Annotated in this window: 107 protein-coding genes, 5 tRNA genes, 1 other RNA gene and 1 pseudogene (1 of these 114 running past the window's edge); 58 read left to right on the top strand and 56 right to left on the bottom strand. The window is 64.5% G+C overall.

The window, feature by feature from the left end:
* Positions 1-393, bottom strand: partial view of a helix-turn-helix transcriptional regulator gene (locus AUL35_RS00995; protein WP_062011118.1) — the 5' portion only. 252 nt of this gene lie to the left of the window's left edge; the window shows 393 of its 645 coding nt (coding positions 1-393); it begins with the start codon at positions 391-393; its stop codon lies beyond the left edge, outside the window.
* Between the two features lie 227 nt (positions 394-620).
* On the opposite strand from AUL35_RS00995, the gene AUL35_RS00990 reads away from it, so the two are divergent.
* Positions 621-1,649, top strand: a complete 1,029-nt coding sequence (locus AUL35_RS00990) for a YihY/virulence factor BrkB family protein (RefSeq protein ID WP_244493627.1) — start codon at positions 621-623, stop codon at positions 1,647-1,649.
* A 54-nt stretch (positions 1,650-1,703) separates the two neighbouring features.
* Here AUL35_RS00990 and AUL35_RS00985 read toward each other — a convergent pair whose 3' ends face one another.
* Complete coding sequence (locus tag AUL35_RS00985; RefSeq protein WP_062011116.1) at positions 1,704-3,902, bottom strand: FAD-dependent oxidoreductase; 2,199 nt, start codon at positions 3,900-3,902, stop codon at positions 1,704-1,706.
* A gap of 122 nt (positions 3,903-4,024) precedes the next feature.
* Here AUL35_RS00985 and AUL35_RS00980 point away from each other — a divergent pair, with 122 nt between their 5' ends.
* Positions 4,025-4,810, top strand: a complete 786-nt coding sequence (locus tag AUL35_RS00980; RefSeq protein WP_082665996.1) for an EAL domain-containing protein — start codon at positions 4,025-4,027, stop codon at positions 4,808-4,810.
* A 23-nt stretch (positions 4,811-4,833) separates the two neighbouring features.
* On the opposite strand, the gene AUL35_RS00975 is transcribed toward AUL35_RS00980, so the two are convergent.
* Both AUL35_RS00975 and AUL35_RS00970 read right to left on the bottom strand, forming a co-directional pair.
* Positions 4,834-6,042 carry an acetyl-CoA C-acetyltransferase gene (locus AUL35_RS00975; protein ID WP_062011112.1) on the bottom strand — a complete coding sequence of 403 codons (1,209 nt, stop codon included), beginning with the start codon at positions 6,040-6,042 and terminating at the stop codon, positions 4,834-4,836.
* Positions 6,043-6,101: 59 nt separating this feature from the next.
* Positions 6,102-7,898: an acyl-CoA dehydrogenase C-terminal domain-containing protein gene (locus AUL35_RS00970; protein WP_062011110.1), complete on the bottom strand. Its 1,797-nt coding sequence runs from the start codon at positions 7,896-7,898 to the stop codon at positions 6,102-6,104.
* Positions 7,899-8,088: 190 nt separating this feature from the next.
* Between AUL35_RS00970 and AUL35_RS00965 the strand changes: the two genes are divergently transcribed.
* Complete coding sequence (locus tag AUL35_RS00965; protein ID WP_062011108.1) at positions 8,089-9,924, top strand: aminopeptidase P family protein; 1,836 nt, start codon at positions 8,089-8,091, stop codon at positions 9,922-9,924.
* On the opposite strand, the gene AUL35_RS00960 is transcribed toward AUL35_RS00965, so the two are convergent.
* Together AUL35_RS00960 and AUL35_RS00955 are read right to left on the bottom strand one after the other, a co-directional pair.
* Positions 9,921-10,352 carry a BA14K family protein gene (locus AUL35_RS00960; protein ID WP_244493626.1) on the bottom strand — a complete coding sequence of 144 codons (432 nt, stop codon included), beginning with the start codon at positions 10,350-10,352 and terminating at the stop codon, positions 9,921-9,923. The two genes, AUL35_RS00965 and AUL35_RS00960, sit on opposite strands and share 4 nt — an antisense overlap.
* A 124-nt stretch (positions 10,353-10,476) precedes the next feature.
* Positions 10,477-10,977 carry a BA14K family protein gene (locus tag AUL35_RS00955; protein ID WP_062011105.1) on the bottom strand — a complete coding sequence of 167 codons (501 nt, stop codon included), beginning with the start codon at positions 10,975-10,977 and terminating at the stop codon, positions 10,477-10,479.
* Positions 10,978-11,216: 239 nt separating this feature from the next.
* On the opposite strand from AUL35_RS00955, the gene AUL35_RS00950 reads away from it, so the two are divergent.
* The 3 genes from AUL35_RS00950 to AUL35_RS00940 are packed head-to-tail and all read left to right on the top strand — an operon-like array spanning position 11,217 to position 13,810.
* The gene (locus tag AUL35_RS00950; RefSeq protein ID WP_062011103.1) at positions 11,217-12,725 is read left to right on the top strand and encodes a hypothetical protein; all 1,509 of its coding nucleotides are present in this window, start codon (positions 11,217-11,219) and stop codon (positions 12,723-12,725) included.
* Positions 12,726-12,731: 6 nt separating this feature from the next.
* Entirely contained in the window at positions 12,732-13,244 is a 513-nt protein-coding gene (locus AUL35_RS00945) for a hypothetical protein (protein ID WP_156417777.1), read from the top strand.
* The gene (locus tag AUL35_RS00940; protein ID WP_062011093.1) at positions 13,241-13,810 is read left to right on the top strand and encodes a hypothetical protein; all 570 of its coding nucleotides are present in this window, start codon (positions 13,241-13,243) and stop codon (positions 13,808-13,810) included. Before AUL35_RS00945 ends, AUL35_RS00940 begins: the two co-directional genes overlap by 4 nt.
* 20 nt (positions 13,811-13,830) lie before the next feature.
* On the opposite strand, the gene AUL35_RS00935 is transcribed toward AUL35_RS00940, so the two are convergent.
* Entirely contained in the window at positions 13,831-16,458 is a 2,628-nt protein-coding gene (locus AUL35_RS00935; protein ID WP_062011091.1) for an ATP-dependent helicase, read from the bottom strand.
* Positions 16,459-16,733: 275 nt separating this feature from the next.
* Here AUL35_RS00935 and AUL35_RS00930 point away from each other — a divergent pair, with 275 nt between their 5' ends.
* On the top strand, positions 16,734-20,357 hold the full coding sequence (locus AUL35_RS00930; protein WP_062011089.1) for an AsmA family protein: 3,624 nt from the start codon (positions 16,734-16,736) through the stop codon (positions 20,355-20,357).
* Here AUL35_RS00930 and AUL35_RS00925 read toward each other — a convergent pair.
* From AUL35_RS00925 to ssrA, 4 genes are all read right to left on the bottom strand, one after another.
* On the bottom strand, positions 20,335-20,580 hold the full coding sequence (locus tag AUL35_RS00925; protein WP_062011087.1) for a ribbon-helix-helix domain-containing protein: 246 nt from the start codon (positions 20,578-20,580) through the stop codon (positions 20,335-20,337). The two genes, AUL35_RS00930 and AUL35_RS00925, sit on opposite strands and share 23 nt — an antisense overlap.
* On the bottom strand, positions 20,577-20,780 hold the full coding sequence (locus tag AUL35_RS00920) for a DUF4169 family protein (protein WP_082665994.1): 204 nt from the start codon (positions 20,778-20,780) through the stop codon (positions 20,577-20,579). Before AUL35_RS00920 ends, AUL35_RS00925 begins: the two co-directional genes overlap by 4 nt.
* A gap of 5 nt (positions 20,781-20,785) precedes the next feature.
* On the bottom strand, positions 20,786-21,391 hold the full coding sequence (locus AUL35_RS00915) for an SspB family protein (protein ID WP_062011083.1): 606 nt from the start codon (positions 21,389-21,391) through the stop codon (positions 20,786-20,788).
* A 54-nt stretch (positions 21,392-21,445) separates the two neighbouring features.
* Positions 21,446-21,801: a transfer-messenger RNA gene (ssrA, locus tag AUL35_RS00910) on the bottom strand.
* A 161-nt stretch (positions 21,802-21,962) separates the two neighbouring features.
* On the opposite strand from ssrA, the gene AUL35_RS00905 reads away from it, so the two are divergent.
* The 5 genes from AUL35_RS00905 (at position 21,963) to AUL35_RS00885 (ending at position 27,487) form a co-directional block, all read left to right on the top strand.
* Complete coding sequence (locus AUL35_RS00905) at positions 21,963-22,757, top strand: thymidylate synthase (protein ID WP_062011082.1); 795 nt, start codon at positions 21,963-21,965, stop codon at positions 22,755-22,757.
* Positions 22,754-23,338 (top strand): dihydrofolate reductase, encoded by a 585-nt coding sequence (locus AUL35_RS00900; RefSeq protein WP_062011080.1) that lies wholly within the window; start codon positions 22,754-22,756, stop codon positions 23,336-23,338. The genes AUL35_RS00905 and AUL35_RS00900 overlap by 4 nt, the downstream gene beginning before the upstream one ends.
* Positions 23,339-23,473: 135 nt before the next feature.
* A complete protein-coding gene (gene hflK, locus AUL35_RS00895; RefSeq protein WP_062011078.1) occupies positions 23,474-24,676 on the top strand; it encodes an FtsH protease activity modulator HflK in 1,203 nt (400 codons plus the stop codon).
* The gene (gene hflC, locus AUL35_RS00890) at positions 24,676-25,650 is read left to right on the top strand and encodes a protease modulator HflC (protein WP_062011076.1); all 975 of its coding nucleotides are present in this window, start codon (positions 24,676-24,678) and stop codon (positions 25,648-25,650) included. Before hflK ends, hflC begins: the two co-directional genes overlap by 1 nt.
* A gap of 214 nt (positions 25,651-25,864) precedes the next feature.
* A complete protein-coding gene (locus AUL35_RS00885; protein WP_062011075.1) occupies positions 25,865-27,487 on the top strand; it encodes a Do family serine endopeptidase in 1,623 nt (540 codons plus the stop codon).
* Positions 27,488-27,497: 10 nt separating this feature from the next.
* On the opposite strand, the gene serB is transcribed toward AUL35_RS00885, so the two are convergent.
* The gene (serB, locus tag AUL35_RS00880; RefSeq protein ID WP_192847019.1) at positions 27,498-28,382 is read right to left on the bottom strand and encodes a phosphoserine phosphatase SerB; all 885 of its coding nucleotides are present in this window, start codon (positions 28,380-28,382) and stop codon (positions 27,498-27,500) included.
* A gap of 19 nt (positions 28,383-28,401) precedes the next feature.
* On the opposite strand from serB, the gene miaA reads away from it, so the two are divergent.
* The 10 genes from miaA (at position 28,402) to AUL35_RS00830 (ending at position 37,132) form a co-directional block, all read left to right on the top strand.
* On the top strand, positions 28,402-29,298 hold the full coding sequence (miaA, locus tag AUL35_RS00875; protein ID WP_062011072.1) for a tRNA (adenosine(37)-N6)-dimethylallyltransferase MiaA: 897 nt from the start codon (positions 28,402-28,404) through the stop codon (positions 29,296-29,298).
* Positions 29,299-29,332: 34 nt separating this feature from the next.
* Positions 29,333-30,151 (top strand): DUF1206 domain-containing protein, encoded by an 819-nt coding sequence (locus tag AUL35_RS00870; protein WP_062011070.1) that lies wholly within the window; start codon positions 29,333-29,335, stop codon positions 30,149-30,151.
* Positions 30,152-30,380: 229 nt separating this feature from the next.
* A complete protein-coding gene (locus AUL35_RS00865) occupies positions 30,381-32,162 on the top strand; it encodes an acetolactate synthase 3 large subunit (protein ID WP_374754473.1) in 1,782 nt (593 codons plus the stop codon).
* Positions 32,163-32,238: 76 nt separating this feature from the next.
* Entirely contained in the window at positions 32,239-32,820 is a 582-nt protein-coding gene (gene ilvN, locus AUL35_RS00860; protein WP_062011068.1) for an acetolactate synthase small subunit, read from the top strand.
* 85 nt (positions 32,821-32,905) lie between these two features.
* Positions 32,906-33,499, top strand: a complete 594-nt coding sequence (locus AUL35_RS00855; RefSeq protein ID WP_062011067.1) for a LysE family translocator — start codon at positions 32,906-32,908, stop codon at positions 33,497-33,499.
* A 40-nt stretch (positions 33,500-33,539) separates the two neighbouring features.
* Positions 33,540-34,667, top strand: a complete 1,128-nt coding sequence (locus AUL35_RS00850; protein WP_062011065.1) for an ATP-dependent RecD-like DNA helicase — start codon at positions 33,540-33,542, stop codon at positions 34,665-34,667.
* A 104-nt stretch (positions 34,668-34,771) separates the two neighbouring features.
* A complete protein-coding gene (locus tag AUL35_RS00845; protein WP_374754471.1) occupies positions 34,772-35,383 on the top strand; it encodes a TetR/AcrR family transcriptional regulator in 612 nt (203 codons plus the stop codon).
* A gap of 3 nt (positions 35,384-35,386) precedes the next feature.
* Entirely contained in the window at positions 35,387-36,406 is a 1,020-nt protein-coding gene (gene ilvC, locus AUL35_RS00840; protein ID WP_062011061.1) for a ketol-acid reductoisomerase, read from the top strand.
* Positions 36,407-36,539: 133 nt separating this feature from the next.
* Positions 36,540-36,938 carry a PilZ domain-containing protein gene (locus tag AUL35_RS00835; RefSeq protein ID WP_192847011.1) on the top strand — a complete coding sequence of 133 codons (399 nt, stop codon included), beginning with the start codon at positions 36,540-36,542 and terminating at the stop codon, positions 36,936-36,938.
* Positions 36,939-37,056: 118 nt separating this feature from the next.
* Positions 37,057-37,132: transfer RNA gene (locus AUL35_RS00830), tRNA-Lys, on the top strand.
* Positions 37,133-37,169: 37 nt separating this feature from the next.
* Here AUL35_RS00830 and AUL35_RS00825 read toward each other — a convergent pair.
* Together AUL35_RS00825 and AUL35_RS00820 are read right to left on the bottom strand one after the other, a co-directional pair.
* Positions 37,170-37,712 carry a 2'-5' RNA ligase family protein gene (locus AUL35_RS00825; protein WP_062011057.1) on the bottom strand — a complete coding sequence of 181 codons (543 nt, stop codon included), beginning with the start codon at positions 37,710-37,712 and terminating at the stop codon, positions 37,170-37,172.
* 15 nt (positions 37,713-37,727) lie between these two features.
* On the bottom strand, positions 37,728-38,906 hold the full coding sequence (locus AUL35_RS00820; protein ID WP_062011055.1) for a hypothetical protein: 1,179 nt from the start codon (positions 38,904-38,906) through the stop codon (positions 37,728-37,730).
* Positions 38,907-39,108: 202 nt separating this feature from the next.
* Between AUL35_RS00820 and parC the strand changes: the two genes are divergently transcribed.
* Positions 39,109-41,352, top strand: a complete 2,244-nt coding sequence (gene parC, locus AUL35_RS00815; protein WP_062011053.1) for a DNA topoisomerase IV subunit A — start codon at positions 39,109-39,111, stop codon at positions 41,350-41,352.
* On the opposite strand, the gene AUL35_RS00810 is transcribed toward parC, so the two are convergent.
* The 3 genes from AUL35_RS00810 to hemB form a co-directional block, all read right to left on the bottom strand.
* Entirely contained in the window at positions 41,345-42,130 is a 786-nt protein-coding gene (locus AUL35_RS00810) for an arginyltransferase (protein ID WP_062011051.1), read from the bottom strand. The two genes, parC and AUL35_RS00810, sit on opposite strands and share 8 nt — an antisense overlap.
* A gap of 122 nt (positions 42,131-42,252) precedes the next feature.
* Positions 42,253-42,723 (bottom strand): RDD family protein, encoded by a 471-nt coding sequence (locus tag AUL35_RS00805; protein WP_244493624.1) that lies wholly within the window; start codon positions 42,721-42,723, stop codon positions 42,253-42,255.
* A gap of 75 nt (positions 42,724-42,798) precedes the next feature.
* The gene (hemB, locus tag AUL35_RS00800) at positions 42,799-43,821 is read right to left on the bottom strand and encodes a porphobilinogen synthase (protein WP_156417775.1); all 1,023 of its coding nucleotides are present in this window, start codon (positions 43,819-43,821) and stop codon (positions 42,799-42,801) included.
* 292 nt (positions 43,822-44,113) lie between these two features.
* Here hemB and AUL35_RS00795 point away from each other — a divergent pair, with 292 nt between their 5' ends.
* The 9 genes from AUL35_RS00795 to nusB all read left to right on the top strand — a co-directional run bounded on the left by AUL35_RS00795 (position 44,114) and on the right by nusB (position 51,489).
* Positions 44,114-44,455 carry a DUF6163 family protein gene (locus AUL35_RS00795; protein WP_244493623.1) on the top strand — a complete coding sequence of 114 codons (342 nt, stop codon included), beginning with the start codon at positions 44,114-44,116 and terminating at the stop codon, positions 44,453-44,455.
* A gap of 190 nt (positions 44,456-44,645) precedes the next feature.
* The gene (ldtR, locus tag AUL35_RS00790) at positions 44,646-45,158 is read left to right on the top strand and encodes a transcriptional regulator LdtR (RefSeq protein ID WP_062011046.1); all 513 of its coding nucleotides are present in this window, start codon (positions 44,646-44,648) and stop codon (positions 45,156-45,158) included.
* 281 nt (positions 45,159-45,439) lie between these two features.
* On the top strand, positions 45,440-46,771 hold the full coding sequence (locus AUL35_RS00785; RefSeq protein ID WP_062011435.1) for a murein L,D-transpeptidase: 1,332 nt from the start codon (positions 45,440-45,442) through the stop codon (positions 46,769-46,771).
* 118 nt (positions 46,772-46,889) lie between these two features.
* Complete coding sequence (gene glyA, locus AUL35_RS00780) at positions 46,890-48,209, top strand: serine hydroxymethyltransferase (RefSeq protein WP_062011045.1); 1,320 nt, start codon at positions 46,890-46,892, stop codon at positions 48,207-48,209.
* Positions 48,210-48,219: 10 nt separating this feature from the next.
* On the top strand, positions 48,220-48,699 hold the full coding sequence (gene nrdR / locus AUL35_RS00775; protein WP_062011043.1) for a transcriptional regulator NrdR: 480 nt from the start codon (positions 48,220-48,222) through the stop codon (positions 48,697-48,699).
* Complete coding sequence (ribD, locus tag AUL35_RS00770; RefSeq protein ID WP_062011041.1) at positions 48,689-49,780, top strand: bifunctional diaminohydroxyphosphoribosylaminopyrimidine deaminase/5-amino-6-(5-phosphoribosylamino)uracil reductase RibD; 1,092 nt, start codon at positions 48,689-48,691, stop codon at positions 49,778-49,780. Before nrdR ends, ribD begins: the two co-directional genes overlap by 11 nt.
* Positions 49,780-50,424: a riboflavin synthase gene (locus AUL35_RS00765; RefSeq protein WP_062011040.1), complete on the top strand. Its 645-nt coding sequence runs from the start codon at positions 49,780-49,782 to the stop codon at positions 50,422-50,424. Before ribD ends, AUL35_RS00765 begins: the two co-directional genes overlap by 1 nt.
* Positions 50,425-50,537: 113 nt before the next feature.
* A complete protein-coding gene (locus AUL35_RS00760) occupies positions 50,538-50,984 on the top strand; it encodes a 6,7-dimethyl-8-ribityllumazine synthase (RefSeq protein ID WP_062011038.1) in 447 nt (148 codons plus the stop codon).
* Between the two features lie 4 nt (positions 50,985-50,988).
* Positions 50,989-51,489, top strand: coding sequence for a transcription antitermination factor NusB (nusB, locus tag AUL35_RS00755; protein ID WP_062011036.1), 501 nt, complete (start codon positions 50,989-50,991; stop codon positions 51,487-51,489).
* A 55-nt stretch (positions 51,490-51,544) separates the two neighbouring features.
* On the opposite strand, the gene AUL35_RS00750 is transcribed toward nusB, so the two are convergent.
* Positions 51,545-52,051, bottom strand: a complete 507-nt coding sequence (locus AUL35_RS00750; protein ID WP_062011034.1) for an outer membrane protein assembly factor BamE — start codon at positions 52,049-52,051, stop codon at positions 51,545-51,547.
* A gap of 154 nt (positions 52,052-52,205) precedes the next feature.
* Here AUL35_RS00750 and AUL35_RS00745 point away from each other — a divergent pair, with 154 nt between their 5' ends.
* The 6 genes from AUL35_RS00745 (at position 52,206) to AUL35_RS00720 (ending at position 56,415) form a co-directional block, all read left to right on the top strand.
* Positions 52,206-52,748, top strand: a complete 543-nt coding sequence (locus AUL35_RS00745) for a ubiquinol-cytochrome C chaperone family protein (RefSeq protein WP_062011032.1) — start codon at positions 52,206-52,208, stop codon at positions 52,746-52,748.
* On the top strand, positions 52,745-53,317 hold the full coding sequence (locus AUL35_RS00740) for a DUF177 domain-containing protein (protein WP_062011031.1): 573 nt from the start codon (positions 52,745-52,747) through the stop codon (positions 53,315-53,317). Before AUL35_RS00745 ends, AUL35_RS00740 begins: the two co-directional genes overlap by 4 nt.
* Positions 53,318-53,381: 64 nt before the next feature.
* Entirely contained in the window at positions 53,382-54,467 is a 1,086-nt protein-coding gene (gene plsX / locus AUL35_RS00735; RefSeq protein WP_082665992.1) for a phosphate acyltransferase PlsX, read from the top strand.
* Entirely contained in the window at positions 54,464-55,441 is a 978-nt protein-coding gene (locus AUL35_RS00730) for a beta-ketoacyl-ACP synthase III (protein ID WP_062011027.1), read from the top strand. The genes plsX and AUL35_RS00730 overlap by 4 nt, the downstream gene beginning before the upstream one ends.
* A 95-nt stretch (positions 55,442-55,536) precedes the next feature.
* On the top strand, positions 55,537-55,881 hold the full coding sequence (locus tag AUL35_RS00725) for an integration host factor subunit alpha (RefSeq protein WP_062011025.1): 345 nt from the start codon (positions 55,537-55,539) through the stop codon (positions 55,879-55,881).
* Between the two features lie 3 nt (positions 55,882-55,884).
* Positions 55,885-56,415 (top strand): MerR family transcriptional regulator, encoded by a 531-nt coding sequence (locus tag AUL35_RS00720; RefSeq protein ID WP_062011023.1) that lies wholly within the window; start codon positions 55,885-55,887, stop codon positions 56,413-56,415.
* A gap of 80 nt (positions 56,416-56,495) precedes the next feature.
* Here the strand turns inward: AUL35_RS00720 and AUL35_RS00715 are convergent.
* Positions 56,496-56,572: transfer RNA gene (locus AUL35_RS00715), tRNA-Pro, on the bottom strand.
* 148 nt (positions 56,573-56,720) lie between these two features.
* On the opposite strand from AUL35_RS00715, the gene AUL35_RS00710 reads away from it, so the two are divergent.
* Positions 56,721-57,065 carry a RidA family protein gene (locus tag AUL35_RS00710; RefSeq protein ID WP_062011433.1) on the top strand — a complete coding sequence of 115 codons (345 nt, stop codon included), beginning with the start codon at positions 56,721-56,723 and terminating at the stop codon, positions 57,063-57,065.
* Positions 57,066-57,112: 47 nt separating this feature from the next.
* Here AUL35_RS00710 and AUL35_RS00705 read toward each other — a convergent pair whose 3' ends face one another.
* Positions 57,113-58,639, bottom strand: a complete 1,527-nt coding sequence (locus AUL35_RS00705) for an undecaprenyl-phosphate glucose phosphotransferase (protein WP_062011021.1) — start codon at positions 58,637-58,639, stop codon at positions 57,113-57,115.
* A 141-nt stretch (positions 58,640-58,780) separates the two neighbouring features.
* Positions 58,781-59,344 carry a polysaccharide biosynthesis/export family protein gene (locus tag AUL35_RS00700; RefSeq protein WP_062011019.1) on the bottom strand — a complete coding sequence of 188 codons (564 nt, stop codon included), beginning with the start codon at positions 59,342-59,344 and terminating at the stop codon, positions 58,781-58,783.
* A gap of 162 nt (positions 59,345-59,506) precedes the next feature.
* Between AUL35_RS00700 and AUL35_RS00695 the strand changes: the two genes are divergently transcribed.
* Positions 59,507-61,459 carry a hypothetical protein gene (locus AUL35_RS00695; protein WP_156417773.1) on the top strand — a complete coding sequence of 651 codons (1,953 nt, stop codon included), beginning with the start codon at positions 59,507-59,509 and terminating at the stop codon, positions 61,457-61,459.
* Between the two features lie 6 nt (positions 61,460-61,465).
* Here AUL35_RS00695 and AUL35_RS00690 read toward each other — a convergent pair whose 3' ends face one another.
* A complete protein-coding gene (locus AUL35_RS00690; RefSeq protein WP_062011016.1) occupies positions 61,466-61,678 on the bottom strand; it encodes a DUF2842 domain-containing protein in 213 nt (70 codons plus the stop codon).
* Between the two features lie 196 nt (positions 61,679-61,874).
* Between AUL35_RS00690 and AUL35_RS00685 the strand changes: the two genes are divergently transcribed.
* On the top strand, positions 61,875-62,966 hold the full coding sequence (locus AUL35_RS00685; RefSeq protein WP_062011014.1) for a COX15/CtaA family protein: 1,092 nt from the start codon (positions 61,875-61,877) through the stop codon (positions 62,964-62,966).
* A 7-nt stretch (positions 62,967-62,973) separates the two neighbouring features.
* On the opposite strand, the gene argC is transcribed toward AUL35_RS00685, so the two are convergent.
* The 4 genes from argC to rplM all read right to left on the bottom strand — a co-directional run bounded on the left by argC (position 62,974) and on the right by rplM (position 65,948).
* Entirely contained in the window at positions 62,974-63,906 is a 933-nt protein-coding gene (argC, locus tag AUL35_RS00680) for an N-acetyl-gamma-glutamyl-phosphate reductase (RefSeq protein ID WP_062011012.1), read from the bottom strand.
* Complete coding sequence (gene speB / locus AUL35_RS00675) at positions 63,903-64,895, bottom strand: agmatinase (protein ID WP_062011432.1); 993 nt, start codon at positions 64,893-64,895, stop codon at positions 63,903-63,905. Before speB ends, argC begins: the two co-directional genes overlap by 4 nt.
* A 118-nt stretch (positions 64,896-65,013) precedes the next feature.
* The gene (rpsI, locus tag AUL35_RS00670; protein ID WP_062011010.1) at positions 65,014-65,484 is read right to left on the bottom strand and encodes a 30S ribosomal protein S9; all 471 of its coding nucleotides are present in this window, start codon (positions 65,482-65,484) and stop codon (positions 65,014-65,016) included.
* The gene (gene rplM / locus AUL35_RS00665) at positions 65,484-65,948 is read right to left on the bottom strand and encodes a 50S ribosomal protein L13 (protein ID WP_062011009.1); all 465 of its coding nucleotides are present in this window, start codon (positions 65,946-65,948) and stop codon (positions 65,484-65,486) included. The genes rpsI and rplM overlap by 1 nt, the downstream gene beginning before the upstream one ends.
* A 254-nt stretch (positions 65,949-66,202) precedes the next feature.
* Here rplM and AUL35_RS00660 point away from each other — a divergent pair.
* Positions 66,203-66,553, top strand: a pseudogene (locus AUL35_RS00660) (cupin domain-containing protein).
* Here AUL35_RS00660 and AUL35_RS00655 read toward each other — a convergent pair.
* The 3 genes from AUL35_RS00655 to AUL35_RS00645 all read right to left on the bottom strand — a co-directional run bounded on the left by AUL35_RS00655 (position 66,540) and on the right by AUL35_RS00645 (position 72,417).
* Positions 66,540-67,769 (bottom strand): cytochrome P450, encoded by a 1,230-nt coding sequence (locus AUL35_RS00655; RefSeq protein ID WP_062011007.1) that lies wholly within the window; start codon positions 67,767-67,769, stop codon positions 66,540-66,542. The pseudogene AUL35_RS00660 and the gene AUL35_RS00655 overlap by 14 nt on opposite strands.
* An 84-nt stretch (positions 67,770-67,853) precedes the next feature.
* On the bottom strand, positions 67,854-68,951 hold the full coding sequence (locus AUL35_RS00650) for a heme-binding protein (protein WP_244493622.1): 1,098 nt from the start codon (positions 68,949-68,951) through the stop codon (positions 67,854-67,856).
* A 178-nt stretch (positions 68,952-69,129) separates the two neighbouring features.
* Positions 69,130-72,417: a DEAD/DEAH box helicase gene (locus tag AUL35_RS00645; RefSeq protein ID WP_062011003.1), complete on the bottom strand. Its 3,288-nt coding sequence runs from the start codon at positions 72,415-72,417 to the stop codon at positions 69,130-69,132.
* Positions 72,418-72,596: 179 nt separating this feature from the next.
* Between AUL35_RS00645 and AUL35_RS00640 the strand changes: the two genes are divergently transcribed.
* The gene (locus tag AUL35_RS00640) at positions 72,597-73,421 is read left to right on the top strand and encodes a polyphosphate kinase 2 family protein (protein ID WP_062011001.1); all 825 of its coding nucleotides are present in this window, start codon (positions 72,597-72,599) and stop codon (positions 73,419-73,421) included.
* A 3-nt stretch (positions 73,422-73,424) separates the two neighbouring features.
* Here AUL35_RS00640 and AUL35_RS00635 read toward each other — a convergent pair whose 3' ends face one another.
* Positions 73,425-73,847, bottom strand: a complete 423-nt coding sequence (locus tag AUL35_RS00635; RefSeq protein WP_062010999.1) for a DUF4174 domain-containing protein — start codon at positions 73,845-73,847, stop codon at positions 73,425-73,427.
* A 74-nt stretch (positions 73,848-73,921) separates the two neighbouring features.
* Here AUL35_RS00635 and pncA point away from each other — a divergent pair, with 74 nt between their 5' ends.
* Positions 73,922-74,548, top strand: a complete 627-nt coding sequence (gene pncA, locus AUL35_RS00630) for a bifunctional nicotinamidase/pyrazinamidase (RefSeq protein ID WP_062010998.1) — start codon at positions 73,922-73,924, stop codon at positions 74,546-74,548.
* 6 nt (positions 74,549-74,554) lie between these two features.
* Here the strand turns inward: pncA and AUL35_RS00625 are convergent, their stop codons facing one another.
* From AUL35_RS00625 to AUL35_RS00605, 5 genes are all read right to left on the bottom strand, one after another.
* The gene (locus tag AUL35_RS00625) at positions 74,555-75,133 is read right to left on the bottom strand and encodes an NADPH-dependent FMN reductase (RefSeq protein WP_062010997.1); all 579 of its coding nucleotides are present in this window, start codon (positions 75,131-75,133) and stop codon (positions 74,555-74,557) included.
* Between the two features lie 103 nt (positions 75,134-75,236).
* Positions 75,237-76,868, bottom strand: coding sequence for a peptide chain release factor 3 (locus AUL35_RS00620; RefSeq protein ID WP_082665991.1), 1,632 nt, complete (start codon positions 76,866-76,868; stop codon positions 75,237-75,239).
* Between the two features lie 357 nt (positions 76,869-77,225).
* A complete protein-coding gene (locus AUL35_RS00615; RefSeq protein ID WP_062010996.1) occupies positions 77,226-81,038 on the bottom strand; it encodes a vitamin B12-dependent ribonucleotide reductase in 3,813 nt (1,270 codons plus the stop codon).
* Between the two features lie 378 nt (positions 81,039-81,416).
* On the bottom strand, positions 81,417-81,914 hold the full coding sequence (gpt, locus tag AUL35_RS00610; RefSeq protein ID WP_062010995.1) for a xanthine phosphoribosyltransferase: 498 nt from the start codon (positions 81,912-81,914) through the stop codon (positions 81,417-81,419).
* A gap of 89 nt (positions 81,915-82,003) precedes the next feature.
* A complete protein-coding gene (locus AUL35_RS00605) occupies positions 82,004-82,762 on the bottom strand; it encodes a competence/damage-inducible protein A (RefSeq protein WP_062010994.1) in 759 nt (252 codons plus the stop codon).
* A 175-nt stretch (positions 82,763-82,937) separates the two neighbouring features.
* Between AUL35_RS00605 and wrbA the strand changes: the two genes are divergently transcribed.
* Positions 82,938-83,537: an NAD(P)H:quinone oxidoreductase gene (gene wrbA, locus AUL35_RS00600; RefSeq protein WP_062010993.1), complete on the top strand. Its 600-nt coding sequence runs from the start codon at positions 82,938-82,940 to the stop codon at positions 83,535-83,537.
* Positions 83,538-83,618: 81 nt separating this feature from the next.
* Here wrbA and AUL35_RS00595 read toward each other — a convergent pair whose 3' ends face one another.
* Entirely contained in the window at positions 83,619-83,843 is a 225-nt protein-coding gene (locus AUL35_RS00595) for a hypothetical protein (protein WP_062010991.1), read from the bottom strand.
* A gap of 191 nt (positions 83,844-84,034) precedes the next feature.
* Positions 84,035-84,119 (bottom strand) — tRNA-Leu (locus AUL35_RS00590).
* A 155-nt stretch (positions 84,120-84,274) separates the two neighbouring features.
* On the opposite strand from AUL35_RS00590, the gene AUL35_RS00585 reads away from it, so the two are divergent.
* Together AUL35_RS00585 and ilvA are read left to right on the top strand one after the other, a co-directional pair.
* Positions 84,275-86,059: an adenine deaminase gene (locus AUL35_RS00585; RefSeq protein ID WP_062010989.1), complete on the top strand. Its 1,785-nt coding sequence runs from the start codon at positions 84,275-84,277 to the stop codon at positions 86,057-86,059.
* 278 nt (positions 86,060-86,337) lie between these two features.
* The gene (gene ilvA / locus AUL35_RS00580) at positions 86,338-87,591 is read left to right on the top strand and encodes a threonine ammonia-lyase IlvA (RefSeq protein ID WP_062010988.1); all 1,254 of its coding nucleotides are present in this window, start codon (positions 86,338-86,340) and stop codon (positions 87,589-87,591) included.
* Positions 87,592-87,603: 12 nt separating this feature from the next.
* Here the strand turns inward: ilvA and AUL35_RS00575 are convergent, their stop codons facing one another.
* The 10 genes from AUL35_RS00575 to AUL35_RS21890 all read right to left on the bottom strand — a co-directional run bounded on the left by AUL35_RS00575 (position 87,604) and on the right by AUL35_RS21890 (position 96,697).
* A complete protein-coding gene (locus tag AUL35_RS00575; RefSeq protein ID WP_062010986.1) occupies positions 87,604-88,620 on the bottom strand; it encodes a carboxylesterase in 1,017 nt (338 codons plus the stop codon).
* 19 nt (positions 88,621-88,639) lie between these two features.
* Positions 88,640-90,607 (bottom strand): bifunctional 2',3'-cyclic-nucleotide 2'-phosphodiesterase/3'-nucleotidase, encoded by a 1,968-nt coding sequence (locus AUL35_RS00570; RefSeq protein ID WP_062010984.1) that lies wholly within the window; start codon positions 90,605-90,607, stop codon positions 88,640-88,642.
* A gap of 25 nt (positions 90,608-90,632) precedes the next feature.
* Positions 90,633-91,154, bottom strand: coding sequence for a GNAT family N-acetyltransferase (locus AUL35_RS00565; RefSeq protein WP_062011428.1), 522 nt, complete (start codon positions 91,152-91,154; stop codon positions 90,633-90,635).
* Positions 91,155-91,171: 17 nt separating this feature from the next.
* The gene (gene sseA, locus AUL35_RS00560; protein WP_244493621.1) at positions 91,172-92,026 is read right to left on the bottom strand and encodes a 3-mercaptopyruvate sulfurtransferase; all 855 of its coding nucleotides are present in this window, start codon (positions 92,024-92,026) and stop codon (positions 91,172-91,174) included.
* A gap of 73 nt (positions 92,027-92,099) precedes the next feature.
* Entirely contained in the window at positions 92,100-92,840 is a 741-nt protein-coding gene (locus AUL35_RS00555) for an alanyl-tRNA editing protein (RefSeq protein ID WP_062010981.1), read from the bottom strand.
* Entirely contained in the window at positions 92,837-93,880 is a 1,044-nt protein-coding gene (locus AUL35_RS00550) for a cysteine synthase A (RefSeq protein WP_062010979.1), read from the bottom strand. The genes AUL35_RS00555 and AUL35_RS00550 overlap by 4 nt, the downstream gene beginning before the upstream one ends.
* 83 nt (positions 93,881-93,963) lie before the next feature.
* Complete coding sequence (locus AUL35_RS00545; RefSeq protein WP_062010977.1) at positions 93,964-95,433, bottom strand: deoxyribodipyrimidine photo-lyase; 1,470 nt, start codon at positions 95,431-95,433, stop codon at positions 93,964-93,966.
* Between the two features lie 311 nt (positions 95,434-95,744).
* Positions 95,745-95,818 (bottom strand) — tRNA-Cys (locus AUL35_RS00540).
* A gap of 101 nt (positions 95,819-95,919) precedes the next feature.
* Entirely contained in the window at positions 95,920-96,291 is a 372-nt protein-coding gene (locus AUL35_RS00535) for a hypothetical protein (protein ID WP_062010975.1), read from the bottom strand.
* Between the two features lie 58 nt (positions 96,292-96,349).
* Positions 96,350-96,697: a hypothetical protein gene (locus AUL35_RS21890; RefSeq protein ID WP_156417772.1), complete on the bottom strand. Its 348-nt coding sequence runs from the start codon at positions 96,695-96,697 to the stop codon at positions 96,350-96,352.
* A 186-nt stretch (positions 96,698-96,883) separates the two neighbouring features.
* Between AUL35_RS21890 and AUL35_RS00525 the strand changes: the two genes are divergently transcribed.
* The 3 genes from AUL35_RS00525 to AUL35_RS00515 all read left to right on the top strand — a co-directional run bounded on the left by AUL35_RS00525 (position 96,884) and on the right by AUL35_RS00515 (position 98,967).
* A tRNA-Asn gene (locus AUL35_RS00525) sits at positions 96,884-96,958 on the top strand.
* A gap of 151 nt (positions 96,959-97,109) precedes the next feature.
* A complete protein-coding gene (gene mgtE / locus AUL35_RS00520) occupies positions 97,110-98,498 on the top strand; it encodes a magnesium transporter (protein ID WP_062010974.1) in 1,389 nt (462 codons plus the stop codon).
* 76 nt (positions 98,499-98,574) lie between these two features.
* Positions 98,575-98,967: a MerR family DNA-binding transcriptional regulator gene (locus tag AUL35_RS00515; protein WP_062010972.1), complete on the top strand. Its 393-nt coding sequence runs from the start codon at positions 98,575-98,577 to the stop codon at positions 98,965-98,967.
* 8 nt (positions 98,968-98,975) lie between these two features.
* Here AUL35_RS00515 and AUL35_RS00510 read toward each other — a convergent pair whose 3' ends face one another.
* Positions 98,976-99,926, bottom strand: coding sequence for a heparan-alpha-glucosaminide N-acetyltransferase (locus tag AUL35_RS00510; RefSeq protein ID WP_062010970.1), 951 nt, complete (start codon positions 99,924-99,926; stop codon positions 98,976-98,978).
* A gap of 102 nt (positions 99,927-100,028) precedes the next feature.
* Here AUL35_RS00510 and AUL35_RS00505 point away from each other — a divergent pair, with 102 nt between their 5' ends.
* Complete coding sequence (locus AUL35_RS00505; RefSeq protein WP_062010968.1) at positions 100,029-100,859, top strand: aldo/keto reductase; 831 nt, start codon at positions 100,029-100,031, stop codon at positions 100,857-100,859.
* Positions 100,860-100,862: 3 nt separating this feature from the next.
* The gene (locus AUL35_RS00500; protein WP_062010966.1) at positions 100,863-101,678 is read left to right on the top strand and encodes a YdcF family protein; all 816 of its coding nucleotides are present in this window, start codon (positions 100,863-100,865) and stop codon (positions 101,676-101,678) included.
* Here the strand turns inward: AUL35_RS00500 and AUL35_RS00495 are convergent.
* Together AUL35_RS00495 and AUL35_RS00490 are read right to left on the bottom strand one after the other, a co-directional pair.
* Positions 101,609-101,902, bottom strand: coding sequence for a DUF3253 domain-containing protein (locus tag AUL35_RS00495; protein WP_062010964.1), 294 nt, complete (start codon positions 101,900-101,902; stop codon positions 101,609-101,611). The two genes, AUL35_RS00500 and AUL35_RS00495, sit on opposite strands and share 70 nt — an antisense overlap.
* Positions 101,899-102,615, bottom strand: coding sequence for a DUF599 domain-containing protein (locus tag AUL35_RS00490; RefSeq protein ID WP_062010962.1), 717 nt, complete (start codon positions 102,613-102,615; stop codon positions 101,899-101,901). The genes AUL35_RS00495 and AUL35_RS00490 overlap by 4 nt, the downstream gene beginning before the upstream one ends.
* 104 nt (positions 102,616-102,719) lie before the next feature.
* Between AUL35_RS00490 and AUL35_RS00485 the strand changes: the two genes are divergently transcribed.
* A complete protein-coding gene (locus AUL35_RS00485) occupies positions 102,720-103,157 on the top strand; it encodes a DUF1489 family protein (protein WP_062010961.1) in 438 nt (145 codons plus the stop codon).
* Here the strand turns inward: AUL35_RS00485 and AUL35_RS00480 are convergent.
* Complete coding sequence (locus tag AUL35_RS00480) at positions 103,154-103,435, bottom strand: hypothetical protein (protein WP_062010959.1); 282 nt, start codon at positions 103,433-103,435, stop codon at positions 103,154-103,156. The genes AUL35_RS00485 and AUL35_RS00480 overlap by 4 nt on opposite strands.
* 101 nt (positions 103,436-103,536) lie before the next feature.
* On the bottom strand, positions 103,537-105,033 hold the full coding sequence (locus AUL35_RS00475; protein WP_062010957.1) for a D-alanyl-D-alanine carboxypeptidase: 1,497 nt from the start codon (positions 105,031-105,033) through the stop codon (positions 103,537-103,539).
* A gap of 326 nt (positions 105,034-105,359) precedes the next feature.
* Between AUL35_RS00475 and AUL35_RS00470 the strand changes: the two genes are divergently transcribed.
* The 5 genes from AUL35_RS00470 (at position 105,360) to AUL35_RS00450 (ending at position 110,013) form a co-directional block, all read left to right on the top strand.
* A complete protein-coding gene (locus tag AUL35_RS00470) occupies positions 105,360-105,740 on the top strand; it encodes a phasin family protein (RefSeq protein WP_062010955.1) in 381 nt (126 codons plus the stop codon).
* A gap of 249 nt (positions 105,741-105,989) precedes the next feature.
* Positions 105,990-106,319, top strand: a complete 330-nt coding sequence (gene clpS / locus AUL35_RS00465; RefSeq protein ID WP_062010953.1) for an ATP-dependent Clp protease adapter ClpS — start codon at positions 105,990-105,992, stop codon at positions 106,317-106,319.
* 8 nt (positions 106,320-106,327) lie between these two features.
* The gene (gene clpA, locus AUL35_RS00460) at positions 106,328-108,826 is read left to right on the top strand and encodes an ATP-dependent Clp protease ATP-binding subunit ClpA (RefSeq protein WP_062010951.1); all 2,499 of its coding nucleotides are present in this window, start codon (positions 106,328-106,330) and stop codon (positions 108,824-108,826) included.
* Between the two features lie 75 nt (positions 108,827-108,901).
* The gene (locus tag AUL35_RS00455) at positions 108,902-109,648 is read left to right on the top strand and encodes an AzlC family ABC transporter permease (RefSeq protein ID WP_062011426.1); all 747 of its coding nucleotides are present in this window, start codon (positions 108,902-108,904) and stop codon (positions 109,646-109,648) included.
* A complete protein-coding gene (locus tag AUL35_RS00450; RefSeq protein ID WP_062010949.1) occupies positions 109,645-110,013 on the top strand; it encodes an AzlD domain-containing protein in 369 nt (122 codons plus the stop codon). The genes AUL35_RS00455 and AUL35_RS00450 overlap by 4 nt, the downstream gene beginning before the upstream one ends.
* On the opposite strand, the gene AUL35_RS00445 is transcribed toward AUL35_RS00450, so the two are convergent.
* The 4 genes from AUL35_RS00445 to AUL35_RS00430 all read right to left on the bottom strand — a co-directional run.
* Positions 110,010-110,438 carry an HIT family protein gene (locus AUL35_RS00445; protein ID WP_062010947.1) on the bottom strand — a complete coding sequence of 143 codons (429 nt, stop codon included), beginning with the start codon at positions 110,436-110,438 and terminating at the stop codon, positions 110,010-110,012. The two genes, AUL35_RS00450 and AUL35_RS00445, sit on opposite strands and share 4 nt — an antisense overlap.
* A gap of 31 nt (positions 110,439-110,469) precedes the next feature.
* Positions 110,470-111,672, bottom strand: a complete 1,203-nt coding sequence (locus AUL35_RS00440; protein WP_244493619.1) for a GNAT family N-acetyltransferase — start codon at positions 111,670-111,672, stop codon at positions 110,470-110,472.
* Positions 111,673-111,699: 27 nt separating this feature from the next.
* Positions 111,700-112,428, bottom strand: a complete 729-nt coding sequence (locus AUL35_RS00435; protein ID WP_062010945.1) for a glycerophosphodiester phosphodiesterase family protein — start codon at positions 112,426-112,428, stop codon at positions 111,700-111,702.
* The coding region (locus AUL35_RS00430; protein ID WP_156417770.1) for a RidA family protein at positions 112,425-112,850 on the bottom strand (426 nt) is incomplete at its 5' end. The genes AUL35_RS00435 and AUL35_RS00430, both read right to left, overlap by 4 nt.

Here is a 112,850-nt window from a genome sequence, read left to right as displayed (position 1 = left end):
GAGCGCATAGGTGCCCTCCGTCACGCCTGGAAGGTCGATGCGATCCCAGCCCTCGCCGATCGGGAATCCGGCGTCGTCGAAATAGCCGTCATGGCCGGCTTGCGCATGCCCGAGCAGGGGAACGCCGCGCGGTTTGGTCAGGGCTGGCGTTGTCGTGGACTGGACTGCTGAAACGAGCGAGGCAAACTGGTCGAACGATACTCCACCGGCTTCTAGAACCTTGGCGATCGATTCCGTCGAGGGCCAGCGCGGCCGGCCGTCCGCCGAAAACCGTTTGGACGGGTTGAAGGTGGTGGAGTCGAGCCCCGCCCGCCGGGCCAACGCGGAGGGAGATAGATCGCAGCTGCGCGCGACCCGGTCGATAGCTGCCCAAATATGGTCATGGGAAAACATGGCAGTCTATCCGCGCAACGTACCCAGCCAGAAAACGGGCACATGGAGAGGAATATAGTCCTTCCGGTGGTTTGGTAAGTCCCTGCGGAAAGCAGCGACATTGAACGTCGAACGACCGAGCTTCCTACGTTCTCCACAACCTCCGCCGGAACTTGCAAGTCAGAGCACGCATTTCGTGGCAAATGGTTGCGATCAGCGCTTCGCTTGATCGCTTCTTGGAGACACCGATGGGATCGCCGGGACTTCGTTTCGCTCCGAACACCACCGAGGAGGTGCGTCGGCGCGCGAGCGAGCCGGGACGAGGCCGCGACGCGAGCGGCCCATTCGAGATTCCGTGGCAGGGCTGGAAGGATATCGCGGTCCGGCTGTGGTACTCGTTCTTCGAAGACCGTGTGATGCTGATCGCGGCGGGCGCGACCTTCTACCTGCTTCTCGCCTTGTTCCCGGCCTTCGCCGTCTTCGTCTCGCTCTACGGGATTGTCGCCGACCCCAGCACGATCGCAGAGCACATCGCCTTCATCGGACGCTTCCTGCCGCAGGCCGGTACCGACATCCTCACCTCCCAGCTTGAATATCTGGCGAGCCGGGATCCGGCCTCGCTATCGCTGAACTTTGTTACGGGCCTTCTGTTTTCGCTTTGGAGCGCGAACAACGGAATCAAGACGCTCTTCGAGGCGATGAACGTCGCTTATGGCGAACAGGAGGAGCGCAGCTTCCTGAAGCTCAACGCTGTTGCGTTCTGCTTCACGATCGCCGCCGTCTTCATCGGCATCGTGATGATCGTGACCGTCGGCGTCGTCCCGATCCTGATGGGTGTTTTTGGCGCCTCGAGCTGGTCCGATGAGCTGATTGCGGCACTTCGCTGGCCGGTCGCGTTCGTGGTGATCGTCGGCTCGATCAGCATGATCTACCGTTACGGCCCTAGCCGCAACCGCGCGCGGTGGACCTGGGTGCTGTTTGGCGCCGTCCTCACGGCCCTCGTCTGGCTGGCCGCCTCGATCGCCTTTTCCTGGTATCTGCGCAGCTTTGCGAACTACAACGCCACCTATGGCTCCTTGGGTGCCGTGATCGGCTTCATGATGTGGGTCTGGATCTCGTCCACGATCTTCATCATCGGCGCCGAGATCAATGCCGAAATGGAACACCAGACCGCGTTGGACACGACCGACGCGCCGGACAAACCGATCGGCGCGCGCGGCGCGCGTGTCGCCGACACGATCGGTCGCTCGATCGTGCGCGAGAAGCGGGAAGTCTGAACGAAGAGAGCGAGGGCGGGGCCGTCCGGAGAGATCGGACCCCGCCGCGTCCGATCAGGCGGCTTCCGCTGGCGCAAAGCGCTTGTAGAAGGTCTCCCCCTGGGCGGCCATGTCGCGCAGGAGAGGCGTCGGGCGGAAGCGCTCGCCGTATCGCCTTTCCAGCTTCTCGCAGAGGGCAACGAAAGCCTTCGCCCCCATGCCGTCTATGTAGCTGATCGTTCCGCCGGTGTAAGGAGCATAGCCGAAGCCGAGGATCGAGCCGACATCGGCCTCGCGTGGGTCCGTCACGACGCCTTCTTCCATCGTACGAGCCGCCTCGAGCGCCATCGTGACGAGAAAGCGCTGCTTGAGTTCCTCGAAGTCGACCTCATCGGCGGGCTTCTGCGGGAAGCGCTCCTTTAGGCCGGGCCAGAGGCTCTTCTTGGCCGGTTTGGCGGGGTAGTCGTAGAAACCCTTCCCGGCCTTGCGTCCGAGGCGGCCCTCCTTGTCCACCATGTCGTTGACGAGCGCTAGGTGGCGCGGATCGACCGCTTTTTCACCCATGTCGCGGATCGCCGCGCGCATGATCTTCTGGCTAAGGTCGACCGCCGTCTCGTCGTTGAGCGCGAGCGGGCCGACCGGCATGCCGGCGAACTTCGCGGCGTTCTCGATCATCGCCGGTGGAACGCCCTCGACAAGCATGTCGTACGCTTCGGAAATGTAGCGCAGGACGCAGCGGTTGGCGAAGAAGCCGCGCGTGTCGTTGACGACGATCGGGGTCTTCTTGATAGCCCGCACGAAGTCGAGCGCCACCGCCAGCGCCTCGTCACCTGTCTCCTTTCCAAGGATGACCTCGGTCAGCATCATCCGATCAACCGGCGAGAAGAAGTGGATGCCGATGAAGCGCTTGGGATCGGGAAAGGCTTCCGCGAGCCCGGTGATCGGCAGCGTCGAGGTATTGGACGCGTAGATCGCGTCCGGCTTCAGAACCGCCGCGACGCGGCGCGTCACCTCCGCCTTGACCTCCCGGTCCTCGAACACCGCCTCGACGACGAGATCGGCGTCGGCGAGCGCGGCATAGTCGGGCGTCGCGGTGATGCGTGAGAGCACGGCTTCGGCCTCGGCGGGCGTCGAGCGTCCCTTCTTGGCGGCCGCCTCCAGGAGGCCCGCCGAATGCGCCTTGCCCTTGTCGGCCGCTGCCTGGTCACGGTCGACCAGCACGACGTCGATTCCGGCCTTCGCCGCGACATAGCCGATGCCTGCGCCCATGAAACCGGCGCCGACGATGCCAACCTTGCGAATGGCCTTGGCTGGAACGTTCGCGGGACGTCGTGCGCCTTTGCCGAGCGCCTGCATGGAGACGAAGAGCGAGCGGATCATCATCGCCGCTTCGGTGGTCTGCAGCACACTTGCAAAATAGCGCTGCTCGACCTTGAGGGCCGTATCGATGGGCAGGAGCAGACCCTCGTACACGCATTTCACAATCGCGCGCGCGCCCGGGTAGTTGTCGTTCGTCTCCTTGCGGTAGAGCGAGGAGACCGCCGGCCAGGTCTGCGCCCCGGCCGCCGAATAGACCGGGCCGGACGGCAGCTTGAAGCCCTTCTCGTCCCAAGGCTTCACGGGCTTCACGCCGCTCCGCAGCATCGCCTTCGCGCGCTCGACCAGTTCAGCGGCCGGCACGACCTCGTCAACGAGCTTCATGCCCTTCGCCTTCGAGGCGGAAAGCGTCTCGCCCTTCAGCAGCATCTGGAGCGCGGACTGCGTATCGGCGAGGCGTGGAACGCGCTGCGTTCCGCCGGCGCCCGGGAAGATGCCGACCTTGACCTCGGGCAAGCCCATCTTCGCCTCCGCGGCCGCAACGCGCGCATGGCAGGCAAGCGCCAGTTCGAAGGCGCCGCCCATGCAGACGCCGTTGATGGCGGCGACGAACGGCTTCCCGCAGGTTTCGATCTTACGATACAGCCAGGACATGCGGCCCGCTCGCTCGAAGAGTTCCGCAACGGCACCCTCCCGATCGACCGCGAGCTTCGACTCATAGGCGTCGAACATGCCGCGCAGCATCTTGAGATCCGCGCCGCCGGAGAAGCTGCCCGCCTTGCCCGAGGTAAAGACGACGCCCTTCACCGCGCCGTCCGCGACGACCTGATCGGTGATGCGGTCGAGTTCCTCCATCACCTCCTCGGTGAAGACGTTCATCGATCGGTCGTGCATATCCCACGTCACGAGCGCGATGCCGTCCGCGTCCGTCTCGATCGTGAAGTTCCGGTAGCTCATGCGGTTGCTCCCAAGATGCGTTGAGGCCTTTGGCCGGCTCTCGAATGGCGTGCGGGGCGGTAGGACTCTTGAAGGATCGGGCTGCGATGATCGCGCAACAACTTTCCGAAGGGACAGACGCCATGAACGCGAGCTGCGACGGCTGCCAGGGCGGCGCCCAACTCGACTTCGACTTCTCGATGGCCTTCCAGCCGATCTACGACCTGCAGGCCGAGCGGGTCTGGGGCTACGAGGCGCTGGTGCGGGGCGTGAACGGGGAGGGCGCGTTCGCCATCCTCTCCCGCGTCTCGCCCGAGCAGAAGTACCGGTTCGACCAGGCTTGCCGCGTCAAGGCGATCGAGCTCGCCTCGCGCCTGTACCCGAGCGACGCCGAGCTTCGGCTGTCGATCAACTTCCTGCCCAACGCGGTCTACGACCCGGCGGCCTGCCTCCGAGCCACCTTGCTTGCCGCGCGCCGCAACAGCTTCCCGCTCGGCGCGATGATGTTCGAGTTCACCGAGAACGAGGAGATCGTCGATACGGGTCATCTTCAGAACATTCTGACCGAATACCGCCGACAGGGATTCATCACCGCCCTGGACGACTTCGGTGCCGGTTATGCAGGGCTCGGCCTGCTCGTCGAGTTCCAGCCGGACCTCATCAAGATCGACATGAAGCTGCTGCGCGGCATCGATCGCAGTCGGCCGCGCCAGATCGTCGTGGCATCGCTTGCGGCGGCCGCGCGCGAACTCGGTATCACGGTGCTCGCCGAGGGGATCGAGACCGAGGGGGAGTTCAAGGTCGCGCATGCCGCCGGCATCAATCTTTTCCAGGGCTACTACTTCGCCCGGCCCGAGTTCGAGCGACTGCCTGCGCTGAGCGTCCAGCCGGTCGCGATGTCGGCCGAGGCGTCGCTCCTGCGACACTGAGCGCATGACGAGCGGCACGGCGGCTACACGCGCTCGACGATGGTCGCCGTTCCCATGCCTGCGCCGATGCAGAGCGTAACGAGGGCGCGTTCCTTGTCCTGGCGTTCCAGTTCGTCCAGCACCGTGCCGAGGATCATCGCACCGGTCGCGCCCAGCGGGTGCCCCATGGCGATGGCCCCACCATTCACGTTCATCCTGTCCATCGGGATGTCGAAGGCCTGGCAGTAGCGCAGAACGACGGCCGCGAAGGCCTCGTTGAGTTCGAAGAGGTCGATGTCCGAAAGCGAGAGGCCGGTCTTGGCAAGCAGCTTCTTGGTCACGTCGACCGGACCGGTCAGCATGAGGGCGGGATCGGACCCGATGTTGGCGAAAGCCCGGATGCGCCCGCGCGGCTTGACGCCCAGCATCTCGCCACCGCGCTTCGAGCCGATCAAGACGGCCGCGGCTCCGTCGACGATGCCGGACGAGTTGCCAGCATGGTGGACGTGCTCGACCGCCTCGATCTCCGGATGGGCTTGGATGCCGACCGCATCGTAGCCACCCATTTCGCCGAACATGGCGAAGGAGGCATTGAGGCTGCCGAGAGACTGCATGTCGGTGCCCGGACGCATGTGCTCGTCACGGTCGAGGATCACGAGTCCGTTCTGGTCGCGCACCGGCACGACGGAGCGAGCGAAACGCCCTTCCTCCCAGGAGCGAGCGGCGCGCTTCTGCGACTCGACGGCGTAGGCGTCGACGTCGTCGCGCGTGAAGCCGTACTTGGTGGCGATCAGGTCGGCCGATACGCCCTGGGGCATGAAGTAGGCGGGGATCGCGACGGAAGGGTCCATGATCCACGCCCCGCCCGACATGCCCATGCCGACGCGCGACATGGATTCGACGCCGCCCGCGATCACGAGGTCGTCGGACCCGAAGGCCACCTTCGCGGCGCCGAGGTTTACCGCATCGAGGCCGGAGGCGCAGAAGCGGGAGATCTGCATGCCGGGCGCTGCGAAGTCGTAGCCCGCCTCGAAGGCCGAGGCCTTCGGAATCACCGAACCGGCCTCGCCGACGGGATCGACGCATCCGAAGATGATGTCATCCACCTTTGCCGTCTCGATGCCGTTGCGGTCGCGCAAGGCCTCGAGCACCCGGGCACCGAGCCGTACGGCCGGAACCTCATGCAGCGCCCCGTCCTTCTTGCCGCGGCCGCGAGGGGTGCGGACGTGATCGTAGATGAAGGCTTCGGTCATGATCGTGTCTCCCGGCCCCGCGCGTGGCGACGCCCCTGTGCGGTTCGTGACGTGTCGCCTCAGAAGGCGTCGGCGTTCAGCGTCATCATGGAGTCGGCGCCCGACGAGATTCGGGCAAGATGCGCGGCGGTCTCCGGCATCAGGCGGTCCATGAAGAAGCGCGCCGTGACGAGCTTGTTCTCGTAGAAGGCCGAATGGCCGTTGGCGCCCTGCGCCAGCTTCTCCTGCGCGACCTTCACCATGCGACCCCACATGTAGCCGAGCGCGACGAGCCCGAAGAGGTGCATGTAGTCGGTGGAGGCCGCGCCAGCGTTGTCGGGCTTGGCCATCGCGTTCTGCATCAGCCACATGGTGGCGGCCTGCAGGTCGTTGAGACCTTTCTTGAGGGGCTTGGTCAGCGGCGCCAACGCCTCGTCGGCGCGGTTGTCCTCGCAGAAGGCGCCGACTTCCTTGAAGAAGGCCTGGAGGGCCCTTCCGCCGTTCAGGGCGAGCTTTCGTCCCACAAGGTCCAACGCCTGGATGCCGTTCGCGCCCTCGTAGATCTGCGCGATGCGGGCGTCGCGCACGAACTGCTCCATGCCCCATTCGCGCACATAGCCGTGGCCGCCGTAGATCTGCTGCGCAAGAACGGCGTTCTCGAAGCCCTTGTCGGTGAGGACGCCTTTGATGACCGGCGTCATCAAGCCCATCCAGTCGTCGGCAGCCTCGCGCTCCTTCTCCTCGCTCGCAAGATGCGAAAGGTCTCCGCGCAGGGCGGTCCAGAGAACGAGCGCACGCCCTGCTTCGTTGATCGAGCGCATCGTCATCAGCATGCGTCGCACATCGGGATGGACGATGATGGGATCAGCCGCCTTCTCGGGCGCCTTCGTCCCCGACAGCGAACGGCCCTGAACGCGATCGCGGGCGTAGGTGACGGCGTTCTGATAGGCGATCTCGGAGATGGCCAGTCCCTGAATGCCGACGCCGAGCCGCGCCTCGTTCATCATCGTGAACATGGCGCGCAGGCCCTTGTCGGCCTCGCCGATCAGATATCCCGTCGCCTCGTCGTAGTTCATGACGCAGGTGGCGTTGCCGTGGATGCCCATCTTCTCTTCGATGGAGCCGCAGGAAACACCGTTGCGCGCACCGAGCGAGCCATCCTCGTTCACAATGAACTTCGGCACGATGAACAGCGAGATACCCTTTGTGCCGGCGGGTGCCCCGTCGATGCGCGCGAGAACGAGGTGGACGATGTTCTCCGCCATGTCGTGCTCGCCGGCGGAGATGAAGATCTTTTGACCGGACAGGGCATAGGTGCCGTCCGGCTTCGGGGTCGCTCTAGTGCGCAGGAGGCCGAGATCCGTGCCGCAATGCGGCTCGGTCAGGTTCATGGTGCCGGTCCACGTGCCCTCGATCATCTTGGGCAGGTAGCGACCCTTCTGGATGGCGTCGCCATGGGTCTCGATCGCGGCAATCGCGCCGCGCGTGAGCCCCGGATACATGGCGAGCGCCATGTTGGCCGAGGACAGGAACTCGTTCACCGCCGCCGACAGCGTATGCGGCAGGCCCTGGCCGCCAAAATCCGGGTCGGTCGAGATCGTGCCCCAGCCGCTGTCCCGGAATTGCGCATAGGCTTCCTTGAACCCCTCCGGCGTGCGCACCGAGCCATCCTCGGCGCGGTGGCAGCCCTCGGCGTCGCCCGACTGATTCAGCGGAAAGAACACCTCCGCCGCAAATCGCCCCGCCTCGCCGATGATCGCCTCCACCACGTCGGGCGAGGCATCCGAGAAGCGCGGCAGGTTGTTGTAGCGATCGATGCCAAGAAGCTCGTTCAGAATGAAGAGCGTATCGGCGACAGGGGCCTCATAGGTAGGCATCGCGCCACTCCCGAATTTTGACGTTTGCGTAAACGTAATATGCGCATTGATACCCTGCCCGCGCCCCTGCGGCAAGCGATCGATCGGGCTGCGACCGGCCGCGCGGTCTTTCCGATCGGGCCAGCTTGGCCTATCGCTGCCGGACCAGGTTGTGTGGACGCTCGCAGGCCAGCGCAGGAGGGGACGTTCCATGTTCCAGAGTTTCGAGGACGCATCGGAAGGTCGTGAGAGCGCCGGCCGCATCGCGCGCTTGCGCGAAGCGCTGGCCGCAAACGGCCTCGACGGATTCATCGTGCCGCGCGCGGACGAGCATCAGGGCGAATACATACCCGCTTCGGCCGCGCGGCTCGCATGGCTGACGGGATTTACCGGATCGGCGGGCAGCGCCTTGGTCCTGAGAGACAAGGCCGCGATCTTCACCGATGGGCGTTATACCGTTCAGGTGCGCGCGCAGGCGGACGGGTCGGTCTTCGATTTCGTCAATTCGGTCGACACGCCTCTATCCGACTATCTGACCGCCCATGCCGGCGGATTGAAGATCGGTATCGATCCCTGGCTGCACACGATCGGTGAGGTTGGGCGACTTCGAGGCATTCTCGAAAAGGTGGGCGGGGAACTCGTTCTCTTGCCGAACAACCCCATCGATCGCCTCTGGCAGGACCGTCCTCTCCCACCGACGGGGCGCGTCTCCGTTCACCCGGATCGTTACGCGGGGGCTTCGGTCGGCGATAAGCTACGGGCGATCCGGGCGAAACTGGCAAGGGCGAACGCGGATGCTGTGCTCCTGACCGATCCGTCCTCGCTTGCCTGGACGTTCAACGTCAGGGGCAGCGACGTACCCCATACGCCGTTGCCGCTCGGCTTCGCCTACATTCCCGCGACCGGTCGCGCGACGCTCTTTCTCGACCATCAAAAGGTGGACGCGGCACTTCGCAGCACCCTGAGCGACCATGCGGAGATCGTCGAGCCTATGGCGCTCGAGGCAACGCTTGGCGAACAGGTGCCCGGCAAGCACGTTCTCCTCGACCCGCAACTGGCCGCTCAGCATCTGGCCGATGTGATCCGCAAGGCCGGGGGGTCGGTCGTCGAAGGTGAGGACCCGGCGCGCCTGCCACGCGCGATCAAGAACCCCACGGAGTTGGAAGGCGCCCGCAGCGCACATCTGCGCGATGCGGTGGCCATGATTCATTTCCTGTCTTGGCTCGACGGCCAGCCGCAGGGCTCGCTGACGGAGATCGACGCCGCCAAGCGTTTGGAAGAGATCCGCTCGCAAATCGGGGAACGCGAGGGGATGCCGCTACGCGACATCTCCTTCGACACGATCTCTGGCGCCGGACCGAATGCGGCGCTCCCGCATTACCGGGTGAACGAAGCATCGAACCGTCGCATCGAGTCCGGCTCGTTGTATCTGATCGACTCGGGTGGCCAGTACGAGGACGGCACGACCGACATCACGCGCACCGTTGCGATCGGCGAGCCGACCGAGGCGATGCGGCGGCATTTCACCCTCGTTCTGAAGGGCATGATCGCCGTCAGCCGCGCGCGCTTTCCCGTCGGAACGCGGGGAATGGATCTGGATCCGCTGGCCCGCGCCGCGCTCTGGCAGGCCGGCTGCGACTATGCACACGGCACGGGGCACGGCGTCGGCTCCTTCCTCGCGGTCCACGAGGGGCCGCAGTCCATTTCGCGCCGTGGCACCCCGGTGCTGGAGCCCGGCATGATCGTGTCGAACGAGCCCGGTTACTATCGCGAAGGCAGCTACGGCATCCGAACCGAGAACCTGCTCGTCGTCACGCCCGCGAGCGATGTGCCGGGCGGCGACTTGCCAATGCATGGTTTCGAGACGCTGACCTTCGTTCCGATCGACACCCGTCTCGTTGACCCGGAGCTACTGGACAAAGAAGACGCCGCTTGGCTCGACCACTACCACGCCACGGTCATGGAGCGGATCGGTCCCAGACTAGGGGAGGAGGTTCGGTCCTGGCTCGCGCAGGCGACGCGTCCGCGTCACGCAACTCGCTCCTAGCGACAGATCCGGCGCACGCCGCGCGCCGAGACATACGTACCGGTGGCCGGATCGAAGCTGCGGTAGCGGGCTGCACAGCGCGCGTCACGGGCATCCCAGCCCTCCGCCGCTCCAAGCGCCGCGTCGGTGTCGAAGGCGAGAATGGCACCTGCCGACACCGCGGGATCCGGACGATAGAAGCCCGGCACCGGTGGCGCCGGCTCGGCGTAGTAAAGAGGTCCCCCGACGTCGGGACCGGCGAAGGGACCGGGATTGCGCTTGAAGACCGGCCCACGCACGCGGCTAGGGACAATGGGGAAGGGCCCGGACGGAGCGAAGACGGCGCGACCATAAGGATCGATGCCCAGAAATTCTCCGGCTGACGCCATTTCGGTCGCGAGCAAACCGGCTGCCGCTGTGGCCAGGACCACGCCCAACTTCCAACCCATCGCACCAGCTCCCGCCAACCTTCGCATGGCGCATCAAGGCTCTGAACGACTGGTGGTTCCCGATAGCAAAAAAGCCACGCATCGCGGGACGATGCGTGGCTCGTTCTTGCGTGTTCAGTTTGCCTCAACGGCAGAGTTGGCGCGGTCCGTTATAGGGCTGGAACGTGCCGCTTCGGGCGTCGAAGGACCGGTAGCGGGAGGCGCAGTAGTTGTACCACTCGCGCGTCCACGGACGCGGACCATAAGCCGGCGCGGCGTATCGGGGTGCACCATAATAGCGGGGCTGAGCGGAACTCGCGATCGCGGCTCCCACGCCGAGACCGACGATCGCGCCGGCGATGGCCGGGCCGGCTGATCCGCGATGGCGCCGGTAGTAGCCATCGCGATAGTTTCCGCGGGGACCCCCGTAATAGGCGCGCGGGCCGCCGTAGAAGCCGCCGCGATGGCCGCGCCAGTAGCGCGGGCCGCCGCCGTAGTAACCACCGCCATAGCCGCGATAGAACGGATCAGCCTTCGCGGCGGTGATGCCGACGACGGGCGTCTGGCTCGGCAGGGCGGCGGGAAGCATCGTGAGGGCAAGTGCGCCTGCCAGCACCTTGGCCCCGAACATCCGAGCGAAATTCATCGCTTTTCTCCGAAAATTACCCTTCGCTTACAGAACCGGAGTCGAACTGAACGGTTCCTGAACGTCATGCGATCACGCTGACGTGATCATCGCAAACGTTCGGGCCGCGTCAGCGATGTCACCTAAAGGATGCGTTGGGCAAAACTTTCTTAAAAAGACATAAAGGTCGTTGCAGCGGCCGGTCGCAACGGCCAAACACGATGCACGCGTCGATGGCCATACCGGAGGAACCCCGCTCGATGAACTCCCCGTTGTCGTTCCTGTTCAGGCGCGAAGGTCGCTCGGCCGACAAGGGCGAGCCCGCCCGCCGCGCGCTGCCCTCGATCGGCGACGACCCCAACCGGGAGGAAACGCGCGTGCGCTTCCAGCCGCAAATTCCTCCGCTCGACGGAATCGGTCAGCGCAACGAGATGCTGAAGGTCCGCATCGGCGAGATGTCGGAGCGGTTGGGTGAACTTCGCACTCTCACGGACGACTTCTCGGCGCTGATCAACCCGATCGAGTCCATCGCAGAAGAGCTGCCGAAGGCACAGGCCCGCATCCTCGAACTCGAGGCGATTCTCTCGCAGGAGATGGAGGGCAACCAGTCCCTGCGCCGTGAGGTGGACAGTCTTCTCGGGCGGTATTCGGCGGCATCGAGCGATCTCGCCACCGCCGTCACGCGCGTTGGACGTTTGGAGACCGCCGCGCGCGAACAGGAGGCCGCCTTCGAAGAACAGCGGCTGTTGCTGCGCGAGAAGACGACGCATGCGAACGCGCTCGAGCGCCAGCTGCTCGCGGAGGTGGAACAGAACCAGTCGCTGAACCTCGAGGTCAAGACGCTGCGGGCCGAGGCGACGGTGGCTGACCAAGCCCTCTTGGAAGCCGAACGCATGCTGGGCGAAGTCGGCGAGCAGCGTCATCTCGCGGAGCAGGAGGGACGACGCCTCCAGAGCCTCACCGAGGACCAGGCGGCCGAGATCCTGCAACTGACCGCGCGCGTCGAGGAGTTCGAGCAACTCGCGGACGCCCATCTCCAGCAGGTGAAGCACCTCCAGGCGCAGCTCGCTGTCGAGCAAGCGGCCCGGCAGAAGCAGGCGGCCCAGCACGAGAACGACCTTACGGCGCTCAAGACGGAGCGTTCCGGCGCCAATCTCAAGATCGAATCGCTTGCGGCACGGCTCGCGGCGACGGACCAGATTCTCGGGCAGGTGCGGCACCAGCTGCGCGAGCGCGAGGAGGCGTTCCGTGCCAGCGAGCGCGCCAGCAAGGAAGCGATCGCCGAAAAGGCGAGCTTCGAGCGACGCCACGACGGGATCCGCAACGACCTGACGCGCGTGACCGCGCAGTTGGGCGAAAGCCAGAAGGCGAGGGCGGAGCTGGAGGCCCGCTGCGACATGCTGATCAAGGCACTCGCGGCCAAGGACTCGCAGCTCGAAGGTGTGACGACGCGCGCCAACAATCTGTCGGAGAGGGTCGAGGCACTGACCCAGCGCTTCGAGAAGGACCGCCTGGCGCTCGAGGCGACCAACCGCCGCCTGATCGAGGAGTTGCAGAACGAGAAGGCCGAGCGCACTCTGGCGCAAGGTGCGCTCGATATCGCTCGTGAGAGCCGTACGGCGCTCCAGCGCCAGAACGAGAACCTGAAACGTGCGACGCGGGGACGGACGGTCGAGGGCTTCGGGGTCGAGGGCGGATCGGAGGCGTCCCGCTACGACGAGCGGCCCTCGAACGTCCGCCCGTTCTCGTCGCCTGATCGCGAGGACTAAACATCGATGGCCGCCTTTCGGAATGGGAATGAGGAGACCGACGGCATGGTGAACGCGGCGAACGAGGACATCGGCCTGGGCCTGCGCCAAAGCGTGTCGGACCCGGTCGGCGGGCATCGTCCCGAACCGAACTTCTCGCTGGTGGCGAGCGAGGAACGCGAGGCCGTATCCAAACGCGACTGGTCGGCGGCGCTCGACCTCGTGCGCGAGGCCAGCGAGGCGATCCGTATCCGCGACGAGCGCGCGACCGAGATGGAGATCGAGCATCGTCTCGATGCCGAGCGGGCCAGCGACGAGATCCGTTCGCTTCAGGAACAGATCGAGGAAACCGAACTGCGTCTGGCCGAGACGGAAGGACGCTTGCGCGTGGCGGAAACTCGTGCCGCGGAAGCCGAGGCCTGGCTCGCTCGAATGCACGACGCGATCGTCACGAGTTTCAGCCGCGTCGTCGCGACCGAGGATGCGGACGAGGCGGAACTGCGCGCCGCCTTCGCCAATAGCCTCGGCGAAACCAGATGAGCGCCGTCCTCCAGCATGCCACAGACGTCATGCCGAACGACCCGGAGGGAGCGCCGGGTCTGATCGGACCGCAGGCGACGACGTCCGGGATGGACGGAATCATCGGTCGCGAGATGTTGCGCTCGCTGGAGGATTCCGTGAAGTCCATGGTGGAGGCGGAGGTTGCCGGAAGCGCGCTGGCCCTCTCGTTGCCTCAGGCTGCGCCGGCTGGCGCCGCAAGCGACTGGAACTCCACCCTCTCGATGGTCGAGCGGGCCGCCGCGACGATCCGTTCCTACGAGAAGCGTTACGTTCAACTCGAGAAGCAGAGCCGGTCGCTGGCTGACCGCGCGGCCGAGGACCACCACCGGCTGCAGACCCATCTGCGCTCGCTGGAGGAGCGGCTCGCACATGCCGAGGCGCGTGCGGTGAAGGCCGAAACCGCCGCACGCGACGCCGAGTACGAAGAGTGGGAAGCCGAAACGCGGGCCAAGAAGGCCGAACAGCGGGCAGCGGAGGCCGAGGCACGCGCCGTGCAGGCCGAAGCCTATCTGCGGCGGGTCCACGAACTCTTGTCTGCTGTCTGACGGCCCTATAGAAGCCGCGATCAGCTTCCCCCTTCGAGGAAGCCGTCGAGAACCCGCTTCTCACCGGCCTTGTCGAAGTTCACGGTCACCTTATTGCCCTCGACGGTCGTGACCGTGCCGTTGCCGAACTTCATGTGAAACGCGCGGTCGCCAACCTTGAAGCGGCTGACTTCATCCTGAACAGATTTCGCGACGAGTTGACCCTCGATCTCGCGAGGACCACCGGCACGTGCGGACGAGTAAAGACCCGCGCCCTTTCGCGGCGGCTGATTGCTGCCTCGCGAACGATTGGCCTCGACAGGGCTGTCCATCCGGCCTGCGAACCCGCCCTGCGACGCGGGAGGACCGCCACGTCCGCCATCACGAGATATGTACTTGTCGGCCGTTGCCGCGGCGCGGGCACGCGAGCCGCTCTGAACGCCCCCTTCGCCGTAGCTGATTTCCTGCCCGCGGCCGCCACGATAGGTCTCGCCCCCTTGCGAGGCCTGTGCGCGCCGCCATCCGGGCGTCTGATAGGACGAGGTCGAGAAGGCGTTCGCGTCCCAGCGCGAGGCGCCGTAGCCGCCCATGCCGCCGGCGCCGTAGCCGCCGTACGAGGTCGACGGCTCCAGAACGTCGACATGCGCTTCGGGCAACTCGTCGAGGAAGCGCGAGGGAATCGTGGACTGCCACATGCCGTGGATGCGGCGGTTCGATACGAACCAGATCTTCACGCGGCGTTTGCCGCGCGTGATGCCGACATAGGCGAGTCGCCGCTCCTCCTCAAGTCCCGATCGCCCACCTTCGTCGAGTGACCTCTGATGGGGAAACAGCCCTTCCTCCCATCCCGGCAGGAAGACCGTATCGAACTCCAGACCCTTGGCGGAATGGAGCGTCATGATCGACACGGCATCCGTCTCGATGTTCTGCTCGGCATCCATCACGAGCGCGATATGCTCCAGGAAGGCGGGCATGGAGTCGTAGTCGTCCATAGAGCGGACGAGTTCCTTGAGGTTCTCAAGGCGTCCCGGCGCTTCCGCCGAGCGATCGGCCTGCCACATCTCCGTGTAGCCGGACTCCTCGAGAATCATCTCGGCGAGATCGGTATGGCGCATGCTCGACAGCTGATCGCGCCAGCGGGCGAAGTTGCGCGCGACCTCGGCCAATGCCGAACGCGGGCGGGGCTTCAGTTCGTCGCCCTGAACGATCATCCCGGCGGCGGCAAGAAGAGGCACCTGTTCGCGGCGGGCGAACGTATGGAGCATCTGCAAAGCCGCGTCGCCCAGACCGCGCTTGGGCGTGTTGACGATGCGCTCGAAGGCGAGATCGTCTGCAGGCTGGCAGACGCAGCGGAAGTAGGCGAGAGCGTCCCGGATTTCCTGTCGCTCGTAGAACCGGGGTCCGCCGATCACGCGGTAGTTCAGGCCAAGCGTGACGAAGCGGTCCTCGAATTCGCGCATCTGGAAGGATGCGCGGACCAGGATCGCCATATCGTTGAGTTTACAGCCCGTGCGCTGCAGCTGCTCGATCTCCTCACCGATCGCCCGCGCCTCTTCCTCGGAATCCCAGCCGGCGTTGACGCTGACCTTCTCGTCGTCGTCGTCGCGAAGATCCGTGAACAGCGTCTTGCCGAGCCGATCCTCGTTGTTGGCGATGAGCCCTGCCGCCGCGCCCAGGATATGGGCGGTCGAGCGATAGTTCCGCTCCAGGCGGATCACGGTCGCGCCCGGATAGTCGCGCTCGAAGCGAAGGATGTTGTCGACCTCCGCCCCGCGCCAGCCGTAGATCGACTGGTCGTCGTCGCCGACGCAGCAGACGTTGACGCCTTCCTGCCCGACGGCTCTACGCGCTTCGGACGACTGCGCGAGCAAGCGCAGCCAAAGGTACTGCGCGACGTTGGTGTCCTGGTACTCGTCGACGAGGATGTAGCGAAAGCGCCTGTGGTAGTCGGCAAGCACGTCGGGGTGGTCGCGGAAGATCGCGATCGGATGCATCAGGAGGTCGCCGAAGTCGGCGGCGTTGAGACTCGTCAGTCGCGCTTGGTAGGCTTTGTAGAGCTCTCGTCCCCGTCCGGTTCCGAAGGCCCACGCGTCGCCCTCGGGTACTTGGTCCGGCGTCAGCCCCTTGTTCTTCCACCCGTCCATGAGGTTGGCGAAGCTGCGCGCCGGCCAGCGCTTGTCGTCGAGATTCTCGGCCTGGATCAGTTGCTTGATCAACCGAATCTGATCGTCGGTATCGAGGATCGTGAAGTTCGACTTAAGCCCGACAAGCTCGGCGTGGCGGCGCAGGATCTTCACGCCGATGGAATGGAAGGTGCCGAGCCACGGCATGCCTTCGACCTCGCCGCCGACCAGATGGCCGATACGCGACTTCATCTCGCGCGCCGCCTTATTGGTGAAGGTGACGGCCAGGATCTGCGACGGATAGGCGCGGCGCGTCGCAAGGATATGAGCGATGCGCGTCGTGAGCACGCGCGTCTTGCCGGTGCCGGCGCCGGCCAGGACGAGCACCGGACCCTCCGTGGTTTCCACTGCCGCGCGTTGCTCGGCATTGAGGCCATCGAGGTAATTGGCATTGGATATCGGCGCCATCGGACCGCCGCGAGCCTTCAGCGCGCGCGCGGCGATGCCGCTTCCGGAGGCGGATCGGGAGATGGGGGCGTCGGTCATGGGCTCGTATCTAACCCATCGGGCGCAGAACACTAGGGGAACATAACACTCCATATTCGTATCGCATCGGCGCGCCGACGGAGCGCGCGACGAGTGGTCGGTCGCCACGATCGTGGTGCCAAAACCGCTAACCCTGTGACAGACCATGGTGTTTCGCCGCGCCGTCGCCTCTCGACACGGTCGCTCCGCTCTGGCCTTCTGCGAGACGACAGGAGACGCCCGCCCAAAGGGTCGATTCTCCGTGCGTTTCAGGTCCGGAGTTTCGTCGCGCTGCCATGAAGATCTTCATCGCTCTCGGGAGCCTGATCGTCGTGGCGCTGCTGGTGCTTCTGGTCGGGCCGCTCTTCGTTGATTGGACGGCATATCGCAGCCAGTTCGAGGCCGAGGCGTCCCGACTGCTTGGACAGCGCGTCGAGGTGCGGGGCGGGGCAACCGCGCGCCTTCTGCCGTTTCCGAGCGTCACCTTCGGCGACGTCGTGATCGGCGACCTCGACGATCCCATCCTGTCGATTCGTTCGTTCCGGATGGACGCGGAACTCGCTCCCTACCTTTCGGGGGAAATCCGCATCTTCGACATGCGGCTCGACGCGCCGCGCCTCAGCCTTCCGATCGAGGCCGATGGCAAGGTTCGCTGGCCCGTCGCCAACTCGGCGATCGGTGACGGGACGAGCGTCGTTCTCGAGCACGTCGCCATCGCCGATGGGTCGATCGCGCTGGAGGACCGGCGCGCCGGGCGCCGGATCGACCTCAAGAACTTGGATGCCGAACTCTCGGCCCGCTCGCTGGCAGGCCCCTTCTCCGGCACGGCGACGTTAGAAGCCGACGGCGAGCCGCTTGCCCTGGCTCTATCGACCGGCCAGCTCGCACCAGACGGTGGTCTGCCTGTTCGCCTGACGACGACGTCTCCCCGGGCGGACCTAGCCGTCTCGGTCGACGCGGTCCTTTCGAACCAGCCGGACCGGCCGATCGTCGACGGAAAGGTCCAGTTCCTGACGCCGGTTGCACCGCCGACCGAGGCAAAGGGTCAGGCCGCTGCTCGCCGCCAGCTCCAAGCGACTGGCGCGATCAAACTTACGACGGGCGAGGCGACACTGTCCGACCTGCGCGTCGAAGTGGACGGGGCTCCGCAGCCCTACGTCATCGAGGGCGCCGCGAGCCTTGACATCGGAGCCATTCCGCATTTCGACGTCACGCTTCGCGGCCAGGCGACGGATTTCGACCAGCTCGCTCCCACAGCGGGAGAAGGTGGGCTGACGTTTCAGGACCGAATGGCGAGCTTGCGGAAACTCGTCGCTCGCCTTCCGACATCGGACATACCCGGACGCGTCCAACTCTCGCTGCCGCTGCTGACGGTCGGAGACACGGCACTACGGGACGTCTCCTTCACTGGCTCGCCCACGGCCGATGGTTGGTCGATCGAGACCTTCGTCGCCGAACTTCCGGGCCGCTCACGCCTCGAGGCATCGGGGCTCGCGACGTTGCGGGACCACCCGTCCTTCAAGGGATCGCTCCTGGTTGCGGTCCGTCAGCCGGCGGCCTTCTTCACCTGGGCGGGGCTGGGGAGCGCTCCGGAGCTGGTCTCGCTGACGCGTGCCGGCCTATCGGCCGAGATCGAGTTGTCCGCTGATACTCAGCGTCTTCAGGCACTCGAAATCGACCTCGACGGCGGCACGCTCACCGGCTCGATCCAGCGCACGGTTCGGCCGGAGGGAACCGTCAACCTCGTCGACCTGAAGGGCGGGCGCATCGATCTGCGTCCCCTGGCGGCCGTGGTGCGCAGCCTGCCGAATGCCTCCACGATCGGGACGGAGCGGTTCGACGTCCAGTTCGACGCGGGCCCCGTCACCTTCGGCACCTATGGCGCACAGAACCTGGCCGCCGACTTCACACTCCAGGATGGGATGCTCGATATCGCCGATGCCACCGCCGAGGACTTCGCCGGAGCCTCGGTTCATGCGGAAGGCACCATAGCGGATCTCTTCGCCGCACCCAGGCCGGATCTCGGAATCGACGTCCTTGCCGAACAGCCGGGTCGCCTCCTCGACCTCCTGTCTGATCTGGCGCCCGACAGTCCCCTCGTGCGGACGTTGCAGGCGCGCTCAAACACGCTCGCCCCCGTGACCCTGGCCGGTACGCTGGCGTCACCGCCGGGCGAGCAGACGAGGGATCTGGTGCTGGCGTTGTCCGGAACGGTCGGAGGAACAAAAACCGACCTTCGCCTCGCACTCGAGAACGGACTTGCAGCGCAATGGCTGAACGGACGCTTCGGCCTCGACGCGACCTTCCAGAACGACGACCCGACGATCCTTCTTGCGCAGATCGGCCGACCAACGATCGCCGTCGGACAACTCGCCCCCCTTCGGATATCCATCAACGCCAGCGGCTCACCGGAACGTCCGATCGCCGCCACGGTCACGGCAGCGGCCGGTGACACGAACCTCTCGCTGAACGGCGAACTCATGCTCGATGCCACCGGCATCTCGGGCGTGGAGGCCCGCCTGAGGGCGACGAGCGAGGATGCGGCCCCCTGGTTGACGGCTCTGGGTGTCGCGGCTGGTCAAAGCCTGGAGCGCGTACCACTGCACGTCGACGGGCGTCTTGGATGGTCACCGCTGGTCTGGCGTATTGAACAACTGGAGGGTTCGATCGCCGGAGATCCGGTCCGAGCGACCCTGCAGGCCTCGGGATCGACAGGGATGACCGGAAGTGTCGAGCTCTCAACCCTTTCGGTTCATTGGCTGCAACGTGTCTTGCTGGGACAGGACCAATCTGACGAGGACGCGCCCTTCGGTCCCTGGCTTCTGCCACAGCGTGCCTTTTCGATCGATGTCGCGGCCGATCGCCTGACAGCGGGTGACGTTCTTCTCGGATCGAACCTGCAACTGCTTCTGGCGAGCGACGGTGCCGGGCTGCTTCGCGCTGGCGAGCTGTCACTTGCGTCGGGCGGCGCTCGTTTATCGGGCGATGCCGCGCTCCGGAACGTAGACGGCCTCGTGAACCTTGATGGGAGCGCGGTGCTGCAGGACTGGACGATCGGAGGGCAGACGATCTTACAGGGGAAGGCGGATGCGACCATCAAGCTGTCGGGGGCAGGGCGCAGCTTCCGGGAAGTTACTGCATCGCTTAACGGCTCGGGCGATCTCAAGCTGACCGATGCGCGTCTCGACGGCCTGTCCGCCGACGTCATGATTCCGGTGACACTCGCCGCCGACAGTCAGACCGGAGCGCTCGATGCGGATACGGTCGCTCGGCTCGTCGCAGAGACCGGCACGGGCGCGAGCTTTCCGCTCGACACGCAGACCATCCCACTCCAGGTCGGTGCGGGTGTGCTGCGCACTGCCCGTTTCGAAGCTGCGGACGGCGGTGCGGCGCTGGAGGGCGAGGTTGCGATCGGACTGGCCGCCGGAACCGTGTCGGGACAGCTGACCCTTCGTCCGCCAACGAACGAGACGATCGAGGGCACCGATCCACCGCGCGTCGATTATCGGCTGGGAGGGACGATCAAAGCGCCAACCCTCGAGGCGCGAACGGAAGCGTTGACGAGTTACTTCGGCGTGCGCGCGTTCCAGCGCGAACAGGCGCGGGTCGATGCTCTTCGGGAGGAGTTGAGCGAGGCCGCGCGCCTGCGCCGCGAGGCGCGGTTCTACCGGGAGCGCGCGACGATACGGGACGAGTTCATGAAGGCGAGGCTGGAAGCGGAAGAGGCCGAACGGCGCCGAAAGGCTCAGGAGGAGGAAGACCGGCGGAATGCCGCTCAGGAAGCCGCGCAGCGGAAGGAACGTCAATCGACCGTTCCGCCGACGCCCGCGCCTGATCTTTCCGGTCCGATCGTGCCAGCTCCAGCGCCGCCGAGCCTGTCCGGCGATCTTCCTGGAGTCACGGATCTTCCGCGCTTCTGACCTCGAGCCGTTCCGCCCGTGTCGTTACATCATTGAGCACGAAGAGGCGCAGGGCCGACGACAGGTTGGTTCCCGGCGGTCGCTCGGCATCGATTCGGGCGACGAGTTGCGACAAGCTCGTGTCATCACGCTCCGCGATCACACGAAGCTCCCGCCAGAAGGCGTCCTCGATGCTGATGGAGGTCCGGTGTCCCTGAATGGAAAGCGACCGTTTGACGATCACGTCGTGCTATCGCGCTCGCCAGGTCGCCCACGAAAGCTGTCATCCAGATGGCGGTCGCGGGTTTCGCTCTCGTAGCGTGTGGTCGCGCGTTCGATGGCGGTACGGCCGTGCGCAAGGCGGTTTTGCTCTGCCACCTTCTCGTCGGCCTTGCGCTTCGCGCGCTTGCGCGCGAGCCTCAGGTTGACGACTTCGGCCGACACCGGCGTCAGGGCTTCTTGCGGAAAGCGTCTAGCGACACGACGTCCGCCGACCCCTTGTCAGACTTGTCAGCCGGCGCCTTCTCGGTCTCCGCCTTCGATGCACCCTTGTCGGCAGCCGTCTTGGCGGCCGGCTTTGCATCCCTTTCCGCAGGCTTCGGAGCCGGAGCCGGCTTCACCGCGACGGGACCGGCGGGAACCGGGGTCAGCGCGGTCGGGGACGGGGCGTCTTCGGTCTGCGTGTTAGCGGCATCCATGTCGCGCACGTCGAATTCGAGCTCGAAGTTCACCGCAGGATCGTAGAAGCCGCGAATGGCGCTGAACGGGATCAGAAGGCGTTCGGGTATATCGGAAAAGGAGAGGCCGACCTCGAAGGACGATTCGGTGACCTGGAGATCCCAGTACTGGTGCTGGATGACGATCGTCATCAGTTCCGGGTACTTCTCGCGCAGCCGCGACGAAAGACGCACACCGGGGGCGGACGTAAGGAACGTAATGAAGAAGTGATGGTCGCCAGGCAGCCCGGTCTTCACGACCTCGCCCAACACCTTCCGGATCACGCCGCGCAGAGCGTCCTGAGCCAGAACATCGTAACGGATAAGATCCTGACCCATCGGGTGTCCTGCAACTACGCGCCTGTCGCGAAGCCACCCGGCTTCAGGCAAAAAGGTGGAGGCTTCTGTTGCCAGGCGCCTCCGGGCCCCGCCTAGGAGTGCGAACCCCCAGGGCTTGATTTGAAGCTATCGCACCGCTTTACGCGGCGAGACGGACTTCCGCATAGTTGTCGTTGGCAACTATTTTTACAGCCCGATGACGGTGGTACCATGCCGAGCGAAAGAACGATCTTTACACCCTCGTCGATCCTATTTCGCCCCCGCCTCAACCCTTCGAAAGGGAGGGCTCAGGTGGAGGCGCCGGGTACCGCCCCCGGGTCCGAAAGGTTTATTACACCGGCCGTTTATCGCCATAGCCGGGTTGCCCCGGCGAGCGGAATATAGGCTGTCCACTTCGTCCTGAAAAGCCCAGGCGCGGCTCTCCTGCAAGGTTCGCTTCTGCCTCGGCTCCCGGCGACGAAAGTTCTGGACTTGGCAGCAGCAGTCCGCTGAACGACAGGGGGGACTCTGCGGATGCTCATTCGATCCTAACCATTCCGCGCGCCAATCGATTCACCACCCGGAGTCCGCCATGCGAGCCTATCTTGACCTACTCGACCGCGTTCTGCGCGAGGGCACCGATCGGATGGATCGGACCGGCACCGGTACGCGGGCTTTCTTCGGACACCAGATGCGCTTCGATCTGGCGGACGGCTTCCCGCTGGTCACGACCAAGCGCCTGCACCTGCGTTCGATCATCCATGAACTGCTGTGGTTTCTGAAGGGCGAGACGAACGTCGCCTACCTTCGCGAGAACGGCGTGCGGATCTGGGACGAATGGGCGGACGATAACGGTGATCTCGGACCGGTCTACGGCTCGCAGTGGCGGTCGTGGCCTGACGGGAAGGGCGGCCATATCGACCAGATCGCCAACGTCGTGGAGGCGATCCGTCGCAATCCCTCGTCGCGTCGCCTGATCGTCTCCGCCTGGAACCCGGCGCAGGTCGACGAGATGGCTCTGCCGCCGTGCCATTGCCTGTTCCAGTTCTATGTGGCGGACGGCCGCCTTTCCTGCCAGCTGTATCAGCGGTCCGGCGACATATTCCTGGGCGTTCCCTTCAACATCGCCTCCTACGCGCTGCTGACCGCGATGATAGCTCAGGTGACCGATCTCAAGCCCGGCGATTTCGTTCATACGCTAGGCGACGCGCATCTCTACGCCAACCATTTCGAGCAAGCCCGCACCCAGCTCCAGCGCCAGCCGCTTCCCTTGCCCACGCTCGAATTGAACCCTTCCGTCCGTGACCTCTTCGCGTTTCGTTTCGAGGACATCCGGATCGAAAATTACCAGGCGCACGATCACATCAAGGCGAAGGTCGCCGTATGATCGACGGGTTGGAAGTCTTCGCCGTCGTTGCCATGGCGCGCAACCGTGTCATCGGCGCGAACGGCTCCATGCCCTGGCATCTCCCGGGCGATCTGAAACGATTCCGTGACGAGACGATGGGCTGCCCGATGATCATGGGGCGCCGAACGCTGGACTCGATCGGTCGTCTCCTGCCGGGCCGCGACACGATCGTGCTGACGCGCGCGCACAGCGTCGGCATCGCGGGCGCCCTCGTCGCCAACTCTCCGAGCGAGGCACTGCTATCCGCGACCGCAGCGGCTCGGGCGCGCGGCGCGCGGGGTATTGCGATCGTCGGTGGAGCTGAGATCTATGCGCTCTTGCTACCCGTGACGGACCGGATCTGCCTCACCCGTGTGGAGGCGGAGCCGCCTGGCGACACGCGCCTCGACTCCTTCGAGCAGGAGTTCCATCTGGCTGAACAGAGCACGGCGCTCCGGGGAGAGCGCGATTCGGCCCCCTATCGCGCCGAGACCTGGCTCCGCACGCGGCCTGCCGCGTCAGCCGATCACGTCTTCGACATACCGAGTTTCCTTGACACGAACTTGCAGGGCGACCGGTAACCATGGCCCGTCGCAACGTGTCCGGGCGGCGGTTCATCGCGTTGAAACAAGGTTTTGCGCTTCCTATAAGGGAGTGGATCGTTCCGATGCGCCATCCCGCTGCTTCGGCTCGTCTCCCGAATTGGAAGGAAATACATGCCCTGGAGCAATCAAACAGGGAACGGCGGCTGGAAGGGCGGCGGTAACAACGGCGGTCCTTGGGGGCAGGGGCCTCAGGGTCCCCGGCCTGGCAACAACGGGTCGCCGGACCTGGAAGACATTCTCCGCCGTGGCCAGGATCGCCTGCGGCGTGCCATGCCGGGCGGACCGCGCGGCGGCGGACGAGGCGGCAACCTGGCGTTCGGCGGTCTCGTCGTGGCGGGCCTTGCGGTCGTATGGCTGCTGAACGCCGTCTACACCGTCCAGCCCGACGAGGTCGGCGTCGAGCTCCTGTTCGGCAAGCCTCGGGCTGAGCTTTCCCAGCCCGGTCTTCATTTCGTCATGTGGCCGTTCGAGACGGTCGAGACCGTTCCCGTCGTCGAGAATCAGGTGACGATCGGCAGTGGTCAGCGCGGCGATGCGTCGGGCCTGATGCTCTCCGGCGACCAGAACATCGTCGATGTGCAGTTCGCCGTCCTCTATTCCGTGGCTGATCCGAAGGCGTACCTCTTCAACGTCCAGGACCCGCAGTCGCTCCTGCGGCAGGTCAGCGAGAGCGCCATGCGCGAGGTGGTCGGACGTCGCCCGGTCGAGGACGTCTTTCGCGACGACCGTGCGGGCATCGCGGAACTCGTGCGCGGCATCACCCAGCAGACCCTCGACAGCTACGGCGCCGGAATCAACGTGAACGCGATCTCGATCGAAGAGGCGGCGCCTCCCGCCGATGTCGCCGACGCTTTCGAGGAGGTGCAGCGCGCCGAGCAGAACGAGGCGCAGTTCATCGAGGAAGCGCGTCTCTATCAGAACGAGCAAACGGGCCGCGCTCAGGGTGAGGCCGTCCAGATCCGCGAGGATGCCGCCGCCTTCAAGAATCGCGTCGTCCTGGAAGCGCAAGGCGAGTCGCAGCGCTTCGGCGCCGTGCTCGACGAATACGAGAAGGCGCCCGAGGTGACGCGCCAGCGCCTCTACCTCGAGACCATGGAGCAGGTGCTGCGCGGCTCGAACAAGGTCCTGATGGATCAGGGCACCGGGCAGGGCGTCGTGCCCTACCTGCCGCTCAACGAACTGCAGCGCGGCGGCCAGCCGGCCTCCGGCGGAACGGGAACCACGCCTCCCTCAACGCCGCGTCCGACCGGTAGCATGACGCCGGCGTCGTCCGGTCAGACCCTCTCGTCCAACACGTTCGGGGGCGTCAACTGATGGCCAACCGCTTCACCGGCCTCCTGATCATTCTCGCCGTCGTCGTGCTTGCGCTCTGGAGCTCGCTCTTCGTGGTGCGGCAGGGCACGCAGGCCATCGTCACGCGCTTCGGCGAGATCCAGCGCGTCGTCAACGAGCCGGGGCTCTACTTCAAGCTGCCCTTCAGCTTCGCGGGCGCCGACAACATCCAGGTCTTGCCGACGCGTCTCCAGCGTCTCGATCTCGATAATCTGCGGGTTCAGGTTTCGGGCGGCGCATTCTATGAAGTCGACGCTTTCCTGGTTTATCGCATCGCGGACGCTGCCGTATTCCGTCAGACGACGTCGGGCTCGATCCCGCAGGCGGAACAGCGGCTGCGCACGCGGTTCAACAATGCGGTTCGGCAGGTCTACGGCCTGAGGAACTTCGAGGCTGCCTTGTCCGAGGAGCGGGGTCAGATGATGGTCGAAGTCCGCGACCAGATTCGGCCCGAGGCGCGCTCGCTCGGTATCGAACTGCAGGACGTGCGTATTCGCCGCACCGACCTGACGCAGGAAGTCTCTCAACAGACCTTCGCACGCATGCGCGCCGAACGGTTGGCCGAGGCTGAGAGGGTCAGGGCACGCGGACGTGTTTCGGCCCGCGAGATCCGGGCGGCGGCCGACCGCAACGTGTCGGAGACCGTGGCTGCGGCACGGCGCGATGCCGAGATCCTGCAAGGCGAGGGCGAGGCGGAGCGCAATGCGACCTTCGCCAACGTCTATCAGCGGGATCCGGCCTTCTTCGAGTTCTACCGCTCGATGCAGGCCTACCGGACGGCGCTCGACAACGGCAACACGACCATGGTCCTGTCGCCGCGGTCGGATTTCTTCCGCTTCTTCGACAGCGAGACGGCGCCGACAGCTCCTCGTGCATCGGCGACGGCGCCGAGCGTGCCGCCGGTGACCGGCACTACGCCGTCGGCCCCAGCTTCGGCGGTGGCTCCAGCCAACTGACCGGACGTCGCGTCGCATCACTGACCGGCCCCATTCGCGCTTATGCGCGGGTGGGGCCTTCTTCGTTCTGCAAATGTCGCAGCCCGCTCGCCCGCCCTTGATTCAGACGCAGTTATTGGGTTGCCTCGTATCCAGGTGCTGCACCGCACGAGCGGTGCGAGAATTCGATGTTCGGCGGTTCGGACATCCACCATCCTCCCGGGCAGGACATGACATGACACCCAGCAGCCGCCTGCTCCTACGGTCCGCGTCGCGCAGCGCCGTTGTCGCCGCATTTACAATGGCCCTTGCCGGCTTTGCCCCGTCCGTCATGGCGCAGGGCGTTATCGCGCCTCCGCCGGGCGACCAGCCGATTGCGCCGCAGGTGCCTCCCGCGTTGACGGCGCCACCGACACCTCCGCCGGCCGCCTCCGGCCAGCCGCGCATGGTGGGGCCGGCTTCTGTGGCCGACTTGGCGGAACGCCTGTCAAACGCCGTCGTCAATATCTCAACGTCTCAAAAGGTCGACGGTGCGGAGGCCTCTCCCGGTCCGGCCGTGCCGAAGCTCGAGGCGCCACAGGGCTCGCCGCTTCAGGACTTCTTCAACGATCTGCTGCAGGGCGGCGGGGACAACGACGCTCAGCGGGTGCAGTCGCTCGGATCGGGCTTCGTGATCGATCCGAGCGGTATCGTCGTCACCAACAACCACGTCATCGCGGATGCCGACGAGATCACCGTCAACTTCGCCGACGGCACGAAACTCGACGCCAAGATCGTCGGAATCGATCCGAAGACGGATCTGGCTGTTCTGAAGGTCGAACCGAAGGTACCGCTTTCCTCCGTTGCCTTCGGCGACAGCGACAAGGTGCGCATCGGCGACTGGGTCATGGCGATCGGCAATCCGTTCGGGCTCGGCGGAACGGTCACGGTCGGCATCGTCTCGGCCCGCGGACGCAACATCAACGCCGGACCCTACGACAACTTCATTCAGACGGACGCCGCCATCAATCGCGGTAATTCCGGCGGCCCGCTCTTCGACATGTACGGCAACGTGGTGGGCATCAACACGGCCATCATCTCGCCGACCGGCGGTTCGATCGGTATTGGATTCTCGATCCCGTCCTTGCTTGCGCAGAACGTCGTCTCGCAGCTGCGAGAATACGGCGAGATGCGGCGCGGCTGGCTAGGCCTGCGTCTCCAGGCGGTCACGGATGACATTGCAGAAGGTCTGGGGCTGCCGAGCGCGCGCGGCGCGTTGGTCGCCGGCATCGTGCCGAAGGGGCCTTCGGATAACGGTGAGATCAAGGTCGGAGACGTCGTGACGCGTTTCGACGGCCGAGACGTGGCGACCTCGCGCGATCTGCCTCGCATCGTCGCCGAGACGCCGGTCGGTAAGGCCGTCGAGATCGGCATCCTGCGCAAGACGGCGGTAGACCGTCCGATCGAAACCGTGAACGTTCAGATCACGCTCGGGCGTCTCGAGGATAGCGACAAGGAAGTCGCGAGCGCCGAGCAGAAGCCGGGGGATGCTCCCGCCGCTCAGGCGGCGCCGATGCCCGATGCCGCGACGCTCGGCATGCGTTTCTCCGACATGACGCCCGAACTCAAGACCCGTTACGAGCTGGCAGACGAACTCTCTGGCGTCGTCGTCACGGACGTCGCCCCGGAGTCGGCCGCGGCCGACAAGGGAATCGAAGCGGGTGCCGTGGTGAAGGAGATCGCCCAGGAGCCGGTGACGACCGCCGACGACGCGAAGGCGAAGCTGACGAAGCTGCGTGCCGACGGCCGCCGCAACGCCCTCATGCTGATGGCGGACAAGGCGGGTGACCTGCGCTTCGTCGTCGTCCCGATCGACTGATCGGGACGGATCAGTCCACGAAGTCCTCGGCCCGGTAGCCCTGGAGAAACAGGAGGGCGGTCAGGTCGCCGTGGTCGATGCGATGGGGAGCCTTCGCGGCGACCGCCGGCTTGGCATGAATGGCGATACCGGTGCCGGCTGCCAGGATCATCGGCAGATCGTTCGCGCCGTCGCCGACGGCCAGAACGTCCTGCGCCGACCGTCCCAGGCGCTCGGAGATGTCGTTCAAGGCAGAAAGCTTCGCTTCGGCACCGAGGATCGGCTCTGCGACGGTTCCGGCGAGGCGCCCCTCGGCGACGTGAAGGACGTTGGCACGGTTCTCCTGGAACCCGAGCCGGTTGGCCACAACGCTCGTGAAGGCCGTGAACCCACCCGAGACCAGAGCGGTGCAGGCGCCGGCGCGGTTCATCGTCCGCACCAGCGTCGAGCCGCCCTCGGCCAACGTGATGCGCTCTTCGATGACCCGTCCGATCGTCTCTTCCGGCAGGCCCTTCAGCAGCGATACGCGTTCGCGCAGGGCCGGCTCGAATGCGATCTCGCCGTTCATGGCGCGGGCCGTGATGGCCGCGACCTGATCTTTCAGTCCGAGCATCGCCGCGAGTTCGTCGATGCATTCCTGCTCTATCATGGTGGAATCCATGTCGGCCAGGAGGATGCTCTTGCGTCGATCCGCCGCCTGCTGCACGACGCAATCGACGCCTTCGGATTCCGCCAGTTCGCGCAAACGCTCACGAACCTCGGCATTCAATGGATCGACCGTGGTGAGATCGCAGGCGACGTCCCGCTCGAGCCACCGGAGCTCCGCTTCGCCGATCTCGTCGCGCGCAGCCTCGGCCAGGGTTCGCGAGACGCGCGGATCACGCCGCGCGGATATGAGCGTCACGACGTGCATGATGTGAGGAGACCCGAGGGAAGTGAGACCGGACGCGATCCTGATAGCCGGGCCGACCGCGAGCGGCAAGTCCGCGCTCGCCGTGCGCCTTGCCAAGCACTGGGGCGGCGTCGTGGTGAACGCGGATGCCCTGCAGGTCTATGACGGTCTGCGCATCCTCACCGCCCGTCCACGCGACGATGAGATGGAGGAAGTTCCCCATCACCTTTACGGTCATGTCCCGCCGGATCGACCCTACTCGGTCGGTGAATGGCGGACGGATGTGGAGGCGCTGATATCGCGGCTGCCGGCTGATACGATCCCCGTCTTTTGCGGGGGAACCGGGCTCTACTTCAGGGCCCTTGTCGAAGGCCTCGACGATCTCCCGTCCGTGCCGGACACCATCCGCGCCTACTGGCGCGAGAGGAGCGAGCACGATCCAATCCCCTTACTCCATCGCGAGTTGGAACGCCGCGATCCGGCCGCGGCTCTCAAAATTCGCCCGACCGATCGCCAGCGTGTCGTTCGCGCGCTGGAGTTGGTGGAGTCAACCAACCGGCCGCTTGCCGAACTCCAGAGGAAGCGGGGAGCAGGATTATACGACCCGAACCGGGCGAAGGCGATCGTTCTGACGCCGCCGCGCGAAGCGTTGCGAGACCGCATCGCGCAACGCTTCCATGCGATGCTGTGCGACGGCGCGATGGACGAAGCGCTAGCTTTCGCAAACCGCTTCGACGGCAGCGCTCCACTCGCTGAGAAGGCCATCGGCCTAAGGGAACTCCTCGCGGCGGGCCATGGCGGCACGGCGCTGGACCAAGCGGTGGAGCTCTCGATCATCCGAAGCCGACAATACGCGAAGCGTCAGGAAACCTGGTTTCGCAATCAGTTCGGGCCGGAGTGGACGCGTTACGCCGATCCCCTCGACGTTCCGATCGACTGACTTACTGTTTCATCCGCAAGGCAGGGGAGAGACAATGAGCACGGTAACGGTCCGCGACCATCGCGACGCCATCGAAAAGGGCGCCCGCCTGGGCTATCTCGCGCGCGCCGCGATCTTCATCGTGATCGGGTTCTTCGCGTTTCGCACCGCTTTCGCCGGCGGTGACACGATGAGCGAGCGCGAGGCCATCTCCGAGATCATCGCGTCGCCTTTCGGAAATGTCTCCCTTGTTCTCCTCGTCATAGCGCTGCCGGCATTCGCGATCTGGAGGCTGCTCCAGGCCGTCCTCGATGCAGACGGCTACGGCACGGGCGCAAAGGGATTGGCTGTTCGTGCCGGGCGGCTGATTTCGGCTTTTGCGTACGGTTTCCTCGCGATCTACGTCGGGTCGCTCCTGTTCGGCGTTTCGGTTGGCGGCAGCGGCGGCGGAAGCGAGGTGGTCGACAGATGGGCCGGGTTCTTCGGGCCGTGGCTGACGATTCCGCTTGGACTCGTCATGCTCGCTGTCGCTGGCTCTCAGGTGGGCAAGGCCTACAGCGGGTCATTCCTGCGTTTCCTGTCTCTGCCGCCCGCGCAGGCCGGTTGGATGACGCTCGTCTGCCGCATCGGCCTTGTCGCACGCGGCGTGGTCTTCGCAGCGATCGCCTTGCTGCTCCTGACCGGCGCATCGCGCTGGAACGCCGCTCATCCACCCGGGCTCGATGATGGCCTCGCGGAGATCGGCTCCTGGCCCTACGGATGGCTCCTCCTCTCGGCGACCGGAGCGGGCCTGGTCGCGTTCGGCATCTACGCGATCATCCTCGCACGGTATGGTCACATCCGGTCGCCGGACATATCGAGGGCGTTGAAGTAGCCCCTTGACGCTATCGTGACGCTCCGTTAGCGTTTCGTCCCATGTTCAAGAAGCTCATTCTCGTAAGGTGGCGCACACGCGAGACGGTCTGACGACCGTCCGGCTCTTGCCACGTGTGCGCAGTCCCAAGGCCCCTCGAGGGCCTTTTTTGTTGCCCGCAAGTTCCCGTACCCATCAACGTCCTGCAAGCCGGACGTCCAGCGAACCATAAGGCCGCGCGATGAACGACATGACGATCGACACCGGTATCCGCAAGATGACGGGTGCCCAGATGGTGGTTCAGGCCATGAAGGATCATGGCGTCGAGCATCTCTTCGGATATCCCGGCGGCGCGGTTCTGCCGATCTACGACGCGCTGTTCCTGCAGGACGACGTCAAGCATATCCTCGTCCGTCACGAGCAGGGCGCCGGTCACGCCGCCGAAGGCTATGCGCGCTCCACCGGCAAGCCCGGCGTCATGCTGGTGACTTCGGGGCCCGGTGCGACCAATGCCGTCACGCCGCTCCAGGACGCGCTGATGGATTCGATCCCGCTCGTCTGCATCACCGGGCAGGTTCCCACCACGCTGATCGGCTCGGATGCCTTCCAGGAGTGCGACACCGTCGGCATCACACGTCCCTGCACCAAGCATAACTGGCTGGTGAAGAGCGTCGAGGATCTGGCGGAGATTCTGCACGAGGCGTTCCATGTCGCGACCTCGGGCCGCCCCGGTCCGGTCGTCGTGGACATCCCGAAGGACGTCCAGTTCGCAACCGGCACCTATACGCCGCCGAGCCAGTCCCGTGCGACCCAACGCTATCAGCCGCGTCTCGACGCCGAGGCAGGGCGGATTCGCGCCGCAGTCGAGTTGATGCGTTCGGCCCGTCGGCCGATCCTTTATACGGGCGGCGGCGTCATCAATTCCGGTCCCGAGGCCTCTCGGCTGCTGCGCCAGCTCGTCGAGATGACCGGCTTTCCGATCACTTCGACGCTCATGGGCCTCGGCGCCTATCCGGCCTCGGGCGAGCGCTGGATGGGCATGCTCGGCATGCACGGCACGTTCGAGGCGAATATGGCGATGCACGAGTGCGACGTCATGATCTGCGTTGGTGCCCGCTTCGACGACCGCATCACCGGTCGTCTCGATGCCTTCTCGCCGAACTCGAAGAAGATCCACATCGACATCGATCCTTCGTCGATCAACAAGAACGTCCGTGTCGATCTGCCGATCATCGGCGACGTCGCGCATGTTCTGGAAGCGATGGTGTCGGCCTGGCGCGAGGGTGGTCCGCAGGAGGCCGGGCGTCTCGACGAGTGGAACGCTCAGATCCAGGTCTGGCGCGCTCGCAACTCCCTGGCCTTCCGCCAGGAGGGCGATGTCATCCTTCCGCAGCACGCGGTGAAGCGGCTCTATGAGCTGACCAAGGATCGCAAGACCTTCATCACGACCGAGGTCGGTCAGCATCAGATGTGGGCCGCGCAGTTCTATGGTTTCGAGGAGCCGAACCGCTGGATGACCTCTGGCGGTCTCGGGACGATGGGCTACGGCCTGCCGGCGGCGCTGGGGGTTCAGATCGCCCATCCCGACGCTCTCGTCATCGACATTGCCGGCGACGCCTCGGTGCAGATGACGATGCAGGAGATGTCGGCCGCCGTTCAGTACGGCGCGCCGATCAAGATCTTCATCCTGAACAACCAGTACATGGGCATGGTGCGCCAGTGGCAGCAGCTGCTCCACGGAAACCGGCTCTCCAACAGTTACTCCGAAGCGCTGCCGGACTTCGTGAAGCTGGCCGAGGCCTATGGCGGCATCGGACTGCGTGTCGAGAAGGCCGGGGACCTGGACGCCGGCATTCGCGAGATGATTTCGGTCGACCGTCCGGTCATCTTCGACTGCTGCGTCCAGAACCTCGCCAACTGCTTCCCGATGATCCCGAGCGGGAAGGCGCACAACGAGATGCTGCTGCCCGACGAGGCGAGCGACGATGCGGTCGCCAACGCCATCGACGCGAAGGGTAAGGCGCTGGTCTAGCGCGACGGCGGGGAGGGGCTCATACCGGCCCTTCCCGTCCCGATTGGTCCCCTTCCGCTTATCGAAAGCCTGTCCGATGAACCTACCCGTCCAGCCGCCTGCCTCCGCCTACTTCATCACCGACGAGAAGCCGCCGATCGAGACGCGCACGCTGTCTGTCATCGTCGACAACGAGCCGGGCGTTCTTGCCCGGGTGATCGGCCTCTTCTCGGGCCGTGGCTACAATATCGAGAGCCTGACGGTTTCCGAGACCGATCACAACAAGCACCTTTCGCGCATCACCGTCGTGACCAAGGGCGCGCCGAGCGTCATTCAGCAGGTGAAGAGCCAACTCGACCGGATCGTGCCGGTGCATCAGGTGCTCGACCTGACCAAGGCGGCAGCCGGGCAGGGCGAGGACGGCCCGATCGAGCGCGAGCTTGCGCTCGTGAAGGTCGCGGGGGCGGGCGACGACCGCGTCGAGGCGCTGCGCCTTGCCGATGTCTTCCGCGCGAAGGTCGTCGACTCCACGACCGATCACTTCGTCTTCGAGATCACCGGCAAGACGTCGAAGATCGAGAAGTTCATCCAGATCATGGCGCCGCTCGGGCTCGTCGAGGTCTGCCGCACGGGCGTCGCAGCCATGAGCCGCGGACGCGAGGCCATGTTCGCAGGCTGACGCGAACGCTCGGTGCCGCGCGCTCTTAGGACGGATGACACCGTCGCCGACCTCCTTCCTTCTTTCACGCCGTGAGGCACCGCCCATGTCGGCCGACGTCTTCGCCGCTCTTCTCGCCTATGCCTTCGTCACGTCGGTGACGCCGGGGCCGAACAACATGATGCTGATGGCGTCGGGCGTGAACTTCGGTTTCCGGCGTACGATCCCGCACATGCTGGGCATCGCTGTTGGCTTCTTCGTGCTGCTTCTCGCAGTCGGTTTCGGCTTGGGCGCCCTCCTGCATTCGATACCGGCACTTCAGACGGTAATGAGGATCGCGAGCGTCGCGTACATGCTGTGGCTGGCGTGGAAGATTGCGACGGCGAAGCCGGCAGGCGAGACCGAGACCACGGGTCGCCCGATGACCTTTCTGCAGGCCGCAACCTTCCAATGGGTCAATCCGAAGGCTTGGGCGATGGGGCTCGTCGCGATGGGCGCTTATACGGACGCGCAGAGCCCCGTTCTGTCTGTGCTGCTGGTGGGCGCGGCCTTCGTCCTCGTCAACTTCCCGTCGGTCTCCATCTGGGCTGGCTTCGGTACGGCGCTGCGCGGCGTTCTCTCCGATCCCGGCCGGCTGCGCATCTTTAATCTCGTGATGGCGCTTCTTCTCGTCGCGACGCTCTGGCCCATGCTGCGCTGAGCCTCTTGTCGCCGGGACGCAATTCTGCGACGCCCGGACCATGAAATTTTCCCCGCAGCAGGACGAGGCCCTGGTTCGAGTCGCCGAATGGCTCGACCGGGGGGACCAGCCGATCTTCCGGCTTTTCGGCTATGCCGGAACCGGCAAGACGACGCTGGCACGTCATTTCGCCGAAGGTATCGACGGCGCCGTCCAGTTCGCCGCCTTCACCGGCAAGGCGGCTCAGGTGCTGCGCTCGAAGGGCGCGAAAAGCGCCAAGACGCTTCATTCCCTGATCTATCGCCCGCGGGGCGAGGATACGGTGGCCGACGAGGAAACGGGCTCGTCGCGCGTTTCGCCGACCTTCTCGCTCAATCGCCAGAGCCCGGTCGCGAAGGCGAAGCTCGTCGTCGTCGATGAATGTTCGATGGTCGACGAGGCCCTTGGGCGCGACCTGATGAGCTTCGGAACGCCCATCCTAGTCCTCGGCGATCCCGGCCAGCTTCCACCGGTGTCGGGAGGCGGCTTCTTCACGGAAGCCGAGCCCGACTTCCTGCTGACTGAAATCCACCGCCAGGCGCGTGACAACCCGATCATCGAACTCGCACTCGCGGTCCGCGAGGGGCGCGACATTCCGCTCGGGGAGTACGGGACCTCGAAGGTCATCAGTCGCCGCGAGGTCGACCGGGACGAGGTTCTTGCGGCCGATCAGGTGCTTGTCGGAACGAACCGCACGCGGCGCCTCTACAATGCCCGTCTTCGTGAGCTGAAAGGGTTCACCGGCGCGCTGCCGCAGGCTGGCGACAAGCTGGTCTGCCTGCGCAACGATCCGACCAAAGGCCTGCTGAACGGCTCGCTCTGGCAGGTGATGACCGCTTCGCCCGAGAAGACGAAGCCCGGCACGAACCTCATCGTGAAGCCCGATGACGACGATATCGACAAGGGCGCCGCCAAGATCAAGCTCCTGAAGCGCGCCTTCGAGGAGCCGGATGCCGAGATCGCATGGGCCGAGAAGAAGCGCTATGACGACTTCGACTACGGCTACGCCCTGACCGTTCACAAGTCGCAGGGCTCGCAGTGGGACGATGTCATGCTGTTCGACGAGAGTTGGGCCTTCCGCGACTCGCGCGAGCGGTGGCTTTACACTGCGGTTACCCGCGCCGCCGAACGCCTGACGATCGTTCGCTGAGGCTTGCGCGGCGAAACCAACTCGTCTAAGGCGAACCGTAACGTACGGTACGCAAGGGGCGAGGGCGAATGTCGGAAGGGGAGCTGAGCGATCGCCAGCGCGCCGTGCTCGACGCGGCGCTATCGCTACTCGTCGAGCGGGGCGACAAGCTGACGATGACGGCGGTTGCGCGAGAAGCGAGCTGCTCCAAGGAAACCCTCTACAAGTGGTTTGGCGACCGGGACGGCCTGCTCGCCGCGACCGTCCGCCATCAGGCCTCGCGTATTCGCGGGCTCGCCATCGACGATGGTCATCTCGACCGAGAGTCGCTTCGCAGCGGACTTGAGCGTTTTGCCCTCGACTGGCTCCAGGTCATTACGGGCCCAACGTCGATCGCACTCAACAGACTGGCCGTTGGACAGGCAGGGACGAGCAGCAACGACCTTGGGCTCATCGTTCTGCGCAACGGGCCGGACGGTCTTCGCAAGCGCCTGACGCCTCTTCTTCTCGGCGCACGGGATGAAGGGCTGCTCGCCTTCGAGGACCCGGAGGAGGCCTTCGGCACGTTCTTCGGGCTGGTCGTCGGCGACGTGCAACTTCGCATGCTCCTTGGAGACCCGCAGCCGGTCGGCGCACGCGACTTGGCGCATCATGCGGCCACGGCCGCCCAGCAGTTTCTCACCCTCTACGGAACGGCTCGACCGGAACGATCCGGCAGCCCAGCAGGAAGGACATGACCCATGCGCGTTTATTATGACCGCGATGCCGATCTGAACCTCATCAAAGGTCGCAAGGTCGCGATCGTTGGCTACGGCAGCCAGGGCCGTGCCCATGCGCTGAACCTGAAGGACTCGGGTGCGCAGAACGTGGCGATCGCCCTGAAGGCCGGCTCGCTGACGCGGGCCAAGGCGGAAGCTGACGGCTTCAAGGTCATGAACGTCGCCGAGGCGGCGGCCTGGGCCGATCTCCTGATGATGGCGACGCCGGACGAGCTTCAGGCCGACATCTACAAGGCCGATATCGAGAACAACCTGCGCGACGGTGCGGCGATCGCTTTCGCTCACGGCCTCAACGTGCACTTCGGGTTGATCGAGCCCAAGAAGAGCGTCGACGTCGTCATGATCGCGCCCAAGGGTCCGGGCCACACGGTTCGCGGCGAATACCAGAAGGGCGGTGGTGTGCCCTGCCTCGTGGCGGTTCATCAGGACGCCTCCGGCAATGCTCTCGATCTCGCTCTGTCCTATGCCTGCGGCGTCGGCGGCGGACGCTCCGGCATCATCGAGACGAACTTCAAGGAAGAGTGCGAGACCGACCTTTTCGGTGAGCAAGTCGTTCTTTGCGGCGGCCTCGTCGAGCTGATCCGCGCTGGCTTCGAGACCCTGGTCGAAGGCGGTTATGCGCCCGAGATGGCCTATTTCGAGTGCCTGCACGAAGTGAAACTCATCGTCGACCTCATCTACGAGGGCGGCATCGCGAACATGAACTACTCGATCTCGAACACCGCGGAATGGGGCGAGTACGTCACGGGTCCGCGTATCATCACCGACGAGACCAAGGCCGAGATGCGCCGCGTCCTGAAGGACATTCAGACCGGCAAGTTCACGTCCGACTGGATGCAGGAATACCGTTCGGGCGCCGCTCGCTTCAAGGGCATTCGCCGCGTCAACGATTCCCACCAGATCGAAGAGGTCGGCGAGAAGCTTCGCGGCATGATGCCCTGGATCGGCAAGAACAAGCTGGTCGATAAGGCTCGCAACTAATCGACCCCATAGGATGCTGGAGGCGCCGAAAGGCGCCTTCAGTTTTTCATGACCGAACGAAAGAACTGATTCAGGATTTCTCAAATCATCGACCCGATGATTGCATCATCCGATCACCGGAAAGATGCAGATCATGGCAGCCACCGCTGAAACCGCAGGGAACGAGCGCCGCATTGCGCCCCGCACGCGAACGCTGAAGCGCGGCAAGATCCTCTCGAACAATCGTTTTTCGACCTACGACTGCATCGTCCGCAACATCTCGGCGACCGGAGCGCTGTTGACGATCGATGCGGCGGTACCGCTTCCGAAGGAATTCGAGATCCGAATCGGCGAGGACGATGCGATCCGCCCAGCCAAGCTGGTCTACCGCCGCGAACTCTTCGCCGGTATTCATTTCCTCGACACGATGGACGACGAAGGCCGGCTCGAGATCACGCCGACTTCCGCCAGCGAAGCGATTTCGGGCCTTCTGCGCTGGCCCGTGGAGCCGCTGCCGCACTCCATCACATCCCATGTGCCGTGGCGATTCTAAGCATCTGCAATCGAGCCGAAAAGAATCGCCGTGGGAGCTTTTATCGGCTGGACAAGGCACAGCCATATCCCTATAAACCGCTTCGTCAGCGCCGGTTGGTTTCCACCGCCTGACCGGCGGGTGATTAGCTCAGTTGGTAGAGCAGCTGACTCTTAATCAGCGGGTCGTAGGTTCGAACCCTACATCACCCACCAAATATCTCTCTCCACCATGCACTACGGAACGCCACGGTCAGAATGGCGTAGCCTGCTCCTCTGAGCGGAAATCATATCGACGCTCCTGTGCCCAAGGCCCATCGAGATATCGCCAGAGAAGCAGGCTTTGCGCTGTCGCAGTGAAGGGTTCGAACTCGTCATTCAGCCGTTCGAACAGCGAGCGTGCCACCGGCGCGGCGACCTTGTTCTGGATGGTGACGTGCGGCGTGAAGCGCTGCGTATCCTGCGCACCAAGTTCCGCGATCCAACGTCGTGCAAGTTCTGCTCGTAGTTCGATGAGGCGAGGGGCCTCAACGACGTAGGCGGATCCATATCCCAGGAAGCGTAAGCCGGTGATGCGGGCTTCGAAGGGCGGCGTGTCACGCGTCACCTCTTCGAGATCGCTGGCGAACGCCTCGAGGCGCTCTCCCGGCAGCTTGTGAAACAAGGTCAGGTGAGCCGGGATCAGATTTCGCTTCGCCGGGAAGTGAGCGCGACGCATGCCGTCAAAACGCTGGAAACCCCCAGCATCGAAGCCGAGCGTCAGAATGAAGACAGCATCGTCGCTCGGCTGCCTCATGGAAGCGACCTCGTCTTACTGACCCGATCGCACCGTCAGGTTCAGGACCTGCGGCAAGGTCTGCGGAGCTCCCATCGCCGCGCCCAGGATCTGCGTCGCCGGAATAGGGGCGGCTGGTTCGATCGCGATTCGTATGGAGCGGGGATTGCTCAAGAAGTCGTTGATCGCTTCGGACACCTGTGCCTGGAACGCCGGATTCTGCAGGTAGGCGAGCCCAAGCGGTATCGTGGCCTTGAGTGATTGGACAAACTGATCGCGCGGCTGATTGTTCTGCTTCGCATAATAATCGAGGACCCGGTTCGTCAGCGACTGGTCCTCGAAGGAGATCGTGGCGGACTGCAGGTAGAGCTGCGAGATAAGGCCGATCACCGCCATGCCGGCGTTCTCGTTCTGACCGTTCGAAGCCTGCAACTGCTGCGAAACCTGAGACAGCGACTGGATGAAGCTCGGCGTATAGCCGGTGATCGTATAGGCGAGCTCGAGCTGGCCGGCCTGCTCAACCGCGATCTTGAGATCGTCCAGAGACAGCGCGCCCGTCTGCGGCTTCCACGATCCTGCACCCTGCAGCGAACCGCTGAGTTGCGGATAGCCGAGCTCACTCATGACTTGCGCAAGGCCGGGATTGCCGGTGGCCGTCGTGTCGAACGTGAAGCGGCCGAGCTTGACGGTCGAGGCGAGACCGTCACCGTCGCTGGGCTGTGTGACAACGCCGAGATCGCTCAAGGCAACCACGTTGCGTCCTCCCTTCTCGACCGCGACGGAACCGACCGTCGAGCGTTCAAGAAAAAGCGGCGAGAGAACCGCGGTATTGGCGGTATCGGGCCGGATCGTCAGGCCCTCGAGGAGCGCGCCCGTGACGTTCGTCGTCACGTCCTCGTTCGTCTGGGAGATGTCGTTGAGCTGCAACCGCTCGACGCGCCAGCCTTCGCTGTTGGACCCGGAGACGTTCTGAAACCGAAGCGTGCCGAGGACGTAGGGCGTCGCGCCGCCTTCACTGGGCGACACGCGGGCGTCGTTGACGACCACGTCGTCTCCCTCTGTCGCCACCGTTCCGAACTCGAGACGAGTGGAGGGCGCCATGGCGGACTTCAACCGGTCGGCGAAGGCCTCACCATCCACGGCGAAGGCCGAGCTCGATCCGGCGAGCAGGACGACGAGCGCCGCGAGCGCCGAACGGGAACGGATTGACGACATGAGCGGGGCGGTCCTTCTCTCGGAGCCGAAGCGCGGCGGAAGACCGGGCTCGGGCAAGTCGCTGCTATTATGGGAAACTGGGCTCTCGAGGGAAGGCGTTCGCACCGTGCTGCCCGACACCTTTCCGTGGTAACGACAGGCCTGGAGCGGCTCGAATGTTCTCCACTTGTTCCTGTTTCCATGATGTTCTATCGCTGACGACATGACGAAGATTTCCGACCCGCCGAACGGTGGCGACATCGAGCCGATCGACCTGCGAACGGCTTTGGAGGAGCGCTATCTCGCCTATGCGCTCTCCACGATCATGGGGCGCGCGCTGCCGGACGTCCGTGACGGGTTGAAGCCTGTTCATCGGCGCATCGTTCACGCGATGCGCGTGCTGAAGCTCGATCCGGGCCAAGGCTACAAGAAATGCGCCCGCATCGTCGGCGACGTCATGGGCAAGTTCCACCCACATGGCGACGCCTCGATCTACGACGCGCTGGTGCGGCTCGCGCAGGACTTCGCGATCCGGTATCCGATCGTCGACGGGCAGGGGAACTTCGGCAATATCGACGGGGATAGCGCTGCGGCCATGCGCTACACCGAAGCGCGCATGACCGACGTCGCGACGCTGCTTCTGCGCGGCATCGACGAAAACGCGATCGATTTCCGTCCGACCTACAACGAAGAGGACCAAGAGCCGACGGTCCTCCCGGGCGCCTTCCCGAACCTGCTCGCCAACGGGGCTTCGGGGATCGCGGTCGGCATGGCGACCTCGATTCCTCCCCACAATGCAGCCGAGCTCTGCGATGCGGCGCTGAAGCTGATCGCCGAGCCGGATGCCGATCTCGATGCGCTCCTTCGCTTCGTGCAGGGACCCGACTTCCCGACCGGCGGCGTCGTCGTGGACTCGCGCTCCGTCATTCGCGAAGCCTACGCGACGGGCAAGGGTTCGTTCCGCGTGCGCGCCAAGTGGGAGAAGGAGGACCAGGGACGGGGCGGCTACGTCGTCGTCGTCACGGAAATTCCCTACCAGGTTCAGAAGTCTCGCCTGATCGAGAAGATCGCCGACCTCCTCGTCGCACGGCGTCTACCGCTTCTGGCCGACATTCGCGACGAGTCCGCCGAGGACGTGCGAATCGTCCTGGAGCCGAAGTCCCGGACGGTCGATCCCGGCATCCTGATGGAGTCGCTGTTCAGGCTGACCGACCTCGAAGCGCGTATCCCGCTCAACATGAACGTCCTGTCGGGCGGGCGCGTGCCGAAGGTGCTGTCGCTGAAGGAGGTCCTCAGCGAATGGCTTGCGCACCAGCGAGAGGTGCTTGTGCGCCGCTCGCAGTTCCGCCTCGACCAGATCGAGCGTCGGCTCGAGATACTCGCCGGCTATCTGATCGCATTCCTCAACCTTGATGAGGTGATTCGTATCATCCGCGAGGAGGACGAGCCGAAGCAGGTCATGATGCGGGTCTTCGAGCTGACGGACATGCAAGCCGAGGCCATCCTCAACATGCGCCTGCGCTCGCTCCGCAAGCTCGAGGAATTCGAGTTGCGCCGCGAGTTCGACGCACTGACGGCGGAGCGCGCCGAGAAGCAGGCGCTTCTTGGCTCGGTCGAGATGCAGTGGGAGCGGGTTGCCGCCGAGGTGCGGGAGGTTCGGGAAGCCTTCTCGAAAAAGACGCGGCTCGGGCGGCGTCGAACGAATTTCGCGGACGCGCCCGGCCACACGGCGGACGATATCGCGGAGGCGCTGATCGAAAAGGAACCGATCACGGTCGTCCTCTCCCAGCGCGGGTTTCTGCGGGCGCTGAAGGGACATGTCGCCGACCTGTCGGGTCTTTCGTTCCGCGACGGCGATCAGCTCAAGCTCAGTTTCCATGCGCTGACGACCGACAAGCTCGTATTCCTGTCGACCGACGGCCGGGCCTACACGCTCAACGCCGACAAGCTGCCAGGCGGTCGCGGGCAGGGCGACCCGATCCGATTGGCGATCGACCTAGAGGACAGCCAGGACCTCGTCTACGGCTTCGTCCCCGATACAGCGTCGAAGCGTTTGATCGCCTCGACCGACGGCAACGGCTTCGTCATCAACGAGGGCGAGCTGGTGTCCGGCATGCGGAAAGGGAAGCAGGTTCTCAATCTGACGGGGCCCGCGCGCCTGACCGTGGCCGAGCGAATCCACGGCGACACGGTCGCGGTGATCGGCGAGAACCGCAAGCTTGCCGTCTTCCCGCTGATCCAGGTTCCGGAAATGACACGCGGCAAGGGCGTCCGGCTGCAGCGCTACAAGGACGGCGGCTTGGCCGATCTCAAAACCTTCCGCCTTGCCGACGGTCTGACGTGGACGGACACGGCCGGACGCGTCTTCAACCGCAGCGAGGCCGAATTGCGCGACTGGTACGGAGACAGGGCGCAGGCCGGGCGTCTGGTTCCCAAGGGCTTCCCGAAGAGCGGGCGGTTCACTTGAGGGAGAGAGCGGTCTCCGCGACGAGCGCCGCCTCCGGGTCGAAGCGCTCCCAGCCGCGCGCCATGAGGTGCTCCTGCGGCTGGAAGCGGATCTTGTAGTCCATCTTGCGCGAACCGCGCACCCAATAGCCGAGATAGAGGTAAGGGAGACCCATCTCGCGGGCGCGACGGATGTGATCGAGGATCATGAACGTGCCGAGGCCGCGTTGCTGTTCGGACGGTTCGAAGTACGAGTAGACCATCGACAGTCCGTCCCCCATGACGTCGGTCAGTGCAACGGCCATGAGATCGCCGTCCGAGCGGCCCGTGATGCGGGAATCGGGGCCCTTCCGTCGGTATTGGATGACACGCGTGTCGACTTGGCTGTCCTCGACCATCATCGCGTAGTCGAGAACCGACATTTCCGACATGCCGCCGCGCGTATGGCGCGCTTCCAAATAGCGTCGGAAGAGCGCGTATTGCTCCGACGACGGCTCCGCCTCGCCCATGCGTCCGATCAGATCGGAGTTGGTCGAGACCGCCCGGCGCATCGATTTGGTCGGCGTGAACTCGTCCACGAGAATGCGCACCGAGATGCAGGCCCGACAACGCTCGCAAGCCGGCCTGTAGGCGATGTTCTGGCTCCGGCGAAACCCGCCTTGGGTCAGGAGGTCCAGAAGATCAGGGGCGCGGGCACCGATCAGATGCGTGAAGACCTTCCGCTCCAATTGCCCCGGAAGATAGGGGCAGGCGGAAGGCGACGTAAGGAAGAACTGCGGCGTCTGCGGGTGAGCAGTCATGGAGGAGAATGGCCTTCCGGAGGCCCCGATACGATAACCGAACCCCCGCGCCCAGTGTGGCGCGGGGCGGGGCGTTTGGGAAGAAGCGAAACCGTCCGCGTCGGGCTGCCGCAGCCCGAACGTCACGGCGCGCGGCGAACGACGACGGTTCCCAGAAGCAAATCCTGGAGAAGCTGCTTGCGCGGCGTGAACAGACCGAGCAGGAGGATGAAGCCACCCGTCGCGACGTTGCCGACCCAGAACAGAATCGTGTGCGCGACCGCGAGAGCGGGGTCGACACGGCCACCGTCGTTGCGTTCCAACCGGATGCCGGCGATACGCATGCCCGGCGTTGCCTGTGCCTCACCGCCGAGCGTGAAGGCCACGTAGGGGATCGCTACCAGCGGGAGTAGGAACCCGTACAGCATCCATCCAAGCCCGAGCGTCAGAAGGCCGAGCACGGTCACGAGCACGAAGGCCGGAATGCACAGGATGAGAACCAGCGCGTAATCGAACAGAAAGCCGACAACGCGCCGGGTGCGCACGCCACGGTAGGCCGCGGGCTGATCGAGCCATCCCGTCTGCCGCGCGCGAAGCGTATCCGTTGCCATCATGCTCGGCACCCTTTCATCTCCCAGTTTCTGGCCTGAGATATGTGTGTGCCCGAGCAACTCCGCAATGACGCGCGGTCAGCGAAGGAGGGTCGCGACGCGGGGCGAGAAGTAAGACAGGATGCCGGCGGCCCCGGCACGTTTGAAGGCGCGCAGGGATTCCATCATCGCGCGATCCCCGTCGATCCAGCCATTCTGTGCGGCTGCCATGATGACCGAATACTCACCGGACGTCTGGTAGGCGAAGGTCGGCATCGCGAACTCGTCGACAAGCCGAGTCAGGATGTCGAGGTATGGCATGCCGGGCTTGACCATGATCATGTCGGCGCCCTCGGCGATGTCCTGCCGCGCCTCGCGCAGGGCCTCATCCGTGTTGCCCATGTCCATCTGGTAGGTCCGCTTGTCGCCCTTCAGCGCGCCCGAAGAACCGACCGCGTCTCGGAACGGACCGTAATAGGCGGATGCGTATTTCGCCGCGTAGGACATGATCATCGTGTCGCGGAAACCAGCGCCGTCCAGTGCGGAGCGGATGCAAGCGACGCGGCCGTCCATCATGTCGGATGGGCCCAGAATGTCACATCCGGCCTCTGCCTGGACCAGCGCCTGGCGGCACAAAAGCTCAACCGTCTCGTCGTTGAGAATGCGTCCGTCCTTCACGAGACCGTCGTGGCCGTGGCTTGTGTAGGGATCGAGCGCGACGTCGCACAGAACGCCGATCTCCGGCACGGCCGCCTTGATGGCGCGCACCGCGCGGCAGACCAAGTTGCTGGGATCGAGCGCCTGACTTCCCGTCTCGTCGCGCTGCGCCGTTTGCGTGAACGGAAAGAGGGCGACGACCGGAATTCCAAGATCATAGGCTTCGCGTGCGGCTTCGGCGCATCCGTTCACCGATCGCCGAAAAACGCCCGGCATCGAGGCGACGGGTTCGGGCTCGCCGTCGCCGTCCCGCACGAAGATCGGCCAGATCAGATCGTTGGTGGTGACGTCGGTCTCCCGCACCAGACGCCGAATCCAGTCGCTTTGGCGAAGACGGCGCAACCGTGTTCCCCCGGTCGCGCGATCGATGGCCGCGGAAAGGGGCGGGGTTTCGCGTGGCGACATAGATGGACTCCGAGGCATGCGTATCGAACGCACAGAGCTCGGCGTTCGTCAGGTGGGGACAGAGGGGCCGCGATGGACGTGGCGCGTTGACGTATCCCGGACCTAATCCTAGCGTTCGCCCGCGACAAGTCTGAACCACGTCGCAAGCGCAGAGCCAAGCTGGAATGAGCGGCATGATCGGGCGACACAATCTGTTCGAGCGCCCAGCGTTGGCTCTCTCGTGAAGAATGACGCGACACGTCAGGATCGTGACATATCGCTTAACCGCATGCTTCGTGGCCTCGTCTGTCGCGTGGCATCGTTAGCCTTGTTCACGATGGGCATCCTCTATTGGACCCGACTAGTCGGCGTCTTCGACGGAGACCTCTGGCGCTTCGACACCATGCCGGTTTGGTGGAAGATCGCGGCACCGGTTCTCGCCGTGCTCTATCCCGTCGCCGGCGTCGGCCTCTGGATGGTCGCCTCATGGGGCGTCGTGATCTGGACGCTCGTGTTCCTGATCGAAAGCATCATGCACCTCGGCTTCTCCCACCTCTTCGGCCCGGAAGCGCTCGTCGTCGGCCTCCACGCCTTCGGCCTCGCCCTTCTCCTGATGCTGAGGATCGTGTCCTTCGTTGAGCAACGGCGAAGATGAATCGCTGCATCCGTCCCTACAGATCAAATGCGTTGGGTTTCGAAGGGATTTCATTAATCGCGTTTCAGCATCTCGCGGCCGAGCAAATCGTTTACTTTGAGTTTTAAAGCGAATTAGACGCGTTCGGGTTAGCTTCGTGATCAAGACGGGACCGAGTGAGAGTTCCGGAACCGACAGCGGAGCCGAAGACGTGAGCCATCTCCAGCCCAAGCGCGATACGCCCGAGACGACCAGCGACAAGGTCGAACTGAAGAGCTTGTATCTCGAGACCCTTCAGTTGGTGGAGCGACTTCACCGGCGACTTCTCGACGTCATCAAGGACGAGTTCGACCGGGCAGGGCGTACCGACATCAATGCGGTGCAGGCACTCCTGCTCTTCAACATCGGCAACTCGGTCCTGACGGCAGGCGAGCTGCGCACGCGCGGCTTCTACCTGGGGTCGAACGTATCCTATAACCTCAAGAAGCTTGTCGAACTCGGCTTCATCGACCACCAGCGCTCGCGTGTCGATCGCCGGGCGGTTCGCGTGTCGCTGACCAAGGCCGGGCTACAGGTCGCCGATATCGTCGCGGTGCTCTACGATCGACATATCGGCTCGATCGACAAGGTGGGCGGTCTCGACGAAGGCGAGTTCCAGAAGATGAACAAGTCGCTGCAGCGTCTCGATCGCTTCTGGAACGACTCGATCATGTACCGTCTCTGACGTCACCCACCTCGGACGGCAGCGTTTCTCCAGTCCGCCGCCGAACCCGAAACCCCGTGACCGCTCGCCCGCGGTCGCGGGGTTTTTGCAACAGGTCGCGGCGCGGTTGCGCGCAAATCCGCGCAAACTCTTGCGAATCCACGCTTTCGCCTCATTCGGGTGGCCTGCCTTCCGGCCTGAAGACGTGGATCAGGGGCGGCGTTTGGCGTTGTCGTTTGATTTACCACGACCGGCTTATGTTGCGCCGCAAGCGACCTGACATCGACCGTCGAGGAATGAACATGACCAAGGGCACCCGAGACCGTAGCCTACCGGCGCTTTCCCGTCGGCAGTTCGTCGCGGGCGCTGCCGGCCTTCTGGGCGCGGGCGCCTTCGCAGGTGCGGCGCGCGCCCAGTCGGCGATCGAGGGCGTTTTGACGGCGCCCAATCGTGGTGGGTGGACCGACCAGTTCGACACGCGCGCCGCCAGCGTGCGCAACGTGGCCTCCTATCAGCCCGTCTTCTCGCCCAGCACGCTGTCGGCCATGCAGCAGGCTGTCGGCAGCTACAACCAGATCGCGATGAGCGGCGGCTGGCCGCAGGTTCCGGAGGCCGGCAAGCTCCAGATCGGGGCTCAGAACCAGGCGGTCTCCCTCCTTCGCCAGCGTTTGGCCGCATCCGGCGACCTCGACCGCTCGGCCGGCAACTCGATGTCCTTCGACACCTATGTCGATGCCGCCGTGAAGCGCTTCCAGGCACGGCATGGTCTACCGGCCGACGGTACGGTCGGCGAGTACACCTACAAGGCGTTGAACGTCCCCGCCGACGTCCGTCTCATGCAACTCCAGACCAACATCCAGCGCCTTTCGGCCATTCAACCGGACCCGGGTCGCTTCGTGATGGTCAATATTCCCGCCGCGTCGATCGAGGCGGTCGAGAACGGGCGTGTCGTCCAGCGGCACACGGCGGTGGTCGGCAAGATCGATCGTCAGACACCGATCCTCGATTCGAAGATCACCAACCTGAACCTCAATCCCTACTGGCATGCACCGGCATCGATCGTCCGCAAGGACATCATCCCGCTGATGCAGAAGGATCCGACCTACCTCACGCGCAACGACATCATCATCTATGCGCCGGATGGAAGCGTCATTCCGCCGGAGACGATCAACTGGCAGACCGACGAGGCGGTGAAGTACCTCTTCCGGCAGAATCCGGGCCGCATGAACGCGATGTCCTCGGTGAAGATCAACTTCCCGAACCCCTACGCCGTGTACATGCACGACACGCCACAGCAGAGCGTCTTCTCGCAGCTCATGCGTTTCGAGTCGTCGGGCTGCGTTCGCGTCCAGAACGTCCGCGACCTGATCGTCTGGCTCGCCCGCGACACGCCGGGCTGGGACCGTTCCGCCATCGAGCGAACCATCTCGGCGCGAACGCGGCAGGACGTGAACCTCACCAACCCCGTGCCGCTGCATTTCACGTACCTGACGGCGTGGGCGACCGATCCGACGGTCGTGCAGTTCCGTGACGACATCTATCGCCGCGATGGAGCCGAACAGCTCGCCATGTCGGATGCGCAGCCGACCGCCTACGCGGCCGGTGAGCAGGCCTCCGCCGATCTTCCTTACTGACGACGGCTATCCTCCGTCCGGAAGCGGTTGGCGCGTTGCAAGCGGATGTGATATTCCGCACCGAAACACCTGAAAGGGGGCCCGTGCGGCCCCCGTTTCATTCCAGGGAGTTCGGACGATGTCGCAAGCCCTTTCCGTTGCCCCCGCAACGCACGAGAACGGCTTTTTCTCCGACGGTATCGCGGCTGGCGATCCCGTTCTGTTTGCCGCGATGCGCGCGGAACTCAATCGGCAGCAGCACGAAATCGAGCTGATCGCGTCGGAGAACATCGTCTCGCGCGCCGTATTGGAGGCGCAGGGCTCGGTTCTCACGAACAAGTACGCCGAGGGCTATCCGGGTCGCCGTTACTACGGTGGCTGCGAGCATGTGGACGTCGTCGAGGATCTGGCGATCGAGCGCGCGAAGACGCTCTTCGGCTGTGGCTTCGCGAACGTCCAGCCGAGCAGCGGCAGCCAGGCGAACCAGGCCGTACTCCTTGCGCTATCGAAGCCCGGCGCGACGATCCTCGGCATGAGCCTCGATGCCGGTGGGCATCTGACGCACGGCGCGAAGCCCAACCTGTCCGGTCGCTGGTTCAATGCGGTTCAGTACGGTCTCGATCTCGAGACCGGCTTGATCGACTACGATCAGGTCGAGCGGCTTGCGCACGAGACGAAGCCTGATCTTATCATCGCAGGCGGTTCGGCCTACAGCCGGATCATCGACTTCGCTCGCTTCCGCGCGATCGCGGATGCGGTCGGCGCCTATCTCTGGGTCGACATGGCGCATTTCGCCGGGCTCGTGGCGGGAGGTCAGCATCCGAGCCCGTTCCCGCATGCCCACGTCGCGACGTCGACGACCCACAAGACCCTGCGCGGTCCGCGCGGCGGCCTGATCCTGACCAACGACGAGGACATCGCCAAGAAGATCAACTCGGCGATCTTCCCCGGTCTGCAGGGCGGTCCGCTGATGCATGTCATCGCCGGGAAGGCTGTCGCCTTCGGCGAGGCGCTGCAGCCGGGTTATCGCAGCTACATCGCCTCGGTCGTCGAGAACGCCCGCGTCCTGGCCGAGACGGTGCGGGAAGGTGGGCTGGACATCGTGTCGGGCGGCACCGACACCCATCTCATGCTGGTCGACCTGCGGCCGAAGATGTTGACCGGCAAGAAGACCGAGATCGCGCTGGGCCGGGCCGGCATCACCTGCAACAAGAACGGCGTTCCCAACGATCCGGAGAAGCCGGCGGTCACGTCGGGCATTCGCCTCGGCACGCCGGCCGCGACAACCCGCGGCTTCGGTGCGGCGGAGTTCCGTGAAGTCGGGCGCATGATCGTCGAGGTGCTGGATGGTCTGAAGTCGGCCAATTCCGACGAGGGCAACGCGGCTGTCGAGGCTGCTGTAAAGGCCCGCGTTCAGGCGTTGACGGACCGCTTTCCGATCTACCCGAACCTCGGCTGATCGCTCCCGCGTGCGCTGCCCGTTCTGCGGTTCGCCCGATAGTCAGGTCAAGGACTCGCGTGCCGCCGAGGATGGCAGCGCCATCAGGCGGCGGCGTGTCTGTCCGGACTGCAGTGGGCGCTTCACCACGTTCGAACGAGTGCAGTTGCGCGAGCTGGTCGTGGTGAAGAAGTCGGGTCGCCGTGTGCCGTTCGACCGCGAAAAGCTCGCGCGGTCGATCAGGACCGCGCTTCGCAAGCGCGATGCCGAACCGGAACGGGTGGAGCGCATGATCTCCGGGATCGTGCGCCAGCTCGAGTCGACCGGCGACGCGGAAGTGTCTTCGGCCTCGGTCGGACGGCTGGTCATGGACGCTCTGCGCGGCTTCGATGATGTCGCGTATGTCCGCTTCGCTTCGGTCTATCGTGATTTCCAGCATGCGGCCGATTTCGCGGCCGTGCTCGGCGAGTTGACGGCGGAAGAGCGCGTCGAAACGGACGATGGCAACTGAGGAACTCAGCAAGGCGGATCGGCGCTATCTCGACGCCGCGTCACGCCTCGCCATGCGCCATGCCGGGCTGACGGCCGAAAATCCTTCGGTCGGCTGCCTGATCGTCTCGGAAGGGCGCGTCGTGGGACGCGGCGTCACGGGAAGAGGCGGCAGGCCGCATGCGGAGCGCGTTGCGCTGGACGAGGCGAGGGCCTCGGCGTGGGGCGCGACCGTCTACGTCACGCTCGAGCCCTGTGCCCACCACGGACGCACGCCCCCTTGCGCGGACGCACTGGTGGCTGCCGGTGTCGCGCGGATCGTGATCGGCACGACCGATCCTGATCCGAGGGTCGATGGACGCGGTCTCGACATCCTTCGGTCCGGTAACGTGGATGTCGCTGTTTCCAGACATGCCACGCAGCCAAACGCCATCGAGGGATTCCTGTCCCGGATGGGTCGAGGCCTCCCGTTCGTGACCCTGAAGCTCGCCGTATCGGGCGACGGTTTCATCGGTCGTGCAGGCGAGGGGCAAATCGCTATCAGCGGTGCCGTCGCCAATCGGCAAACCCACCTCCTGCGCATGCGCAGCGACCTCGTGGCCGTCGGCGTCGGAACGGTGCTCGCGGACGATCCGCTGCTGACCGTCCGTCTCGACGGCCTGTCCACACGCAGCCCGGCCCGGCTGGTCGTGGATCCTGGCTTGCGAACATCGCTCGCATCGCGGCTCGCGGCGACGGCTTGTGACGTCCCGCTCCTGATCGCGACGAACGACCCGGATGGCGCTTCAGCCTCCGCCATGCGTGCGAAATGCGTCGAACCCCTGCGCCTCGCTGCGGACGAGACATCGCTGCGAGAACTGCTTCGCTCTCTTTCCGGGCGCGGCATAGGCTCGATCCTTTGCGAGGGCGGCGGCCGACTGGCGCTGTCCCTACTAGCCGACGAGCTCGTCGACCGACTCATCCTCATCCGTTCGCCGAAACGGATCGGGGGCTCTGGGATCGTCTTGCCGAACCTCCATCCCTATCTCGGTAGCTTCCATGCCACCCGTCGTTTGTGCTTCGGCGACGACCTCTGGCTCGAATACGACAGAAAGGTCCGCTGATGTTCACCGGTATCGTCTCGGATGTCGGCCGCATCGACGCGGTCAGCCAGCTTCCTGGTGGCCGTCGCTTCCGCATCGAAACACGCTACGACCCGTCCGACATCCTCATCGGGGCCTCGATCAGTTGCTCAGGCGTCTGCCTAACGGTGGTCGAGCTCCCGTCTTCCACCGACAACCGCCGTTGGTTCGACGTGGAAGCGTGGGAAGAGGCGCTGCGCCTCACGACCGCCGGCGAGTGGTGCGAGGACCATCGGCTGAACCTGGAGCGCGCGCTCAAACTCGGAGATGAGCTCGGCGGCCATCTCGTGTCCGGGCACGTCGATGGTCAGGCGCGCATCATGGCACGGGACGAGGAAGGCGAGGCGGTTCGTTTCACGCTGGAGGCGCCGCACGAACTCGCTCGCTACATCGCGCAGAAGGGATCGGTGTGTCTCGATGGAACGTCGCTGACGGTGAACGGCGTGTCGGGCGACAGGTTTGACGTCCTTCTTATCCGGCATTCGCTCGATGTGACGACCTGGGGCGAAAAGCGGGTCGGAGACAGCGTGAACCTTGAGGTCGATCAGATTGCGCGTTATGCGGAGCGCCTGTTCAGCGCAGGGGTCGTTTCTCCCGAAGAACGCGCCATCTCAAGGCCGGCGTAACTCACGGCCGATGGCGCGCGGCGCACCGTATCGTATCGTCATCTGAGACCGCGCGACGAGTTGGCACCACCCGGGGCCTCGCCGGGCGATCGCTCGAAGGATTTTCGTCACCCATGTCCGCGCCACACCTGCTGATCATCGAAGCCCGGTTCTACGACCATATCGCGGACCATCTTCTGGCGGGCGCCAAGGCGCATCTGGATCAGGCGGGTGCAACCTACGACGTCGTGACGGTCCCCGGCGCGCTCGAGGTGCCGGCGGCGATCACGTTTGCTTTGACGGGCGCCGACGCGGGCCGTCGTGACTACGACGGATACGTTGCCCTGGGTTGCGTGATTCGCGGTGAAACGTACCATTTCGATATTGTCGCCAACGAATCCTGCCGCGCCCTGATGGATCTATCGACGGACGAAGGTCTCGCGATCGGAAACGGCATCCTGACGGTCGAGAACGAGGAACAGGCGCTGGAGCGTGCGCGCGTCGATCGCAAGAACAAGGGCGGCGGAGCGGCGGAAACGGCGCTTGCCATGATCGCGCTTCGCGACCGCCTGGGAGCTTGATGCGATGAGCGATGGTACCGCACGCAACGTCCGCCCGGCCAATAAGCGCGGAGCTGCCCGCCTCGCCGCTGTTCAAGCGCTCTACCAGATGGACGTCGGCGGAACGAGCCTGCTCGAGACCGTTGCCGAATACGAGGCTTTTCGCCTCGGCCAAGAGGTCGATGGGGACGTCTATCGTGAGGCGGACGCCGCGTGGTTCCGCGATATCGTATCGGGCGTCGTGCGTGGGCAGACCTTCATCGATCCGATGATCCACTCCTCGCTTTCTGCCGACTGGCCGCTCTCGCGCCTCGACACGACCCTGCGCGCGATCCTGCGCGCGGGCACCTATGAGGTGACCGGTCGTAAGGACGTGCCGGTGGCCGTCATCGTCAGCGAATATGTGGACATCGCAAAAGCATTCTACGGCGATGACGAGACACGCCTCGTGAACGCCGTCCTCGATCGCGTCGCTCGCCGGTCTCGAGGCGAGGGGCGAGGACAGGACGTTCCGTCGAACGCCTGAATGGAAGGAGTCGAGCTGCGAGGCGTCGCCGGGGCGGCGCCTCGCAGCTTACAGGTCATCGACCTGGCGAAATGCCGCCGCCGCCGCGCGCGCCGCGGCTCACCGCATCAACGATGCTCTGTCCATCCGGCGCGGTCGCCGCAAGGATCGATCCGAGGAAGCTCTGGTCGCGTCCGCCGGTCGGGGTCGTGCGCGAGATGAAGTCGAAGACACGGCCGTTCTGCAAGCCGTAGTTCGCGATGCGCTCGACCGTGTTGTTCTGCCCGAAATAGACCGCCAGCACGCGTTGATCGACGAGTCGCGGCTGCATGAAGGCGACCGGACGCACGCGCTTTTGCGAGATGTAGTAGAAGACCTCGTTGCCGAAGGTCGCCTTGGTCGACGGCGAGCCCAACGCGAGCAGCACCTGTTCCCGGCTCGAGCCGACCGGAACCAGGGATAGCGCCTGCTCGTCGATAATGTAGCCCTGGTTGTAGACCTGTGCCGTCTGGCATCCGGACAGAACGACGAGCGCGCCGAAACCGGCGGCCAGAGACAGGGTGGATCGCAGCTTCTTGGACACGCGGCTTCATTCCCTCGGAACGAAGCGGGACGCGGAGAACCAGCCTGGATCTGCACGTCCCGCAGGGTTGCGACTTGGTAAAGCAGACAGCAAAACGTTGCAATCAGCCACGCCACATGCGAACCCCCTGCTGAAGATGGGCGCAGGAACAGACATGCTCGAGGCCTTCCGCAGGCGGCGACGGAACCGGGATATCGTGGAACGCCTCTGGGAAGAGATCGTGCTACGGGCTCGCCATCCGCACCGCTTCGAGCAAGCCGGCTTGCCCGACACCGTGCTGGGACGCTTCGAGTCGCTCGGGCTGGAGACGTTCCTGTTCGTCCGTCGATGCGGCAGAGACCCCGGCCTTTCCGAACTTTCTCAGGACGTCATCGATCGGTTCATGACGGATCTGGACCACTCGATGCGCGAACTGGGTGTCGGATATCTTGCTGTTCCCAAACGGATGCGCAAGCTGGCGGGACGCTTCTACGCCCGTGTCCGCGTTCTCGAGGCGCCGCTTGCGCAGGGAGATCGCCAAGGCATCGCCGATGCGCTGCGTGCGACCGTTTTTCGCGATGCGGAAGGTGGCGAGCCCAACCAGGCGGATCACCTTGCAGATGATTTGCTGCACGGAGCGCAGTGGTACGACCGACTGAGATCAGACGACATCCTCGCCGGACGCCTACCGCGCGAGACGACGGAGCCGACACGATGACGACCCCGCCCGTTGCGCCCGATGATATGCCGATCTCTTTTTACGTCGGCGTCGCCAAGCTTCCGCAGAACGGAATGCCGGTCCACTTCAGGCCGGACGAAGCCGAGCGCGAGGCATTGGCACGGTTCCTCGGGATCGTTGCGGTAACGGAGCTCAGCGCCGAGCTTCTGGTGCGGAAATGGAAGCGTGACGGTGTCGCGGTCACGGGTCGACTCAAGGGTCGTGTCGTGCAGGAAAGCGTCGTGACGCTGGAGCCTGTAGGCCAGGACATCGACGAGGTGATCGACGGCATCTTCGTGCCCGAAGGCTCGAAGTTGGCGAGAATCCTTCCCGAAGGCGATGGCGAGCTGCATCTCGATCCGAACGGCGACGACATTCCCGAGACGTTTCGCGGCGACCGCATAGATCTCGGTGCCTATCTCTGCGAGGCGGTCGGTCTCGCTCTAGAGCCCTATCCCCGCGAGAGCGACGCCGAATTCGAGGAATACGACACCGATCCCGCTCCCGACGAGGGAAAGGTGTCGCCGTTCGCAGCTCTTGCAAAACTCAAGGGGACACCGCCGACATAGGACGAGGATCGTTCCTATCTGACGACCGGCGACCCACTCCTATTCGTTTGAAAGCGAGCATGTCTTGGACGCGAAGGCATCGATCAACATAGCCCTAGACGTCATGGGTGGCGACCATGGCCCCGAGGTCATCATCGCCGGCGCCGACGTCGCGCTGGAGCGGCATCCCGACGTTCGCTTCCTGTTGTTCGGTCGCGATGCGGACGTACAGCCGGTACTGTCGCGCTTTCCCCGCGTCGCCGAGCGTTCGACCTTCCGCCATTGCGACGTCGCCGTGCGGATGGACGACAAGCCGTCGCAAGCCCTGCGGCAAGGACGAAACAAATCGTCCATGTGGCAGGCCATCGAGGCGGTGAAGACCGGCGAAGCGCACGTCGCCGTCTCCGCCGGCAATACAGGCGCGCTCATGGCGATGGCCAAATTCTGTCTTCGGACCATGGCCAACATCGAGCGACCCGCCATCGCGGCCATCTGGCCGACGATTCGGGGCGAAAGCATCGTTCTCGACGTCGGTGCGACGATCGGGGCGGATGCGCAGCAGCTGCTCGACCTTTCGGTCATGGGTGCGGCCATGGCACGTGCTCTATTCCACATCGAGCGCCCGACGGTCGGTCTCCTGAACATCGGCGTCGAGGAGATCAAGGGACAGGACGAGATCCGCGAGGCGGGACGCCTCCTGAAGGAGGGCGAGATTTCCAATCTCGACTATCGCGGCTTCGTCGAGGGTACCGATCTTGGAAAGGGAACCGTCGACGTCGTGGTTACGGAAGGCTTCACCGGCAACATCGCCTTGAAGACGGCCGAGGGGACGGCGCGGCAGATCGCATCCTATCTGCGCGCCGCGATGACCCGGACTTGGCTCGCGCGCCTCGGCTATCTTCTCGCCAAGGGAGCGTTCGACCGCCTTCGCGACAAGATGGATCCCCGTAAGGTGAATGGCGGGGTCTTCCTCGGGCTCAACGGTGTCGTGATCAAGAGTCACGGCGGCTCAGACGCGGAGGGCACGGCCGCAGCGATCGATGTCGCCTACGCCATGGCTGCCAACGGCCTTCTGGCCAAGATCGAGGCGGACCTGAGCGAGGTCTACGCGCGCATGGCCGTGCCGTCGTCTGGCGAGCCGCCCGCCGCCCTTGGAGAGACGGTTTCGTGACAAAGACCCTTCGATCGATCGTCCGTGGCACCGGCTCCAGCTTGCCGGCGCAGGTCGTCACGAACCAGGACTTGGAACGCCGCGTCGACACGTCGGACGAGTGGATCCAGCAGCGCACCGGCATTCGTCAGCGCCATATCGCCGCGAAGGAAGAGACCACGGTTTCGCTAGGCGAAGCGGCGGCGCGCAACGCATTGGCGCAAGCCGGAATGACGCCCGACGACATCGATCTTATCATCGTCGCCACGGCGACGCCGGACAACACCTTTCCTGCCTCGGCGGTCCATATCCAGCAACGCCTCGGCATCACACGCGGCTTCGCCTTCGACATGCAGGCCGTTTGCAGCGGCTTCGTCTATGCGCTGACGACCGCCGATCTTTATCTGCGTTCCGGCATGGCACGTCGAGCCCTTGTGATCGGCGCGGAGACATTCAGCCGCCTGATGGACTGGACGGATCGCACGACCTGCGTGCTGTTCGGCGACGGCGCCGGTGCTCTCGTACTGGAGGCGGTGGAAGCCGCCGAACCGGATTCCAGAGGCGTCCTCGTGTCCAAGTTACGATCCGACGGGGCGCATAGCGAGAAGCTCTACGTCGACGGAGGTCCGTCTACGACCGGAACGGTAGGGCATCTGCGTATGGAAGGCCGCGAGGTCTTCAAGCATGCGGTCGGCATGATCACGGACGTCGTCTATGATTCGCTGGGCGCTCTCTCGATGACGGCGGATGACGTCGACTGGTTCGTCCCCCATCAGGCCAATCGCCGCATCATAGATGCCTCGGCGAAGAAGCTCGGGATCGATCCCGACAAGGTCGTCGTGACCGTTGATCGCCACGGCAACACGTCCGCGGCCTCGATCCCGCTCGCCCTCGATACGGCGGTACGCGACGGCCGCATCAAGGCCGACGATATCGTACTTCTTGAGGCGATGGGTGGCGGGTTCACCTGGGGTGCGGTGATCGTACGCTGGTGACGCGTGCGGTTGATCTGACAGACCTTTTCGGTATTTTCAGCAGACCGTTCGCGTCGGCCGGACGGACGGCACCCAAGTGGCAGCAGGGGAATCACATGGGAGACAGAACGGTGACGCGGGCCGATCTGGCCGAGGCGGTCTTTCGCAAGATTGGCCTTTCGCGAACCGAGTCGGCGGAACTGGTGGAATCGATCCTGGAGGAGATCTGCGCGACGATCGCGCGCGGCGAAGCCGTGAAGATCTCTTCCTTCGGCTCATTCCTCGTACGTGAGAAGAACGAGCGCGTCGGCCGCAATCCGAAAACAGGCGAGGAAGTTCCGATCTCGCCACGTCGCGTCACGGTCTTCAAACCGTCGAACGTCATGAAGGATCGCATCCTCGCTGCCCATGGGATCGTTCCTGATGGCGAGGATGTCTCGGCGCTGAAGGCGGCGGAATAAGACATGGCAACCGAGAAGGCTGCTGACGCTTTCCGAACCATCAGCGAAGTCGCGGAAGAACTCGATCTGCCGCAGCACGTGCTGCGCTTTTGGGAGACTCGCTTCCCGCAGATCAAACCGATGAAGCGCGGCGGCGGCCGGCGCTACTATCGACCTGACGACGTGGAGCTGCTGCGCGGCGTCCGCTATCTTCTCTATGTGCGTGGTTTCACGATTCGGGGTGTCCAGCGCATCCTCAAGGAGAATGGCAACAGGGCGGTTATGGCGATCGGCGGTGGCGATCTGCGCAGCCTCGATACGCTGCAGAGTGGCCAGAGCGCCGAGCCGGCGACAGTTCGGGTCGACGCGGAAGAACATGGCGGCGGTGCCGGCGATCCGGACACGCGACGGGGAGGACTGTCGAATCTCCTGCGCCGTGAAGGGGGGGAGAGCGCCGGATCGGCCGCGAGTATGGATGCTGGCGACGCCGCGCGGCTCAACGGAGTGATCCTCGAACTACTCGAGTTGAAGCGACTGCTCGATCAGGTTCGCTGATATCGATCAAGAAAGCATCAAACGGCCAGAGAGCGTGGTGCGCTCACCGATGGACGTTCTAAAACCGGTCGTTTTAAGATTGGTCGGAGCGAGAGGATTCGAACCTCCGACCCCCTGAACCCCATTCAGGTGCGCTACCAGGCTGCGCTACGCTCCGATGCGTTTCCTTTAGAAGAGTCGGATGGGAAGCGCAAGCAGGGCGGACAGTCTATCGACATCAATCAACGCTCTGCAGGTATGCCCGATGCGGCAAACGGTTTAGGAGCGGTGTCGCTGACCGAAACGCATAAGAGGGAATGCCTGTCGTGACCATTCAACGCATCGAGCCCGGCCGCCGGATGAGCGGCGCCGTCGTCCACGGCGATACCGTCTATCTTGCCGGCCAGGTCGGCAATCCGGGCGACGACGTCACGCAGCAGACCAAGACCGTGCTGGAACGCGTCGATGCCCTGTTGCACGCCGCCGGTACCGACAAGTCCAAACTGCTTCAGGCGACGATCTGGCTCGCCGACATGAAGGACTTCGCGGCGATGAACGCGGTTTGGGACGGATGGGTCGATCCCGAGAATACGCCGGCGCGCGCGACGGGCGAGTCGAAGCTCGCGGCGCCGGAGTATCTCGTCGAGATCATCGTCGTCGCGGCTCGCTGAGAGCGAACGCTTGCAGTCCGCCGCCTACTTCCTCGGCGGACTGCCAGTCAATACGCGCCCTGCGGGCGCAGGAGGCTGATCGGGGTGATGGCGAGGATGTAGATATCGAGGAGCAGCGACCAGTTCTCGATATAATAGAGGTCGTGCTCGAAGCGCTTCTGAAGCTTTTCGCCCCGATCGATTTCGCCTCGCCAGCCCTTGACCTGAGCCCAGCCCGTGACGCCCGGCTTGACCTTATGGCGGCCGAGGTAGCCGTCCACGAGTTCCATGAAAGTCTCGTTGTCGCTGGAAACGGCATGAAGCGCGTGAGGACGTGGACCGACGAGCGAGAGCTCACCCGTAAGCACATTGAAGAGTTGCGGCATTTCGTCGATCGAACTGCGTCGGATGAAGCGTCCAACCCTGGTTACTCGCGGGTCGTTTCGCGTGACGATTTTTCGCGCCGTCGGATCCGCCATGTCATGACGTAGCGAGCGGAACTTCCATACGTTGATCGTCTCGTTGTTGAAACCATGCCGCTTCTGGCGAAAGAAGACGGGTCCGGGCGAGTCCATCTTGATGGCGATCGCTGTTGCAACAAAAACCGGTGACAGGGCTGCAAGGGCGACCGAGCCGACCACGAGATCGAACAGACGCTTGAGTATGACGTCCCATTCGGCCAGCGGCCGGTCGATCACGTCGAGCATTGCAACGTGTCCCACAGCGGAGCCGCGTGAGCGGAACTCCATCGACGACGACGAGGCCGCCAGACGGATGTCGATGGGTAGGATCCAAAGGGACTTCAGGATCGAAAGTATGCGCCGCTTCGCTGTCAGGGGCAGCGTTACGATCAGCATGTCGACGTGCGCTAGGCGCACGAATTCCGTGAGCTCCGCGATGCTCCCGAGTTTGGGGTAACCGGCGACGATCGGGGGCGACCGCCTGTCGTCCCGATCGTCAAATATGCCACAAATGCGGATGTCGCTGTCGGGCTCACGCTCGAGCTGGCGGATGAAAGTTTCTGCTGCGCCGCCGCCGCCGACCAGAACGACACGACGTTCGATGACGCCATTGCGATTCCAACGCCGGATCGAAGCGCCCATGACCAATCGGGCTGGAACCGTGACAGCAAGCGCAGCCGGCAGGAAGACTGCGCACCAGAGCGTTGCGCGGCTCTCACTCAAAGTCGAGAATGCGATTGTCATGATCATGGAGGACAGCGTCAGCGCGCCTGCCAATCGGACTACCTGCTGCCAGCGGGATCGTAGTTTCCGCGGATCATAACAGTGCAGGACTTCAGCCGTACAAACGGTCATGAGGCTGGCCAGGATGATCCCGATCCAGAGCGCCCATGCCGAGATGCCGGTTGTATCCCAGATCGCGACGGCAGCTCCCGTCAGAACGAGAAGCACGAACTCGCCGGCGCGAAAAAGGCCACTGACAAGTTGGGTGGACAGCACCGGCTTGCCGAACTGGCGGATCGCACGCCGCGCTGTCGGACTGAGGGGGGTGCTTTCGAGACGGTTCGCGTCAGACTGAAACGTCCGGATCGTCTCTCGATCAAAGATAGGCGCGTCGGCGGGATCGACTGTCACCCTTTATGTCCCCGTAGTCAGCTGCTCCGAGTCCGGGCCGGGCAACTAAGCGCCGATTAGGACTACGGATCCAGACTAACTAGGAAAGGCTAAGGTTTCCTAACGTCATATCGCGTCATTTGAAGGACAGACAGACTTCCGTCAGAAGAGGCGTTCGCGCACCGCCACTGTATCCCCGGGCAGGACGGGATCGGACACGAGGACGCGCCCAGTCACGATCTGCCCGTTGACCTGCCGCGTGATGTCGACGGTGCGATGATCGGCTCGCGGCGAAAAGCCGCCGGCAATGGCAACCGCGTTCTGCGCGGTCATGCCCGGGACGTAGGAGTACTGACCGCCCGTCGTCACCTCGCCCATGACAAAGAAGGGGCGGTATTGTTCGACCTGAACCGAGACGTCGGGATTGCGAAGGTAGCCGTTTGCCAGCGCGGTCGTGATCGCGTGCTGCACGTCGTTTGTCGTGCGGCCCCGTGCAGGCACGGAACCGACAAGCGGGAGGGCAAGGTAGCCGGCCTTATCGACGGCGTAGGTGTTGGTGAGACTTTCCTGCTCGAAGACCGTCACACGCACGCGGTCACCGGCATCGAGACGGTAGGGTTGATTCAGGACCGCATGAAACGCAGGAGACGGCGGCTGGCTTGTCTGGCACCCCGCCAGCGCCAACGCCGCAAAACCGATCGCCCAGACGCACCCTGACCGGACCATCTCATTCTCCAAGCAGCGACAGATTTCCGGTCAACGACCGTTGAGTCACCTTTATGGCTGTTAGGGTTAACGGCCGGTAAAACTTCCGCCGCCTTGTGGCGATACTGCACGGACCTATCCTGCGGCGAGTGTCTTCGCCGAGTCTGATGGAATGGAACAGAGGTGACGCAGCAGCCCGCCCTTCACGAGAATGATCCAAGAGCCGGTCGGCCCGCACGGTCGACATGGCGCCTCACGACCGTTCTGGGAACGACGGGAGCCTTCGGTCTGGCGGGTTACTTGGCATCCCTCGTCGTGCCGGTCGGCTATACGGCTGCGCTGGATATGTCGGCGTCCGACACACCGGCGGCCCGTCAGGCCTTGGTATCGGCATCGGCCGGAGAACCCTCGAGCATCTTGGCACCAACAGGGGCGCAGGTTCGGCTTTCCTCGACGGCGCCGAGCGTTTCGTCAGCAACGGCGGCAGTCGAGGAGGCGGCCGCGCGCATCGAGGCTCGGCTTGCGGCCATCGCGCTCTCCGCAACGCAGGAAGCTGCATCTACAGCTGCATCGCGCGGGACGGCCGACCAGTCCGCGCCGACAGAAGAACCGCGGGCAGTGTCTCCGACAGCGCGACGGGATGCCGCCACAGCACCTGCTGCCGTCGAAGTGCTCATGGTATCAGCCAAGGAGGCGCGCGACGAGGCCGCCCTGCTGCAGGCCCAGATCGACGCTCTCGCCACCGTAGAGGATCCCGTCCCGGACCGTCTGACCTCGGCATTTGCCGCGCAGGCGTCGGCGCGCGCCGACTTTGCGAACCTTGAGCGCCTGCGGTCTGCCGTGTCCAGTTCGCGCTCGCCGGAGGCGCTGACGGCGGTCCGGCCACCACCTGAAGGGTGGGCCGAATGGGTGCGGCTTTCCGAAGATCGGGCGCGGCTGCGCGAGCAGGTGGCCAAGTTGTCGCGGACCCTCCTCGACGGCCATCCGCGCATGGCAATGGCGCGGCTCAGGCTTGTCGACCTCGACGAGCAAGTCCGCGCGAAGCGCGAAACGGTGCTTCGCTCGCTCGACGATCGTTTGCGCAACGCGCGAACACGCGTTGCGACCGCTGACGCAGAAGTGGAGTCATTGCGCACGCAGGTTGAGCTGCGTGAACGATCGCTTCAACGGCAGCGCGACTTGGAGCAGCGACGCGATGTAGCACGTCGTTTGGCCGATCGGCTCGAAGCATCCGCGCAGGCGAGCGAGACGGCGGCGGATATCGGAGTCTCGCCTGATATCCCTCACGTGGCACCAATTCCAACTCAGATACAACCTACCCCTCCGGTCGCCGAGTCAGCGCCATCGTCGGCCTTCGAGATCACGCGGACTTGGCTACCGCCACGACCCGAGCGGGCAGATCCTCTGCCGGTGATCGCGGCATCCGCCCTGTTCGGCCTTCTGGTCTCGACCCTGGGCATGGTGGTTCTCGGAGGAAGAACTCGGCACAGGGTCGTGTCCGATGCTACAGTGCCCGCCGTGGAGCCGCTCCCGGTATCAGCGACCCGCGTGAATTCCGTGTCACCGGAGTTCGATATCACACCCATCGACGACGTGATCGATGCCGCGATCTCCAGCAACGTCACGCGCATTATGCTGACGGGTGACGAGCCATCGAACGGTGCACGTCCTCTTGCGGTCAATATTGCCCGTCGGCTCTCGCTTCGCGGCCAGGCGGTCGCCCTCGTCGATCTGTCGACAAGCCAGGCAGCCGCCCGGACCATGGGCGTCAGCAAGACGGCTCCGACGATTGCCGACCTCATCGAGGGCCGCGCAACGTTCGCCGCCGTCGCGGCCCGTGACTTCGCTACCCAGGCGGAGATCGTGCCGGGCGGCTCGACGATGGACCTCTCGCCGGTGAGTACGCCCGTCGAGAGACGCAATGTCCTGGACTTCGTGGAAAAGAGCTACGAGGCCATTATCGTCGACTGCACCGAGATGGTCCCCGAGCAACTTGCGTCCCTCATGGATACGGACGCCGCGCTTCTTGTCGCGGTCGATGCTTCTCAGAGCGAGCGCGCGAGGCAGCGCATCGACGGCCTGAGGAAGGCTGGGCTCGCCGACATGATCCTCGTTAGCGAGACGCGAGCCGCCTGACGAGGTTCAGCGGCGGCGTGGCTCCCGCTCCATCCATCGGATCAGAAACACGGCGGGGACGACCCAGAGAAGGCCGGTCACGAGGAAGTAGAGAAGGTGGACGTAGCCGGGCGCGTCACCCAGATAGAGCGACGCATAGGCCGTTGCGAAGACGGCGTAGATGATCACGAGGGCGAGAAGCACGAACGTGCCGATCAGCTTCTTGAGGCGTACGGGCATGTCTCGTTCCTGCCTTCTCGCGGTGGCCGGGTCCATGCGACCCATTCGCGCTTGCCAAACGGTGCGGCTTGGTCTGAAACCCGGTTCCGAGAGGGACAGCGGATCGTCGACGGCGCAACGATCCGTAAGCGCGAATGCCGACGAAAGAAAGGGTTGGCCTCAAGGCGCAGGAGGGTGTCAGGAGGCCGTTCGACTGATGAGCACAATCGCACTCTCCGAGCATGACATTCGATCGCTCGACGATCCCCGCAAGGCGAGGAACCGACGCCTCGTCCGCATCTGGCTCTACGCCGTCGCCCTGCTGATCTTGACGTTGGTGGTCGTCGGCGGTGCGACCCGCCTGACAGAGTCAGGCTTGTCGATCACGGAATGGAAACCGATCCACGGCGTCGTGCCACCGCTTTCGACCGCGGAATGGCAGGAAGAGTTCGACCTCTATCGGCAGATTCCCCAGTACCAGCAACTCAACAGGGGTATGAGCCTTGACGAGTTCAAGACGATCTACTGGTGGGAATGGGCACACCGGTTCCTAGCGCGAAGCGTCGGCTTCGCCTTCGCCGTCCCACTCGCCTTCTTCTGGCTGACGGGCAGGCTGGAAGGATGGCTCAAGCCGCGTCTCGTTTTCCTGCTCGCCCTCGGCGGCGTGCAGGGCGGTATCGGGTGGTGGATGGTGGCCTCGGGCCTCGTGAACCGAACCGATGTCAGTCAATACCGGCTGGCCGTTCACCTGACGATGGCGTGCATCATCTTTGCGTCGACGCTCTGGATCGCGCGAGGGTTGCAGGCGAGGCCGCTGGCCCGCCCGGCACCGTCTGGCTCGATGCGTGTGGGCCTACTGCTCGTCGCGATGGCACTCGTACAGATCTATCTCGGCGGGCTAGTCGCAGGTCTGAACGCGGGACTTAGCTTCAATACCTGGCCGCTCATGGATGGGCAGATCGTCCCCGGCAATCTGTTCGCGATGTCGCCCGCATGGCGCAACGTCTTCGAGAACGTCATGACTGTGCAGTTCGTGCATCGCTGCGGCGCCTATCTTCTCTTCACGGTGGCGCTCATTCACGCAGTCGCGGCCCGCATCCGGATGGGGAACTCGCACCACGCCCGGAGCGCGGCGCATCTGGTCGGGCTCGTCACGCTCCAGGCGGCGCTTGGCATCACGACGCTCCTTATGCACGTGCCGATTGGCTGGGCGCTTCTGCATCAGGCCGGCGCGCTCGTAGTGCTCTCGGGCGCCGTGTTCCATGCCCGCGACATGCGCGGCGCGTACCCCGCCGTGGCCGCCGCCTGACCTTTCGTCAGGCGGACAGCATCAGGTCCATGTTCTGGACGGCCGCCCCGCTCGCGCCCTTGCCGAGGTTATCTAGAAGGGCGACGAGGTTGAAGCGTGCGCCATCCTTCGACGCGAAGACGTAGAGGCGCATGCGATCGGTACCGGCAAGCTCCGTCGGGTCGAGCCGCGAAAGCGCCTCCGTTTCCGCCTCGCTTGCGACCTCGACAACGTCCGATCCGACGTAATGCGCGGCGAGCGCATCGCGCACGGCGCGCGCATCGGCATCGGCCAGCCAGTGGCGATACAATGGGACCTGGACGATCATTCCTTGAGCGAAGCGCCCGACCGAGGGCGCGAAGACAGGATTCTCGTCGAGGCGGCCGAACACGCGCATCTCCGGCAGATGCTTGTGGTTGAGGTCGAGCCCGTAGAGGAAATGCGGCGCGTCGATGTGGTCGGCGCGCGTCGCATCCTCCATCTGCCCGATCAACTGCTTCCCGCCGCCCGTATATCCTGAGACAGCGTTCACAGTGATAGGTGTCGAAGAAGCGAGGAGTCCTGCGTCCCGGAGCGGCCTAATGAGGGCGATGGCACCCGTCGGGTAGCAACCGGGATTTCCGACATACCGGCTCGTGCGGATGCGGGCCGCTTGTTCGCGATCGAGTTCCGCGAAGCCGTAGACCCAGTTGGGATCGACGCGGTGAGCGGTGCTCGTGTCGATGATGCGAGTCGATGGCTCGTCGGCCAGCATCGCGACCGCCTCGCGCGCCGCATCGTCCGGGAGGCAAAGGATTGCGATATCGGCACGCCGCAGCATGTCCTCGCGCAACGCGGGATTGCGACGTTCTGCCTCCGGAATCGAAAGCAGTTCGACATCACGGCGCTCAGCCATTCGCGCCGTGATCTGCAGCCCGGTCGTGCCGTGCTCACCGTCGATGAAGATGCGGGGCGTCGTCATGCTTTCGTCTCCGCTGTGTCCGGCGCGGCCCGGAAGCCCTGCGCGGCCAGAATGCCCAAGAGGTACATGGCGATGGAGGAGCCCGCCACGGCCGTGATGTCGGAATGATCGTAGGCCGGCGCGACCTCCACGAGGTCGGCCCCGACCATGGGCAGATCGCGCAGCCGGTTCAGGACCGAAAGCATCTTCGCACTCGAGGGACCACCGGAGACCGGCGTTCCCGTGCCGGGTGCGAAGGCGGGGTCCAGGCAGTCGATGTCGAAGGAGAGGTAGACCTTGCGGCCGGCCGACTTCTGCAAGATGCGCTCTGCGACAGCGGCGGCCGTCATCTCCTCGAGATCCAATCCGAACAGGATCTCGATACCTTCATCGCTCGGCGCATGCGTGCGAATGCCGATTTGCAGCGACGACGCCGGGTCGATCAGTCTGTCGTGGACCGCAGCCGAGACGAAGGAACCATGATCGACGCGAAGCTCCCCGCTCACGCCTTTGGCGAGCGGCCATGTGTCTTGATGCGCATCGAAATGGATAAGGGCTAGGGGCCCATGCCGCTCGGCATGAGCCTGCAGCAGCGGATAGGTGATGGAGTGATCGCCGCCGAGCGACAGAAGGAAGCCGCCCGAGGCAAGGATGGTCGCGGCTTCCGAGCGTATGCGGGCATGGGCCGTTTCCGGCAGCCTGTAGTCGAGCAGGCAGTCGCCGTAATCGACCACGCTCATCGCCTCGAACAGATCGCGTGCGAACGGATATTGTGGATCGTTGTCGAAGATGGCCGAGGCTCGCCGCAGAGCCTGCGGGCCGAAGCGAGCGCCCGAACGGTTCGAAACCGCCGAATCGAAGGGCACGCCCCAAACGACGACGTCCGCGCCCTCGACGTCCTTCGTGTAGCGTCTCCGCAGGAACGAGAGCGCGCCAGCGTAGGTCGGGTCGCTCGCGGCCCCTAGAGCGGATGCGGCGGTGAAGGCGTTGTCGATCGAGCCGGACGGCATGGCATGTCCCTCGGACGCGTGATGCGGAAGCGAGACCTGTCGCATGGACCAGTCGCGCGTCACAAAAAAGGGCCCCGGTTTCCCGAGGCCCTTTCCATGTTCGAGCTGGTCGAGCGGATCAGCGCTTCGAGAACTGGAACGAACGGCGGGCCTTGGCGCGACCGTACTTCTTACGCTCGACGGTGCGCGAGTCGCGGGTCAGGAAGCCGCCCTTCTTGAGGACCGAGCGCAGGCCCGGCTCGTAGAAGGTGAGGGCGCGTGAAATGCCGTGACGCACTGCACCGGCCTGACCGGACAGACCGCCGCCGGCAACCGTGACGATGATGTCGAACTGGCCATCGCGGCTGGCCGCGACGATCGGCTGACGAAGCACCATCTGAAGGACCGGGCGAGCGAAATACGCCTGGTAGTCCTTGTCGTTGACCATGATCTTGCCGGTGCCCGGCTTGACCCAGACGCGGGCGACCGCGTCCTTGCGCTTGCCGGTCGCGTAGGCGCGGCCGTAGGCGTCGAGCTTCTGGACGTGAACCGGTGCCGCCTCGGCGACATCGGCCTGTGCAAGGCCCTGGAGCGAGCTCAGGTCGGCCATTATGCAGCCCTCGCGTTCTTGGAGTTCAGGGCCTTGACGTCGAGCGTCTCGGGCGACTGGGCGATGTGGGGATGTTCAGCACCGGCGTAGACGCGCAGGTTGCCGAGCTGGCGACGACCGAGCGGACCGCGCGGCAGCATGCGCTCGACGGCCTTCTCGAGCACGCGCTCGGGGAAGCGGCCCTCGAGGATCTCGCGCGCCTTGCGCTCCTTGATGCCGCCGGCATAGCCGGTGTGCCAGTAGTAGGTCTTGTTCTGGCGCTTCTTGCCGGTGAACACGACCTTGTCCGCGTTGATGATGATGACGTTGTCACCATCGTCGACGTGCGGCGTGAAGGAGGGCTTATGCTTGCCGCGAAGGCGGAGAGCGACGAGCGAAGCGAGCCGACCGACCACAAGGCCGTCGGCGTCGATCACGATCCACTTCTTCTCCACCGTCTCGGTCTTCTGCGAGAAGGTCTTCATGAGGAACCTATGGGTTGGTAGATCTGCGAGTCCCGGCAAACCGAGACTGAAGTCCGGGACGCGGGCGGACGCCTACGTCGATGGGTGGTCCATAGCGAAACACACATGGGCTGGCAAGCTCGCCACATTCCGCGTCTTTGGCAGAAAATCCAATCATAACAACGCTTTGAATAATGAGGTATTATGTTACCTGTCTTTGTCTTCCCGGTCGGGCGCCGTATGCAACTTCGATGTGATCGCGCGAGGGGTCGCCCATGACGGATATCCTTCTGCTCCCGATCGGGGATCATGGCATCGAGCCGGAGATCGGTGGAGCGAGGCCCGATCGCATTCTCTCGGGAGAACCGGTGCATCGAACCTGGAATGTCGAGGACGACGGCGCTGGCACCTACGCCGGGTTATGGGAGTCGACGGCGGGCGAGTGGCGCACCGAGTAAGACGAATGGGAGTTTTGCCAGATCCTGTCAGGAACGGGCATCCTCACGTCCGATAACGGGCTCGCATAACGGTACGGGCCGGGCGACTCTTTCGTCGTAAGACGTGGCTTTCGCGGTACCTGGCGCGTCGAGGAGACGACGCGCAAACGCTATGTCATCCGCACGTGACGGGTAGGTGCTCGACCCCGCGGAAATGAAAGCTGTCCCGAAAGTGCGGTTCGGATGCCAACCTAAGGTCGGGGATCTCCTCGCGCAGGACGCGGAAGGCGATCTGGAGCTCGAGTCGCGCAAGCGGGGCACCGATGCAGAAATGCGCGCCGGCTCCGAACGAGACGTGCGCATTACGCGCGCGGTGCGGAACGAACCGGTCCGGATCGGCGAAGAAGGCGGGATCATGGTTCGCCGCCGCTAGCAGCAGGGCGACGTGCTGTCCGCGCGTCACGAGGATGCCGTCCGCGATCTCGCAATCGACAGCCGCCGTGCGCTTGAAGAGATGCAACGGCGTGTCGTGACGGAGCATTTCCTCAACGAGCGGCTCAGGGTCTGCAACCTCGGGCCATTCTTCGGCGATCGTCCCGCCTTGAGACAGAAGGCTCGCCAAGCCATTGCCGATTTGGTGGACGGTGGCCTCGTGTCCGGCATTGAGCAACAATACGACGAGCGAAACGATCTCGTCAGGCTCGAGGGCATCGGTTCCGGAGCCAGCAAGGGCGGACAGAAGGTCGCCGCTCGGTCGGGATCGCTTGTTCTCGATAGCAGAGAGAAGGAAGTCCGAGAATTCTCGCGACGCTTGTTCAGCCCGCGCTTCGTCAGCCTCGGTATGGCCGAACTGGTACATGGTGACCATCGCGTGGCTCCACCGAAGAAGATCGGGCGCAGCGACGCGAGGCACGCCAATGAGATCCGCAATCACGGCAACGGGCAGGGGCTCGGCGAACGCGGTGACGAGATCACCACCGCCGGCCGAGCGGAGCCTGCGGGCCAGATCGCGGGCAAGAAACTCGATGGCGGGGGCCATGGATTCGACGGCGCGCGCCACGAAGGCCCGTGTGAGGCGAGAGCGCAGACGTGCGTGAGGCGCTCCATCCAGTTCCAGCAACGAGTGACGTTCGAGCGCGGCGAAGGCCGGCATATGCGCGGGAAACCGTGCCGCGCCGATCTGTTCGGGAAGGACGCGCACGAAGCGCCGATCTTTGAGAATGGCCTGAACCCGCTCGTAGGACGCGACCGCAAGGCACCCAGCATCCTCCCAGAACGCGAGCGGAGCTTGGCGATGGAGTTCCGCGTAGACCGGGTAGGGGTCATTGAAGAAGGACGGGTCGCGCGGATCGAGCCGAAACGATCGGCGGTCATGCGACAGTTCGAAAGTGGCAGGGAGGTTCATGCGTCGTTTGTGCGTAGCCGCCGAGCGGAACGCAAGAAGGGCAGCCCTACGTTAGGCCGCCCTTCACGATGTGAGACGCTATGCTCAGCGCTCGACCTCGATGAGAATTTCGTTGCGTCGGAGGAAGCCAGGGGTCCACGGCGAGTTATAGAAGGCGTAGATCGGGTCGCCCTTCTGCTTGAGATTCTCGTCGGCCACGTAATTGTAGAGCGACATCAGCTTCTTCGACGCGAGCGAGGCGCTGAAGTTGCCGCTGAAGCGGACCGCGACAAGCCGGCGGGCCGGGATGTCCTGCAGCGTGATGTCGTTGGCGTTCGGCGTCGGCAGGCTGGCCTTCGTGTACTTCTTCGGCATGACGAAGCGCACGGCCCAGCCCTTTGTGCGGCCCGAGCTCTCCGAAAGCTGCTGGAGCACGGGCACGGTCATGGCGATCTTCTTACCCGACCGGTTGTTTGCGGCGATGTAGTCGTAGAGCGTCTCGAAACCACGACGCCGCGCCTTTTCGTGGTAGCCCGTCTTAACGGTCTCGGCGACGACCATCGCGTCGTAGTCGCGGATCTCGATGTCGCCGTCCTTGCGCACGACGTCGTAGTCCGGCTCCTCCGCGTGATCCGCGATCTTCTTGGTCGCGTAGATCGCCGCGCCTACCGCCAGGATCGCGCCGCCCGCGATCAACGCGGTCGAGATTTCCGAATGGTCCCGCAGATAGTCTTTCGAGCGCTGGTAGCCGCGTCCGGTCTGGAAGCTCGCGCGCTTGCCGAAACTCGGCCACAACGAGGACGACGATGGCAACTGGTCGCGCAGATCCTTCGCACCGTCGCGAACCGAACTCTCCGCCCCATGCCAGCGCGAGCGGAGGTCGCCTGCCGTCGGGAACGAAATGCCACCAAGGAAGCTCGGCAGATAGCGGGCATATCCGCCCTCCGCATCGTGGTGAAGTCGGTTGACTTCATGCTGCACGAGCCGACGGAGCCGTTCGGCGCGCGACGGCTTGGGATGGATTCTTTCGACGATCTGGGATTCCAGGTCGGCGAGTCGCTCGCCGATATCGCCGATCGCGTCCGTCAGCCGGTCATAAGCCGAGGGCTTGTCGCGAAACATGTCGTTCTCCTTGACTACAGGACGGTCGACTACCCCGGCCGCCACGCTCAACCCGCGACGAAAGATCGCCGCCGCGGCCATAACGCCCGTTCGTGAGGTTGGTTGCCGGCTTCCGGTCTGCATCCGAATAGCGACGGGCACAAGAATCGACGTCCTGCTGGCAACCTTTCATCGGGGTTACCAATTAACGAGCATCAGGTTTTTCATGGCCTGATACTCCAGCCAAACTTCGGGCGGCCCATGGCCGCCCTTTTTTTGACTACCCGCAGGCGCCCTCGATCATGTCTAGCATCGTCCCAACAGCGCGTAGGCGTTCAGACGTGTTTTGGGTCACGACGGACTGGACGAGCTTCTGGCCCTTCCAGGCAAAGCTCTGCGGATAGGTCCCCGAATGCGCAGCGTCGGCATCGCTCTTCAGTCGGAACACGGCGGCGATGCCCTTCGGCCCTGCCGCTAGACGTTGAATGCCCGCATCGATGCAGCGCAGCCGGATCGCGGCGAGCTCGATCAAAACCGCAGTGGCCTTCGGCACGGGTCCGAAGCGGTCCGTCAGATCCTCCTTCAATGCCTCGAGTGATGCGGCGTCCTGGATGCGATCGATCTCTGCGTAGAGATTGATGCGTGTTTCCGGCTCCGGCACGTAGTCCGGCGGGATACGTCCCGCCAGTCCCAACGCGAGTTCGGGCATCCAGTCGTCCCGAACCTCACGCCCTTCGGCGACTGCGAGCGCACGCTCCAGAAGGTGGCGGTACAATGTCAGTCCGACAAGTTGCAGATGGCCGGCCTGCTCATCGCCGACCAGATCGCCGGCGCCGCGCAGATCTAGGTCGCGGGCGCTGACCTGGAAGCCGGCACCGAGACGGTTCATTGCCTCGAGCGTTCTCAGTCGCCGTTCTGTCTCGGGTGCGAGCGTCTGTCCTGCTTCCGTCATCAGGTAGGCGATGCCGCGTCTTGAGCCGCGCCCGACGCGGCCGCGCAGCTGGTGGAGCTGGGCCATGCCGAATCGATCGGGATGCCAGACGATCATCGTATTGGCGGCCGGTACGTCGAGGCCGCTCTCGATGATGTTGGTCGCGAGGAGGACGTCGCCTTCGCCCTCGGTGAACCGCAGCATCGTTTCGTCGATCTCGTCGGCCGGAAGCTTCCCGTGAGCCACGGCAACGCGCAGATCCGGAACGATACGCTTCAGACGTTCGCGCATCGGCTCGATGTCTTCGACGCGCGGACAGACTACGAAGCTTTGACCGCTACGGCGCTTCTCTCGTTCCAGCGCGTCGCGCACGCGGTCCTCATCGAAGGGCAGCACGACCGTTTGGATCGGCTGACGGAGGACCGGTGGCGTCGCTATGATGGAGAAGTCGTTGAGCCCGACGAAGCTTGCCTGCAGAGTGCGCGGGATGGGTGTCGCCGTCATGGACAGAAGATGACCGTCTTTCGCCAGCGAGCGCAGCGCTTCCTTCTGAGCGGAGCCGAAACGCTGCTCCTCGTCGATGACGACGAGGCCGGGGTTCTGGAACCTCACCGACTTACCGCAGACGGAGTGAGTACCGACCACGACGCCGATCGAACCGTCGTCCAAACCCGCGCGAATCTGCTTGGCTTCGGCAGGTGAGGTCAGACGCGACAGGTGAGCGACTTCGATGCCGAGACCGGCGAAGCGCTTCTCGAAATTGCGCGCATGTTGCTGGGCCAGCACCGTCGTCGGCGCGGCGACGACGACCTGACGGCCAGCAAACACGGCTGCCGCCGCCGCGCGCAGCGCAATCTCGGTCTTGCCGAAACCGACATCGCCGCAGACGAGGCGATTCATGGGTCGTCCGCTGGCCAGATCCGACAGGACCGCTTCCGTGGCAGTCGCTTGATCGGGTGATAGCTCGTAGGGAAAGCGTGCGCAGAAGCGCTCGTAGAGCTGACGGTCGGGCTTCAGCGGTCGCGTCCGAGCCTTCCGGCGCAGGGTCGCGAACTCACTGAGGTGTGCTGCCGTCTTCTGGACATTGCCCAGGAGTTCGTTGCGCCGCTCAAGCCAGCGCCCGCCCTTCAGCTTGTCGAGGCTGACGCCGCTGCTCTCACCGCTGTAGCGCCAGAGTGCCCCGATCTCCTCGACCGGCACCATGAGCGTCGCGTCGTCGGCATAGCGCAGCCGGAGCATCTCGCGCTTGCCCTTATCGTGCTGAATTTCTTCCAGCGCCTCCAGAATGCCAACACCATGATCGATGTGGACGACGGCGTCCCCGATCGCGAAGCCCTCGATCAGGGCAGAGAAGGCGGACGCGGACGGGGATGCGGAGCGCACGGCCGCCTGACCGCCGATATCTTCTGCCGTGACGACGGTAACGGGCGCATCCGCGGCGCGGAACCCTTGAGCGCATGGCAGGACCATCGACAGCCGGCTACCGCGCTCTGCCTTGATGACGCTCTGCCAGTTTTCGGCCTTCGGGAAAGGTGCCTTCAGGTAGCGTGCCGCGCGACGCGCCCATTCCCGGCGCAGCGTCTCGTTGGGGGCGGCCAAGACAAGGGTGCGCGCCTTCTCGCTTTCGGCCGAGAAGGCGGACAGTTCCTTCCAGGGATGCGCATCCGCCGCAAATCGTGGGACGAAGAAGTTCATGTCTTCCGGCTGGTCGATACTCGCCGCCAGTCGCTGACCAGCAAGGCGCTCCCAATCCATCGCCGGCAGGAACGCCTCATCCAGCTTTCCAGCTGACCTGGAAGACGCCCCCGATGCGAAACGCGCTCCCTCGTCGATCGCTTCGCGGAAGGCGGCGGCGCGCCGTGTCACGCCATCCTCGATGATCAGCGAACAGTCGCCGAGATAATCGAAGATGGTTTCGAGCTTGGGATAGAAGGCGGTAAGCCGATGCTCGGCGCCACGGCCGACGCTTTGTCCCACGATCTCGCTCGCCGGATCGACGATCAGGAGATCGCTCTGCGCGATCGTGCGCTGTGTCGCTGCGTCGTAGGATCGGATCGATACGATCCGGTTGCCGTCATATTCGACGCGGCATGGATTCGGGGCGGCTGCGGGGAAGAAGTCGATCACCCGGCCGCGGATCGCCGCTTCGCCGGGCTCATCGACGCGATCGTCGAAGACGTAGCCGATCTGGCGGAGGTGGGCTTCCACGTCCGCAATCGCGATTTCGTCACCGACCCGGAATTCGCGATGCAGTTCCGACCAGATCGAGCGCGGCGGCACCATGCGCAGCAACGCTTCGACCGTCGTGACAACGACGCTCGGGCGGTTGTGCGGGTTGGTGAGCCAGCGCAGGACGCCCATGCGCTGGCCCATGACGGCAGGCGACGGGGAGGCCCCATCGAACGGCAGGCAATCCCATGGAGGAAAGTAGGCAACCGGCCGCTCAGGGTCGAAGGCAACGAGCATCGCGGCCAGATCTCTGGCTCGCCGACCGGTTTGTGCGACGTAGAGCAGCAGTTGCCCTTCGCGCTTTCTCACCTCCCGATGAACGACGGCGGCGGTCGCGCCGATGGGTGACAGAGGGGCGAGCTTTTCCGCCTGCGTCGCTTGAGCTTCGACGGACAGGGACTGCAGCATGAACTTCTCAACTCCCGTACGCGCCTTCTACCGGCGCTTGGGCAGGGAACGTCCATCCCGCCTCTTCGATCCTGGGTTCGACACCTGCCCACAGGAATCGTGACGGCGAGGTGACGGAGTGGAACGAAGCCGCGTCGCGCCTAGCTCCCGCTTATCGCTCGGATAGATGGCGGAATTCCATGGCCAAGACGTACCAAAAGCATGCGCCCAAGGGTCACCGCCCGCTCGACCGGCTCGACCTCTCGGCCCAGGCGAATGCGGACACCTACGAAAAGTCGCTGCAAGCGCTGCAAACCCGCTTCATAGCGATACAGCAGGCCTACCTGCACACCGGCAACGACGCCGTCATCGTCTTCGAGGGCTGGGACGCCGCGGGGAAAGGCGGCACGATCCGCCGAATCTCTTCCGTGATGGATCCCAGAGGCTTCAAGGTCTGGCCCGTCGCCGCTCCAACCCCGGAGGAGCAAAAGCATCATTACCTAACACGTTTCTGGCAGCGGCTTCCCGGACGCGGCGAGATCGCGGTGTTCGATCGGTCCTGGTACGGTCGACTCCTCGTCGAGCGCGTCGAAGGGTATGCGAAGCCGTCCGAGTGGGGACGGGCCTTCGGGGAGATCAACGAGTTCGAGCGGATGCTCGTCGATGACGGAACGCGCGTCGTGAAGGTCTTTCTCTACATCACGCCGGACGAGCAGTTGAAGCGCTTCCGCGACCGCATGGAAGATCCGCTGAAGCGCTGGAAGCTTTCCTATGAGGACTTCCGAAATCGCGAGCGCTGGGACGACTATCAGGATGCCGCCAACGAGATGCTCGAACGCACCTCGACAAATGGTGCGCCTTGGTTTGTGCTTCCCGCCAATGACAAGAAATACGCGCGGCTCGAGGCGCTGGACGCGATCGCGGACAGACTATCGGATGGCGTCGACCTCAAGCCGCCGGAGCCGGACAAGAAGTTGCGGGAGCGCTACGATAGCCTTATCGCGAAGGGCGACCGGGACAAGTGATGGTCACTTCGAACCGGCTCGCCTCATCGGCATCGCGTCTATGATGCCGAACAGGCGCTCGGGGACGAAGGGTTCCACCGAACGCCATTTCTCGCCGCCGTCGAGCCCGATCAGTACGGCCACGAACGGCGTGCCGGGCGCGACGTTATAGAGACGCTGCAGGTCTCGCGTTTCGGGAAGCGGCTCCGGCGCGCGGCCTGCCAGGACTTCCACATCGTCATCCAGCGTCATGACGAGGAGCTGCCGTTCGCGGAGTGCCTGCACATCACCCGCGAACCGGTTCCAGTGCTTCTGCGTCTCCTTTGAGTCCCCAAACAGCAGGAGCACGCGCTGCTGCCAGCGCACGTCATCGAGCTGTGCGGCCATGGCGTTCGCTCCCATCAGTTGCAGGATCAAGACGGCGGCGATCGAAAGTCCATGCCGCATGGAACGGCCCTCGGCTGACTTGCTGTTCCGCTTGAACTAACGTCGCGGCATCGGCAATCAAAGGAGTAGGGGCGATGGTTGCGAGCACGAGAACGGCACTGATCGTCGTCGATGTCCAGAACGACTTCTGTCCCGGCGGCGCGCTTGCGGTCGCGGATGGCCACGTCGTCGTGCCCGTCATCAACCGACTGATGCCAGGTTTCGATGTCGTCGTCGCCACGCAGGACTGGCACCCCAGCGGGCACATCTCCTTCGCATCGACGCACGGCGCCGCGCCGTTCAGCTCGATCCGACTACCCTATGGTGAACAGGTATTGTGGCCGGACCACTGCGTCCAGGGAACGACCGGCGCGGCGTTCCATGCCGATCTCGACCTCGATCCGGTCCAGGCTGTGATCCGCAAGGGTTGGGGCCGTCAGGTGGACAGCTACTCGGGCCTGCGCGAGGCGGATCGGCGGACCAGCACCGGGCTGGCCGGATATCTGCGCGAGCGCGAAGTGAACTCGGTCGCCGTCTGCGGCTTGGCGACCGACTTCTGCGTGAGCTGGACGGCCCTCGATGCCAGGGAAGCAGGGTTCGACGTCGAGGTCATCGACGACGCCTGCCGGGCTATCGATCTCAACGGTTCGCTCGACGTCGCCTGGAGCCGCATGCATGCCGTCGGCATACGCCGCAGAAGCGTGGCGGATGGCGAGGCGTGACGTGAGTCAGGCTGCGTCGGCCTGCGCCTTGGTCTTGGGCTCGGAGGTCCGCTCGATCCAGGCGACGAAGCGATCGGTCCACCGGGTGAGAAGCGCCTTCGCCGCCTCGTCCTGAACGGATCCGTCGGCGGCGAACTGTTCAGCGTGATAGGTGAAGTAGACTTCCGGCTGACCCATGAGGACGACGTCGACCACGTTGAGAACGCTTTTGAGGTGGTTCTGCCCCGCCGACGTGCCGGTCGAACCGGGACTGGTCCCCACGAGCCCGCCCGGCTTGGCGGAGAAGGAATTCTGGCCGTAGGGCCGGGTGCCCCAGTCGATCGCGTTCTTCAAAACGGCGGGAAAGGAACGGTTGTATTCCGGCGTGACGAACAGGACGGCATCGGCCGTCTCGACCTCGCGCTTGAAGCGGGAAACCGCTTCCGGGGGATTTGGCCAGAGGTCGTCGTTGTACATCGGAAGGTCGCCGAGTTCGACAAAGCGGAACTCCAGTCGGCCTTCGGCAAGCTTGGCGAGAGCTTCCGCGAACTTGCGGTTGATCGACTCTCGGCGCAGCGAGCCGACAAGGACGGCAACGGTTGGCATGACGTGATTCCCACGGCTCGTTAGAGGTCTGCGGGACATGGAACCGTTGGCGCCGCAACGCAACCGCACGTCAGCAGACGCACCGTCGCCGGCCGGAGCATCTTCAGGTCGCGACGATCTCGCGCGTTTCGGCGAAGGTAAGCCCGGAATTGCGCTCTCGCGCATAGCGCAATTCCCAGTCGTTCTTCGGCAGGAAGACCGGACGCTCGTCGCGATCCATCGCGCAACTCATGATGTTTTCCTGCATGAACGTCTTCACCAGACGCTCGTCCTCCGCCGAGATCCAGCGCGCGGTCGCATAGGGAACGGGCTCGAAGGTGATGTCGGTCTTGTACTCGTTGCGCACGCGCGATGCGAGGACGTCGAGCTGAAGCGGACCGACGACGCCGACGATCCACTGCGAACCGATCGTCGGCTTGAAGACCTGAACCAGACCCTCCTCCGCCAGATCCTCGAGGGCGCGCCGCAGCTGCTTCATCTTCATCGTATCCTCGAGCCGGACACGACGCATGACCTCGGGCGCGAAGGAAGGCAGGCCGGTGAAGCGGAAGGTCTCGCCTTCGGTCAGCGTGTCGCCGACCCGGAGCGTTCCATGGTTCGGGATACCGATGACGTCGCCCGCAAACGCCTCCTCCGTCAGCGCTCGCTCCTGCGCGAAGAAGTAGATCGGATTGTTGACTGCGAGCGGCTTGCCGCTTCGCACGTGGTTCAGCTTCATGCCGCGCTTGAAGTGGCCGGAGCAGAAGCGGACGAAGGCCACGCGATCCCGGTGGTTGGGGTCCATGTTGGCCTGGACCTTGAAGACGAAGGCCGAAACCGACTGCGTCAGTGGATCGACCGCACCCTTGTCGGAGGGCTGCGGACGGGGCGGCGGCGCAAAGCGCGCGACGATCTTCAGGAGCTGATCCACCGAGAAGTCCCGCAACGCGCTGCCGAAAACGACAGGCGTGAGGTGTCCCTGGCGATAGGCTTCGGCGTCGAAGGCGCTGTAACCGGCTTGGGCGAGCTCGACTTCGCCCGCGAACTTGGCGGCGACATGTTCGGGCAAAATCGCATGAAGTGCTGGGTCGTCCGCGCCCGAAAACTGCGTGACGGTGTTGAAAGAGCCGGCTGCGCGCGGGCGTGAATGCAGGAACTCGTTGGTCTCGAGGTCGAAGCAGCCCTGGAAATCCGATCCCATGCCGACCGGCCAGACCTGCGGGGAAACCGAGAGCGCCAAGCCCGCCTCGAGCTCGTCGAGAATCTCGAAGGGATCGCGTCCCTCGCGGTCCACCTTGTTGACGAAGGTGATAATCGGGATATCGCGCAAACGACAGATCTCGAAGAGCTTTCGCGTCTGGGACTCGATACCCTTGGCGACGTCCACGACCATGATCGCGCTGTCGACCGCTGTGAGCGTCCGGTACGTGTCCTCAGAGAAGTCGGAGTGGCCCGGCGTGTCGAGGAGGTTGAAGGTGATTCCTTCACGCTCGAAGGTCATGACCGACGAGGTGACCGAGATGCCGCGCGACTGCTCGATCTCCATCCAGTCCGAACGCGCGCGCCGGTTCTCGCCGCGCGCCTTGACCGCGCCGGCCATGTTGATGGCGCCGCCGGCCAGAAGCAGCTTCTCGGTCAGCGTCGTCTTGCCGGCGTCCGGGTGCGAGATGATCGCGAAAGTGCGGCGCGACAAAGAACCGTCGGGCTTGGATCGGGCAGGCGTGGTGGCGAGCGTGGCGTCGGGCAGGGCGCTCATCGGCGGACCTCAGGGCATTGGAAAGAACGGGAGATAGGATTGCGATCCTTCTCGCGCCATCCATCCTTCCGCACAAGGTCCTATCCACCCAAGCTCGGTCGTCAGCCGAAGATCCAAGCACCCTTGAGGGGCCGATCATGTAAGCCTGCACTCGCAAGACCCACAATAGGTGACGTCGTTGCGGTCCGCAGAGGCTCGACGACCTCCACGTCCGCTTCGACGCAGGTAGAGTGACGGTTACCGCCACGAGCTACGGCTGAGTGAGTCTCGAACTCGAGGCAAACGATTGAGTGCGAACAAACGCTTGGAATAAATAACCCCCGGAAGCTCGCGCTTCCGGGGGCCTTTTCGTTGGGATCAGCTGCAGCCGCTGGTCGAGCCGCAGGTGTCGCACTTCAGGCAGGTGCCGTTACGCACCATGGTGAAGTTCGAGCATTCCGAGCAGCTGTCGCCCGTGTAGCCTTTCATCATCGCCTGGGCGCGGCGCTCGGCGCTGGTGGCCTTCGGGGCCGCATCGACGCGAGCCACGTCCTTGTCGCTTGCGCCGAAGGCAAGGGGCGCCTCGAACAGGCCCTGTGCCGGCGAGACGTCGGCCGCGCGCGAGCGCACGGCAAGCGGCTCGGCGTCCTCGCGCAAGAGCGTCGAGGGCATCGAGGCCACCGAACGGGCCGCCGAGCCGCCGGACGATGCCATTGCCATCGGACGCGGAGCGCTTGGGGCGGTCGAAGCGATCGTCTTGGCCGGCGTCGCCGAAGCGGCATCCGCCGAGGAGACGAGACGGAACTTCGCCGTCTGGCCGCGCACCATGCCGCTCGAGATGGGAAGCGGGGCCGGCTTGTCGCCTTCGACGCCACGTCCGACGGTCGAGGCGTTGATCTCCTCGGGCTGGACGTGGGCGAGGTCGTGGCGGCCGAGATAGGAGACCGCCAGCTCGCGGAACACGTAGTCGAGGATCGACGTCGCGTTCTTGATGGCCTCGTTGCCCTGCACCATGCCCGCCGGCTCGAAGCGCGTGAAGGTGAAGGCCTCGACGTATTCGTCGAGCGGCACACCGAACTGCAGGCCGAGCGAGATGGCGATGGCGAAGTTGTTCATCATCGCACGGAAGGCAGCGCCCTCCTTGTGCATGTCGATGAAGATTTCGCCGAGCCGCCCGTCGTCGAACTCGCCGGTGCGCAGATACACCTTATGGCCGCCGACGATGGCTTTCTGCGTGTAGCCCTTGCGGCGGTTCGGCAGCTTCTCGCGGTCGCGCACCACCTTCTCGACCGTGCGCTCGACGATCCGCTCCACGATGCGCTCAGCGACTTCCGCCGCGCGTGCCGGGATCGGCGCCGCCAGCAGAGCCTCGACCGCATCCTCCTCTTCGTCCTCGTCGGCGATCAGCGAGGCGTTCAGCGGCTGCGAAAGCTTGGAGCCGTCGCGATAGAGGGCGTTGGCCTTCAGAGCGAGCTTCCACGAGAGCATGTAGGCCGCGTTGCAGTCCTCCACGGTCGCGTCGTTCGGCATGTTGATCGTCTTGGAGATGGCGCCCGAGATGAAGGGCTGAGCCGCCGCCATCATGCGGATATGCGAGTCGACCGAAAGCGACCGCTTGCCGATGCGCCCGCATGGGGTCGCACAGTCGAAGACCGGCAGGTGCTCGTTCTTCAGGAAAGGCGCGCCCTCCAGCGTCATGGCACCACAGACGTGGACGTTCGCCGCCTCGATCTCCTTGCGGGAGTAGCCGAGGAAGGGGAGCATCTCGAACGACATGTCGTTCAGCTGCTCGTCGCTGATGCCGAGCGTCTCGCGGCAGAAAGCCTCGCCGAGCGTCCACTTGTTGAACGCGAACTTGATGTCGAAGGCGCTCTTGAGGCCGGCATTCAGCGCCTCGATCTGCTCGTCGCCGAAGCCCTTCGAACGCAGCGAGCCCGGATTGATCGCCGGCGCCTGGTTCATGTTGCCATGGCCGACCGCGTAGGCCTCGATCTCCGCGATCTGCGACTCCGAGTAGCCCAGCGTGCGAAGCGCCTCAGGCACCGCGCGGTTGATGATCTTGAAGTAGCCGCCGCCTGCCAGCTTCTTGAACTTCACCAGCGCGAAGTCGGGCTCGATGCCGGTCGTGTCGCAGTCCATGACAAGGCCGATCGTGCCGGTCGGCGCGATGACCGTGGTCTGCGCGTTACGGTATCCGTGCTTCTCGCCGAGCTCCTGCGCCGTCGTCCAGGCCTGCTTGGCGCGCGCCGACAGGCGCTTGTCCTTGAGCGAGGCATGGTCGAGCGGAACCGGATCGACGGCCAGTTCCTCGTAGCCGTTGGCAAGGCCATGGGCCGCGCGGGCATGGTTGCGGATGACGCGCTGCATGCCGTCCGCGTTGCGGGCGTAGTCCGGGAAGGGGCCGAGCTCGCGTGCCATCTCCGCGGAGGTCGCGTAACAGACACCGGTCATGATCGCCGAGATCGCGCCGCAGATTGCGCGACCCTCTGCCGACGAGTACGGGATGCCGGCGGTCATGAGCAGGCCGCCGATGTTGGCGAAGCCGAGCCCGAGCGTGCGGTAGTCGTAGGACCGCTGCGCGATTTCCTTGGACGGGAACTGCGCCATCAGGACGGAGATTTCGAGGACGATCGTCCAGAGACGGGTCGCGTGCTCGAACGCATCGACGTCGAAGCGACCGGACGGCTCGCGGAACTGGAGAAGGTTCAACGACGCCAGGTTGCAGGCCGTGTCGTCGAGGAACATGTACTCCGAGCAGGGGTTCGACGCGTTGATCGCGCCCGCCGCCGCACAGGTGTGCCAGTCGTTGATCGTCGTGTGGAACTGGATACCGGGATCGGCCGATGCCCAGGCGGCGTAACCGATCTTGTCCCAAAGCTCGCGCGCCTTGACGGTCTTGGTGACCTTGCCGGTCGTGCGACCGATCAGGTTCCAGTCGCCGTCGTTCTCGACGAGGTGCAGGAACTCGTCGGTGACGCGCACCGAGTTGTTCGAGTTCTGACCCGCGACCGTCAGGTAGGCCTCGGAGTCCCAATCCGTGTCGTAGATCGGGAAATCGATCTGCGTGTAGCCCTGGCGAGCGAGCTGGATGACGCGCTTGACGTAGTTCTCGGGAACCTGCGCCTTCTTGGCATCACGCACGGCGCGCTTGAGCGCCGGGTTGATGTTGGGATCGAAGCACTCCTCGCCCGTGCCACCCTCGCAGTTCACGCACGCCGAAAGGATCAGCTTCAGGTGCTTCGACACGGTCTTGGAGCCGGTCACGAGCGCCGCGACCTTCTCCTCCTCGCGCACCTTCCAGTTGATGTACTGCTCGATATCCGGATGGTCGATATCGACGACGACCATCTTCGCCGCGCGGCGCGTGGTGCCGCCAGACTTGATCGCGCCCGCGGCACGGTCGCCGATCTTCAGGAAGCTCATGAGGCCCGACGAGCGGCCGCCGCCCGCCAGCTTCTCGCCCTCGCCGCGAAGCTGGGAGAAGTTCGAGCCGGTGCCCGAGCCGTACTTGAAGAGGCGCGCCTCGCGGACCCAAAGGTCCATGATGCCGCCCTCGTTCACCAGATCGTCGGCGACGGACTGGATGAAGCAGGCGTGCGGCTGGGGATGCTCATAGGACGAGGAGGAGCGTACGAGCTCGCCCGTCTGGTAATCGACATAGAAGTGGCCCTGGCTCGGACCATCGATACCGTAGGCCCAGTGCAGGCCGGTGTTGAACCACTGCGGCGAATTCGGCGCGACCTTCTGGGTCGCCAGCATGAAGGCCAACTCGTCGCGGAAGGCGAGGGCATCCTCCTCGGACGCGAAATATCCGCCCTTCCAGCCCCAATAGGTCCAGGTTCCGGCAAGTCGGTCAAACACCTGGCGCGCGTCGGTTTCGGAGCCATTCCGCTCGTTCTCGGGTAGGCTGGCCAGCGCCTCCTCGTCGGTGACCGACCGCCAGAGCCAGGACGGGACGTCGTTCTCCTCGATGCGCTTCAGTGCCTTCGGCACGCCGGCCTTGCGGAAGTACTTCTGGGCCAGAATGTCGGCCGCCACCTGGCTGAACTGCGCGGGCACGTCGATGTCCGCGAGGCGGAACACGATCGAGCCGTCCGGATTGCGGATCTCACTGGTCGCCTTTCGGAACTCCACGGCGCGGTATGCGTCTTGGCCCGGCCGCGTGTAGCGGCGCTCGATCTTCATGCCCATGGACATTCTCCGAACGGCGATGCGAGTTCGCACGACAAGGCTTCGCCGTTCCCAATATAGGGACGCGCGGGCTCCTTCGCCGCTACTCATTCGCTGATTGCTGGAACGCAGACACCATATTTAGTGGCTACGCGGGTGCTCCATCACACCATCTAGATGGGGCAGCTGAGTGTCAAGGTAAGGCTGCGTGGTTATCTGCTGGTTAAGTGACACAAAACAGACACGAGGCAGAGACTCCCCGGACCCACAACGGGTTCCAGAAGAATCGCGGTTCTCCACAACCAGTATCGGCTGTGTAGAACCGGACATTTCAGCTTGACGACGAGGCGCCACAGAGTCCTCCCGACTCTGTTCCGATTCGGAAATAGTTAACGTCCCTTAACCGATCGAGCCCTTGCCGATCGGCGCCTGGAACGTGAGGCCGAGATCCCACGGGAAATAGATCCAAGTGTCCTGGCTTACCTCGGTGATGAAGGTATCGACGAGCGGCCGACCCTTGGGCTTGGCGTAGACGGTCGCGAAGTGCGCTCGCGGCAGCATGGCGCGTACGAGGGCTGCGGTTTTGCCTGTGTCGGTCAGGTCATCGACGATCAGGATGCCGTCGCCGTCGTCGTCCCGCAGGTTGGGCGCGATGTCCTTGAGGACCTGCAGCTCACCCTGACGATCGTAGTCGTGATACGAGGCGATACACACCGTCTCGATGAGCCGAGTGCCGAGCTCTCGCGCGATGATCGCGGCCGGAACGAGACCGCCGCGCGTGATGCAGACGATCGCCTTCCAATCGTCGCGTTGCCCCGCCAGGCGCCAGGCGAGCGCGCGCGCGTCGCGGTGGAACTGCTCCCAGGACACGGGGAAGGACTTCTCGGCGGACGACATCGCGGATCTCCTCAAACGATGAGGTCGCGATAGCCGGTCGCCTTCAAACGAACAAGGCCGACCCGCGCGAAGCGCGGGCCAACGTCGCGTCAGGCCCCACGCGCGTCCTCGCGCTCGCGAAGCATGGACCGGATCGCACCCGCAGCGGTGTCGAGGCGCGAGCGATCCCGGGAGCGGACGACGAGATCGGTCGAATAGCGCTCCCCGTCGAACTTCGGGTAGGACCCGATTGCGACGTCGGGATGCGCCTTCTGCAGCGCCGCCAGCGCGTCGCCGATCTCGCCCTCGCCGAAGGGGCAGGACACGGTCTCGCTGAGCATCACGGCGCCGGTCCGCAGGTTCGGCAGGACGTTGTCGACCATGGCGGCGAAGATGGAAGGGACGCCTGCCATCACCATGACGTTCTCCACCCGGAAGCCGGGCGCCGTGGAGATCGGGTTGGCGATGAGCTCCGATCCGGCGGGCATTCGTGTCATGCGCCGTCGGGCCGGCGTGAACTCAAGATCGCGGCCGGCGTAGTAGCGGCCCAGGAGCTCGACCGCTCTCGGCTCCTCTCCAACGGGACGGCCGAACGCCGCGCCAATCGCGTCGGCGGTAATGTCGTCATGAGTGGGGCCGATGCCCCCTGATGTGAAAACGTAGTCGTATCGGCCCCGGAGCGCGTTCACCGCTTCTACGATCGCATCCTGCCGGTCGCCGACGATGCGCACCTCGGTCAAGTCGATGCCGGCAAGCGTCAGGACGCTGGCCAGATGTCCGATGTTCCGGTCTTTCGTCCGACCGGACAAGACCTCGTCGCCGATCGCCACCATGCCAGCTGTCACAGCCGTTCCGTCATGCGCCGCCATGGATCCCGCCTTCTTCCGTTCGTTTCGCCGGGAAGTGGCGTCGAGACCGAGGCGGGCAAGCGGCGGGATCGTGCGAAGGAGACAGTGCGTCGCGGGCAGGGCGCCTTTATCATGACAGCTCCAGCGCTCTATGCCTGACACGCAATCACGAACTCCCAACTGGAAGGAATCGGCCTTGGCTAAGGTTCTGGTACTCTACTACTCGAGCTACGGGCACATCGAGACGATGGCACGCGCCGTCGCCGAAGGCGCTCGCCAAGGCGGCGCGGATGTCGAGGTGAAGCGCGTGCCCGAGACGGCGCCGCCCGCGGTGGTCGCGGCCGCCCACTTCAAGACAGATCACGAGTTCCCTGAGGCGCAGCCGGACGAGCTCGCGAACTACGATGCGATCATCGTCGGCGTCCCGACGCGCTACGGCAACATGGCCTCGCAGATGGCAGCGTTCTGGGATCGAACCGGCGGCCTCTGGGCCAAGGGCGCACTCGTGGGCAAGGTTGGTGGCGTCTTCGCCTCCTCGGCCACCCAGCACGGCGGCAACGAGGCGACGATCCTCTCCGTCCACAAGACCCTTCTGCACCATGGTCTGGTGATCGTCGGCCTGCCCTATGCCTTCCAAGGCCAGATGACGCTCGACGCCATCGCGGGCGGCTCGCCCTACGGCGCCACGACGATCGCCGCCGGCGATGGATCGCGTCAGCCGAGCCAGGTCGAACTCGACGGCGCACGCTTCCAGGGACGCCATATCGCCGAGATCGCAGGCAAGCTCACGGCCTGAGGCTGGACAAATGGCGGAGGCAGGCGCGCTCGCGGCCCGCTTCCGCCGATCTTTCACACGACGCGACGTGAGGACCAGAATTCAGGCAGGTTCCGCCCAAGCGGCGGTCTCAGCCGACCTGGTGCTCTCGTCCGCCTCCAGCGCTTCGCGCAGATCATCAAGCGCGCGGTTCGTGGACTGGAGACGTGCCAGGAGCCGATGAACGCGACGGTCATCCATCTCGAGCCAGCCGACCGGCTCCGGGAAGGGGATCGTCTCGACACGACTATGCTGCGACATGAGGAGGCCCTCCTCGATCTTCCGCATGATGCCCGTTGATATGTGGAGTGGATCACGGCGACGTCCGCCGCGCAACGACGAAACCGAAAAAATGGTCGAGTCTTAATGAAATATTGATGAAGGCACGCGAAGGCGCACTTGCGAATACAACTCGCCCGCCCGCTATGTCCTCAGACAATAGTCTCGTCTGTGGCACGGATATTTCAATTCTGAAATGATGGTACGGGCTGCGGGACTCGAACCCGCACGAGACAAGCTCGAGCGATTTTAAGTCGCTTGCGTCTACCGTTCCGCCAAGCCCGCATCGACGTCGGTGCCCTGCGCGGGCGTGCTCCGACCCTTTTCTCATACCTCGCCGCCACCGCTGCCTCAATCCCAACGGCGCCTCTGCCGCAGATGCGTGGCGACGAGCGCTCGTGTAAGTCACAGATGGCGGCTTGAAATCGACGGGGTCTGAAATGCGTGCGTTCCACGAAGTGGCTAGCTTTCTGGTCGATGTCGCCATGGGTCGCGCACCTGCCGACCTCGTCGTGCGAGGCGCCCGCTGGGTCAACGTCCACTCCGGTGAGATCATTCCGGGCACCGACATCGCGGTGGCTCATGGACGTTTCGCCTATTGCGGACCGGATGCGAGCCACGCGATCGGACCGGAGACGACCGTCGTCGAGGCTGCGGGACGTTACGTCGTCCCCGGCTTGTGCGACGCCCACATGCATGTCGAAAGCGGCATGGTCACGGTCACGGAATTCTGCCGTGCCGTGATCCCGCATGGCACGACCTCCATGTTCATAGACCCTCATGAGATCGCGAACGTCCTCGGACTGCCGGGCGTTCGCCTCATGCACGACGAGGCGCTGGCGCAGCCGATCAATGTCTGGACGCAGATGCCGAGCTGTGTGCCCTCGGCGCCGGGTCTCGAGAATGCCGGTGCGCGGATCGGCGTCGCGGAGGTCGAGGAGGCGATGCGCTGGCCGGGAATGATCGGTCTCGGCGAGGTCATGAACTTTCCCGGCGTTGCGGCCAACGATCCCGTCATGGTCGGCGCGATCGCCGCCACGCGGGCTGCCGGACGGGTCGTCGGAGGCCACTACGCCTCGCCCGACCTCGGGCGCGCGTTTCACGGATATGCGGCCGGGGGACCGCAGGACGACCATGAGGGCACAAGGGCCGGAGACGCGATCGCGCGTGTCCGCCAGGGCATGAAGGCGATGCTCCGCCTGGGTTCGGCATGGTACGACGTGGCGGAGCAGATTCGCGCGGTCACGGAGCAGGGGCTCGACCCGCGCAACTTTATTCTCTGCACCGACGACTGCCATTCGGGAACGCTCATCGCCGACGGCCACATGGACCGTGTGGTGCGCCACGCGATCCGGCAAGGCTTGAGGCCTATCACTGCAATTCAAATGGCGACCCTCAATACGGCGGAGCATTTCGGGCTCGAGCGCGAGATCGGATCGATCGCGCCCGGCCGACGGGCCGATTTCCTTCTCGTCTCGCAGCTTGCCGAACTGACGATCGACGCGGTTTACGCTCGCGGCATTCTCCTTGCCGAAGGTGCTCAGTTGTTGGCCGACATGCCGGCCTATCGCTACCCCGACAAGGCGATGCGCACCGTCCACCTCGGCCGCGAGCTTTCGGCGTCGGATTTCGAGCTGTCCGCGCCGCAGGGTCGCAACGATGTCGAGGCCCGCGTCATCGGCGTCATCGAGAACCAAGCGCCGACCGAACATCTTCGCCGACGCCTTCCGGTCGTCGACGGCAAGGTTCCTGGCGATGCGGATCAGGATGTCTGCCGCATCGCGCTGGTCGAGCGCCACCGCGCGACGGGTAACGTAGTCAACGCCTTCGTCTCGGGCTTCGGCTACGACGTGCCCTGCGCCCTGGCATCGACCGTCGCCCATGACAGCCACCACATGATCGTCGTGGGCACGAGCGCCGACGATATGGCGATGGCCGCCAATCGGCTTGGGGAGATCGGCGGCGGTGTCGTGTTCTTTCGCGAGGGTTGCGAGGAGGCGCTGGTCGAACTCCCGGTGGCTGGCCTCATGTCGACCGAGCGCGCGGAGGTGGTCGCGGCGAAGGTCGAGAAACTCTTGGCCGCCATGCGCGCCGCCGGATGCCGGCTCAACAACGCCTACATGCAACACTCTCTGCTGGGCCTCGTCGTCATTCCCGCGCTTCGCCTTTCGGACGAGGGCTTGGTCGACGTCGAACGCTTCGAAATCGTGGACGTCTTCGTGTGAGACTTTACAAGCGAGGAGGAATGTCGGAAGTACCGAGCGGTACGCGCATGAGACGCTACAGGAAACACGATGCTGCCGACGCTCCGTCCTTTCGGATCGATTAGTCGCGCCGGCGCCCTCTGACGGTCCAGATTAGGACGCGGAGCGCGACCGGAACGCGGAGACACTTCCGGCATCATGCCGGGACCCTCCGTTGCATCTGATCTGGCTGCTCCTTCAGCTGTCCTGTTTCTCTCAGACGCTTCTTCGGCGTCCCTCATATGCGGTCGCATCATCCCATGACCTCGACTCCCTTCCGTGCCGACGTCGCTCGCGCCGAGAACGCACTGCGCGCCCTGTTTCCGGCGACGCCCTTGCAGCTCAACGAGCATCTTTCCAAGCGCTACGAGGCTCGCGTCTTCCTGAAGCGTGAGGACCTGACCCCCGTGCGGTCCTACAAGATTCGTGGTGCCTTCAACTTCATGCGCAAGCGCATGGAGGAGGGAAGCGGCACGACCCGCTTCACCTGCGCCTCGGCGGGAAACCATGCTCAGGGCTTCGCCTTCGCCTGCCGCCACTTCGGCTTGAGCGGCCGCGTTTTCATGCCTGTCACGACGCCCCAGCAGAAGATCGAGAAGACTCGGACCTTCGGTGGCGACGCCATTGAGATAGAGCTCGTCGGCGACTTCTTCGACGACTGTTACGCCGCCTCGCGCGCCTATGCCGCCGCGACGGGAGCCGCGATGGTGCCGCCCTTCGACCATGGAGACATCGTCGAGGGACAGGCGAGCGTCGGACTGGAGATTGAACGACAACTGGAAGGCGAGCGGGCCGACATGCTGGTGCTACCAGTGGGCGGCGGAGGCCTCGCGTCCGGCCTCTCGCGCTACTACGAGGGCGACCAATCGCCCGCCTTCCGACTTGTCGAGCCTCTGGGTGCCCCCAGCCTCTCGACGAGCCTCCAGAAGGGGCGCCGCGTGAAGCTGCCTCAGATGGAGGGCTTCGTGGACGGCGCCGCGGTCGCCGAAATCGGCGCGCTGCCCTTCGAGATCCTGTCGCGGTTCGACGCCGGGCATGTCGTTCTCTCGCCGGAGGGTCGCCTCTGTCAGACGATGTTGGAAATGCTCAACATCGAGGGCATCGTGCTCGAGCCCGCCGGTGCGCTGGCGATCGACGCGCTGCGCTCGCTCGGCGAGGAGGTGAGGGGCAAGACGGTCGTTCTCGTCGTCTCGGGCGGCAACTTCGACTTCGAGCGCCTTCCGGACGTCAAGGAGCGGGCGCTTCGCTTCGAGGGGCGCAAGAAGTACTTCATCCTGCGGCTCGCTCAGCGTCCGGGCGCCCTCCGCGACTTCCTCGCGCTGCTCGGACCGAACGACGACATCTCGCGGTTCGAATATCTCAAGAAATCCGCGCGCGATTTCGGCTCGATCCTGCTGGGTATCGAGACGAGCGAGCCCGACAACTTCGATGCCCTTCTGGCGCGGTTCGCGAAGGATGGCATCCGCTTCCAGGACATCACCGACAACCAGGTGATGACGGACCTGCTGATCTAACGGGTAGCCCCCTCAGGTGGTCGGCGACGGCAGGGCGGCGATCCATTCGGCGATCAGCGCCGAGAGGCGCTCTGTCGTATTCGGGGAGGTCGCGGCACCCACGATGACATGCTGCGACGGATCGCTACTATCGTCGACGATGACGGTTTCATGCGGGCCGCCCCAGCGCGCGGCGACCTCGGCCGTCCTCGTCGTATCCACCACATGGTCACCCGGCGCATAGACGAACAGAGCCGGGATCCGCAGCGTGGAGACGTCCAGTGTTTGGGTCGCCTCCACGAGCCGGGCCATCGGCAGAAGGGCGCGGGTCGGATAGCGCTGCGTCCAGATCCCGTTCGTCGTCATCTCGGCCTCGGCGGTTCCGAACTCTTCGGGTCCGAGGTAAGGGATCAGGGAGCGGGCGAAGGGCATGGTCAGCATCCAGCTTCGCCCGTCGGACACCCCGAAGTTCGGCGAGATCTCGACGATCCCCGCGAGCCCTTTCGTCAGTTCGGGGCGGCTGGCGGCAAGGGTGGCGAGCGTCGCCCCGGTCGAGGTCGCGATCACGATCACGCGCTCGCCGAGCCTGCGCCCGATGGCCATGGCTTCTGCGAAGTCGTCGATCCAGTCGCCGACTTCCGGCTCGGCCATCGCGGCGCTGTCGCGTCCATGACCGGCCAGGCGGGTGTAGAAGAGATTGGCGCCGAGGCGCTTCGCGACCTCGTCCGACAGCGGTCGCGTCTCGTCACGAGATGCCGAGAAGCCGTGTACATAGACGAGGGCGATCGGCGTCTTCGCCTTCGACGCCGGATAGGCCCAAACGATCTCCTTCTGCGCGCCGGGACGAAGGTTCGGTATGTCCGCCTCGGTTCGCGCGAGGTAGGCCTCGACGTCGCTTCCAATGGTGGCTGCATCGAAGCCGCTCTCGAGGCGCAGCGGTTCCCTTGGGCCGAACGCCCAGAGTCCCCCGCCGATCACGAGCAGGACGAGAAGAAGCGGTAGCACGATCTTCAGCGTCAGAAGAAGGCGCGAGCGTTGGATGGCGTTCATGCGAAGCGGCGTTCGGTCGTCAGAGTTGGAGGCGGTAGATCGCATAGCCGTCATCGCTGCGACCGGCCTCGGTCAGGCCGAGCGACGAGAGGTCGCGAACATGGGCGGCCGATCCGGGTCCCGTGCGGAAGACGACCTCGGTTCCGGCGGTTTGCGCAAGGCTCCAGTTGCCGTCGGCCGCGGGATCGATGCGCTTCTTCTCGATGATGTAGCGGATGAGCACATCGCGATTGGCATCGGGTGCCACGAAGACGATCTTGTCGCTCGCGATGCCCGGGAATTTGCCGCCTCCACCGGCCCGGTAGTTGTTCGTCACGACAACGAACTCCTGCTTCAGGTCGATCGGCTTTCCCTCGAACTCGAGGTCGACGATGCGCGACGCATCGCCGTCGACCAGTTTGCCGTCGCGATCGAAGCGAGCAGGACGCGTCGGGTCGATGCGGTATGTCACACCGTCGATGACATCGAAATTGTAGGACGGAAAGGTTTCGTCGATCAGGTTCTGAGCGGTACGTCCCGGCTCGATGCGGCGGAAGATACCGGCCGACATCTCAAGCCAGTCCTTCACGTGAGCCCCGGTGATCTTCACCGCCTGAACGGTATTCGGGTAGAGATAGAGATCGGCCACGTTCCGGATCGCGATCGGGCCGGCGGGGATGTCCGTGTAGTAGTCGGGACCGCTGCGACCGCCGGACTTGAAGGGCGCCGCCGCCGAGAGGAGCGGGAGGTTCGCATAGGGCGTCTCGGCGAGGATCGTGCGCATGTACCAGAGCTGAGCCTGGTTCACGATCTGAACGGACGGATCGTCGGCGATCAGCGCGAAATACGAGTAGAGCGGTGCCGTAGCCTCGCCGACCGGTCGTCTGACATAGGCCAGCGTCGCCTCGTGATCGCGCTTGGCCGCGTCCAGTACGGCGGGCTCGCTCGCAACCAGGGCCTTCGGCTGACGGTCGACGCGCTCAAAGATCGGACGCAACTCCGACGTTGCCGAAACCACGCGCCAGCGATCGTCGGCGCGCTCCAGAAGCAGATCGACGAGCCCGAGATCGGAACCCCAGAAGCCCGCCATCACGGCGGGCTTGCCGTGAAGCGTTCCCTTCACGGCGTCGGCGCCCGCGATGTCCTTGAAATCCTCCCCTGGGAACCGGAGGTGCTGATGGCCGGACAAGACGACGTCGATGCCCTCGACGCTCGCCAGCTGCAGCGCGGCATTCTCGAGAGTGGCATCGCCGGGGTCGCCGTCCGCGATGCCCGAATGGCAGAGGGCGACGACGATGTCGGCACCCTGCGAACGGACGAGCGGAACGAAGGCGCGGGCCGTCTCAACGATGCCGCGTGTCGTTGCGCGGCCGTTGAGGTTCTGGGCGTCCCATACGGTGATCTGCGGCGGCAGGAACCCGACGACGCCGATGCGGATCGGCAGGCTCGACCCGTCGCCGGTCGCGATACGCCGGTCGAGGATCACGAAAGGAGGGACGAAGCGCTCGTCGGCGCCAGGGTCCGCCGCGCGCTCGCCCTTGACGAGGTTGGCGCTGACGATCGGGAAGTTCGCGGGGCCGATCACCCGCTGCAGGAAGTCCAGCCCGTAGTTGAACTCGTGGTTCCCAAGCGTGCCGGCGTCATAGCGAAGCGTATTCATGGCGGCAACGATGGGATGGACGTCGCCGTCCTTCATGCCTCGCTCGAAGGCGACGTAGTCGCCGAGCGGGTTGCCCTGCAGGAAGTCGCCGTTGTCGAAGAGGAGCGAGTTGGTCGCCTCCACGCGGATGGCATCGACAATGCTGGCCGTGCGCGCGAGGCCGACGGTCGGGGTCTCGCGGTCGGCGTAGTAGTCGTAGGGGTAGATGTTCACATGAAGATCGGTCGTCTCCATGATGCGAAGGTGCGCCTGACGCGCCTGCGCATTCGCGGAGAAGGGATGAAGGCTCGCCGCGACGGCGGTCGCCGCGCCTGCCGCGAGGAAGGCACGTCGGTTGATGGTCGTCATGCGATTCGTCCTTTCGGGGAATGCGTCAGTCGTCGAAGGCCGGGGTCGTCACCTCCCGCATCGAAAGGGGCCTGAAGCCCATCTTCCGATAAAGCGGGAGAGCGGCCGGATGGTCGAGCGTGTTGGTCTCGACGGTCAGGGCACTCGGCATCTCTTCGAAACCCGCGACGATCGCCTGGGAGAGAAGAAAGCGCGACAGACCCTGTCCGCGGAACTCGGGCATGATCCCGAAATGAACGAGCCGCGTCTCGCGCGGTGCGCGGCCCGCATCGAGTTCGAACCAGCCTGCGGGAACACCGTCGCAGTAGAGGATCCGCATGCGCATGTTGGGCGCATGGATCTCGCGCCGCAGCGCCTCGTCTCGCAGAAGGCGGGACGTCCAGTGATGAGGGCGCCCGACCGCGACATAGAGATAGCGATAGTAGTCCAGCGGGATATTGCGCGTGCGAAGCACGACGTAATGGCGCCCGTTCTCCGGCGGCAAGACCGGTTTCTCGGGCAGTTGATGCATCACGAGTTGCGTGACGGTGGCAGTCAGCAGGCGCATGGGTCGCGGCGTATCCATCAGGTCGCGGGTCCGGTCTCGACCGGCGTATCCTCGCGCGAGCCCCATTCCGTCCAGGATCCGTCATAGAGGCGGACATCTGTCTTGCCGAGCTTTGCGAGTGCAAGCGTCAACACGGCGGCCGTGACGCCGGACCCGCAGCTCGTGACGACGGGCTTCGACAGGTCGACGCCTGATGCCACGAAGGCTTCCCGAATGGCCTCCGAATTCTTCAGGTGACCGTTCTCGACGAGTTCCGTGAAGGGCAGGGAACGCGCGGTCGGCATATGGCCGGATCGGACGCCCGCACGAGGCTCGACTGCCTCGCCGCGGAACCGCTCCGTCGAGCGCGCATCCACGACCTGTCCGTCGCTCTGCCTCGCTACGATCGCGTGGACGTCATCGAGCGTGGCGATCGCCGACTCGTCCCGCGCGGCATGGAAGCGGGCTGCACGGCGCGGCGCGATTGTGGTTTCGACCGGGTATTCGCCATCGCGCCAGGCCGGAAAGCCGCCTTCGAGGATCCGCACGTCGTGCGCGCCGAACGTGCGCAACAGCCACCACAGGCGTGGCGCACTGAAAACGCCGAGCCCATCGTACACGACGATTGTATCCTTGTCGGACACGCCGAGATCGGAAAGCGCCGCGCCGAAGGTCGCCGCGTCCGGCAGGGTATGCGGCAGGCCGGACGACGCGTCCACGACGGCATCATGATCGAAAAATACGGCCCCGGGTATATGGCCGGCCTCGTATTCTTGTCTGGCGAAACGCTTCTGGGCTGGGAGATACCAGGAACCGTCGATGACCGAGACGCCGGGTCGCCCGACGTGGGAGGCAAGTTCCGCCGCCGAGATCGAGAAGGGGTTGGAATTCAAGACGACCTCGCGAGAAGTACAGCGCGGAACCAGCATAGGGGGTCGCCCGCGCCGGTGGAATGGGGAAGAGCCGTCATTGCGGAGCGTCGCCGAATCGAACGCGAACCCGGCGGTTCGTGCGTCCCTTCTTCTCGACCTTGCCGATATGAATCAGTCCGATCTCGCTCGTCTCGAGGACGTGGGTCCCGCCACAGGGCTGGGAATCGATCTCGCCGTCCGCGCCGACCGTCACGAGGCGAACGTGGCCCGTGCCCCGTGGTGGCTTGACGTTTGCAGACTTCACGAGACCCGGATTGGCATCGAGCTCCTCGTCCGTGATCCAGCGCGTGCCGACGGGATGGTTCGCTTCGACGAGGCTACGAAGACCCCGCGTCACGACGTCCTTGTCGACGTCGGCGTCGGGCCAGTCGAAGTCGATCCGTCCCTCGTCCTCTCCAACTGCCGCTCCGGTCACCGGATAGGGGCAGACCACGGTGAGAAGGTGAAGGGCGGTGTGCATGCGCATCAGCTTGTATCGGCGTGCCCAGTCGACATGGAGGACGACCGTTTCACCTGCGGATGGGAGATCAGCTCCCTCGGCCACGACCAGGAGGATGCGCGAACGATCCTCCGAGCGCCGCGTATCGACCACCGCCATCTGCCGGCCGTCGGGCAGTTCGATGAAGCCGGTGTCGCCGGGCTGGCCGCCGCCAGCCGGATAAAAGTTCGAGCGTGCGACGGCGATGCCGTTGCCACCCTCGATGTCGAGTACCGTCGTCTCCAGCGTCGAGAGGTAGGCGTCGTCCTGATAGGCGGCCTCGGTCGACGAACTCATGGGCGAGCGCCCTCGAAGGGGATATCGTATGGCGCGTGCCGCTCCAGCCATGCTGGAACGGGAAGATTCTTCTCTCGCAGGAAGGCGGGGTTGAAGAGCTTGGATTGGTAGCGGGTGCCGTAGTCGCACAGGATGGTCACGATCGTGTGGCCCGGCCCCATCTCGCGGGCCATGCGGATCGCGCCGGCGATGTTGATGCCGGACGACCCGCCGAGGCACAGCCCCTCCTCGCCGATCAGGTCGAAGACGATCGGGAGGGCCTCCTCATCCGGGATCTGGTAGGCGAAGTCCGGTGCGAAACCCTCGAGGTTCGCCGTGACGCGCCCCTGTCCGATGCCCTCGGTGATCGAGCTGCCCTCGGCGTGCAGTTCGCCGGTCGTGTAGTAGCTGTAGAGCGAGGCGCCAAGGGGATCGGCGATGCCGATCTTCACATGGCTAGAGTGGCGCTTGAGGCCCATCGCCGTTCCGGCAAGCGTGCCTCCGGTTCCGACCGCGCAGATGAACCCATCGATCTCGCCGCCGGTCTGCTGCCAGATTTCCTCGGCCGTTGTCACCACATGCCCGTCGCGATTGGCGGTGTTGTCGAACTGGTTCGCCCAGATCGCCCCGGCCGGATGGGTCCGGGCGAGTTGCTCGGCAAGGCGACCCGACAGCTTCACGTAGTTGTCGGGGTTGCGATAGGGCACCGCCGGCACCTCGATCAGATCGGCTCCCATCAGACGGAGCGCGTCCTTTTTCTCCTGGCTCTGGGTCTCCGGGATGACGATGACGGTCTTGTAGCCGAGCGCATCGGCCACGAGTGCGAGACCGATGCCCGTATTGCCCGCCGTACCCTCCACGATGATCCCGCCGGGGGCCAGCAGCCCCTTCTCCTCGGCATCGCGAATGATGAAGAGGCCGGCGCGGTCCTTCACGGACTGCCCCGGGTTCAGGAACTCCGCCTTTCCGTAGATCTCGCAGCCGGTTTCTTCCGAAGCGCGGCGCAGGCGGATCAGCGGCGTGTTGCCGATGGCGTCGAGAACGGAATGGTGGCGTGACATGGATGCGGCTTCGCCTCGCGTCGACGGATACGGGTGTCGGGGTTAAGCCCTTGCCGGAATCGGGGCAAGGCGCAAGGCGGAAGTCAGTTCTTCACCACCTCGTAGGCCTTGAGCGCTCTGGTTCGCGCCTCGCAGTGGTCAACGATCGGTCTCGGATACGTCTTCCCGAGTTCGACCCCGGCCTTCGCGAGGACGTCGGGCTCGGCCAGCCAGGGTGCATGCAACGCCTCGGTCGGCAGCTTAGCGAGTTCCGGTACGTATCGCCGGATGTACTCGCCCTTCGGATCGAACTTTTCGCTCTGCGTCACCGGATTGAAGATACGGAAGAATGGCTGCGCGTCGGCGCCCGTGCCCGCGATCCACTGCCACTGGGCCGTGTTGTTGGCGATGTCGCCGTCCACCAGCGTGTCCCAGAACCAGGCTTCACCCTCCCGCCAGTCGATCAGGAGGTCCCGGGTGAGGAAGGAGCCGACAATCATGCGGACGCGGTTGTGCAGCCAGCCAGTCGTCCAAAGCTGGCGCATGCCGGCGTCGACGATGGGATAACCGGTCCGTCCCCTCTGCCACGCGTTCAACTCCACCTTCGCCGCGCGCCAACGCAACCTGTCGAACTTCGGGTTCAGATTCTTCGACGGCAGATCGGGGTCGTGAAACAGGACGTGGTAATTGAAGTCGCGCCAGAGGAGCTCCGCGCGAAAATGGGAGAGTTCGCTGTCGGGGATCGACTTCCGGCGCTTGGCGTAAGCGCCCGCCGTATGCAGCACGCGGAAAGGCGAGACCTCGCCCCACCGCAGATGCGGCGACAGGCGTGAGGACGCGTCCTCGGCTGGGCGGTCCCGCCCAGCCTTGTAGTCCGCAAGATACCGGTCGCAAAATTTGGCAAGCCGCTCGTGAGCTCCGTCTTCGCCCGGCTGCCAATGATCGCCGAAGCCCTTCGCCCAGTCGACGGTCTGGGGAAGAAGCTTCCAGGATGCGAGCGTGTCCGACTTCGGATGCCCGCGCGGGGGTATGAGTTCCTTCGGCGGATCGAGTGGCTCGCGCGGCGGTGAGCCAGCCTCGACCTTGTCTCGGAAGGGCTTGAAGACCTTATAGAATTTACCGCTTCCGGTCGCGATCATATTCGGATCGTGGAGGAAGTTCGCCTCGAACCGCCGCACCGCCAGATCGGGAAGGGCCTTCTCGACTTCTTCATCCTGTATGACGGCCGGCGGCTCCAGTCGCCGGTTCATATAGAGGCTGGTCGCGCCGACCTCCGCCACGAGATCCTCGAGGACTTTCGCGGCTCGCCCGCGCCGTAGAACGAGCGGCGAGCCGAGCTTGCCCATTCTCGGTCCCAAATTCTCGAGCGAGCGATGCAGCCACCAACGGTGGGCTCCGCCCAGAGACCTCAGACCGGGACTTTCCTCATCATGGATCACGATCGGAACGACCGGGCGTCCGGTCTCTGCCGCGTGGAACAGAGCGGGGTTGTCATCGAGACGGAGATCGTTCCGAAGCCACACGACGATGGCACCGTCGCTATCGTCCTTCGCGCCACCGTCTTCCGAAATCATCGCGCTCGCTTCCTGCCGCCTTTTCTACTGGCGGCGGGAGATAGGTGCGCGGAGGTAGGCGACGATAGGTGTTCGAGTGTCGGGTGACAAGATGCGGCAGGAACCGCACCGGCTATTGGTCGCGGACCGGTTTTGGGGGGCAAAGCCAACCCATCCGTTGGGCAGAACATCGACATGCGCGATGCCGCCACCATCCGCTCGTCCATTGAACCGTTCGATATCGACTGCGTCTGAACCAGTACCTGTCAATGTGCTCGCCTGTGCGGCGTCGACACATCGGGCCAGATCGATGCAGATAGCGACAGGTTGGTTGGAGGCCTCGGCCGGAATCGAACCGGCGTGCAAGGATTTGCAGTCCTCTGCGTAACCACTCCGCCACGAGGCCTCAACGGCGCTGTACCTACTGGGGCATCCCGCATTTCGCAAGTGCCGCGCAACTCATTCTTGGCGGCGCGCTCCGTCGTCGTAGGATGCGTGCCCGCCGGGTTACCGGACCGAAATCGTGTAGGTGTGCTCGGACGGTTCGTCCGTGCCGTCGCTGGCGAGCGTGAAGGTGTCTGTTCCCTTGTAGGCCGACGACGACGTGTAGAAGACGACGACGGCGAGAACCTTCGCATGGGGGCAGTTGGCGACCTTATTCGTCGTCACCTCGGCTGGTACGAGTTTGATTTGCCCGTGGTCGGCGAGTTTGGCCGGTCGCAGTTTCGGTGCCGGGTTCGGCGAACAGTCCGCCTTCAGCGACCCGATCCAGCCGACGCGCGTCTCCTGACCCGACTGTGCTGTCACCGTTTCCTGAGCAAGCGCCGGCGACACCGCGAGAACGATGGCCAGACCCAGACCGAAAACGTTTCGCATCATGATTCCTTCCGCTTGATCGTGGGGAGGTAGTCGACCCATCGAACGTGGCGAAGGTGTGTTAGCGCGACAGGAAGCGCGGCACGCGAAAGCGCATGAAGCGACGCGGGCGAGGGGGACCGGACGCGGCCAACTCGCGCTGGCGCTGGCGCCGTCGTCCCCATCTCACCTCGCTTCGGCGGCGCAGTCGACGAACCGCGGGGATATCGATCGACAGGACGATCAATCCGAGCGGCAGCATCCAGATCCCCAAGACCGGCAGGAAGCTGAAGATGCCGCCGAGCACGAACAGGACGCCGACGCCCATTCGCGCGATGCGGTTTGCCGGCAGCCTGAAGGTTCGCCCGAACAGTTCGATCGTATGCCCACGGACTCGAAAGAAGCCACCTTTCTTGGTCGGTTCGGTCATTCGCCTTCGCGGTCCTCGAAATCGCAGCTTCGTCGTTCGTAGCAGCAGGAGATGGCAATCGACTTACATCGAAACCATGCCCGAACGGAGGACACCGGATTATTTTGTCGCAAAATGCCGATGCCGGCTTGGCAAACCGAAAAAGCCTGCGCTATAGCGACGCCATCCGCAGCGAATGCGGATCGTTCCCCGGTAGCTCAGTGGTAGAGCAATCGACTGTTAATCGATCGGTCGCTGGTTCGAATCCGGCCCGGGGAGCCACTTAAACTTCCAACCGACAATTCGATCTTCGCGGCGGTGCAATTCGTTCATCGCGGCCGGTCTTTTTCGCTTCGCGGAGCGATCGCTTCTGCCTTCCTGCGTCGACCGATGATATCGGCCGCATGACGAAGCGGCGGAAGTGGAGCGGCGTATGGTGAACGCAGGGCAAGCCGTGACCGAGCGGGACGTGCTCGACGAGGAAGGCGATATCTCGCCCCACTTCCTGAAGGCTGTCCGTGAAGCGGTGTCGAGCGGTGACCGCCAGCGCCTCCGGATCGAGATCGGCGGCCTGCACGAAAGCGAACTCGGCCGGCTCCTGGAGCGACTGACCCCTGAAGAACGCACCGATCTCGTTGGCCTCGTCGATTCGGATTTCGACTACTCCGCTCTGACAGAAGTCGACCAGGCGATTCGGCTTGAGATCCTGCAGGCCATGTCCGACGAGCGCGTCGCGGAGGCAATCCGAACGCTGGAGTCGGACGATGCCGTCTACATCCTGGAGGATCTGCCCGACGAGGAGCGCCAAGCGGTGCTCGAGCGCATACCGTTCGCGGAGCGCATCCGGCTTCGGCGGGCGCTGGAATATCCGGAAGAGACGGCCGGGCGCCGCATGCAGACGGAGTACGTCGCGGCCCCTCCCTATTGGTCCGTTGCCCGAACACTCGACTACATCCGCAGTGATCCGAACCTACCGGACCGATTTTCCGAAATTTTCGTCGTGGACCCGCGCTTTCGCCTCATCGGGTCGGTCGCGCTTCCCAACCTTCTGCGTGCCCCCGCACAGACGTTGCTGGAGTCGCTGGTGGATCCTGATCGGCAAGCCATCGCGGCAGAAACGGACCAGGAGGAGGCAGCTCGCCTGTTCGAGCAATACGACCTCCTGTCGGCTGCCGTCGTCGATGGAGACGGACGACTGGTCGGCGTACTGACCATCGACGACATCGTCGATGTCATTCAGTCCGAGGCTGACGAGGATATCCGCCTTCTCGGCGGCGTCGGCGATGAGGAGCTTTCCGATACGGTCGCGCAGATCACACGCTCGCGCTTTTCGTGGCTTCTCATCAATCTCGCCACGGCGATTCTGGCGTCGCTCGTGATCGATCTTTTCGACACCACGATCCAGCAGATGGTGGCGCTTGCAGTGCTGATGCCGATCGTCGCCTCCATGGGCGGCAATGCCGGAACGCAGACCATGACCGTGGCCGTACGGGCGCTCGCGACGCGCGACCTGACGATCCATAACGCGTGGCGTGTCGTACGCCGCGAAACGGTCGTCTCCTGCGTGAACGGTTTTCTCTTCGCGCTTCTAATCGGCGTCGTGGCAGCCCTGTGGTTTTCCAGCACGCCTCTCGGCCTTGTCATCGCCGCCGCAATGATCATCAACATGCTGGCCGCGGGTCTCGCGGGAATTCTGATTCCGCTTGTGATCGACCGCTTGGGCGCCGATCCCGCCATCGCCTCGGGAACGTTCGTCACGACCGTGACGGATATCGTCGGCTTCTTCTCGTTCCTGGGACTGGCGACCCTGTTCTTCACATGAACGAAAGTCGGCCTGTTTGACTTTTACGTAAGATCGGGACCATGCAGAAGGGCTGTCTCATCCCGGTCGGGGCTCGATGCGCGAATATTATACGATCACCGAACTGACGCGCGAGTTCGACATCTCGACGCGAACGATCCGATTCTATGAAGACGAGGGTCTCATCTCACCGGTGCGGCGCGGTCGCACGCGGCTATTTCGGCAGTCCGACCGACATCTCTTGCGCATGATCCTTCGGGGAAAGCGCCTCGGCTTCTCGATCGCGGAGATCCGGGAGATAATGGGCATGTACCGCAGCCCCCCAGGCGAGGCGGGGCAGTTGCGCACGATCATCCGCAAGGTCAGCGACCGGCGGCGGGAGCTGGAACAGAAGCGCCGCGATATCGACGACCTTCTCGGCGAACTCGATCAGGCGGAGGAGGCCTGCCTCACCCGAATGGCCGAACTCGGCGTCGCTCCCGGCGGCTAGCGTCCCCATCAGGGATCGAGCGAGCAGACCGCAACACTTTCCCGCACCTTCGCCTCGCGAGCGGCATCGAGCCGTCCCATCAGCGTGTCGGCTAGAAGGTCTTGTTTCGTCAGGTCGTCGCGCACGCATGCGCAATAGCGGGTGCAGAAAGCCGCGTCCCGGTCCGGCAGGCAGCCGCGTTCGCAGCTTTGCGTGAAGTAGCGGGTCTGGTCCGGCGGCGCGACGAAGCTTACGGCGGCGACCACCGCGATCGAGATGGGCTGGTGGATCAGGTAAAAGGCGAGGGAGTGCCGTCCCAGCCAAGCAAGCGGCGCAGCTTTGCGCAGTCGTGGGTTCCAGGCGGCCAACCGGGCCGTGAGGCCCGAAGCCGCAAGAGCTTGCCCGAGGGCGATACCGGCGACGACGACACCGAACCATGGAAAGACCGGCACGAAGTCGTTCGAAATCGGCGGCGAGGCCGAGAAGCCGATCCAGGCAAGCCAGCGCGGATCGGTCAAATGAGTCGTCAGCGTATTGCCCGCAATCATGATCGCAACCGCCAGCAGCGCGTTCGCCCAGGCGGGCAAGAGCAGCAAAGGCAAGCCTGAGATGCTGGCGAAGGCGATGAGATGCAGGATCCCGAAGAAGACGAAGCTCTGCGGGGTCAGTGCGGCGGTGGCGGCCGTGATCGCGGCGGCGCCCGCAACGATCAACGCGAGACGGCGCAGGCGCGACCGGCGACGGGTCGCCGGGTTGTCGGCGAGTACCAATCCAATTCCGACCAGCACGAGGAAGGTCGTCGCGATGCCCCTGGCATAGAGACGCCAGCCGCCCTCTGTCGCGTAGGCGGGCGGCAGGTAGCCGAAGAATTCGAGATCCCAGGTGAAGTGGTAGCTCGCCATCGCGAGAAGCGCGATCCCGCGTAGGACGTCGAGCAGCTCGATGCGACGGCTGACGGGTCGGCTTGCGCTATCGATCATGGTGTCGTTCCCCTGGCCGCACGGTCGATCCGCCTATCTGAAAGCGCGCGGTCTGGCGACCCGGATGACGTGGCGCCCTCCCGGCACGATCAAGGAACGTTCATGAAGATCATCGAAGCCTCCGGCGCCCGTATTCCAGCGATCGGCCTTGGGACCTACCAGCTAAGGGGCGAGACCTGCGCGAACATCGTCACGGAGGCAATCGAGGTCGGCTATCGCCACATCGACACGGCGCGCATGTACGGCAACGAGCGCGAGGTCGGTGAGGGCATTCGTGCGAGCGGCATCGAGCGCGATAAGCTCTTCGTGACCACGAAGATCTGGCACGATTCCATCGCCGCTAAGGACTTGGTGACCTCGGCAAGGGAAGCTGTCGAGGCCATCGCCATCGGGCCTGTCGATCTGCTGCTTATCCACTGGCCGAACGCGGACATTCCGCTGGAAGACTCCATCGGCGACCTGAATGCCGCGCGGCGTGAAGGTCTCGCACACCATATCGGCGTCGCGAACTTCACGAGCGCGATGCTGGACGACGCCAGCGCTATCTCGGAAGCGCCGCTGGTCTGCAATCAGGTCGAGTATCACCCGATGCTCTCGCAGGAGGCGATTCTCGGAGCCTGCGCGCGGCACGATATGGCCCTTGTCGCCTACTCGCCGATCGGTCAGGGCCGCGATCTGCTCGAGCATCCGACCATCCAGGGTGTCGCTCGGGCGCATGGTCGGTCGCCGGCGCAGGTCGTTCTTCGCTGGGAAATCGAGCAGCCGCGCGTCGCGGCAATCCCCCGCACGTCGAACCCGGATCGTCTCCGGGAGAACCTGGACGTCTTCTCTTTCGAACTGACAGGCGAGGAGCATCGCTCCATCGGCGAGCTTGCCACTCGACGGCAGCGTTTGGTGAACCCGGGCTTCGCGCCGAACTGGGACCGGGTCTGACGCATGTTCTTCGCCATCTCGAAGATCGGCTGGTATCTCGTTCAGCCGCTCGTCATCATTCTCCTCTTCCTCGGCGCGGGCCTTCTGTTCTGGTTTCTCCGCATGCCGAGGACGGGCGCTACGCTTCTCGTGAGCGCAAGCGTTATCCTTCTCGTCATCAGCGTGAGTCCGCTCGGCATCCTGATGATGTCGGTCCTGGAGAATCGCTTTCCTCGTCCGGATCTTCCGGAGCGGATCACCGGCATCGTGGTGCTCGGTGGGTCGTTCGACACCAAGATCGCCCGCACCCGCAACTTGCCCGAACTCAACGAAGCGGCCGACCGCGTCACGACGGTGCTGACGCTCGCGCGCCGCTATCCCGAGGCCCGGGTCATCTTCACCGGCGGCTCGGCCGCCATGCTGGAGGAGGACATCGCGGAGACAGACATCGCGCGCGAGATCTTTCCTGACCTTGGACTGGAGCCGTCACGGCTCGAACTGGAAGACCAGGCCCGCAACACGGAAGAGAACGCGCGTTACTCGCGAGCGATGGCGCATCCGAAACCGGGCGACACCTGGCTCCTCGTCACCTCCGCCTATCATATGCCCCGCGCCGTGGGTTGTTTCAGACAGGCCGGATTCGAGGTGTTGCCCTATCCGACGGATTATCAGACCCCCGGCGGCTCAGCTGCCTTTTCGCCTTCCACCGCAACGATCCGTAATTTGGAAAAGGTGCACTTCGCCATACGCGAATATCTGGGTCTTGCAGCCTACAGGCTGACCGGGAAGACCGACGCGCTGTTTCCTTCGCCGGCCGGAACGGCCTTGGCGATTCGGTAGATCCCACGAAGCTCCGCAGGGTCAATACGCTGGCCCTTTCGCCGCAACTCCACACGACCCGCCTCGGCCAGTTTTACGGCCTCGCGCCGGATCGGCGTCATCAGGAGGCGCCAACGCTTCTCGTCATTGCCGGCGAGGGCGCGTGCGACCTCCGCCGGATCGATGGCCTGACCCGGTTGCTCTGCCAGCATGGTCAGGATCTGCCTGCGGACCTCTTTGCTCATGGGTTGCGATCCATTCCGGTTGCAGCGAGGCTGCGGTTGGCGTCCGACAGGAACTGCCGGCGCAGAAGGGTCAGGACGACGAGAAGCGTCGTCCCTATGAGGACGAACGGTCCGACGAACCACCCGAGATAGGCGAGACCGAAGAAGACGGCCCGAAGCCCGGCGTTGAAGTTGCGCCCGGCAATCCGGTTCATCGAAAGCGCGCGCTGCAGGGCGGCTTCCGCGACATCGGGGTGCCGCTCCGCATCCTGCCGCATCGGCACAGCTCCGATCAGGATAGTGCAATAGTTGAAGAGGCGGTAGGCCCAGCCGAACTTGAAGAAGGCGTAGACGAAGATCGTCACGAGGCCGAGGAGTTTGACCTCGACGAGGCCGCGTTCCAATGCGCCGACGAGCGGCAGCTCCGTGGTGATCGTCGCGACGCGTTCCGCCGACCCGATCAGCGCGAAGCAACCGCCGATCGCGAAGATGCAGGCCGAAGCGAAGAAGCCCGTACCCTGCTGGAGCCCGGACATGATCGCGGTGTCGATCATGCGCAACTCGCGCGACAGCATGGTTCGCATCCATACCTCGCGCTGCTGGTTCATGCGACGGCTGAGACCACTGTACGACCAGCGGCTGCTGTCGACGATCAGGCTATAGATTCCCCAGCCAGCCAGGAAGAAAGCGAGGGCGGCCAGATCGCTTGAACCCAGCAGTTGACTGAATGGCATGGACGGTTCCGACGGGCGATGGCGGTCGGCCACGTTCCTATCATCCTCGAGCGCCGTGCGTCAGCGCGCTTGACGCTGCGGTCCAGCGGACGCAAATCCATCGCATGCCACTTCACATGATCAAGCTTTGCGTGGGCGCCGACACGGTCGAGGACCTCGAGGCGTGGGCCGCGCACCGCCGCGCCGAGCGTCGCGAAAAGGGTGAGCGGGACGAGCAGTTCCACGTCACGCGCGTCATGCCGAAGCGAGCCGAGGAAATCCTTGCGGGCGGATCGCTCTTCTGGGTGATTCGCGGCCAGGTTCAAGTTCGCCAGCCCGTCCTTCGCTTCGAGCCCGTGCGAACCGAGGACGGTGTCGAGCGGTGCCGCATCATCCTCGCGCCTGAGTTCCGACGCACGTCCTGGCTCGCGAGACGCCCGTTTCAGGGCTGGCGGTATCTTCGGCCTGAGGATGCCCCGACGGACCTTGGAGATGACGATAGCGACGTTCTGTCGATGCCGCCGGCTCTGCGCCGCGAGTTGGCGGAACTCGGCTTGATCTAGCGGCGGCGCGTGCCGCTGAAGGACAGTCGTACGGCGTGATAGCCCGCCCGTCCCTCCACCTGCAGCCGGATGTCCCCCTGCGGTTGAGCCGAACGCCAAGCCCTTGCACCATGACACAAGAGCAGGCCGACCAGATCCTTCGCGCGGACACGGGATCGGCCGTCGCGATAGTCGCCGAGCCGGACCGCCGCCTGCTGCAGCGGGTGCAGGCCGATTTCCGGACGCCGCGGGCCGGACACCGCAGAAGCAAGTTCGAGAGTATCGGTTTCGAAGGACATGACGATCTCGGGCAGCTGACGGGAGAAGGGACAAGGCTCCGGCGTTCGTGGCGGCGAGGCGCTGCCACGGAATCAAAGGCCGGACGTGGTCTGAGCTGTTTCTAGTTGGCGATCGCGTAGCAGGCGTAGGATCGGCTCTTCAGCGCATCGCAGGCGGCGTTCGCCTCCGACTTCGTGGCGAAACCGGCAAATCTCGCGCGGTAAAGCGTCTGGTTGCCGGAGCCCACCGCCTGCGTGAAGGGCTGCGCCTTCGCCAACGCCGAGCCGGCGCGCCGCTGCGCTTCGGACAGCATATCGAGGGCTGTCGCCTGCACCGGCGTCGCCGCGATCTGAACGACCCAGGAGGAGGAGTCGGAAGGCATGGCCGCTGGCGTCGGTGTCGCGGCCTGGGCGGCCGATGCGATGCGTGGCATGGCGAGCGGCACATCGGCCGGGGGGCGGCGCGCGCCGGTCGGAGCAAGCGCATTGGCCACCGGCACATCCATGCGCGGCATGGCCTGCTGGTTGTCGAGCGCGGCACGTAGCGCATCGCGTCCGATCACGGTACGCGGCTCGGACCGGGTCAGCGCATCCATCGCGCCCGCGGCGTTCGAGCCGTAGGCCTCGGCCACGCGAGCGTTGATCGACGACGAGCGGCGGGTCGGTGTCGGAACCGACTCGGGGACGAGGGCGGCAACCTCGGTCTCGTGCCGGGTCACGGCGGGCCCGCGCTTCGAGGGCGAGTAGGCGGCGACCAGAGGCTCGCCATCCTGGCCGCTGACCTTCGGCAGGAATTCCTTCACGAGTTCGGCCATGTGATCGTCGCGCGAGCGCGCCGTCCGACCGCCCATGACGGCGGCGACAAGCTTCTTGTTTCCGCGAACGACCGACGTCACGAGGTTGAAGCCGGAGGCGTTGATATAGCCGGTCTTGATGCCGTCGACGCCCTGAACGCGTCCGAGAAGCCGGTTATGGTTCCCGATCGTTTGCCCGCGAAAGTTGAACGAGCGCGTGCTGAAATAGCGGTAGTACTGCGGGAAATGCTCGCGCAGCGCGATGCCGAGCGTCGCCATGTCCCGCGCCGTCGTGTGCTGCTCGTTGTTGGGCAGGCCGTTCGCGTTGCGGAAGACGGTGCGCGACATGCCGAGCTGCCGCGCCTTGCTCGTCATCATCGAGGCGAACTGGGTCTCGGTGCCGCCAAGGTACTCCCCGATCACAACGGCGGCGTCGTTGGCCGAGCGAGTGACGAGTGCGAGGATGCCCTCCTCGACCGATAGCGTCGAGCCGACCTTCATGCCGAGCTTGGACGGCGGACGCGCGGCGGCGTAGGCGGAAACCTTCATGGGCGTGGAGAGAGTGGCTCGACCGGTCTCCAACGCCTCGAAGAGCAGGTAAAGCGTCATCATCTTCGTGAGCGATGCCGGGTAGCGCTGTTCGTCGGCGCTCTTCGCGAAGAGGACCTTTCCGTTGTTGGCGTCGATCACCACGGCGGAATAGCGATCGTCCGCCGCCTCGGCGTGCGTCGGAACGGCATGAAGAAGCACGGTACCGCCGAGTGCGGCGAGCCCAGCCGTGCGGGCTAGGCGACGGACGAGGATTTTGATCTTCGGAAACGCCATGGACACCCGGCAGCTCTCTCGTTCGCGTTTCGAGACACTGCCCTCCGCACCCGGCTGCACCGAACGCCGAGCCACTTCAATGGTTTCGATGTCTCACTTGCGGCAAAGCTACGCGAGGCGACCTTACCAATCGGTTTATGGTTGCCGGAACCTTGTGGTCACCTCGTGTCATTCGAACGAATTGATGCATACGTCTGTGCGATCACAGCCCGGGAGTGTGGTGGGCCACGACATGCGCAACTCATCCTCTTGATTTGTTTTGTGCAGTGCAATATGTGTGCTGCACCGCCGATGAAGCTGGCGGGCGCTATTCGAGGGAGAAGGCAATGGACGGCTACGAGAACGCCAATCGCACCTACGACAATGCCAACCGCGTTGGCTCCGAGGCGATGAACAACGCGCTGAAGTCGATGTCGATCATGACGAAGGGATTCCAGCAGATCGCCAACGAGACCGGCGAGTTCACGAAGCGCTCGGTCGAACAGTCGGCTCAGATGTTCGAGAAGTTCTCGCAGGTCCGCACGCTGGATAAGGCGGTCGAGTTGCAGACCGAGTTCGCTCGGACTGTCTACGAGAACTGGATGAGCCAAGCCAACAAGATGGCAGGCCTCTACAGCGACCTCGCGCGCGATGCCTACAAGCCCTTCGAAGCGACCGGCTACGCGGCCGCTCAGGCGGCGAAGGACGAGGCCCGTCAGGCGGGCTGACCACAGGCGCCACGGCGACCTTTCGGACGAGTTTCTAGGCCCGGTTAACAGCCGGGCCTTTTTTCGTCGCGAGAGGCAAGCCATCTATTGCGTCACGGGAACGGTCGCCGGCGCCACCGGCGCAATTTTGCCGCAACCGGCGAGCGTCTTAAAATGCGTCACGCGGCGCATACATACCGGGGCATGATCAGGGTGACAGCAGTGAACAACGTCGACGGCGATCGCCTTGGGACAGCGTTTAGCCCGCGCATGCAGGCCGGCAAGACCGACGGCGACGACACCGATCGCAACACCTCGGTCATCACGCGCACGAAACCGAAGACGAAGCGCCCGAGCCTTTACAGGGTGCTTCTCCTGAACGACGATTACACCCCGATGGAGTTCGTGATCCACGTCCTGGAGCGGTTCTTCCAAAAGGACCGCGAAGCCGCGACCCGGATCATGCTGCATGTCCACAAGCACGGGGTCGGCGAATGCGGCGTCTACACATACGAGGTCGCCGAGACCAAGGTGACCCAGGTCATGGATTTCGCCCGTCAGCATCAACATCCGCTGCAATGCGTGATGGAAAAGAATTGAGGTGAAGCTTGCCTACATTCTCGCAAAGCCTGGAGAAGTCCCTCCATCAGGCTCTCACCTACGCCAATGAGCGCCATCAGGAATTCGCGACCCTCGAGCACCTTCTGCTGGCGCTGCTCGAGGACAAGGACGCGGCGGCGGTGATGAAGGGCTGTAGCGTTGATATCGACGTTCTGCGTGCCTCGCTCACCGAGTATATCGACAACCAGCTCGCCAACCTCGTGACGCTGCAGGACGAGGACTCCAAGCCGACGGCCGGATTCCATCGCGTCATTCAGCGGGCCGTCATTCACGTCCAGTCCTCGGGCCGCGAGGAGGTGACCGGCGCCAACGTTCTCGTCGCCATCTTCGCCGAGCGCGAGAGCCATGCGGCCTTCTTCCTGCAGGAGCAGGAGATGACCCGCTACGATGCCGTCAATTTCATTTCCCACGGAATTTCCAAGCGTCCCGGGGCGTCGGAGAGCCGCACCGTTCGCGGAGCGGAGGACGAGCAGTCGACCATGGGTACCGAGGAGGAGGGGCGCCGCAAGAACGCCCAGGACGCGCTGACCGCCTACTGCGTGAATCTCAACGAGAAGGCCAAGAGCGGACGCATCGATCCGCTGATCGGCCGCGCGAACGAGATCAATCGCACGATCCAGGTTCTTTGCCGTCGGTCGAAGAACAACCCGCTCTATGTGGGCGATCCGGGCGTCGGCAAGACCGCGATCGCGGAAGGTCTCGCCAAGCGGATTGTCGAGGGTGACGTTCCCGAGGTCCTCGCGGACGCCACGATCTTCTCGCTCGACATGGGAACGCTTCTAGCGGGCACGCGCTATCGCGGCGACTTCGAGGAGCGGCTGAAGCAGGTCGTCAAGGAACTCGAGGAGTATCCGGGCGCCGTCCTGTTCATCGACGAGATCCACACCGTGATTGGCGCAGGCGCGACGTCCGGCGGTGCCATGGACGCATCCAACCTCCTGAAGCCCGCGCTCTCCTCGGGGGCGATCCGTTGCATCGGCTCGACCACCTACAAGGAGTATCGTCAGTTCTTCGAAAAGGACCGCGCGCTCGTCCGCCGCTTCCAGAAGATCGACGTCGCCGAGCCGACCGTCGAGGACGCCATCTCGATCCTCAAGGGCCTCAAGCCCTATTTCGAGGACTTCCACCGCGTGAAGTTCTCGAACGACGCCATCCGTTCGGCGGTCGAGTTATCGGCGCGCTACATCAACGATCGGAAGCTGCCCGATAAGGCGATCGACGTGATCGACGAGACGGGCGCCTCGCAGATGCTGCTGCCGGAGGCCAAACGGAAGAAGAGCATCGGGGTGAAGGAGATCGAGGCGACCGTCGCCACGATGGCCCGCATTCCTCCGAAGTCCGTCTCGAAGGACGACGAGGAGGTTCTGTCGAACCTCTCGGAGCAGCTAAAGCGTGTCGTTTACGGCCAGGACTCGGCCATCGAGAACCTGACGACGGCGATCAAGCTGGCACGCGCCGGCCTTCGCGAGCCGGAGAAGCCGATCGGCTCGTACCTGTTCTCCGGCCCGACCGGCGTCGGCAAGACGGAGGTGGCCAAGCAACTCGCCTCGGCGTTGGGCATCGAGCTCCTTCGCTTCGACATGTCGGAGTACATGGAGCGCCACACCGTCTCCCGGTTGATCGGAGCACCTCCGGGTTACGTCGGGTTCGACCAGGGTGGGCTCCTGACCGACGGCGTCGATCAGCACCCGCACTGCGTCCTGCTCCTGGACGAGATCGAGAAGGCCCATCCGGACCTCTTCAACATCCTTCTGCAGGTCATGGACCACGGTCAGCTGACGGATCACAACGGCAAGAAGATCGACTTCCGCAATGTGATCCTGATCATGACGACGAACGCCGGTGCCTCGGAGGCGCAGCGTGCGGCGATCGGCTTTGGCTCGACCAAGCGGACGGGCGACGATGTCGAGGCGATCAATCGCCTGTTCACGCCGGAATTCCGCAATCGGCTTGATGCGATCATTCCGTTCGGCGCGCTGCCGACGCCTGTGATCCACGAGGTCGTGCAGAAGTTCATCCTCCAGCTCGAGGCGCAGCTGTCCGAGCGAGGCGTCACGTTCGAACTCGACGAAGCAGCTATCGCCTGGCTGGCTGACAAGGGCTACGACGAGCACATGGGTGCTCGGCCGCTCGGTCGCGTGATCCAGGAGTACGTCAAGAAGCCGCTCGCCGACGAGGTTCTCTTCGGCAAGCTCAAGCGCGGCGGTACGGTCAAGGTCACGGTGATCGACGACGAGAAGGGCGGCAAGAAGCTGAACCTCGAAGCGATCGCGGACGACACGCCGATCAAACCGAAGCGGTCGAGTGACGGACGTCTTCGCCGCGCCAAGGTCTCGCCGGACGGAGAGGAAATCGTCGATGAGGCCGACGAAGACTTCGACGACGCCGAGGACGTCGAGGAGGACGTGAGCGACGCGGAGACCGAGACACCGGCTGGCGGCAAGCGCGCTGGGACGGTCCCGAAAGTTCCCCGAAAGCTGAACTGATGTTCTAAGGAAAGGCCGCCTCGCCGAGGCGGCCTTTTTTTCGGTCCCGTGGGGCCGGCGATGGAATCGCAGGACATGGAAACTCGCCTCCCGGAAGAGACGTTGGACGTTTCCAACCGCGTCTGGATCCTGCGCGGGATGCGACAGGTCCTTTCGCCTCCGGCGTTGATCCTCGTGACGGCCCATCTCGGCTTCGCGGGCCTTGCCAGAGACGCCGGCGTCCAATGGCTCGAAGCGAGCATCATGGTCGGCGTCATCTGGGCGCTGCCCGCCAACCTCATTCTTCTGGGTGCCATCACAGCCGGATCGTCGCTCGCGGCGACCGCGCTTGCTGTCGGACTCTCGTCGCTTCGCCTCATGCCCATGGTCATCGCCCTGCTGCCGGAGATGCGCTCCGCGCGGTCTCGCACGACGACCCTCATGGCCTTGTCGCACTTCATCGCCGTCACCGCCTGGGTGGTCGCGATGGAGAAGCTGTCGACCATTCCTCGCGAGCGTCGAACGTCCTACTTCGGCGGGTTCGCGGTGACGCTCTGTGCCATCAATGTCCTTGCCGTCGCCTTCGCTTTCAACCTGATGGGTCAGTTGCCGGCGATCGCCACGGGCGCGCTCGCCTTCTTCACACCGGTCTATTTCCTGACCTCGCTCTTCGGATCGGCGCGCGACGTGTCCGGCCGCCTCGCGCTGTTCACGGGCATGCTCGCCGTTCCGCCGGCCAATTGGCTGGCGCCGGAGTTCGACATTCTGATCGCCGGGATCGCTGGCGGTGCCGTCGCCTTCGTGGCCGGCCGCTGGCTTGACGGCCGGAGGAGCCAACAGTGAGTGCCTTCAGCTACGACGCCTTCGCCGCAGGCTGGTGGCCCTACGTCTTCATTCTCCTCGCCGGTTGGCTCCCGACCGACGTCTGGCGCTGGCTGGGGGTAGCTTCCGCAGGGCGCTTCGATGAGACATCGACCAGCCTGGCGATTGCCCGCACGATCGCAACGTCACTGGTCGCCGCCGTGATCGCTCGCCTCGTCCTTTATCCGTCAGGCTCGCTCGCCGAGATCCCGACCTTCGTTCGGGTCTCAGCGCTCGTGCTCGGCTTCGCGACCTACTACTGGCTGGGACGCCAAACGCTTCTCGCGATCCTCGTCGCAGAAATCGTGCTGCTCGGCACGCCTTGGGCGATGGCGATATCCGGCTAGATGGGCTCGAGGGCGTCGCGAATGCGCTGCGCCTGTTCAGCGAGGCGGGCCGCGTCCGCCATGCCCCCGGAATGCGGCTGCAACGATTGACCCTCGTAACGGGGGATGACGTGGATATGGAGGTGAAAGACCGTCTGGCCGGCCGCACGCTCATTGAACTGCGAAATCGTCACGCCGTCGGCGGCAAACGCCTGCTTGGCAGCTCGGGCCAGCCGTGCCGCTGCCGGGAGAAGCGACCGCAGCGTCTCGTCGGATGCATCGAGCAGGTTGCGCGAAGCGGCCTTCGGCACGACGAGGCAATGTCCCGCCGACTGCGGCATGACATCCATGAAGGCGACGACCTCGTCCGTCTCGAAAATCCGGGCGGAGGGCAGTTCCCCCCGCAGGATACGCGCGAAGATGTTGTCGGGATCGTATGCGGTCATGTCGTGTCCTGGTTTGTATGGAGGCGCAGGTTCAGTCGCCCTGAAGATCGCCCCGTCGGAACGGGGTGTGGTGCTTGGCAAGAATGGCTTGCGTGTGCTCCACCTCCCGCCGCTCGCGGGCGAGGTAGCGCGCGACCGCATCGCGCAGCCCGTCGTTGGCGATGTAGTGGGCGGAATGGGTTGTGACGGGCTCATATCCACGCGCGAGCTTATGCTCGCCCTGCGCACCCGCTTCCACGACCTCGAGCCCATGCTCGATCGCATAATCTATGGCTTGGTTGTAGCAGACCTCGAAGTGGAGGAACGGATGCTCCTCGAGGCAGCCCCAGTAGCGTCCGTATATGCGGTTCGCGCCGACCATGTTCAGGGCTCCGGCGATGTAACGCCCATCTCGCCTCGCCATGACGAGCACGACGCTGTCGCCCATGCGTTCGCCGAGCAGCGAGAAGAAGCGACGATTGAGGTAGGGCCGCCCCCATTTCCGGCTTCCCGTATCCATGTAGAAGGCGAAGAAGCTGTCCCAGACGGCTTCCGTCAGATCCGGCCCGGTCAGCCGATCGATGGTGATGCCGTCACCCAGCGCGTCGCGACGCTCGCGCCGCAGCGTCTTGCGCTTGCGTGAGGACAGGGTTTCCAGAAAATTGTCGTAGCTTCCGTAGCCCCGATTGAAGAAGTGGAACTGCTGATCGGTTCGATGGAGGTAGTCGTCGCCCTCCATGGCGCTGACATCGTTCGAATCCAGGAACGTAGCATGAGCCGATGAGACGCCGGTCTGTCCGACATAGGCCTTGACGGACTCGCACAGCGCAAGGCGTAGCGGGCCCTCGTCCCGTCCGACCAGCAGGCGAGGGCCCGTCGCGGGCGTGAAGGGAACCGAGATCTGGAGCTTGGGATAATAGCGCCCGCCGGCTCGCTCGAAAGCGTCAGCCCAACCGTGGTCGAAGACGTACTCACCCTGGCTGTGACCCTTCAAGTAGGCTGGAACAACCGCAAGGATGCGGCCGCCGGCTGTCTCCAGGACGAGATGCTGCGGTAGCCAGCCGGCCTTCCGCCCGACGCTGCCGGAGTCTTCGAGGCTCTTCAAGAAGGCGTGTCGGACGAACGGATTGAGAGAGCGGACCGACACCGTGTCGGCCAGGCCATCCCACACGCTTGCATCGATATCGCCGATCGCCTCCACGACGCGCAGCACGAGAGCGTCGCCATCGACAGGGTCGGGCATGGTCGTTGTCATGGGCGAGCCTACTCCGGATTGATGGGCTCAGGCGTCTGGCATGAACCCCTCGAACGTCATTTGGTCCGCATGTCGCGCGCTGCGTGCCACATCGTCCGACGTGCGAACGGTCCAGCTGATGACTGGAAGCGCCAACGGACCCCGAACATGGTCGGTGAACGCGTTCGGAAGATGGTGCACGTTATAGGACGTGAAGCGACAACGTCCCGCGAACAGGGCAGAATGCCGCTCCAGCTCATCCGGCCGGTTCCCCTCGGCCGTCAAGCCGACCGGGATCCGCTCACCGAATGCGGCGGCCGCATCGCGAACCAGCCAATCATCGAACGACATGAAGGCGAGGGGCGCATGGTAGGCGTCAACGACGGGCCGCAGTTGCGCGATGAAATCGCGGTCTGCATCCTCGGTAGTGCCTTTCAATTCGGCGACGATTGGCACGGCTCCGTTCACACTTGCGAGCATGCGCTCGAATGTCGGGATCGTCTCACTGGTATTCGCCAACCGAAGCGTCGCAAGCTCCGCCGCCGTCACCTCGTCGATACGGCGCGGATCGCCGGTCAGACGTGCCAGCGTCTCATCGTGGAAGACGACCGGCACCCGGTCGCGGGAAAGGTGCAGGTCGCACTCGATCGCAAACCCGTGCTCGACGGCACGCGCAAACGCGGCCATCGAGTTCTCGGGAACGGTTTGATTGCCGTCGTGCAAACCCCGATGGGCGATCGGCGTGGCCGTCAGCCAGGCGAGATCGGTAGCCTTCACCGCGCGATCTCGAAGAGCGCCTCGATCTCGACCGCCGCGTTCATGGGCAGGGCCGGTACGCCGACCGCCGATCGTGCATGGCGCCCGCGCTCGCCGAGGATTTCGACCAGGAAGTCCGAAGCGCCGTTGGCGACCTTATGCTGATCGGTGAAGCCGGGAGCGCTCGCGACGAAGACCGTGAGTTTCAGAAGCCGCCCGATCGTCTCAAGGTCGCCGAGCGCGCTCTTGGCCTGCGCCAGGATGTTGACGGCGCAAAGCCGTGCCGCCTTCTGACCGTCCTCAAGCGAGATGCCCTCTCCCAGCTTGCCGGCAACGGCGATGCTGCCGGCGTCCAGCGGAAGCTGTCCCGAAGTCTGGAGGAGCGTTCCGTACTGAACGAAGGGAACGTAGTTCGCGGCGGGCGCGGCTGCACTGGGCAGGGT

This window comes from Aureimonas sp. AU4 (genome assembly GCF_001463765.1).
Classification (GTDB): domain Bacteria; phylum Pseudomonadota; class Alphaproteobacteria; order Rhizobiales; family Rhizobiaceae; genus Aureimonas.
This window is presented reverse-complemented; position numbering and strand designations above follow the sequence as displayed.

Bases quoted from the DNA above. Each gene is read 5' to 3' on its own strand.
- AUL35_RS00990 (WP_244493627.1), top strand. From the start codon at position 621: ATGGGATCGCCGGGACTTCGTTTCGCTCCGAACACCACCGAGGAGGTG.
- AUL35_RS00985 (WP_062011116.1), bottom strand. From the start codon at position 3,902: ATGAGCTACCGGAACTTCACGATCGAGACGGACGCGGACGGCATCGCG.
- AUL35_RS00980 (WP_082665996.1), top strand. From the start codon at position 4,025: ATGAACGCGAGCTGCGACGGCTGCCAGGGCGGCGCCCAACTCGACTTC.
- AUL35_RS00975 (WP_062011112.1), bottom strand. From the start codon at position 6,042: ATGACCGAAGCCTTCATCTACGATCACGTCCGCACCCCTCGCGGCCGC.
- AUL35_RS00970 (WP_062011110.1), bottom strand. From the start codon at position 7,898: ATGCCTACCTATGAGGCCCCTGTCGCCGATACGCTCTTCATTCTGAAC.
- AUL35_RS00965 (WP_062011108.1), top strand. From the start codon at position 8,089: ATGTTCCAGAGTTTCGAGGACGCATCGGAAGGTCGTGAGAGCGCCGGC.
- AUL35_RS00960 (WP_244493626.1), bottom strand. From the start codon at position 10,352: ATGGGTTGGAAGTTGGGCGTGGTCCTGGCCACAGCGGCAGCCGGTTTG.
- AUL35_RS00955 (WP_062011105.1), bottom strand. From the start codon at position 10,977: ATGAATTTCGCTCGGATGTTCGGGGCCAAGGTGCTGGCAGGCGCACTT.
- AUL35_RS00950 (WP_062011103.1), top strand. From the start codon at position 11,217: ATGAACTCCCCGTTGTCGTTCCTGTTCAGGCGCGAAGGTCGCTCGGCC.
- AUL35_RS00945 (WP_156417777.1), top strand. From the start codon at position 12,732: ATGGCCGCCTTTCGGAATGGGAATGAGGAGACCGACGGCATGGTGAAC.
- AUL35_RS00940 (WP_062011093.1), top strand. From the start codon at position 13,241: ATGAGCGCCGTCCTCCAGCATGCCACAGACGTCATGCCGAACGACCCG.
- AUL35_RS00935 (WP_062011091.1), bottom strand. From the start codon at position 16,458: ATGACCGACGCCCCCATCTCCCGATCCGCCTCCGGAAGCGGCATCGCC.
- AUL35_RS00930 (WP_062011089.1), top strand. From the start codon at position 16,734: ATGAAGATCTTCATCGCTCTCGGGAGCCTGATCGTCGTGGCGCTGCTG.
- AUL35_RS00915 (WP_062011083.1), bottom strand. From the start codon at position 21,391: ATGGGTCAGGATCTTATCCGTTACGATGTTCTGGCTCAGGACGCTCTG.
- AUL35_RS00905 (WP_062011082.1), top strand. From the start codon at position 21,963: ATGCGAGCCTATCTTGACCTACTCGACCGCGTTCTGCGCGAGGGCACC.
- AUL35_RS00900 (WP_062011080.1), top strand. From the start codon at position 22,754: ATGATCGACGGGTTGGAAGTCTTCGCCGTCGTTGCCATGGCGCGCAAC.
- hflK (WP_062011078.1), top strand. From the start codon at position 23,474: ATGCCCTGGAGCAATCAAACAGGGAACGGCGGCTGGAAGGGCGGCGGT.
- hflC (WP_062011076.1), top strand. From the start codon at position 24,676: ATGGCCAACCGCTTCACCGGCCTCCTGATCATTCTCGCCGTCGTCGTG.
- AUL35_RS00885 (WP_062011075.1), top strand. From the start codon at position 25,865: ATGACACCCAGCAGCCGCCTGCTCCTACGGTCCGCGTCGCGCAGCGCC.
- AUL35_RS00870 (WP_062011070.1), top strand. From the start codon at position 29,333: ATGAGCACGGTAACGGTCCGCGACCATCGCGACGCCATCGAAAAGGGC.
- AUL35_RS00865 (WP_374754473.1), top strand. From the start codon at position 30,381: ATGACGATCGACACCGGTATCCGCAAGATGACGGGTGCCCAGATGGTG.
- ilvN (WP_062011068.1), top strand. From the start codon at position 32,239: ATGAACCTACCCGTCCAGCCGCCTGCCTCCGCCTACTTCATCACCGAC.
- AUL35_RS00855 (WP_062011067.1), top strand. From the start codon at position 32,906: ATGTCGGCCGACGTCTTCGCCGCTCTTCTCGCCTATGCCTTCGTCACG.
- AUL35_RS00850 (WP_062011065.1), top strand. From the start codon at position 33,540: ATGAAATTTTCCCCGCAGCAGGACGAGGCCCTGGTTCGAGTCGCCGAA.
- ilvC (WP_062011061.1), top strand. From the start codon at position 35,387: ATGCGCGTTTATTATGACCGCGATGCCGATCTGAACCTCATCAAAGGT.
- AUL35_RS00835 (WP_192847011.1), top strand. From the start codon at position 36,540: ATGGCAGCCACCGCTGAAACCGCAGGGAACGAGCGCCGCATTGCGCCC.
- AUL35_RS00825 (WP_062011057.1), bottom strand. From the start codon at position 37,712: ATGAGGCAGCCGAGCGACGATGCTGTCTTCATTCTGACGCTCGGCTTC.
- AUL35_RS00820 (WP_062011055.1), bottom strand. From the start codon at position 38,906: ATGTCGTCAATCCGTTCCCGTTCGGCGCTCGCGGCGCTCGTCGTCCTG.
- parC (WP_062011053.1), top strand. From the start codon at position 39,109: ATGACGAAGATTTCCGACCCGCCGAACGGTGGCGACATCGAGCCGATC.
- AUL35_RS00810 (WP_062011051.1), bottom strand. From the start codon at position 42,130: ATGACTGCTCACCCGCAGACGCCGCAGTTCTTCCTTACGTCGCCTTCC.
- AUL35_RS00805 (WP_244493624.1), bottom strand. From the start codon at position 42,723: ATGATGGCAACGGATACGCTTCGCGCGCGGCAGACGGGATGGCTCGAT.
- hemB (WP_156417775.1), bottom strand. From the start codon at position 43,821: ATGTCGCCACGCGAAACCCCGCCCCTTTCCGCGGCCATCGATCGCGCG.
- AUL35_RS00785 (WP_062011435.1), top strand. From the start codon at position 45,440: ATGACCAAGGGCACCCGAGACCGTAGCCTACCGGCGCTTTCCCGTCGG.
- glyA (WP_062011045.1), top strand. From the start codon at position 46,890: ATGTCGCAAGCCCTTTCCGTTGCCCCCGCAACGCACGAGAACGGCTTT.
- ribD (WP_062011041.1), top strand. From the start codon at position 48,689: ATGGCAACTGAGGAACTCAGCAAGGCGGATCGGCGCTATCTCGACGCC.
- AUL35_RS00765 (WP_062011040.1), top strand. From the start codon at position 49,780: ATGTTCACCGGTATCGTCTCGGATGTCGGCCGCATCGACGCGGTCAGC.
- AUL35_RS00760 (WP_062011038.1), top strand. From the start codon at position 50,538: ATGTCCGCGCCACACCTGCTGATCATCGAAGCCCGGTTCTACGACCAT.
- nusB (WP_062011036.1), top strand. From the start codon at position 50,989: ATGAGCGATGGTACCGCACGCAACGTCCGCCCGGCCAATAAGCGCGGA.
- AUL35_RS00745 (WP_062011032.1), top strand. From the start codon at position 52,206: ATGCTCGAGGCCTTCCGCAGGCGGCGACGGAACCGGGATATCGTGGAA.
- AUL35_RS00740 (WP_062011031.1), top strand. From the start codon at position 52,745: ATGACGACCCCGCCCGTTGCGCCCGATGATATGCCGATCTCTTTTTAC.
- AUL35_RS00725 (WP_062011025.1), top strand. From the start codon at position 55,537: ATGGGAGACAGAACGGTGACGCGGGCCGATCTGGCCGAGGCGGTCTTT.
- AUL35_RS00720 (WP_062011023.1), top strand. From the start codon at position 55,885: ATGGCAACCGAGAAGGCTGCTGACGCTTTCCGAACCATCAGCGAAGTC.
- AUL35_RS00700 (WP_062011019.1), bottom strand. From the start codon at position 59,344: ATGGTCCGGTCAGGGTGCGTCTGGGCGATCGGTTTTGCGGCGTTGGCG.
- AUL35_RS00690 (WP_062011016.1), bottom strand. From the start codon at position 61,678: ATGCCCGTACGCCTCAAGAAGCTGATCGGCACGTTCGTGCTTCTCGCC.
- AUL35_RS00685 (WP_062011014.1), top strand. From the start codon at position 61,875: ATGAGCACAATCGCACTCTCCGAGCATGACATTCGATCGCTCGACGAT.
- argC (WP_062011012.1), bottom strand. From the start codon at position 63,906: ATGACGACGCCCCGCATCTTCATCGACGGTGAGCACGGCACGACCGGG.
- speB (WP_062011432.1), bottom strand. From the start codon at position 64,895: ATGCCGTCCGGCTCGATCGACAACGCCTTCACCGCCGCATCCGCTCTA.
- rpsI (WP_062011010.1), bottom strand. From the start codon at position 65,484: ATGGCCGACCTGAGCTCGCTCCAGGGCCTTGCACAGGCCGATGTCGCC.
- rplM (WP_062011009.1), bottom strand. From the start codon at position 65,948: ATGAAGACCTTCTCGCAGAAGACCGAGACGGTGGAGAAGAAGTGGATC.
- AUL35_RS00655 (WP_062011007.1), bottom strand. From the start codon at position 67,769: ATGAACCTCCCTGCCACTTTCGAACTGTCGCATGACCGCCGATCGTTT.
- AUL35_RS00650 (WP_244493622.1), bottom strand. From the start codon at position 68,951: ATGGCCGCGGCGGCGATCTTTCGTCGCGGGTTGAGCGTGGCGGCCGGG.
- AUL35_RS00645 (WP_062011003.1), bottom strand. From the start codon at position 72,417: ATGCTGCAGTCCCTGTCCGTCGAAGCTCAAGCGACGCAGGCGGAAAAG.
- AUL35_RS00640 (WP_062011001.1), top strand. From the start codon at position 72,597: ATGGCCAAGACGTACCAAAAGCATGCGCCCAAGGGTCACCGCCCGCTC.
- AUL35_RS00635 (WP_062010999.1), bottom strand. From the start codon at position 73,847: ATGCGGCATGGACTTTCGATCGCCGCCGTCTTGATCCTGCAACTGATG.
- pncA (WP_062010998.1), top strand. From the start codon at position 73,922: ATGGTTGCGAGCACGAGAACGGCACTGATCGTCGTCGATGTCCAGAAC.
- AUL35_RS00625 (WP_062010997.1), bottom strand. From the start codon at position 75,133: ATGCCAACCGTTGCCGTCCTTGTCGGCTCGCTGCGCCGAGAGTCGATC.
- AUL35_RS00620 (WP_082665991.1), bottom strand. From the start codon at position 76,868: ATGAGCGCCCTGCCCGACGCCACGCTCGCCACCACGCCTGCCCGATCC.
- AUL35_RS00615 (WP_062010996.1), bottom strand. From the start codon at position 81,038: ATGGGCATGAAGATCGAGCGCCGCTACACGCGGCCGGGCCAAGACGCA.
- gpt (WP_062010995.1), bottom strand. From the start codon at position 81,914: ATGTCGTCCGCCGAGAAGTCCTTCCCCGTGTCCTGGGAGCAGTTCCAC.
- AUL35_RS00605 (WP_062010994.1), bottom strand. From the start codon at position 82,762: ATGGCGGCGCATGACGGAACGGCTGTGACAGCTGGCATGGTGGCGATC.
- AUL35_RS00595 (WP_062010991.1), bottom strand. From the start codon at position 83,843: ATGCGGAAGATCGAGGAGGGCCTCCTCATGTCGCAGCATAGTCGTGTC.
- AUL35_RS00585 (WP_062010989.1), top strand. From the start codon at position 84,275: ATGCGTGCGTTCCACGAAGTGGCTAGCTTTCTGGTCGATGTCGCCATG.
- ilvA (WP_062010988.1), top strand. From the start codon at position 86,338: ATGACCTCGACTCCCTTCCGTGCCGACGTCGCTCGCGCCGAGAACGCA.
- AUL35_RS00575 (WP_062010986.1), bottom strand. From the start codon at position 88,620: ATGAACGCCATCCAACGCTCGCGCCTTCTTCTGACGCTGAAGATCGTG.
- AUL35_RS00570 (WP_062010984.1), bottom strand. From the start codon at position 90,607: ATGACGACCATCAACCGACGTGCCTTCCTCGCGGCAGGCGCGGCGACC.
- AUL35_RS00565 (WP_062011428.1), bottom strand. From the start codon at position 91,154: ATGCGCCTGCTGACTGCCACCGTCACGCAACTCGTGATGCATCAACTG.
- AUL35_RS00555 (WP_062010981.1), bottom strand. From the start codon at position 92,840: ATGAGTTCGTCGACCGAGGCCGCCTATCAGGACGACGCCTACCTCTCG.
- AUL35_RS00550 (WP_062010979.1), bottom strand. From the start codon at position 93,880: ATGTCACGCCACCATTCCGTTCTCGACGCCATCGGCAACACGCCGCTG.
- AUL35_RS00545 (WP_062010977.1), bottom strand. From the start codon at position 95,433: ATGATTTCGGAAGACGGTGGCGCGAAGGACGATAGCGACGGTGCCATC.
- AUL35_RS00535 (WP_062010975.1), bottom strand. From the start codon at position 96,291: ATGATGCGAAACGTTTTCGGTCTGGGTCTGGCCATCGTTCTCGCGGTG.
- AUL35_RS21890 (WP_156417772.1), bottom strand. From the start codon at position 96,697: ATGACCGAACCGACCAAGAAAGGTGGCTTCTTTCGAGTCCGTGGGCAT.
- mgtE (WP_062010974.1), top strand. From the start codon at position 97,110: ATGGTGAACGCAGGGCAAGCCGTGACCGAGCGGGACGTGCTCGACGAG.
- AUL35_RS00515 (WP_062010972.1), top strand. From the start codon at position 98,575: ATGCGCGAATATTATACGATCACCGAACTGACGCGCGAGTTCGACATC.
- AUL35_RS00510 (WP_062010970.1), bottom strand. From the start codon at position 99,926: ATGATCGATAGCGCAAGCCGACCCGTCAGCCGTCGCATCGAGCTGCTC.
- AUL35_RS00505 (WP_062010968.1), top strand. From the start codon at position 100,029: ATGAAGATCATCGAAGCCTCCGGCGCCCGTATTCCAGCGATCGGCCTT.
- AUL35_RS00500 (WP_062010966.1), top strand. From the start codon at position 100,863: ATGTTCTTCGCCATCTCGAAGATCGGCTGGTATCTCGTTCAGCCGCTC.
- AUL35_RS00495 (WP_062010964.1), bottom strand. From the start codon at position 101,902: ATGAGCAAAGAGGTCCGCAGGCAGATCCTGACCATGCTGGCAGAGCAA.
- AUL35_RS00490 (WP_062010962.1), bottom strand. From the start codon at position 102,615: ATGCCATTCAGTCAACTGCTGGGTTCAAGCGATCTGGCCGCCCTCGCT.
- AUL35_RS00485 (WP_062010961.1), top strand. From the start codon at position 102,720: ATGCCACTTCACATGATCAAGCTTTGCGTGGGCGCCGACACGGTCGAG.
- AUL35_RS00480 (WP_062010959.1), bottom strand. From the start codon at position 103,435: ATGTCCTTCGAAACCGATACTCTCGAACTTGCTTCTGCGGTGTCCGGC.
- AUL35_RS00475 (WP_062010957.1), bottom strand. From the start codon at position 105,033: ATGGCGTTTCCGAAGATCAAAATCCTCGTCCGTCGCCTAGCCCGCACG.
- AUL35_RS00470 (WP_062010955.1), top strand. From the start codon at position 105,360: ATGGACGGCTACGAGAACGCCAATCGCACCTACGACAATGCCAACCGC.
- clpS (WP_062010953.1), top strand. From the start codon at position 105,990: ATGCAGGCCGGCAAGACCGACGGCGACGACACCGATCGCAACACCTCG.
- AUL35_RS00455 (WP_062011426.1), top strand. From the start codon at position 108,902: ATGGAAACTCGCCTCCCGGAAGAGACGTTGGACGTTTCCAACCGCGTC.
- AUL35_RS00445 (WP_062010947.1), bottom strand. From the start codon at position 110,438: ATGACCGCATACGATCCCGACAACATCTTCGCGCGTATCCTGCGGGGG.
- AUL35_RS00440 (WP_244493619.1), bottom strand. From the start codon at position 111,672: ATGACAACGACCATGCCCGACCCTGTCGATGGCGACGCTCTCGTGCTG.